At 39.6% G+C, this 115,343-nt stretch carries 107 protein-coding genes (1 of these 107 only partly in view); 50 read left to right on the top strand and 57 right to left on the bottom strand.

Annotated features, from left to right (window positions below; all coding sequences use genetic code 11):
• The 3 genes from QNI22_RS32785 to QNI22_RS32775 all read right to left on the bottom strand — a co-directional run.
• A protein-coding gene (locus QNI22_RS32785) for a hypothetical protein (protein WP_313983449.1) crosses the window boundary here: on the bottom strand, positions 1–141 show its 5' portion. It extends 9 nt beyond the left edge of the window; the window shows 141 of its 150 coding nt (coding positions 1–141); its start codon is at positions 139–141; its stop codon lies off the left edge, out of view.
• Positions 142–234: 93 nt separating this feature from the next.
• Positions 235–783 carry a hypothetical protein gene (locus QNI22_RS32780; protein ID WP_314517603.1) on the bottom strand — a complete coding sequence of 183 codons (549 nt, stop codon included), beginning with the start codon at positions 781–783 and terminating at the stop codon, positions 235–237.
• A 4-nt stretch (positions 784–787) separates the two neighbouring features.
• Positions 788–1,261, bottom strand: coding sequence for an RNA polymerase sigma factor (locus QNI22_RS32775; protein WP_314517601.1), 474 nt, complete (start codon positions 1,259–1,261; stop codon positions 788–790).
• 126 nt (positions 1,262–1,387) lie between these two features.
• On the opposite strand from QNI22_RS32775, the gene QNI22_RS32770 reads away from it, so the two are divergent.
• From QNI22_RS32770 to QNI22_RS32760, 3 genes are all read left to right on the top strand, one after another.
• Entirely contained in the window at positions 1,388–2,320 is a 933-nt protein-coding gene (locus QNI22_RS32770; RefSeq protein WP_314517599.1) for a M90 family metallopeptidase, read from the top strand.
• 500 nt (positions 2,321–2,820) lie between these two features.
• Entirely contained in the window at positions 2,821–3,255 is a 435-nt protein-coding gene (locus tag QNI22_RS32765) for a hypothetical protein (RefSeq protein WP_314517598.1), read from the top strand.
• 136 nt (positions 3,256–3,391) lie between these two features.
• Entirely contained in the window at positions 3,392–4,039 is a 648-nt protein-coding gene (locus QNI22_RS32760; RefSeq protein WP_314517596.1) for a DUF4230 domain-containing protein, read from the top strand.
• Positions 4,040–4,309: 270 nt separating this feature from the next.
• Here QNI22_RS32760 and QNI22_RS32755 read toward each other — a convergent pair whose 3' ends face one another.
• A complete protein-coding gene (locus tag QNI22_RS32755; RefSeq protein WP_314517594.1) occupies positions 4,310–4,795 on the bottom strand; it encodes a regulatory protein RecX in 486 nt (161 codons plus the stop codon).
• 231 nt (positions 4,796–5,026) lie between these two features.
• Between QNI22_RS32755 and hisG the strand changes: the two genes are divergently transcribed.
• The 5 genes from hisG to QNI22_RS32730 all read left to right on the top strand — a co-directional run bounded on the left by hisG (position 5,027) and on the right by QNI22_RS32730 (position 11,536).
• Entirely contained in the window at positions 5,027–5,887 is an 861-nt protein-coding gene (gene hisG / locus QNI22_RS32750) for an ATP phosphoribosyltransferase (protein ID WP_314517592.1), read from the top strand.
• A 64-nt stretch (positions 5,888–5,951) separates the two neighbouring features.
• Complete coding sequence (locus QNI22_RS32745; protein WP_314517591.1) at positions 5,952–6,512, top strand: hypothetical protein; 561 nt, start codon at positions 5,952–5,954, stop codon at positions 6,510–6,512.
• 46 nt (positions 6,513–6,558) lie between these two features.
• Positions 6,559–7,842, top strand: coding sequence for a histidinol dehydrogenase (gene hisD / locus QNI22_RS32740; protein ID WP_314517590.1), 1,284 nt, complete (start codon positions 6,559–6,561; stop codon positions 7,840–7,842).
• 493 nt (positions 7,843–8,335) lie between these two features.
• Positions 8,336–9,133, top strand: a complete 798-nt coding sequence (locus QNI22_RS32735; protein WP_314517589.1) for a hypothetical protein — start codon at positions 8,336–8,338, stop codon at positions 9,131–9,133.
• 153 nt (positions 9,134–9,286) lie between these two features.
• A complete protein-coding gene (locus QNI22_RS32730; RefSeq protein WP_314517588.1) occupies positions 9,287–11,536 on the top strand; it encodes a SulP family inorganic anion transporter in 2,250 nt (749 codons plus the stop codon).
• 33 nt (positions 11,537–11,569) lie between these two features.
• Here the strand turns inward: QNI22_RS32730 and QNI22_RS32725 are convergent, their stop codons facing one another.
• Positions 11,570–11,863: a putative quinol monooxygenase gene (locus QNI22_RS32725; protein ID WP_314517586.1), complete on the bottom strand. Its 294-nt coding sequence runs from the start codon at positions 11,861–11,863 to the stop codon at positions 11,570–11,572.
• A 41-nt stretch (positions 11,864–11,904) separates the two neighbouring features.
• The gene (locus QNI22_RS32720) at positions 11,905–13,620 is read right to left on the bottom strand and encodes an IlvD/Edd family dehydratase (RefSeq protein WP_314517584.1); all 1,716 of its coding nucleotides are present in this window, start codon (positions 13,618–13,620) and stop codon (positions 11,905–11,907) included.
• 294 nt (positions 13,621–13,914) lie between these two features.
• Here QNI22_RS32720 and QNI22_RS32715 point away from each other — a divergent pair, with 294 nt between their 5' ends.
• Positions 13,915–14,088 (top strand): DUF3606 domain-containing protein, encoded by a 174-nt coding sequence (locus tag QNI22_RS32715; RefSeq protein WP_314517582.1) that lies wholly within the window; start codon positions 13,915–13,917, stop codon positions 14,086–14,088.
• A gap of 36 nt (positions 14,089–14,124) precedes the next feature.
• Here the strand turns inward: QNI22_RS32715 and QNI22_RS32710 are convergent, their stop codons facing one another.
• Positions 14,125–16,098, bottom strand: a complete 1,974-nt coding sequence (locus QNI22_RS32710; RefSeq protein WP_314517580.1) for an alginate lyase family protein — start codon at positions 16,096–16,098, stop codon at positions 14,125–14,127.
• 262 nt (positions 16,099–16,360) lie between these two features.
• Positions 16,361–17,407, bottom strand: coding sequence for a pyruvate dehydrogenase (acetyl-transferring) E1 component subunit alpha (gene pdhA / locus QNI22_RS32705; protein ID WP_314517721.1), 1,047 nt, complete (start codon positions 17,405–17,407; stop codon positions 16,361–16,363).
• A 393-nt stretch (positions 17,408–17,800) separates the two neighbouring features.
• On the opposite strand from pdhA, the gene recF reads away from it, so the two are divergent.
• Positions 17,801–18,904, top strand: coding sequence for a DNA replication/repair protein RecF (recF, locus tag QNI22_RS32700; RefSeq protein WP_314517578.1), 1,104 nt, complete (start codon positions 17,801–17,803; stop codon positions 18,902–18,904).
• A 14-nt stretch (positions 18,905–18,918) separates the two neighbouring features.
• Here recF and QNI22_RS32695 read toward each other — a convergent pair whose 3' ends face one another.
• From QNI22_RS32695 to QNI22_RS32685, 3 genes are all read right to left on the bottom strand, one after another.
• Entirely contained in the window at positions 18,919–20,043 is a 1,125-nt protein-coding gene (locus tag QNI22_RS32695; RefSeq protein ID WP_314517576.1) for a glycosyltransferase family 4 protein, read from the bottom strand.
• 29 nt (positions 20,044–20,072) lie between these two features.
• Complete coding sequence (locus QNI22_RS32690; RefSeq protein WP_314517575.1) at positions 20,073–21,566, bottom strand: hypothetical protein; 1,494 nt, start codon at positions 21,564–21,566, stop codon at positions 20,073–20,075.
• Positions 21,567–21,904: 338 nt separating this feature from the next.
• The gene (locus QNI22_RS32685; RefSeq protein ID WP_314517574.1) at positions 21,905–24,988 is read right to left on the bottom strand and encodes a PVC-type heme-binding CxxCH protein; all 3,084 of its coding nucleotides are present in this window, start codon (positions 24,986–24,988) and stop codon (positions 21,905–21,907) included.
• Between the two features lie 260 nt (positions 24,989–25,248).
• Here QNI22_RS32685 and hemE point away from each other — a divergent pair, with 260 nt between their 5' ends.
• The 4 genes from hemE (at position 25,249) to QNI22_RS32665 (ending at position 28,270) form a co-directional block, all read left to right on the top strand.
• Entirely contained in the window at positions 25,249–26,277 is a 1,029-nt protein-coding gene (hemE, locus tag QNI22_RS32680) for a uroporphyrinogen decarboxylase (RefSeq protein WP_314517572.1), read from the top strand.
• A gap of 258 nt (positions 26,278–26,535) precedes the next feature.
• Positions 26,536–27,231, top strand: coding sequence for a CDP-diacylglycerol--serine O-phosphatidyltransferase (pssA, locus tag QNI22_RS32675; RefSeq protein WP_314517571.1), 696 nt, complete (start codon positions 26,536–26,538; stop codon positions 27,229–27,231).
• 387 nt (positions 27,232–27,618) lie between these two features.
• A complete protein-coding gene (locus QNI22_RS32670) occupies positions 27,619–28,023 on the top strand; it encodes a response regulator (protein ID WP_314517569.1) in 405 nt (134 codons plus the stop codon).
• A gap of 118 nt (positions 28,024–28,141) precedes the next feature.
• The gene (locus QNI22_RS32665) at positions 28,142–28,270 is read left to right on the top strand and encodes a hypothetical protein (protein ID WP_314517567.1); all 129 of its coding nucleotides are present in this window, start codon (positions 28,142–28,144) and stop codon (positions 28,268–28,270) included.
• Positions 28,271–28,274: 4 nt separating this feature from the next.
• Here the strand turns inward: QNI22_RS32665 and QNI22_RS32660 are convergent, their stop codons facing one another.
• Positions 28,275–29,204 (bottom strand): 1-aminocyclopropane-1-carboxylate deaminase/D-cysteine desulfhydrase, encoded by a 930-nt coding sequence (locus QNI22_RS32660; RefSeq protein ID WP_314517566.1) that lies wholly within the window; start codon positions 29,202–29,204, stop codon positions 28,275–28,277.
• Positions 29,205–29,301: 97 nt separating this feature from the next.
• On the opposite strand from QNI22_RS32660, the gene QNI22_RS32655 reads away from it, so the two are divergent.
• On the top strand, positions 29,302–30,342 hold the full coding sequence (locus tag QNI22_RS32655) for an RluA family pseudouridine synthase (RefSeq protein ID WP_314517564.1): 1,041 nt from the start codon (positions 29,302–29,304) through the stop codon (positions 30,340–30,342).
• Between the two features lie 283 nt (positions 30,343–30,625).
• Entirely contained in the window at positions 30,626–31,378 is a 753-nt protein-coding gene (locus QNI22_RS32650) for an acyl-CoA desaturase (protein ID WP_314517563.1), read from the top strand.
• A gap of 52 nt (positions 31,379–31,430) precedes the next feature.
• Here QNI22_RS32650 and QNI22_RS32645 read toward each other — a convergent pair whose 3' ends face one another.
• Together QNI22_RS32645 and QNI22_RS32640 are read right to left on the bottom strand one after the other, a co-directional pair.
• Positions 31,431–32,600 (bottom strand): acyltransferase family protein, encoded by a 1,170-nt coding sequence (locus QNI22_RS32645; protein ID WP_314517560.1) that lies wholly within the window; start codon positions 32,598–32,600, stop codon positions 31,431–31,433.
• A 69-nt stretch (positions 32,601–32,669) separates the two neighbouring features.
• The gene (locus QNI22_RS32640; RefSeq protein WP_314517557.1) at positions 32,670–32,936 is read right to left on the bottom strand and encodes a hypothetical protein; all 267 of its coding nucleotides are present in this window, start codon (positions 32,934–32,936) and stop codon (positions 32,670–32,672) included.
• Between the two features lie 466 nt (positions 32,937–33,402).
• Here QNI22_RS32640 and QNI22_RS32635 point away from each other — a divergent pair, with 466 nt between their 5' ends.
• Positions 33,403–34,488 carry a fatty acid desaturase family protein gene (locus QNI22_RS32635; RefSeq protein WP_314517554.1) on the top strand — a complete coding sequence of 362 codons (1,086 nt, stop codon included), beginning with the start codon at positions 33,403–33,405 and terminating at the stop codon, positions 34,486–34,488.
• Between the two features lie 90 nt (positions 34,489–34,578).
• On the opposite strand, the gene QNI22_RS32630 is transcribed toward QNI22_RS32635, so the two are convergent.
• Both QNI22_RS32630 and QNI22_RS32625 read right to left on the bottom strand, forming a co-directional pair.
• The gene (locus QNI22_RS32630) at positions 34,579–35,607 is read right to left on the bottom strand and encodes a hypothetical protein (protein ID WP_314517552.1); all 1,029 of its coding nucleotides are present in this window, start codon (positions 35,605–35,607) and stop codon (positions 34,579–34,581) included.
• 265 nt (positions 35,608–35,872) lie between these two features.
• The gene (locus tag QNI22_RS32625; RefSeq protein WP_314517550.1) at positions 35,873–36,808 is read right to left on the bottom strand and encodes an alpha/beta hydrolase; all 936 of its coding nucleotides are present in this window, start codon (positions 36,806–36,808) and stop codon (positions 35,873–35,875) included.
• Between the two features lie 306 nt (positions 36,809–37,114).
• Here QNI22_RS32625 and QNI22_RS32620 point away from each other — a divergent pair, with 306 nt between their 5' ends.
• Positions 37,115–37,948: a LytR/AlgR family response regulator transcription factor gene (locus QNI22_RS32620; RefSeq protein WP_314517549.1), complete on the top strand. Its 834-nt coding sequence runs from the start codon at positions 37,115–37,117 to the stop codon at positions 37,946–37,948.
• Positions 37,949–38,088: 140 nt separating this feature from the next.
• On the top strand, positions 38,089–38,760 hold the full coding sequence (locus QNI22_RS32615; protein ID WP_314517547.1) for a DUF2306 domain-containing protein: 672 nt from the start codon (positions 38,089–38,091) through the stop codon (positions 38,758–38,760).
• A 44-nt stretch (positions 38,761–38,804) separates the two neighbouring features.
• Here the strand turns inward: QNI22_RS32615 and QNI22_RS32610 are convergent, their stop codons facing one another.
• On the bottom strand, positions 38,805–40,664 hold the full coding sequence (locus QNI22_RS32610; protein WP_314517546.1) for a M61 family metallopeptidase: 1,860 nt from the start codon (positions 40,662–40,664) through the stop codon (positions 38,805–38,807).
• Between the two features lie 278 nt (positions 40,665–40,942).
• Here QNI22_RS32610 and QNI22_RS32605 point away from each other — a divergent pair, with 278 nt between their 5' ends.
• The 4 genes from QNI22_RS32605 to QNI22_RS32590 all read left to right on the top strand — a co-directional run bounded on the left by QNI22_RS32605 (position 40,943) and on the right by QNI22_RS32590 (position 44,495).
• Entirely contained in the window at positions 40,943–41,965 is a 1,023-nt protein-coding gene (locus tag QNI22_RS32605) for a hypothetical protein (RefSeq protein ID WP_314517543.1), read from the top strand.
• A 119-nt stretch (positions 41,966–42,084) separates the two neighbouring features.
• A complete protein-coding gene (locus QNI22_RS32600) occupies positions 42,085–42,243 on the top strand; it encodes an NUDIX hydrolase (protein WP_314517541.1) in 159 nt (52 codons plus the stop codon).
• Complete coding sequence (locus QNI22_RS32595) at positions 42,240–42,482, top strand: NUDIX hydrolase (protein WP_314517538.1); 243 nt, start codon at positions 42,240–42,242, stop codon at positions 42,480–42,482. The genes QNI22_RS32600 and QNI22_RS32595 overlap by 4 nt, the downstream gene beginning before the upstream one ends.
• 156 nt (positions 42,483–42,638) lie before the next feature.
• Complete coding sequence (locus QNI22_RS32590) at positions 42,639–44,495, top strand: ABC transporter ATP-binding protein (protein ID WP_314517535.1); 1,857 nt, start codon at positions 42,639–42,641, stop codon at positions 44,493–44,495.
• An 80-nt stretch (positions 44,496–44,575) separates the two neighbouring features.
• Here the strand turns inward: QNI22_RS32590 and QNI22_RS32585 are convergent, their stop codons facing one another.
• Positions 44,576–45,082 (bottom strand): hypothetical protein, encoded by a 507-nt coding sequence (locus tag QNI22_RS32585; protein WP_314517533.1) that lies wholly within the window; start codon positions 45,080–45,082, stop codon positions 44,576–44,578.
• Between the two features lie 173 nt (positions 45,083–45,255).
• Positions 45,256–45,600, bottom strand: a complete 345-nt coding sequence (locus QNI22_RS32580) for a winged helix-turn-helix transcriptional regulator (RefSeq protein ID WP_314517532.1) — start codon at positions 45,598–45,600, stop codon at positions 45,256–45,258.
• 166 nt (positions 45,601–45,766) lie between these two features.
• On the opposite strand from QNI22_RS32580, the gene QNI22_RS32575 reads away from it, so the two are divergent.
• Positions 45,767–46,663 (top strand): SDR family oxidoreductase, encoded by an 897-nt coding sequence (locus QNI22_RS32575; RefSeq protein WP_314517529.1) that lies wholly within the window; start codon positions 45,767–45,769, stop codon positions 46,661–46,663.
• A gap of 277 nt (positions 46,664–46,940) precedes the next feature.
• A complete protein-coding gene (locus tag QNI22_RS32570) occupies positions 46,941–47,447 on the top strand; it encodes a hypothetical protein (protein ID WP_314517527.1) in 507 nt (168 codons plus the stop codon).
• 304 nt (positions 47,448–47,751) lie between these two features.
• Here QNI22_RS32570 and QNI22_RS32565 read toward each other — a convergent pair whose 3' ends face one another.
• The 4 genes from QNI22_RS32565 to cdd all read right to left on the bottom strand — a co-directional run bounded on the left by QNI22_RS32565 (position 47,752) and on the right by cdd (position 50,002).
• Positions 47,752–47,883, bottom strand: a complete 132-nt coding sequence (locus QNI22_RS32565; protein WP_314517526.1) for a hypothetical protein — start codon at positions 47,881–47,883, stop codon at positions 47,752–47,754.
• A gap of 39 nt (positions 47,884–47,922) precedes the next feature.
• Positions 47,923–48,465 carry a hypothetical protein gene (locus QNI22_RS32560; protein ID WP_314517525.1) on the bottom strand — a complete coding sequence of 181 codons (543 nt, stop codon included), beginning with the start codon at positions 48,463–48,465 and terminating at the stop codon, positions 47,923–47,925.
• Positions 48,466–48,776: 311 nt separating this feature from the next.
• Positions 48,777–49,391, bottom strand: coding sequence for a hypothetical protein (locus tag QNI22_RS32555; protein ID WP_314517524.1), 615 nt, complete (start codon positions 49,389–49,391; stop codon positions 48,777–48,779).
• Positions 49,392–49,519: 128 nt separating this feature from the next.
• Positions 49,520–50,002 (bottom strand): cytidine deaminase, encoded by a 483-nt coding sequence (gene cdd, locus QNI22_RS32550; RefSeq protein ID WP_314517523.1) that lies wholly within the window; start codon positions 50,000–50,002, stop codon positions 49,520–49,522.
• 249 nt (positions 50,003–50,251) lie between these two features.
• Between cdd and QNI22_RS32545 the strand changes: the two genes are divergently transcribed.
• Positions 50,252–51,634, top strand: coding sequence for a saccharopine dehydrogenase C-terminal domain-containing protein (locus tag QNI22_RS32545; protein WP_314517521.1), 1,383 nt, complete (start codon positions 50,252–50,254; stop codon positions 51,632–51,634).
• A gap of 103 nt (positions 51,635–51,737) precedes the next feature.
• On the opposite strand, the gene QNI22_RS32540 is transcribed toward QNI22_RS32545, so the two are convergent.
• On the bottom strand, positions 51,738–53,180 hold the full coding sequence (locus tag QNI22_RS32540; protein ID WP_314517518.1) for a DUF1501 domain-containing protein: 1,443 nt from the start codon (positions 53,178–53,180) through the stop codon (positions 51,738–51,740).
• 50 nt (positions 53,181–53,230) lie between these two features.
• Entirely contained in the window at positions 53,231–56,548 is a 3,318-nt protein-coding gene (locus QNI22_RS32535) for a DUF1553 domain-containing protein (RefSeq protein WP_314517517.1), read from the bottom strand.
• A 380-nt stretch (positions 56,549–56,928) separates the two neighbouring features.
• On the opposite strand from QNI22_RS32535, the gene QNI22_RS32530 reads away from it, so the two are divergent.
• Positions 56,929–58,362 (top strand): hypothetical protein, encoded by a 1,434-nt coding sequence (locus QNI22_RS32530; protein WP_314517515.1) that lies wholly within the window; start codon positions 56,929–56,931, stop codon positions 58,360–58,362.
• A gap of 41 nt (positions 58,363–58,403) precedes the next feature.
• Entirely contained in the window at positions 58,404–59,003 is a 600-nt protein-coding gene (gene gldD / locus QNI22_RS32525; protein ID WP_314517514.1) for a gliding motility lipoprotein GldD, read from the top strand.
• Positions 59,004–59,078: 75 nt separating this feature from the next.
• Here gldD and QNI22_RS32520 read toward each other — a convergent pair whose 3' ends face one another.
• The gene (locus QNI22_RS32520; protein ID WP_314517511.1) at positions 59,079–59,627 is read right to left on the bottom strand and encodes a cob(I)yrinic acid a,c-diamide adenosyltransferase; all 549 of its coding nucleotides are present in this window, start codon (positions 59,625–59,627) and stop codon (positions 59,079–59,081) included.
• A 105-nt stretch (positions 59,628–59,732) separates the two neighbouring features.
• Here QNI22_RS32520 and QNI22_RS32515 point away from each other — a divergent pair, with 105 nt between their 5' ends.
• A complete protein-coding gene (locus QNI22_RS32515; protein WP_313983561.1) occupies positions 59,733–60,533 on the top strand; it encodes a mechanosensitive ion channel family protein in 801 nt (266 codons plus the stop codon).
• A gap of 422 nt (positions 60,534–60,955) precedes the next feature.
• Here QNI22_RS32515 and guaB read toward each other — a convergent pair whose 3' ends face one another.
• The gene (gene guaB, locus QNI22_RS32510) at positions 60,956–62,425 is read right to left on the bottom strand and encodes an IMP dehydrogenase (RefSeq protein ID WP_314517509.1); all 1,470 of its coding nucleotides are present in this window, start codon (positions 62,423–62,425) and stop codon (positions 60,956–60,958) included.
• A gap of 244 nt (positions 62,426–62,669) precedes the next feature.
• Here guaB and QNI22_RS32505 point away from each other — a divergent pair, with 244 nt between their 5' ends.
• Positions 62,670–65,033 (top strand): penicillin-binding protein 1A, encoded by a 2,364-nt coding sequence (locus QNI22_RS32505; protein ID WP_314517506.1) that lies wholly within the window; start codon positions 62,670–62,672, stop codon positions 65,031–65,033.
• 772 nt (positions 65,034–65,805) lie between these two features.
• Here the strand turns inward: QNI22_RS32505 and QNI22_RS32500 are convergent.
• Positions 65,806–67,368 (bottom strand): S8 family serine peptidase, encoded by a 1,563-nt coding sequence (locus QNI22_RS32500; RefSeq protein WP_314517504.1) that lies wholly within the window; start codon positions 67,366–67,368, stop codon positions 65,806–65,808.
• A gap of 149 nt (positions 67,369–67,517) precedes the next feature.
• On the opposite strand from QNI22_RS32500, the gene QNI22_RS32495 reads away from it, so the two are divergent.
• From QNI22_RS32495 to QNI22_RS32485, 3 genes are all read left to right on the top strand, one after another.
• Entirely contained in the window at positions 67,518–68,807 is a 1,290-nt protein-coding gene (locus tag QNI22_RS32495; protein WP_314000228.1) for an aminopeptidase P family protein, read from the top strand.
• Between the two features lie 819 nt (positions 68,808–69,626).
• Positions 69,627–70,580 (top strand): nitrilase family protein, encoded by a 954-nt coding sequence (locus tag QNI22_RS32490; protein WP_314517502.1) that lies wholly within the window; start codon positions 69,627–69,629, stop codon positions 70,578–70,580.
• Positions 70,581–70,584: 4 nt separating this feature from the next.
• A complete protein-coding gene (locus QNI22_RS32485; protein WP_314517500.1) occupies positions 70,585–71,391 on the top strand; it encodes a hypothetical protein in 807 nt (268 codons plus the stop codon).
• Here QNI22_RS32485 and QNI22_RS32480 read toward each other — a convergent pair.
• The 5 genes from QNI22_RS32480 to QNI22_RS32460 form a co-directional block, all read right to left on the bottom strand.
• The gene (locus tag QNI22_RS32480; RefSeq protein WP_314517497.1) at positions 71,388–72,146 is read right to left on the bottom strand and encodes a LytR/AlgR family response regulator transcription factor; all 759 of its coding nucleotides are present in this window, start codon (positions 72,144–72,146) and stop codon (positions 71,388–71,390) included. The two genes, QNI22_RS32485 and QNI22_RS32480, sit on opposite strands and share 4 nt — an antisense overlap.
• Positions 72,118–73,335, bottom strand: a complete 1,218-nt coding sequence (locus QNI22_RS32475) for a sensor histidine kinase (RefSeq protein WP_314517494.1) — start codon at positions 73,333–73,335, stop codon at positions 72,118–72,120. The genes QNI22_RS32480 and QNI22_RS32475 overlap by 29 nt, the downstream gene beginning before the upstream one ends.
• Positions 73,272–74,093 (bottom strand): PIG-L deacetylase family protein, encoded by an 822-nt coding sequence (locus tag QNI22_RS32470; protein WP_314517491.1) that lies wholly within the window; start codon positions 74,091–74,093, stop codon positions 73,272–73,274. Before QNI22_RS32470 ends, QNI22_RS32475 begins: the two co-directional genes overlap by 64 nt.
• Positions 74,090–74,707 carry a hypothetical protein gene (locus QNI22_RS32465; protein WP_314517489.1) on the bottom strand — a complete coding sequence of 206 codons (618 nt, stop codon included), beginning with the start codon at positions 74,705–74,707 and terminating at the stop codon, positions 74,090–74,092. Before QNI22_RS32465 ends, QNI22_RS32470 begins: the two co-directional genes overlap by 4 nt.
• Positions 74,708–74,822: 115 nt before the next feature.
• Entirely contained in the window at positions 74,823–75,575 is a 753-nt protein-coding gene (locus tag QNI22_RS32460; protein WP_314517487.1) for a DeoR/GlpR family DNA-binding transcription regulator, read from the bottom strand.
• Positions 75,576–75,637: 62 nt separating this feature from the next.
• Between QNI22_RS32460 and nudK the strand changes: the two genes are divergently transcribed.
• Positions 75,638–76,216, top strand: a complete 579-nt coding sequence (nudK, locus tag QNI22_RS32455; protein ID WP_314517484.1) for a GDP-mannose pyrophosphatase NudK — start codon at positions 75,638–75,640, stop codon at positions 76,214–76,216.
• 14 nt (positions 76,217–76,230) lie between these two features.
• On the opposite strand, the gene QNI22_RS32450 is transcribed toward nudK, so the two are convergent.
• The 3 genes from QNI22_RS32450 to QNI22_RS32440 form a co-directional block, all read right to left on the bottom strand.
• A complete protein-coding gene (locus QNI22_RS32450) occupies positions 76,231–78,144 on the bottom strand; it encodes a tetratricopeptide repeat-containing sensor histidine kinase (protein ID WP_314517482.1) in 1,914 nt (637 codons plus the stop codon).
• A gap of 410 nt (positions 78,145–78,554) precedes the next feature.
• Positions 78,555–79,634, bottom strand: a complete 1,080-nt coding sequence (locus QNI22_RS32445; protein WP_313983594.1) for an ATP-binding protein — start codon at positions 79,632–79,634, stop codon at positions 78,555–78,557.
• Between the two features lie 65 nt (positions 79,635–79,699).
• Positions 79,700–81,970, bottom strand: a complete 2,271-nt coding sequence (locus tag QNI22_RS32440; protein WP_314517479.1) for a transglycosylase domain-containing protein — start codon at positions 81,968–81,970, stop codon at positions 79,700–79,702.
• A 336-nt stretch (positions 81,971–82,306) separates the two neighbouring features.
• Here QNI22_RS32440 and QNI22_RS32435 point away from each other — a divergent pair, with 336 nt between their 5' ends.
• From QNI22_RS32435 to QNI22_RS32425, 3 genes are all read left to right on the top strand, one after another.
• Positions 82,307–83,170: a UDP-2,3-diacylglucosamine diphosphatase gene (locus tag QNI22_RS32435; RefSeq protein ID WP_313983598.1), complete on the top strand. Its 864-nt coding sequence runs from the start codon at positions 82,307–82,309 to the stop codon at positions 83,168–83,170.
• 568 nt (positions 83,171–83,738) lie between these two features.
• Positions 83,739–85,235 (top strand): GAF domain-containing protein, encoded by a 1,497-nt coding sequence (locus QNI22_RS32430; protein ID WP_314517477.1) that lies wholly within the window; start codon positions 83,739–83,741, stop codon positions 85,233–85,235.
• A gap of 283 nt (positions 85,236–85,518) precedes the next feature.
• Positions 85,519–86,562 carry a hypothetical protein gene (locus tag QNI22_RS32425; protein WP_314517474.1) on the top strand — a complete coding sequence of 348 codons (1,044 nt, stop codon included), beginning with the start codon at positions 85,519–85,521 and terminating at the stop codon, positions 86,560–86,562.
• 400 nt (positions 86,563–86,962) lie between these two features.
• Here the strand turns inward: QNI22_RS32425 and recR are convergent, their stop codons facing one another.
• Positions 86,963–87,568: a recombination mediator RecR gene (gene recR / locus QNI22_RS32420; RefSeq protein ID WP_314000251.1), complete on the bottom strand. Its 606-nt coding sequence runs from the start codon at positions 87,566–87,568 to the stop codon at positions 86,963–86,965.
• A gap of 71 nt (positions 87,569–87,639) precedes the next feature.
• Entirely contained in the window at positions 87,640–87,921 is a 282-nt protein-coding gene (locus tag QNI22_RS32415) for an ATP-dependent Clp protease adaptor ClpS (protein WP_313983609.1), read from the bottom strand.
• Between the two features lie 210 nt (positions 87,922–88,131).
• On the opposite strand from QNI22_RS32415, the gene QNI22_RS32410 reads away from it, so the two are divergent.
• On the top strand, positions 88,132–89,601 hold the full coding sequence (locus QNI22_RS32410; protein ID WP_314036954.1) for a sodium:solute symporter: 1,470 nt from the start codon (positions 88,132–88,134) through the stop codon (positions 89,599–89,601).
• 538 nt (positions 89,602–90,139) lie between these two features.
• Here the strand turns inward: QNI22_RS32410 and QNI22_RS32405 are convergent.
• Positions 90,140–90,817, bottom strand: a complete 678-nt coding sequence (locus tag QNI22_RS32405) for a porin family protein (RefSeq protein WP_314000255.1) — start codon at positions 90,815–90,817, stop codon at positions 90,140–90,142.
• Between the two features lie 172 nt (positions 90,818–90,989).
• Between QNI22_RS32405 and QNI22_RS32400 the strand changes: the two genes are divergently transcribed.
• Both QNI22_RS32400 and QNI22_RS32395 read left to right on the top strand, forming a co-directional pair.
• Positions 90,990–91,622, top strand: a complete 633-nt coding sequence (locus QNI22_RS32400) for a SanA/YdcF family protein (RefSeq protein WP_313983616.1) — start codon at positions 90,990–90,992, stop codon at positions 91,620–91,622.
• Positions 91,623–91,992: 370 nt separating this feature from the next.
• Positions 91,993–92,262, top strand: a complete 270-nt coding sequence (locus QNI22_RS32395; protein WP_314517469.1) for a GIY-YIG nuclease family protein — start codon at positions 91,993–91,995, stop codon at positions 92,260–92,262.
• 189 nt (positions 92,263–92,451) lie between these two features.
• Here QNI22_RS32395 and QNI22_RS32390 read toward each other — a convergent pair whose 3' ends face one another.
• On the bottom strand, positions 92,452–93,120 hold the full coding sequence (locus tag QNI22_RS32390; protein WP_314517468.1) for a hypothetical protein: 669 nt from the start codon (positions 93,118–93,120) through the stop codon (positions 92,452–92,454).
• 6 nt (positions 93,121–93,126) lie between these two features.
• Positions 93,127–93,492, bottom strand: coding sequence for a winged helix-turn-helix transcriptional regulator (locus tag QNI22_RS32385; protein WP_314517466.1), 366 nt, complete (start codon positions 93,490–93,492; stop codon positions 93,127–93,129).
• Between the two features lie 117 nt (positions 93,493–93,609).
• On the opposite strand from QNI22_RS32385, the gene QNI22_RS32380 reads away from it, so the two are divergent.
• Complete coding sequence (locus QNI22_RS32380; RefSeq protein ID WP_314517464.1) at positions 93,610–94,209, top strand: FMN-dependent NADH-azoreductase; 600 nt, start codon at positions 93,610–93,612, stop codon at positions 94,207–94,209.
• Between the two features lie 287 nt (positions 94,210–94,496).
• On the opposite strand, the gene QNI22_RS32375 is transcribed toward QNI22_RS32380, so the two are convergent.
• The 8 genes from QNI22_RS32375 to QNI22_RS32340 all read right to left on the bottom strand — a co-directional run bounded on the left by QNI22_RS32375 (position 94,497) and on the right by QNI22_RS32340 (position 99,495).
• A complete protein-coding gene (locus QNI22_RS32375; RefSeq protein ID WP_314517462.1) occupies positions 94,497–94,670 on the bottom strand; it encodes a hypothetical protein in 174 nt (57 codons plus the stop codon).
• Positions 94,655–95,302, bottom strand: a complete 648-nt coding sequence (locus tag QNI22_RS32370) for a hypothetical protein (RefSeq protein WP_314517460.1) — start codon at positions 95,300–95,302, stop codon at positions 94,655–94,657. Before QNI22_RS32370 ends, QNI22_RS32375 begins: the two co-directional genes overlap by 16 nt.
• A gap of 30 nt (positions 95,303–95,332) precedes the next feature.
• On the bottom strand, positions 95,333–96,877 hold the full coding sequence (locus QNI22_RS32365; protein WP_314517459.1) for a hypothetical protein: 1,545 nt from the start codon (positions 96,875–96,877) through the stop codon (positions 95,333–95,335).
• Positions 96,878–97,055: 178 nt separating this feature from the next.
• Positions 97,056–97,577: a peptidoglycan recognition protein family protein gene (locus QNI22_RS32360; RefSeq protein WP_314517457.1), complete on the bottom strand. Its 522-nt coding sequence runs from the start codon at positions 97,575–97,577 to the stop codon at positions 97,056–97,058.
• Positions 97,578–97,811: 234 nt separating this feature from the next.
• A complete protein-coding gene (locus QNI22_RS32355; protein WP_314035122.1) occupies positions 97,812–98,102 on the bottom strand; it encodes a hypothetical protein in 291 nt (96 codons plus the stop codon).
• Positions 98,103–98,147: 45 nt separating this feature from the next.
• The gene (locus tag QNI22_RS32350; RefSeq protein WP_313983627.1) at positions 98,148–98,333 is read right to left on the bottom strand and encodes a hypothetical protein; all 186 of its coding nucleotides are present in this window, start codon (positions 98,331–98,333) and stop codon (positions 98,148–98,150) included.
• Positions 98,334–98,729: 396 nt separating this feature from the next.
• Positions 98,730–98,984 carry a hypothetical protein gene (locus QNI22_RS32345; RefSeq protein WP_314517454.1) on the bottom strand — a complete coding sequence of 85 codons (255 nt, stop codon included), beginning with the start codon at positions 98,982–98,984 and terminating at the stop codon, positions 98,730–98,732.
• 91 nt (positions 98,985–99,075) lie between these two features.
• Entirely contained in the window at positions 99,076–99,495 is a 420-nt protein-coding gene (locus tag QNI22_RS32340) for a hypothetical protein (RefSeq protein ID WP_314517453.1), read from the bottom strand.
• A gap of 451 nt (positions 99,496–99,946) precedes the next feature.
• Here QNI22_RS32340 and QNI22_RS32335 point away from each other — a divergent pair, with 451 nt between their 5' ends.
• Positions 99,947–101,074 (top strand): PD-(D/E)XK nuclease family protein, encoded by a 1,128-nt coding sequence (locus QNI22_RS32335; protein WP_314517450.1) that lies wholly within the window; start codon positions 99,947–99,949, stop codon positions 101,072–101,074.
• A gap of 49 nt (positions 101,075–101,123) precedes the next feature.
• Here the strand turns inward: QNI22_RS32335 and QNI22_RS32330 are convergent, their stop codons facing one another.
• From QNI22_RS32330 to QNI22_RS32320, 3 genes are read right to left on the bottom strand one after another with little or no spacing between them, the layout of a single operon-like run.
• Positions 101,124–104,270: a DEAD/DEAH box helicase gene (locus QNI22_RS32330; RefSeq protein ID WP_314517447.1), complete on the bottom strand. Its 3,147-nt coding sequence runs from the start codon at positions 104,268–104,270 to the stop codon at positions 101,124–101,126.
• A 3-nt stretch (positions 104,271–104,273) separates the two neighbouring features.
• On the bottom strand, positions 104,274–104,657 hold the full coding sequence (locus QNI22_RS32325; RefSeq protein WP_314001905.1) for a (deoxy)nucleoside triphosphate pyrophosphohydrolase: 384 nt from the start codon (positions 104,655–104,657) through the stop codon (positions 104,274–104,276).
• A gap of 27 nt (positions 104,658–104,684) precedes the next feature.
• Positions 104,685–105,713, bottom strand: coding sequence for an HNH endonuclease (locus QNI22_RS32320; RefSeq protein ID WP_314517445.1), 1,029 nt, complete (start codon positions 105,711–105,713; stop codon positions 104,685–104,687).
• Positions 105,714–105,825: 112 nt separating this feature from the next.
• Between QNI22_RS32320 and QNI22_RS32315 the strand changes: the two genes are divergently transcribed.
• Positions 105,826–106,224 carry a hypothetical protein gene (locus QNI22_RS32315; RefSeq protein WP_314517443.1) on the top strand — a complete coding sequence of 133 codons (399 nt, stop codon included), beginning with the start codon at positions 105,826–105,828 and terminating at the stop codon, positions 106,222–106,224.
• A 91-nt stretch (positions 106,225–106,315) separates the two neighbouring features.
• Entirely contained in the window at positions 106,316–106,747 is a 432-nt protein-coding gene (locus QNI22_RS32310; RefSeq protein ID WP_314517440.1) for an SMI1/KNR4 family protein, read from the top strand.
• 187 nt (positions 106,748–106,934) lie between these two features.
• Here QNI22_RS32310 and QNI22_RS32305 read toward each other — a convergent pair whose 3' ends face one another.
• Positions 106,935–107,462: a hypothetical protein gene (locus QNI22_RS32305; RefSeq protein ID WP_314517439.1), complete on the bottom strand. Its 528-nt coding sequence runs from the start codon at positions 107,460–107,462 to the stop codon at positions 106,935–106,937.
• 332 nt (positions 107,463–107,794) lie between these two features.
• Between QNI22_RS32305 and QNI22_RS32300 the strand changes: the two genes are divergently transcribed.
• From QNI22_RS32300 to QNI22_RS32285, 4 genes are all read left to right on the top strand, one after another.
• The gene (locus QNI22_RS32300) at positions 107,795–109,201 is read left to right on the top strand and encodes a hypothetical protein (protein ID WP_314517437.1); all 1,407 of its coding nucleotides are present in this window, start codon (positions 107,795–107,797) and stop codon (positions 109,199–109,201) included.
• 3 nt (positions 109,202–109,204) lie between these two features.
• The gene (locus tag QNI22_RS32295; protein ID WP_314517434.1) at positions 109,205–109,558 is read left to right on the top strand and encodes a hypothetical protein; all 354 of its coding nucleotides are present in this window, start codon (positions 109,205–109,207) and stop codon (positions 109,556–109,558) included.
• 401 nt (positions 109,559–109,959) lie between these two features.
• Positions 109,960–110,304 carry a hypothetical protein gene (locus tag QNI22_RS32290; protein WP_314517432.1) on the top strand — a complete coding sequence of 115 codons (345 nt, stop codon included), beginning with the start codon at positions 109,960–109,962 and terminating at the stop codon, positions 110,302–110,304.
• Positions 110,305–110,384: 80 nt separating this feature from the next.
• Complete coding sequence (locus QNI22_RS32285; RefSeq protein WP_314517431.1) at positions 110,385–110,723, top strand: hypothetical protein; 339 nt, start codon at positions 110,385–110,387, stop codon at positions 110,721–110,723.
• A gap of 80 nt (positions 110,724–110,803) precedes the next feature.
• Here QNI22_RS32285 and QNI22_RS32280 read toward each other — a convergent pair whose 3' ends face one another.
• The gene (locus tag QNI22_RS32280; RefSeq protein ID WP_314517429.1) at positions 110,804–111,184 is read right to left on the bottom strand and encodes a hypothetical protein; all 381 of its coding nucleotides are present in this window, start codon (positions 111,182–111,184) and stop codon (positions 110,804–110,806) included.
• Positions 111,185–111,234: 50 nt separating this feature from the next.
• Entirely contained in the window at positions 111,235–111,474 is a 240-nt protein-coding gene (locus QNI22_RS32275; protein WP_314517428.1) for a helix-turn-helix domain-containing protein, read from the bottom strand.
• Between the two features lie 525 nt (positions 111,475–111,999).
• On the opposite strand from QNI22_RS32275, the gene QNI22_RS32270 reads away from it, so the two are divergent.
• Positions 112,000–112,233 (top strand): hypothetical protein, encoded by a 234-nt coding sequence (locus QNI22_RS32270; RefSeq protein ID WP_314517424.1) that lies wholly within the window; start codon positions 112,000–112,002, stop codon positions 112,231–112,233.
• A 46-nt stretch (positions 112,234–112,279) separates the two neighbouring features.
• Here the strand turns inward: QNI22_RS32270 and QNI22_RS32265 are convergent, their stop codons facing one another.
• Both QNI22_RS32265 and QNI22_RS32260 read right to left on the bottom strand, forming a co-directional pair.
• Entirely contained in the window at positions 112,280–112,423 is a 144-nt protein-coding gene (locus tag QNI22_RS32265; protein WP_314517423.1) for a hypothetical protein, read from the bottom strand.
• 244 nt (positions 112,424–112,667) lie between these two features.
• Positions 112,668–113,843 carry an AAA family ATPase gene (locus QNI22_RS32260; protein WP_314517419.1) on the bottom strand — a complete coding sequence of 392 codons (1,176 nt, stop codon included), beginning with the start codon at positions 113,841–113,843 and terminating at the stop codon, positions 112,668–112,670.
• Between the two features lie 358 nt (positions 113,844–114,201).
• Between QNI22_RS32260 and QNI22_RS32255 the strand changes: the two genes are divergently transcribed.
• Positions 114,202–115,110: an alpha/beta hydrolase gene (locus tag QNI22_RS32255; RefSeq protein WP_314517416.1), complete on the top strand. Its 909-nt coding sequence runs from the start codon at positions 114,202–114,204 to the stop codon at positions 115,108–115,110.
• Positions 115,111–115,343: the final 233 nt, after the last annotated feature.

Raw genomic sequence — 115,343 nt, 5'->3', positions numbered from 1 at the left:
TGCCATAAATCCTTCAAACATAAAATACAACATTGTAATGTAGATAGTGTACTTGGTTAGTTTCTTGACAAGTTTGTAGGTTTTAAATACGACTGGATTATACGCCGACTTGTCAAAAGTTACATGTGTTGTCCGTTCCATTTTGATGTGTGTTTTGAGTGAATACTAAAGTATGCATCAAAAGTAGTAGGCAGATTTCTTCTGAAATTGTAAGAAAACGAAATCAGAAGGTCTTTATACGTCTGTAAACTCCTTAATAACCTCAGCAAAACTACGAATTCGCTTCTCCCATTGCCAATAAGAAGCGTAAAGCAGAATTAGCATCGTACAAATAATACCCGCCAGCATAAAGTATTTGATAGTAGTAAAGTGAATAGTAGAAGTAAGAAAACTCAAAAGGAACGCACTGTAAATAGCAGAAGCAAGCAATGAAAAGACAGAGAGTCGCCTTAATGTAACAATATGTTTTTCTACAGATGTTTTTATAGTACCTGACACAACAGGATTCTTTATCGCCAGATAGCTCAACACATCATTGAGAATAAACAGAAAAATACTGATTCCCAAAAGTATATTAATATAGAGCGGTTTGTGGGCTCCGTCAAACCAGTCTCTGTAGATAAATAGTATAAATACCAGAAGTCCTGCTTCCAATATCAGTCTCACTCGTATCTTTTTTAAGGCCGGATGTTGATTGATATGGGTCATTTGTTTCAGTTCTGATTCCTGTTTGGGGGTGCCTTGGGACTTTTCCCAATTTGACTTTAGTGATTCGAAATCCATAGAGTTATCTGTTTGAGAGTGATTTAAGTTTTTCTTTGATACGATTGATTTTTACACCTACATAGTTTTCGGTAATCCCGGTAATGTCTGCGATTTCTTTGTAGGAATATTCTTCCAGATACAAAGTAAGTATGGCCCGTTCAGAAACATCCAGGCACCTAACCAATTGATACATTTGTTCTTCCTGATCTAGTTCTTCAACCGGACCGGGTACAGATACTTGATCTGGCAGTTGGTCTGAATACGAAATGGGAAGTTTTGATTTCCGGAATTCCAGTATAGCAGTGTTTAAAGCTATACGATACATCCAGGTAGTAATTTTAGATTCACTCCGAAAATGAGGAAAGGCCTTCCAGAGTTGAAATACGATTTCCTGAAATAAATCTTTTTGGTCTTCCTTAGTGTCACGATACATGTGGCATATTTTATAAATAAGGTTCTGGTGTTCATGAATGGCTTTTAAGAATATTTTTTCCATTGATTATTAAGTTTCAACTATCATCCTGTTGTATTTTACAGAATAAGTTGTTTTTAAAAACCAAAACTTACACATTGGCAAAAAATAATTGAAATAAAGCTACCTGAGATCAATCTACACCATTTTATGATTATCCCTTCAGATCATACAATCACGTATCAATCTACTTATCGGAAAAAGTTACTTAGTAGTCAGCTTTGGACAGGGCTGTTTGCTTTTCTTACCGCAGGCTTATTATATATCATCAGTCCTACAGAAAAGCTTGAGATTGCTACAATTATTTGTTTGTTGCTTTGGTTATGTATTGGTATAGTGCACTGGCAATACAATAAAAAGTATTATAGAAGGCTGAAGCTGATTAATAGTCCCTTTCCAGAAGCATGGAAGCGCTATCTGGAAGAACATTCTACCTATTATCAGGACCTCACAGAACCGGAAAAAGAGATATTTAATACACGGGTTCAGTTTTTTCTGGCAGAAAAAAAGATTGAAGGAATAGATACTGAGATTGACGATACAATTAAACTATTGGTAGCTGCCAGTGCCATAATTCCTACATTTGCGTTTCCTTTCTATGATTATCGTTCTATTCACGAAATATTAATTTATCCTAATTCTTTTGACGAATCCTTTCAGACAACACGATATGAGGGACATGAACAGCGTATTACGGGTATGGTCGGCAATCGGTTTATGGAGCATAGTATGATTTTATCAAAGCCTGATCTGATAGCAGGATTTGATGGTACCGCCAATAAAAATAATGTTGGCATTCATGAGTTTGTACATTTGCTTGATAAAGAAGATGGAGCAGTGGATGGTTTACCTGAAATATTCCTGAATCATTCTTATACAAGTGGATGGCTGCAAGCCGTCAAACAGGAAATTGATAGCATTCAGAAAGGGCATTCGGATATTAATCCCTATGGATTGACAAACAATGCTGAATTTCTTGCTGTGGTAAGTGAGTACTTTTTCGATAATCCGGAGAAGTTTCATAGGAAACATCCTGAACTGTATGCATTTTTGTCAGCTATGTTTCATCAGAAGCCTGATTAACAATTACCTATTTTGAGGTCTGTTCTTCTATCAATAAAAAGGCTCTCTTATAAGTAAGAGAGCCTTTTGGCATTTTAAACCTAGTCGTAAAACCAATTAATGTGAGCTATGCTTTTTCTCTGTGAGGTTTGCCGCAAGCCCCATTCCTAAAAAAACAATAGCAATAAATAAAAGAGTAAATTGTTCCATAACTGTAGCATGTTGAAAGATATTGGTAGCGCTAATGACTTCATCCACAATGTGTTCTGATATTCATATACTATTAGTGAGGGTTATTCGAAAAGGTAAACTATTTTAAACAGGTATTTTGTAATAAATATTTCATAGCATACCAACCTGAAAGAGTATAAGGCTGGTATGCTATTTGTATTATACTAGTGTCTGTAAAAAAGATATCGCATATAGGTTAATGCCTGCAGAATTTGCGTTTATCTAAGGAAAGCCAGCGTTAATCTAATTGTTAGTAAATAATGGTAGGAATATAGTATTAATGAGTAACTATGAAAACCTCTAAAGCTACCAGTTACGGAAATATGAAACTAAAGTTTGATACTGATAATATTGTCGTCTATTATGACAAGGTCAATCAATGGTTATTTGTAAGCTGTGCAAATCAATTAACCTTTATTGAAGCTCGCAAAGGATTTGGAGAGTGCCTGGAATTTATTGAGCAAAATCACTGTTCACGTCTGATTATTGATAGCTATGCTATTAAATATAGTCCACTATTGCCAGAGATTAATCGCTGGTTGGTGAATGAATGGTTACCTGTTGCCAATGAACAAGGGCTCCGTTATATTGCTCAGCTGACTCCTCCAGAGCAGGAATGGCGTTTATTTAATGCCAATACCTCTCTTGTTATACCGCCCACTGTACAAATCGAATTATTCACTTCGCTGGTAAATGCAGTCAAATGGCTGTATATCCAGGAGTAAAATTATAACATATAGATACGTAAAGTGGCGGCCCCACTCCAATACGCCGCTACGCGCCCGCAGGATTACCACCATCCTTGCGGGTTTTTTATTATAATTCTATACATTTGGTATTGTATTTGATCATTTCATAAGCATGATCCGCATTCTTTCCCGTCTACTTGTTCTGATACTGATTATTGCAGGCAGTATCGCTATTTACATCAAATTTTTCTATCATCCGGAATTGCCACCTGCCGAAACCCAGATTTCACATACTACTGTCTTGCAAGAAATCAATCGGATTGGTAAACTGGAACTGGTACGTTACAACTTCAAAGATATTCTGGAATATGAGAAGAAACGTGAGTTAATAGAAAACAAGGCTATCAAAGAATGGATACCCCTAACCATACCTCTCGAAAATGCTAAAGTTGTATTAATTGTGAAAGGTGAAGCTGTTGGCTGTATTGATCTGACAAAGATCAAGGACTCCGATCTGGTGACAGAAGGAGATACATTAATTGCTTTTCTGCCAGAGCCAGAGTTATGTTACTATCGTATCAATCATGACCAGTCTAAGGTATATGATGTAAAGAATGTAGACGAACAAGCGGTTATGATCAATGAAGCCTACAAGAAGGCTGAAGTTCAGATTAAACAATCTGCTTTGGATATGGGAATATTGGAACAAACTCGTACCAATGCATCCCGGATACTTCAACCCCTTCTGGAAAAATCATCTGGTAAAAAGGTATTTATCCGCTATCGGTTAAAAGGTAGATTTGATGAGTTGGGACGTTAGAATAATGTAGTCAAGATAAGGTGTTTGATAAACCTAACCTCTAAAAGAAACCATTCCTCGCTATCTTCTCGAAAGAATCACTATACCTTTTTTGTCCTCCTGGAAGGATCTCGTGGCAAGACCGGCGGCTTTTCCGATTGGAGAATATTCTTTCGCTCAAAAACTAAGCAATGCTCTATTTGTCACAAGATTCTTTCAGAAGGACAGAGGAGAGTGTGATTTTTCCAAAAGGGCGTATGTCTTTCATAGGACAAAAAATAAAGAGGGTAATCACTCTTCTTCATTTACAGAATTCACAGCTTCCCATACCAGATCTTGCTCGTATCCCTTACCCAAAAGAAATCGGGCTACTTTCTGTTTGCGAACAAGAGGATTGGGCTCTTTTTCTGATGCATTTTTCTTATCAGCAAGTTCCAGTAGGGTGTCCCAATAAATTTCCGGGTCTATCTCATCCATTCCTTTCTGAATACAATAAGCCGATAAACCGCGTGCTTTAAGTTCCAGACGTATTTTAATGCGTCCCCATTTCTTCAAACGAAACTTTCCACCTGCGAAGGTCTTGGCAAACCGTTCCTCATTTACAAAGTTTTCCTGAATGAGTCTGACAATGATTTCCTCTACTTCGTCTTCTTCTAATCCATAGGTATATAATTTCTCTCTTACTTCCTGTTGAGTGCGTTCTTGGTAGGCACAAAAGGCTGTAGCTTTTACATAGGCATCAGCAGGAGAATAAAACTTGGGTTGTTTAGCTGGCATGATACTATAATTCAGTTTTATCGTCTATGGGTAATTACTTTAAACGTTTGCTGAGGAATGACGACCTAACAAAGATATTATTTTATCAGAATTTACACACAACCATTTCTTTGTTTACCTTTGCGGGCTCAAAACAGTAGGTACTGGCCAGTAAGCAGGCTTGGGAAGAAATCTCTCGCAACAACTTAACACCTACTGACAAACTGCTTACTGCTAACTCTTTATCTGAATATGTCTGAAATGATCCGTATTGCCATCCAGAAGTCAGGACGGCTTAGTGAAGACTCTCTCAATCTGATTCGGGAGTGTGGCATTCAATTTAACAACGGAACTGGCAAGCTAAAATCGGAAGCTGCTAACTTTCCTGCCGAGTTTCTTTCCCTTCGAGATGATGATATCCCTGGTTATGTAGCGGATGGTGTGGCGGATATTGGTATTGTGGGAGAAAATGTTCTGATTGAAACTCATCAAAAGGTAGATCTTGTCCATCGCTTAGGTTTCAGCAAATGCCGTTTGTCTTTAGCTGTACCACGTGGAGATGATTATCGGCAGCTTACTGATCTGCATCAAAAACGAATTGCTACATCCTATCCTCGAATCCTGTCGAACTTTTTGCAGGAACATAAAATTGAAGCAGATATCCATGAAATTAGTGGTTCGGTAGAGATTGCTCCCAGCATCGGACTGACGGATGCTATCTGTGATATTGTGAGTTCAGGTAGTACTCTGATGAGCAATGGTTTGAAAGAAGTGGAAGTAATATTTCGCTCTGAGGCTGTATTGATTGCACATCCTAATCTGAGCCCTGCCCGGCAACAAATTCTGGACAAACTGATATTCCGTATCAAATCGGTACAGGCTGCCAAAAATAACAAATACATTTTGCTCAATGCACCTAAGGACGCAGTTGCACAGATTACATCTATCTTACCAGGAATGAAAAGTCCTACGATTGTGCCCTTGGCAGAAGAAGGCTGGGTTTCTATTCATTCTGTAATCAATGAAAATGCTTTTTGGGACATCATTGATAATCTGAGAGCGGCAGGTGCACAGGGTATTCTGGTAGTTCCGATTGAGAAAATGATTATGTAAGAAGGAACTTCTGCCCCCAATGGCATGCATTTAGTATATTTTGTTTCATTACCATTTACAAACTATGCCAAAGATTGCTAAACATGTAGAGAAGGCAATTCTGGAAATGCCTCAGAAAGAGAAAGACAAGTTGCTGATCCGGCTTATTTCCAAAGATACCTTACTTACTGAAAAACTGGAACATCAGTTGCTGGGGGATGACAATGATACCTTGGACAGACGGAATGAATTGCTTCAGCAAATCATAGAAATGGCTTCGTATGAACACTATGACACACCTGGTTGGCTGATGATGGCTATGCGCGAAAAAAGTGGTCAGATCACCCGACATGAAAAGGTGACAAAAGATAAGTTTGGTGAAGTTGTTCTGTTACTAGCATTAATCAATGAGCCGTTTACCCGGCAAAAAGACATGCTGGAAAAGAAGTCAAAACGTGCTGATAACTTTGCAGAATATGTAGTAAAAAGAGCCAGAGTGATTGTAAATAAAGCAGAGAAGCTTCATTCCGACTATTATGTAGAGATAGAAGAACGTGTCAATGACATGCTCACCTTTATTCACAAGTATCAGCCCTGCCGATATTATTTAGAGGCTACTCCTCTTCCCAAGTCCTGGAACCCATAAGTGTTTTCAGATAGGGATATTCAATACATTTATACCGATTTACGTTATGCAGTTTATATCTTATCCTTCTGTCTCTGTCTGGCCTGAATTGATTATTCGTCCGGTTGCCAGTTCAGCAGATATCCGGCAGAGGGTTATTCCAATTCTTGATCAGGTTCGTCAGGAAGGAGATGTTGCTCTAATTCGTTTTACAGAACAGTTTGACAAGGTAAGCCTTTCACAATTACAGGTTTCTGAGGTGGAGATACAGGAAGCAGAACAATTATTATCAGAGGAATTAAAATCCGCTATCCAGGCTGCCCGAAACAATATTACTACTTTCCATCAGGCACAACTGCAACAACCCGAGCCTATCGAAACTATGCCAGGAGTAACTTGCTGGCGTAAAAGTGTAGCAATTGATAAGGTGGGTCTCTATATACCTGGAGGTACAGCACCTTTGTTTTCAACTGTGTTGATGTTGGGTGTTCCTGCTCAGATAGCTGGATGCAAAGAGGTAGTACTTTGCACCCCTGCTAATAAAGAAGGAAAAGTGCATCCTGCCATTTTGTATACTGCCCATCTGGTTGGTATCCATAAAATTTTTAAGGTAGGAGGGGCACAGGCTATTGGTGCTATGGCCTATGGTACACAGTCAGTACCAAAAGTATACAAGATATTCGGTCCGGGAAATCAGTATGTTACTGCTGCCAAACAGATCGTTTCTCAGGAAGGTATCTCTATTGATATGCCTGCGGGGCCATCTGAGGTGGCTGTATATGCAGATGATACGGCTAATCCTGCCTTTGTAGCTGCTGACCTGTTGTCTCAGGCCGAACATGGAGTAGACAGCCACGTATTTCTGGTTTCTGTGAGTGAAAAGTTACTTCAGGAGGCTCAGAAGCAAGTAGAAGAGCAAGTGAAACAACTTCCCCGAATGGCAATGGCAGCACAAACATTGCAACACAGCAAAGCTATTCTGGTAAAGGATGAAGCTGAAGCGATTGAGTTACTCAATCAGTATGCTGCTGAACACCTGATTCTGGCAACAGACCGAGCTGAAAACCTTGCACCTCTGGTTACTAATGCTGGTTCTGTATTTATGGGACATTATACGCCGGAAGCAGCAGGAGATTATGCATCTGGTACCAACCATACACTACCTACCAATGGATATGCCCGTGCATACAGTGGCGTGTCGGTAGATAGCTTTGTGAAAAAGATTACTTTTCAGCAGATTACAGCCAGTGGTATTCAGCAGGTAGGACCTATTGTAGAGCAGATGGCAGAAGCAGAAGAATTGATGGCCCATAAAAATGCAGTAAGCATTCGTCTGGCATCCTTGTCCTGATAAAAAAGTTAGCATATTCATACTTAGTTTGTATCCATGCTGTTCTGAACAGCATGGATATTTTTTTATTCAGAGGACTTTACAATATGATCGGAATTCTGTTCAGAGGGAGCTACTTAGCAATAGGATATAGGTTGTTAATCAAAGGTGTTTTTGACCATTATTCAAATCATTTTTGCGTTTGACTAGAATACCGATCATTTTCATGCAACTATTCGAATAATGGTCACTTTCTTCATTGACCTAAACTCTGTTCACTTTCACAGGTGACTGGAATTTAGTTCAAACTTTTGTTTCACTGGAGTTTCTGTTGTTTTTTCAAACTATCGGAATTCTGATCATCTTTTTAACATATCAGATTGCTGATTATTGTCAGCTGTTTTGCATCAATAGAAAGTTGTGCTGTCAAAAGAATTGATACTTTTGCCATCCCCATATTTAATTTAAAAGAACCACTCTTCTTTGGACTTGAAGGAAAGTAAATAAAATTAGTATGACACATCAGCAAATCCTAGACAAACTAGCAGCTAAATATCTGGTACAATCTATTGACGATGACATTTCAAGGCTAACTTGGTATGCCATGGCTTATGATAAACAGGGAAACCAACAAAGTCATCTTACCTATATTCTCCCAAAGCTTTTATTGCGTTGGAATTGTATACTGCATGCTGATAGCAAAGAAGTATCAGAACATTATAAGCAGAAGGCTGTTCTTGCTTTAGCCGTTACACTCCATAAGTATGGTTTTGCAGATCCAGTACTGACCCAAAATGCTATTCAAGCAATTGATCTGCTCAATCAGGAGGTTGTATTGAGTGATGGCTTTTTCAGAAAGTCAGAAGAGATTAAAAAGGTGATAAGTGCTGCCCCTGTTGCGTTAAAACGTAAACCTGCGATGCCTGAGAGTATCACCTTTTACAGACCCAAAGATGTAGTATCTATACAATTGGACGGAAAGTTTTACGCAGCATATATACATAAGCTAACAGGACCTAACGAAGCTCCAATCATTGAATTTTATGAAGGAGAGTTTGATTGTGTTCCCATAATTCAAGATCTGGACAATCGGAAGGCCAAAGGGCAGAGATACAATGATGATAAAGAGAGAATTGCCCGTTTTGCTATCTATGGAATGAAGTATATGCCAGATCTGGCCAATCAGATTCAGTTGATTGGTGCATGTATCGAAAGTACGCCTGCAAACGAACATTTAACAGCATCTGTTGGATTATATACTATGAGTGATTTGTTCGACATACAGTCTGATATTCAGCAAATGTTTAGATAGACTGAATGGTGTTAAATGAAATATAAGTTGTTCATTTTCTGTGTTAACACACCTTTCTTCCTTCTTTTGAAAGACTAGAAATCCTTTCATCACTAAGCTTGGTTTTAGCCTATTTTTTCTTGTAAATTTGACTAACTACTTATCCCCGGTCAAATGAAAAATAACCAAGCAGGTGCACCTGATTTGTTCGCGCATTTCAGGGACGACTTCCGTTCAGGGCTAGTCGTATTTTTAGTTGCATTACCATTGTGTTTAGGGATTGCGCTTGCTTCTGGAGCCCCCTTGTTCTCGGGTATCCTCTCCGGAATTATTGGTGGTCTCGTGGTTGGTTCACTGAGTGGATCTTCCCTGAGCATTAGTGGACCTGCTGCTGGACTTACTGTTATTGTATTAAGTGGTATACACAGAGTAGACAATCATTTTGAAACATTTTTACTAGCAGTGGTTATTGCAGGCATTCTACAAATTATATTGGGTTTTCTTCGTGCAGGAGTCATTAGTTTATTTTTTCCCAGTGCTGTTATCAGAGGGATGCTTGCTGCAATCGGAATTATCCTGATACTGAAACAAATCCCACATGCATTAGGTGATGACAAAGATGCAGAAGGTGAATTTGAGTTTTTTCAGCTGGATGGCGAGAATACATTGACTGAAATTGCGAATGCCATCGGTGATCCTCAGTTTGGTGCCGTACTGATTAGCATTGCTTCTATTATTGCATTACTTTCCTGGAATGCATTGGAAAAGCGAATGCGTAATCTTCAGTTTATCCCTGCTTCACTGGTTGTTGTGATTGTTGGCACATTGATTAACATTGTTTTCTCAACTTATATTCCGGTTTTATCTCTGCAGCCTATTCATATGGTGAGTTTACCTGTAATCAAAGGCTTGCAGGAGGTGCCTAATCTGGTGGTATTTCCAGACTTTTCACAAATAGGTAACCCTAAAGTATACATTACTGCTATTACAATTGCTATTGTTGCCAGCCTGGAAACTCTTCTAAATATAGAAGCAACAGATAAGCTAGATCCTCTCAAACGACGTACCCCTGCCAATCGAGAGTTAAAGGCGCAAGGAGTAGGAAATTTAGTGGCTGGACTCATTGGTGGGATTCCGGTTACATCAGTTATTGTTCGTAGCTCCACCAATATCTTATCAGGAGCCAAATCCAAGTTGTCAGCTATCATTCATGGGGTACTTCTTTTGATGAGTGTTTTATTTTTTGCCCGGTTCATGAACTACATTCCATTAGCTTCATTGGCTGTCATTCTCATTTTTGTAGGATATAAGCTGGCTAAATGGGAAATCTTTCAGGAAATGTATAAACTGGGATTATCCCAATTCCTACCCTTTATTGTGACAGTGGTAGCCGTTATTTTTACTGATCTGCTAATAGGAATTGGTATTGGTATGGTTGTAGGTATCTTTTTTATTTTGAGAGAGAATCTGAAAACTTCGTATTTTCTGACAACAAAGATCAATCAGAAAAACAGACATATACATATTGATTTGAGTGAGCATGTTTCATTTTTGAATAAAGCCAGCATTGCCGAGATTCTGGAAAATCTGCCGGATAACAGTACTGTTGAGATCGATGGGACAAAGTCTACCTTTATTGATCATGATGTATTGGAGGTAATCAAAGATTTTCAGGAAACTGCCAAAGCTAAAAATATCACACTAGGCTTTGTTAATCAGGTTAATAGAACATACAATATAAAGCTTCCTGAAAATCACAATCATGAGCATAACCATGTTCAGAATACCTATCAGCAGTTATTGGTGAATAATAAAAAATGGGTTGCCGAAAAATTGAATATGGACCCTGATTTTTTTGAAGATATGGCTAAAGGCCAGCAGCCTAGGTTTTTCTTTATCAGTTGTTCGGATAGCCGGGTACATCCCAATGAAATAACAGGCACACAACCTGGCGAAATGTTTATTCACCGAAATGTTGCCAATCTGGTAGTAAACACAGACTTAAATTTTATGTCTGTGTTGCAGTATGCAGTGGAAGTACTGAAAGTAGAACATATTATTGTCTGTGGACATTATGGCTGTGGTGGCGTAAAAGCTGCACTGGAAAACACGTATCATGGATTAATAGACAAGTGGCTGCTAAATATCAAAGATGTATACCGGCTGCATAGAGCAGAACTCGATGCCATCACTGAACAGGATGAGAAGTTTAAGCGAATGGTAGAGTTAAATATTCGGGAGCAGGTCTATAATATCCATAAAACCTCTGTTGTGCAAAAAGCCTGGAGTTCCAATGCCCGGTTACGGGTACATGGCTGGGTGTATGACATCCGTGAAGGTATTGTGAAAGACCTGCAAATACGTCCAGAAGATATCTTTCATGAATACGGCCATATCTACAAGCTGGATTTTAAGGAAGAGTAAAATAGTGGGCAGTAATTACTGCCCACATATATTTCAGCTTATTGTAACCGGATATAACGAAAATGCAATAGGCTTATCTGAAAACAGTATTTTAGTTTTACTCCATGTATCTCTAAAAAAATCTGATTGCCGGTATGCTTCCAGCGCTGCCGCATTTTCCCAGTGACTCAACGTACTGTAAATAACCGGGTTGTCGGCATCCTGCAATAACTCTACATGAAGACATCCCGGAAAACTGCGAATGATAGGTTGCGACTGCCGGAAAATAGTATGGAAGTCTGCAACCTTGTCTATCTGGAATGTCATACGTACGATACGAACCAGCATAAAAGAGATTAATCTAGATATTTTGCATTTGATTATATAAATCAATGAGAATCACGTGTAACCACACTGCCCGACTTACCTTTCAGAAAATCCATATCTGCTCCCAAATGTGCTTGCTCTACATGCTGAATATACAGATTTACGTAGCCCCGAGGTGGTTGAGCACGTAATTGCGATTCCCATTCGCGGCGACGTTCTGCCAGCTCCTCATCGGATACTTCCAGATGAAGGCTACGATTTGGTACATCCAGTGAGATCCAATCTCCATTTTGTACCAATGCCAGTGTACCACCTGCCGAAGCTTCCGGAGAAACATGTAATACCACTGTACCATATCCTGTACCACTCATACGACCATCCGAAATGCGTACCATATCTGTAACACCTTGTTCGAGTAGCTTCTTGGGTAGAGTCATATTTCCTACTTCTGCCATACCCGGATAACCTTTCGGACCTACGTTTTTTAACACCATAATCGAGTTTGCATCAATATCTAGATCTGGGTCGTCTACACGGGCATGATAGTCTTCAATGTTTTCGAACACTACTGCTTTACCCCGATGAGTCATCAGGGCAGGAGTGGCAGCCGATGGTTTAATTACAGCTCCATTGATTGCCAGGTTACCTTTCACTACTGCCATTCCTGACTGAGGTTTAAAGGGATTTTCCAGTGTACCAACTACATCTCGATCGTAGCAAGGGGCTGCGTTACAATTTTCCCACATTGTTTTTCCATTCACCGTCAGTGCATCTTTTCGAATCAGTGATTCCAGTTCTTTAATCACTGCAGGGAGTCCTCCGGAATAATACAGGTCCTCCATAAAATGTTCTCCTGAAGGCTGAATATTGGCAATCAATGGAATATCATGTGACAATGCATCAAAGTCATCCAGTTTTAAGTCTACTCCAATACGTCCGGCAATTGCCAGTAGGTGTATCACAAAGTTGGTTGAACCGCCTATAGCGGCATTGACAATAATGGCATTTTCAAATGCTTCGCGGGTAAGTATCTTAGACAGATACATCTCTTCACGAACCATATCTACAATACGTCTTCCGGAAAGATGTGCTAATACCTTTCTGCGGGAGTCTGCTGCCGGAATCGAAGCATTATTAGGCAGAGATAAACCCAGCGCTTCAACCATGGATGCCATTGTAGACGCTGTACCCATTACAGCACAGTGCCCTGGTGTTCGAGCCATACAAGCTTCGGCCTCGACAAATTCTTCCTGCGACAGATCTCCGGTTTTGTACTGCTCGGCCATGTGCCATACATCCGAAGTACCAATATATTTACCTCTCCAGCGTCCTTTCATCATAGGGCCTCCTGATATTACCAATGTGGGGATATCTACACTACAGGCACCCATAATCAGGGAAGGAGTAGTCTTATCACAACCACACATCAGTACCACACCATCTATCGGATTGGCACGAATGGATTCTTCTACATCCATGCTGGCCAGGTTCCTGTAAAGCATAGCCGTTGGTTTAATCAGCGTTTCTCCCAATGATGTGACAGGAAATTCCACAGGAAAACCGCCTGCTTCCCATACGCCTTTTTTAACAGATTCTGCCAACTCCCGAAAATGTCCATTGCATGGGGTCAACTCAGACCAGGTATTACAGATGCCAATTACAGGTTTTCCTTCAAATTCATCATGTGGGATACCCTGATTTTTCATCCAAGCCCGGTATATAAAACCATCTTTGCCTTTTTTTCCAAACCACTGCTGAGAACGAAGTTTCTTTTCCATAATTCAGGTAATGCAATAAAGATTGAAAAGTGAATAATAATGGATCACATATATGTCGATAGATACAAGTATAGATAGAATTATTGGAAATATTCTATGGGAGAATTACAAAGTACAATGTTTTTTGATTGCATATAGACTAGGTGTAACAAATAAATATGATAATAACGCTTTAATAAGGCGAAAATAAGAAAATACCCCTTTAGGGGTATTGACAAGGCATTGAAAATGTGCTTGTTTGATGCTCATTTTTAATCTACAAAAACAGAGGTGTTATCAATCATGAAAAAAGCTATGAATAGAATTCGCCCATTCATTTCAAGTGATATTGATCTATCCAACACCTGGCAGGTCATCAAGTGGTGTGTAGAATTGGGGTGCAACTATGAGAAGTTGCAAATGGCTGTTGACAAGGTGGGTACTTCTCCTGATGCGGTGAGAGATTATCTCAAGAGAGGTGTAATATAGTCCTGTTAGAAAAAAAGCCTAATCCCGGGCAGAGGATTAGGACTTTATATAAAGAATAGTTGTTTTGAAATAACCTTCTTTGTTTTCGTAATACCATTCAGTTACGGGTTCTTTGACTCCATAAAAAGAAGAATACCAGCCGTCTTTGGTTTGGAGAACAATAGAATTTCCATTCTTGCCTTCACACACAATCTTCCAGCCCTGAGTCTCAAAATCCGGATGTAGATGCCAGCGTTGATATACTGGAAGATTCTTCTGTTTGATCTCTTCTGGCAGAAGTAAGGTATCTTCTATCTCCCAACGGGGCTCATTCTTATACTGGACGATTTTCCGATGGTGAAAAATCTTTGAATGAACTTGTTGATATACATGAACTTTTCCTTCAAATACAATACGATCTTCCTGATCTGTCAACGTTGCTCCTGCAGCCTGACTCCAGTAATACCATATAAAGCGTCCTCCTTTCAACATCTGATCCAGATCTCCCAGTTGAATGGTATTGTGAGAGGCTGTTCCCATAAAATATTTTAGCAAGCCTGGTTCTGTATTGTACTTATACGATCCTGCATCCCGCATCAGGTTAATACCCTTATACCAAATATCTATGTGCAGATTATCTGCTTGTGATGGGCGGTCAGGATGATTGCCACACCGAACAGATGCAAACTTGTCTGGATCACGCAGTACATAGAAACCCGTTTGTCTGCCTGAATTTTTGTCCAGAGCTAATGGTGAAGCAAAACTTTGGTCTTTGGTAAATGCAGGAAAAAAAAATGTTTGTTTTCTCTGTCCTTGGAGTCCATACCAGAATATATCTTCTTCCCAGATACCATTCACATACAAGGGCTTTTGATGAAAGAAGTAGTATAGTGCGTTCAACTGTGGACGATAATCTCGATAGGTACACGAATTGAGTCTGAAGAATAATGCGCCATCATTTGCCCCATAGTTGGGTAAGTGCCCAGTAACAGTATCCTGGTGTTGGTATAACAGATTCAGCGATTTATATACTCTGTCATACAGTTTATCCTCAAAACGATCTCCATTGCGTTCTGCCAGAATAAATGCCCAGGTAAACAACTGCATTGTTACCCGATGATAATTCATGGAGAACTGCAAGTACGATCCATCTTCATAGATCTGATATAAACCTTCTTCTGTAAGCCATTGTTTTCCATTTTTTCGCCATTCTGCACTTTCCGGAAAGAAAGGATACAGCAAGCCTACCAGGTATAGTCCCAGACATTCTGTGATGGCGTGATTGTTCCGGACAGCAATTCTGGAAAAATCTATATTTGCTGCCACATGCTGGGCTTGCCAGTAAATAGAGTGAAGGATGGTCTGGAACCGATCTTCCGTAAGTTCAGGTGAGTTTTTGTAATAATGAAGAGCAAACGTCCAGTTTAGAATCCGCAACGAAGTTTCCTGACTACATACATAGTTAGGACCACAATTCAGAGGATTTTTTTCAATCCAGTCTTCTATTTCATGGAATACAAATGCTGCCCGATCTATTTGTGTATGGAAGTCATACCGGATCACAGGATATAAGTAGGCAAAGCGTGACTTTTCCCATACAAACTTGATATCGCCAATCTTAGGGTCAAGTTCCCGTATGGTAGACCAGTGTTGTATAGGTGAATACTGATACTTTGTTTCAGGATGAGTTAGCCAGTTATAGTCTTTTCCCAGGTATTGAAAACTTGCATTGAAAAAGGGAACATGGCCTGTATCAATCAATTCATTCTCTACCGAAAGCGATTCCAGTGTATTTTCATCTAAAACTGAATCCTTTTTTATGTGTACTAAGGCTTCTCTGGAAGGGAAGAAAAAATGTACAGGTTGGCCTTGCCAGCCTTCCAGTGTAGTGAATGCAGTAAAGGGAACATTCGTTGGAAAAGTTCTTTGCAGCCATCCACTACGTTTCTTTACTTCATAGGAAACACGAAATAGAAAAGCTCTCCAGCCCATCTGACAAATAAGCCTGGAAAGAAGAATAAGTTTTTTCAATGAATAAAAAGGTATATATATGATTCTTGAATCTGAAATAAAATCTCTTTTCCTATCAGACTGTAAAAGAGTCAACAAAGTTCATGAAATAATAGTACAAAGTAAATTGTATCCTTTGTGACTTCCCAAATTGAATATATCCTGTTATTAATTATCTGCTTCAACTATTGGCTATAAAAGCTATACGTTTTCAAATCGCAGAGTTTACCAATTAAAAAAGCCTCCAGCAATGGAGGCTTTTCGATTCTTAACCCAAGTATTGTTAGTCCATTATAAATGGATAGTTTGGCTCTGCATATACATCTTTGAATGCTTCAGATGGATCTGGATATGGAGACTCTTCTGCAAAACGTACAGATTCATCTACCTGTTCTTTGATCTTCTCATCAATAGCATTCAGATCTTCTTCAGTTGCCATTTTGTTATCCAGAATGGTTTTCTTTACCAGTTCGATTGGATCTTGTAAGCGCCACTGTTCTACTTCTTCTCGTGTACGGTATTTCTGAGGATCAGACATGGAGTGTCCTTTGTAACGATACGTACGTAGTTCCAGTAAGGTTGGACCTTCGCCACTACGGGCACGGTCAGCAGCACGGGAAATCGCATCATGTACAGCTTCTACATCCATACCGTTTACTGGCTCAGCCGGCATATCATAGGCTTCACCCAATGTGTAAAGATCTGTTACATTAGAAGTACGGGATACAGAAGTACCCATTGCATATCCATTATTTTCAATACAGAAAATAACAGGTAATTTCCACAGCATTGCCATGTTAAAGGCCTCATGCAAAGCTCCCTGACGTACAGCACCGTCTCCCATATAGCAGATACACAGGTTTTTGGTTCCCTGATATTTTTCTGCAAATGCAATACCTGCACCCAAAGGAATCTGTCCACCTACAATACCATGTCCACCAACAAATCCTACACTTTTATCAAATATGTGCATAGAACCACCTTTTCCTTTAGAAATACCAGTAGCCTTTGCAAACAACTCCGCCATTACTGCATTAGGGCTTGTGCCCAGTGCCAGCGGATGAGCATGGTCACGATATGCTGTAATGTATTTGTCTCCTTTTTCTAAAGCAGATACTGCTCCTGCCGCACATGCTTCCTGACCAATATACAAATGACAAAATCCACGAATCTTTTGTTGTCCGTATAACTGCCCTGCTTTTTCTTCAAACTTCCGCATCAATTGCATGCTTTCATACCAGTACATATATGTTTCCCGAGGGTATGACGCTTTTGCTTTTTTTGCACCATTGCTTTTTGCTTTTGCAGCCCCTTCACTTACTGTTGCCAAAGGGTCTTTTTTCTTGGATGCTTCGTTTGTTTTAGCTTTCGCTGCCTTTGTTTCTTTAACTGCCATATTTAATAAATAAGTAGATGAGCAAATTGTGCAAATTACTAACTAAATGGAATCACTCCTTTACTAGTTTAAAGCAGGTAATTTGGTACACTGTTTTAAAAAAGGGTATTTCAGGAGAAATAGAGGCTTTTTGTGGAAACCTGACACCGATTTCCAATAGCCCTGCGAAAATACACAAAAAATGTTTATACGCGAAAGATGATAGAAAAAAGACAAAAGTGCACAACAGAAGAAGTGGGATAAAGAAAAAGATAGTATTTTGGAAACCTATTCAGCAACAGGGATGTACAGGACATCTCTTCTGACTCAGAATCTATAGTTTGGAATATGTACCTTGAGCGAATACAGCTACTTAATTTTAAGAATCACGAAGAACTTTCTCTTACCCTTAGCCCTTCGGTCAATGGTATAGTTGGTATAAATGGCAGTGGAAAAACCAGTCTGCTGGATGCGATTTATATGTTGGCACTAACCAAAAGTGCTTTTAGCCAGACAGATGCACAATGTATCCGGCATGGTGCAGAGTTTTTTATGATTGATGGTGTGTTTAAAGAAACATCTTCTGGTGAGACATCTGCCAGAGGGCAGCAGGTAACTTGTAGTCTGAAAATCGGAAGCCGAAAAGTAGTGATGCTGGATAAAAAGGCCTATGAGCGGTTAAGTGAGCATATTGGAAGATTCCCTGTTGTACTTATCTCTCCTGATGACACAGATCTGATCCGGGATACCAGTGAGCTACGTCGCAAGTTTTTTGATAATATGCTATCTCAACTGGATCATAAGTATCTGGATACCTTGATGCAGTACAACAGTGTAATGAAGCACCGGAATAGTTTGCTTAAACAATTTTATGAACGCAACTACTTTGACAAAGACCTTCTGGAAACATTTGATACCCAACTTTTGCCTTTGGGAGATATTATACATCAGAAACGCCATCAGTTTATCCAGAGTTTTGTGCCACTGGTACAAAAATACTATGCATTTATTAGCGAAAGCCGTGAAGAGGTAGATCTTATTTATGAATCGGAGTTGTTTGAAAGCAGCTTCAAATATGACTATTCCTTTGCTATGAAACGGGATTTACAGTTGCAGCGCACAACCAAAGGAATACATAAAGATGATTTTGTATTTGAAATAAGTCGCTATGCTCTAAAGAAATTTGGATCACAGGGTCAGCAAAAGTCGTTTGTTATTGCGCTAAAGCTGGCTCAGTTTGAAATCCTACAGAAAGAAAAAGGCTCAAAACCTTTATTATTACTAGATGACATCTTTGATAAGCTGGATGATCTTCGGATCAACAAGCTCATTGAAATGATTACCAATCAGACATTTGGACAACTATTTATAACAGATGCTCGTCCTGAGCGAAGTCGTCAGATCTTTGCTTCACTGGCTACCGATGTGCGAATGTTTGAGATTGAGAAGTAAAGTGTACTAGCTTATCAGAAATCTTTTAGATAGAGACTCTCTAGTTTAGAGATCATCTGTTTTAATGCAAATCGCTCCTGTACACTTTTTATGCCATTTTCAATCAGTGTCTTCTGAAGGTTAGGGTCAGCTAGTATTTTTTTACATGCAGCTGTAATGGCATCACTATTCTTAAAAGGAACAACCAATGCGTTGTTGCCGTCCTGAATAAATTCTGCAGCTACCCCGGAAAGAGTAAAAACAGAAGGGATTCCTGCTACCAACGCTTCTACATAGGTTTGTCCAAATGCTTCAATATCTGTAGTAATAGATACATGAATAAAAATGTCAAAGATTTGATAGAGAGAAAACAAATCTTCTTCAAATGGGATCTCTGTGTAGCTATTAGATGGAAGTGTTTGTAATAATTGCTCAATCTCCTGTTTATAATTTCCATTGGCATTGGCCAGCACCAGATGGGCATTGGGATAGAAATCAAGCAATGCTTTAAATGCCGGAATAATATATTGGATACCTTTTAATTCAAAATACCTAGATATAACCCCAATTACGGGATACTTGCCTATCGTTCTATATTTATCCTTTAACTGAGTTATTTTCTCCTCTGAAGTCTCTCTGAACTTTTCCAATTCAAACCCATGATGGATTAGGGTAATCTTGTGTGGATCTACCTTCTCTTTTTCGATTAGCACTTGTTTTACATTTTCGCTAATAGCGATTATATCTGATGCCATCCAGTTAATGAAGCGATCATACCAAACTGCACGTGGGAAGTATTGGTGGTGAAATGTAGCATGATGTCTGGTAAAAATACGTTTTTGAATGCCTGCTAATCTTGCAGCGATAAGTCCCGCAATATTTGCATCAAATAGGTGACAGTGTATTATCTGTATTTGATTTTTTTTTAAGAATTGCCGAATTTGAGATATAGCTCCCGGCAAATCTTTTTTGCCATGATAGGAAATACGAATAAAAGGTGTTTTGTGCTCAGTAAGAAAACGTTCTAGCACAGAATCTCCTGGATTAAGCAGTATAAAACTTAGATCAAACTTTTCTTTGTCCAGATACTGGGCTATCCATTCGAAAGCTAATGCTTTATTAATATTCGACAGAATATAAGTAATTCGTATTTTTGACATTCTGTTTTTAGAAAATACTACTGAAATATTTACTGGTTTTTGCTGTATATCAAATTCATTTGCTTCCGTTTTACTACATAAGTCAGACAAATTCCAGCAGAAGCCGCCAGAAAAGGGTACGCAAAGCAGATAAAACGTATTTCAATTATCTTTACAAAGAACGGGAAAATCGAAATCCCATATATTACCACAAGAGCAAGAAAAATACTTTGAAGGTTTCTTTTTAGTATACATACTATCACTCCTCCTATACCTGCCAGTAAAATAAACCAGTAGAGAAATGATTGACTTAGCTTAACGAATATACTTACGAAATCTTTATTTTGCTTCATTTCTGCGAGTGATGGCATTGGGAGCTGGCCTGTACCACTATGCACCAGAAATATTTTTAATAGGCGGAAGTTGTTTAAAATATAAAAATCAAAAGGCTTCTCATGACGATAAGTATCTATATATCGAGTAAAAATCTGGTTCAGCTTTATTGCTTCGCTCTTTTCATTGGTTAGATCTGCGGAATTTGTATGTCGGCGTGTGCTTTTAAACATGGAAAGGTCTGATGAAAATACACCAAAGCGATTTCGATAGGCCAGAAATTTTTTCTTTGCCATTTGTAAGGAATCAATGTTGTATGCTGAGGTGTAGATATGAGGAGGAGGTGTATAACTCTTTTCTGCAAAGCCAGAATCAAAGAACCACGCTGCGAGTGTATTGTACTCATAAAAAATGCTATTATCGCCAACTGTATGTATCCAATGGTAGGCATGATATTCCACATCTTTAACAGGATCACCCGTACGATGTATCCATGAATTGTATTGGAAAGGTATCAAACGTCCCGAAACAAGATAATTGCGCACCAGCCAACTGGTTTCAATAATCCCGAATATAGAAACAAAGAAAATCATTGCTGCTATTATTTTCTGCTTTGTCATCAAAGTTTTGAGACGAACAACTACAAACAGTATAATCAATAGGAATAAAGGGGCTGCTGTTGGACGTATAAATGTACTTAACATGAGAAACAGACCAGCCCAGAAAAGCTTTATCAAAACATCCCGATAGGAACCAGGCAGGTAAAGAAGTTTAATAATTGAATAAAGAGAGAAAATAAGGAAACTTATAGCCAGGCTTTCGGATATAAGAAAACCATCGTACATACTTACAAAGGCAGATACTGCATATATGCCAAAAATACAATAGAACACGCCTGAAAACTTATAGATGTAGTAGCCTGTCATTGCAAGATAGTAGACAGAAATACCACTCAATAGAATCTGCAGGATGATAAGTAAATTTTTAGCTGTATGCTCATTGCTGAAAAGTCTGAACGCAAGATAAAAGATTCCATATCCTGGTGTTCGGATATATTGAGAGACTGGTTCATTAACATCTTCTATATAGCTACCAGACTTTAAAAAATTCTCAATAGGAAGAACATAGGACTTAGTTGCAAATGTTTCGATGTACAAACTTCCTGGTGAATGTTTCTCCACTCCTGTAGAGAAAAAATATAAGTAAAACATGGTTTTTATAATAATACCAATACTTATCCAGATGATTTTTTTTTCAGGAGCAGGAATTTTCATGCAGGTAACTAAAACGCATCAGACTAGTATGAAACTACTATTTATGCAGACCTCACTAGCTGAAAATTGAAAGATTATAGTAAAACATTTAATGTTGGTGCAAATAAAAGGATTTTCAGGTATATTTTTAACGTGTTCTTCTTACAACGTTTCAGTATGGTCTCACTATATATTTTAGTTTTTGTGAGAGGTGCAGCCTTCTTACGAAAAAGCCATGGATAACTAACTTATCCATGGCTTTTATATGTAGTTTGATAAATAAGTTAGATCACCTCTTAGTTCGATTTTTTTAACGATACCAAGTAGGCAACCAGATCTACCAGTTCCTGAGTAGTCATATTATCAGCTAGTCCTGAGGGCATCATCGAACTCTCCATTTGTTTGATAGAGGCAACTTTAGCCATCTTGTAGTTACTTACTATTCCTCCCGGCATTTTCAGTTGTAGATCTGTTTCTGTTTTGCTGGCAATGATACCTGCTATGGTACTACCATCTTTAAGCTTTATTTCATACCCTTCATAGCCAAAGCTGATACCAGCATCTGGGTGCATGATAGAGATATACTGAGCTTCTCTCGGCAACTTGCTACCAATCTCTGATAGCTTTGGACCAAAATCCATTCCTTCTCCTTTTACCTGATGGCAAACCGAACAATTGTTTTTAAAAACGGTAACACCATTTGTAGCATCCCCCTTCATAGTCAGCATCTGATCCAGTGCAGGATGTTTTTGTACTGTAGCTGTTTTTCCCAGATAGCTGGCCGCTTCAGTTCGCACACTTTTTCTCCAGGCTCCACTTACACTATTGACAAGAGAAGCTTTTAGTTCTTCAGGCACTTTGCCTTCTTTTAACAGTGTCAGTACCCGTTCTTCTCCATCCCAGCTATTGCCAATGCGGCCAGCTGCTTCTCTCCGGAGAGATAAAGAATTTTTAGCGTTAAAAGCCGTTGCTTCCAGAATTTGAAGAGATTCTTTACTACCTACTGATCGTAAGGCAGTCAACATACCCACAGCCTGTTTTTCATCTTTACCATTAATAATCTCCCTTACTTTACCGCCTCCATTTTGTTTTAACAGAAGCCCAGCAGCATCTCTGCCCAAACGATCACCATTTTTTTCCAGAGCCATTTTCAGTAAGCGATCATTTTCTTCTTCCAATTCGTATCTGCTTACTAGTTCCAGATATTCTTGTGTACCCTGCACAGATGTAAGTACCTTTCTAAGGGCATTCATTGCCGTTTCAGAACGACGAACAGAAGCAGGGTCCAGGTGATTGAGAGCTAATTTGTTAATCTGAGTCTGATCTGAATTACTGCCTTCCAGCATTTTCAACAATGCTATAGATTTAGCATTGACATCTGGAATGAAGTCAAATGCACGGAAATAACGCAATCGCAGACCAACATCTGTAGAAGACTCAGAGGCAAGTTTGGCAAGAAGAGGTACCGCCTGTCCTGTACGCGCACGCCAGATAATATCCCGATTGGCAGGGCTTGCTGCAACATCTGCATCTGTTCCCGCTACTTTTAACCACGCTGAAAAATAGCTGTCCCATTGTTTATCCGCACCAATGCCCAAAGCCTCCAGATACCAGCGGTCTTTTCCGTCATATTGTTGTGCCAGTTTTGCCCATAAGGCAGGTGCCTCTGCGCTGGAGTTATGATGGAGTGCAATCACACATTCTCTCCGAACCTGAGCATCCGGATCACTGACCAATTGTTTTACATATGGAATAATATCCAGTTTCAACTCACGGGCAGCACGTAACGCTGTAATTCGAATATCCGGATTGGCATCTTTTAATGCCATTTCTACATATCTTTTGCCTTTACCATCTATTTTGGTTAATAACCATAATGCCCTTGCCTGCATACGAGGATTCTGAGCATTTGCCTTATAATATTTGGAAAGTGCTTTTTCTGCCTTGGTACCCATGTTATGTATAGTATTCCATGCTTGATATCGCACAGACAGGTTTGGGTTTTCCAATGCTTTCAATGCGTCTTCTATTGTACTTAGATTATAAGTAGGGATCTTATAAGGTGTGTTGGATGGGGCAACTCTAAAAATCCGTCCACGATTCTGATCACCAGCCTGGTGTCCACCTACACCTGGATCATACCAGTCGGCAACTAATAATGAACCATCAGGTGCTACACATACATCAGATGGGCGGAACCATTGATCACGTACGCCTTCCATTATATTTATGATAGAAGCCTTGTAACCAGCACCATCTTTAGAGACAGGATACGAACGAACTACATTGGGACCTGCATCACAGTGAATCATCTGATTGCGGAAAGGTTCTGGAAGCAATGCGCCTTCGTATACCACCATTCCTGTAGGAGAGCCAGCACCTGTTTGTAACAGATTGGGAACTACGCCCGGGTCATTTAGGTGCCAGTGACGGCGAGGGATTTCTGGTTCAATGTTGGTACGATTAGCTTGCCATCCTGCCCCCGTTATCTCATCTGTATAACCATAGTTTCCATATTCCATTACATAATTAATACGAACACCTTTGTTGCCATCATCATCATTGTCTGATTGCCAGAGAGTACCATAGGAATCTACGGCTACTTCATAATTATTCCGGAAATTTTGTCCCAGTACCTCCAGATTTTTAAAGTCAGCATCACAACGGAATACTACGCCTTGTTTATAGTTTTTCACAGCAATCTCATTGCCTTCTATATCTTTGATAAATCGGTTTTCTTTATCCTTTAGCTGTTGTCCTTCATTTCCAAAGTTGAAATAGAATTTTCCATCAGGGCCAAATACAAAGGCATGCATACCATGATCATGTTGTTCTCCACTTATGCCTTCAAAAACAATCTCTTTTTTATCTGCTTTATCATCTCCATTCTCATCTGTAAACAAATAAACATACGGACTTTGGGAAACTAATACCTTATTACCCATTACCCAGATGCCCAATGGTGCATTAATTTCGGGTCCCTGGTAAAAGACCTTGCTAACATCCGATTTTCCATCACCATTGGTATCTTCCAGAATCATAATGCGGTCGCCTTCCTTGTGACTAGGATTACCATTGATGGCAGGCCTGTAGTTATACGCTTCACATACCCAGACACGTCCCTTTGCGTCTACATCTATATTGGTTGGGTTGGTGATAGTAGGTTCCGATGCAAACAAGGTAGCATCCAGGCCATCGGCTATTTTAAGGCCTAGTAATGCATTTTCAGGAAGTCGTTTCTGCCCATCGGTTAGCTGGCGATACAAGCTATCCAGTACAGTTTCTGGTGGTCGGGTGGTAGTATTTGTCTGATAGGCACTTGCAAACAGCAACATTCCTAACAAGCCAGCAGAAACACCATGAATTTTGGTGATTTTCATAAGTGATAACTAAGGATACAAAAGAGTGTATAAAAAGGTCAAAGAATCATAACCTGGATTCTACAAAGAGATGTAAATTTAATGTATTTTATTGCACATATTAAAGCATTAATGGGATTTGTTTAAGAGTTGCTAGCAAATAATTGTTTGTATGACAATAATAGACAATGTCTGAAGAGCAAGAGAATATAATTAGTTGCACTCTATTTTTCTTTTGTTCTCTTTCTGCCTTATTCACTCTTCTTAATTACCTTTGCCACATGACATTGAAAAATGATTTATTGCTACGGGCTGCCCGTGGTGAAAAAACAGAACGTACTCCTGTGTGGCTGATGCGCCAGGCAGGTCGTATCCTTGCTGAATACCGGGCTGTACGTGAAAAAGCAGGTAGTTTTATTGGCTTAGCTACTACTCCTGAGCTGGCAGCAGAGGTAACTATACAACCAGTTGATATTCTGGGAGTAGATGCAGCCATTATTTTTTCTGATATACTGGTGATTCCCGAAGCTATGGGATTACCTTATGAGATGGTAGAGAAAAGAGGCCCCTGGTTTCCAAATCCTGTACAGACTCAGGCTGATGTGGAAAGACTGAAAGTATCTGATGCAGAAACGGATCTGGGATATGTGCTGGAGGCTATCCGGATTACCAAACGTAATTTGAATAACCGGGTACCACTGATTGGATTTGCAGGTGCTCCATGGACGATATTTGCTTATATGATTGAAGGAAGTGGTTCCAAGACGTTTTCAAAAGCGAAACGGATGTTATATACTGATCCTCAATTATCACATGCACTGCTTCAAAAAATTACGGACAGTACTATTGCGTATCTGAAAGGCCAGATTATAGCAGGTGCTGATCTGATTCAGATCTTTGATTCATGGGCAGGCATTCTCAGTCCGGAACAATACCGTACCTTCTCACTACCATATCTGAAACAGATCTGTGTTGCTATTCAGGGAGTTCCAAAAACGGTTTTTGCCAAAGATGCATGGTTTGCCCGTGAAGAAATAGCCCAGCTGGAATGTGATACCATAGGATTAGACTGGACAATGGACCCGATAGAGTCCAGACAACTGGTAGGGCCCAACAAAACACTTCAGGGCAACCTTGATCCATGTGTATTGTATGCAGACTATCAGACAATAGAGAAAGAAGTGAAGAATATGCTGAAAGCTTTTGGCCCTCAACGTCATATTGCCAATCTGGGACATGGTGTTTATCCGGATACAGATCCGGATAAAGTCCGTTGTTTTATTGAAACAGTGAAAGAATATAGTCACTAATGAAAAAGCCCTGTTCGCAACAGGGTTTTTTCATTAAATGATCTTCCTTCCTAAAATAAGTTGACATAATTTATTAACTTATCAGGGAGAGCCAAAGAAAAAATGATAAACTAGAGATATTCATATGAACTCGTAATGTATGTTTGGTTTGCTAGATGAAAATATGTTTCTTTGAGCACTTCCTGTTTTATAAGCCAACGAATGAAGAGTATAACAGGATGCATATACTAAACTAAATTAAAACCACTGCCACTACCTATGAAAAGACATATTCCTAATATTTTTACATGTGGAAACTTGTTTTGTGGATGTGTTGGTATAGTTTCAGTTTTTAATAATGATCTCATTTTTGCTGCATACATGATTGGTCTGGCCTCAATACTTGATTTTGGGGATGGGTTTGCTGCTCGAATACTTAAATCACATTCTGCTATTGGTAAAGAACTAGACTCTTTGGCTGACTGTGTTACATTTGGGGTTTTGCCTGGTGTAATCTTATATAAGCTTTTGCAAAAAAGCCTTATGGGAGATGATTATAGCTTGGAATTGTTTGTTGTACTACCCTACATAGCGTTTTTGATTACCATATTCTCAGCGCTGAGACTTGCCAAGTTTAATGTAGATACCCGACAAACAGATTCATTTATAGGAGTACCTACTCCAGCCAATGCTTTGTTTGTTGGAGCATTGCCACTCATTTTATGGCAACATCCTCACTGGAACACCTATATCCTTAATCCGCTTGTATTATGTGGGTATGTATTGATAATGAGTTTTCTAATGACTTCAGAAATTCCTTTGTTCGCTTTAAAATTCAAAGATTTTTCTATAGCTAATAATAAAGTCCGTTACCTGTTCCTGTTTCTTTCTCTTGGTTTACTCATCTTCCTGCAATTCGCTGCACTTCCATTAATCATTGTTTTGTACATCCTACTTTCTTTAATTAAATTCTAAAACTCTATAAAAAATCACAGAAATGTTCTTTTTATAATACAGAGCCCTGTTTTAATCCTCTTTTTTTAACAAACCCATTACTTTTATTACTTATAAGAGTTTATTTCCAATTCGCAACCTTTTTTTTTGATTAATTAAGAAATATAATTCATTTTCAAATATTTAGTTTCTACTAGTTAGCATTTTACCCTATAAATCCATAAGCTTATTTATAACTCTGAAGCTTATTCCCTCAGTTTTAACGGGGCATAAAGGCAAAATTACAAGTTGAGGCTATATGCTTGTTTTACATTTTCATTCTTAGGCGTACTTATCTTCAAAGAAGCGAATCAAATCTCTTCGCTACAAGTATGTACTAGTGTTAAACAGATGTAAACAGATATTCTCATGCAGGAAAAATTGCTAATAATTCAGACAGAAAGCGCAGTTATAAAAACATTCGAGGCGGTTTTAGGAAGTGAATACAAGCTTATTGTAAAAAATGATGGCCTTGAAGCTATAGACTGGCTGGAAAAAGGAAACCACGCTGATCTGATTATTGCAGATGCAGGTATGCCTTACCTGAATAGTGTCGATTTTATTAAAGAATTACGTTCCAATATTGCCCATAGAAGTATCCCTATTTTGATATTGTCTGATCTCGATAAAGTCACAGAACGAAATCTATATATACATGCTGGTGCAACAGACTTTGCAATTAAGCCCTTATCCAAATCTCAGTTAAAACAACGTATACGCCAATTGCTTGGGAAATCTACCCTTGATTCTCAGGATGTCCTTCTGGCCAGTTAATTATATCATCACTTTGTCGTAACCAAAGAAGTAAGTGTCAGGTTGAATAACTTTGCACTTACTTTTTATATATAATCGGTGTGTTGACAAATTTTGTTCACTATCTATTTTCACAGCTATGAAAACTAGTATTGCTATTGCTCTTATCCTTATTACTTCTGTTGCCTGTACCTCTGTAGACCCTGCCCATAGTGGCAAAAAGTCTTATGCGGCCAAAGCGCCCAGAAATAAGTCTGCCTGGAAGTAATATCTTACATGTTCGATAATTGAGGAAGTCTTCCCTGTAAGCCTCCTGTGTGAATAGAGATAATGGTATCTCCTCGTTTAAACCTACCCTGGAGAATAAGATCTTCTATTCCTGCTAGCATCTTGGCCGTATAAACCTGGTCAATCAGAAAGTTATTTTCCTGTTCGAAACGATGAATGAAAGAAATTAATTCAGGAGTAGTTTTGGCATATCCACCAAAATGGTAGTTTGTTTCAAGCTGCCAGTTTCTAAAGGGTGGAATAGTTTTCCCCTCCTGTAAATAATACTGTGAGAGTAATTCCTGAATATCACTCTTCAGAAAGTCTCCTCCTTTTAACACAGGTATACCCAGGCAAATGTTTTTGTCATGCAAACCTGCAATTAAACCAGCTATAGTGCCCCCAGTCCCACAGGCACAACTAACATAATTAAAAGGAATATCTATTTCCTCAATGATTTCAGTGCAGCCTTTGACTGCCAATGCATTACTTCCGCCTTCGGGAATCATGTAAAATGAGTCATAGTGTTCCTGAATCTGTTTAAATAACTCAGATTTTTCCTTTAAACGATATTCCTCCCTAGGCCAAAGCTCCAGTTGCATATGACAACTTTGAGCAAATTGAAGCGTTGGAGACAACTGAGCGAATTCCTGACCCCGTATAATACCTATTGTTTCAAATCCAAATAAGGAACCCGCAGCAGCTACTGCATAGAGATGGTTGGAGTACGCTCCTCCAAATGTCAGTAGAGTTTTATACCCCTGTTCTTTCGCACATTGTAAATTGTATTTTAATTTTCTCCATTTATTCCCTGATATTTGTGGATCAATCCGGTCATCACGTTTGATCACCCATTGTACCCCAGCTTTTTCGGCCACAGAGCTATGAATAGGTTGAATGGGCGTAGGTGGTTTATAAAACAGATCTTCTGACATAACTTAGAGGTATTATAGAATAAATTGCAGTATACTAACTGCAAAGAAAGCTGATTTTTATGTTTGAGTTAGTAATCTATTTAATGAAGCAAAAAATATGAACAATGATTTTATTGAAAATAATGAGATCAACGAAGATGGAGATCTGTATGAACATTATCGTATTGTAGTAGATAAAGGACAGTCCTTATTACGGATAGATAAGTTTTTAATGGATCGTATTCCTAATGCTACACGTAATAAAGTACAACAGGGAATCGAAGCAGAGTCTGTTAAAGTCAATGATAAAGTTGTAAAATCCAGCTATAAGATTAAACCATTGGATGTAATTACTGTATCTCTGCCTGAACCTCCACGGGATACAGAAGTTATTCCAGAAAATATTCCATTGGATATAGTATATGAAGATGACGAAGTACTGGTGATTAATAAACCTGCTGGCATGGTAGTACACCCGGCATACCAGAACTGGACAGGCACATTAGTAAATGCGTTGGCCTATCATTTTCAAAATCTGCCCACTACACAAAATGGTGAAGGCAGACCAGGTCTGGTACATCGTATAGATAAAGATACTTCCGGTTTGATGGTGGTTGCCAAGACAGAGTTAGCAATGGCACATCTTGCGCGACAGTTTTATGACCATAGTATTGAGCGGACCTATTACGCAATGGTGTGGGGAGAAATGAATCCTCCACAAGGAATTGTAAATGTCAATTTGGGCCGCAGCCCTAAAGATCGACGTGTTGTAGCGGCATTTCCAGAAGGTGATATTGGTCGACATGCTATTACTCATTATAAAACCCTTAAGGCATTACGTTATATCTCACTAGTACAATGTAATCTGGAAACTGGACGTACCCATCAGATACGCGCCCATATGCAATATCTGGGACATCCTTTATTTAATGATGAAACTTATGGAGGAGACAGAATACTAAAGGGAACTACATTTACCAAATACAGGCAATTTGTTGAAAACTGTTTTAAACTTCTTCCACGTCAGGCACTTCATGCAAAATCATTAGGTTTTCAACATCCCAAAACCCGTCAGTGGATGCAGTTTGACAGCGAGCTTCCTGAAGACTTTTCGTCAGTTCTTGAAAAATGGGAGAAGTATGTAAATACCCAAGACTAATAGAACAGTGAAGTCGTATTAGTGGAATTGTATTTTAATAAAACAAAGAAACTTTTTCACTTTGACACTTGTTCAAGCTTAAGCTTTTTGTAAATACAAATACAAGTTTATACCTGATCTGACATACGGGCAACAGATTTTCTCTCTGGGAAAAAGGTGTAAAAGTTCTGATTTAAATTGCAGGAGTCTTATTCTTTGGCTACTTTGCATACATTTTCCATACAGGTCTAGACCCATTAGTGAATTCATTCTCAGTTGTTAACTTATAAAATTCCCTTTTCTAGTGATTATACTTGCTTTTTTCTTTGCTCACTGGTACATCTCACTATTTTGCCAGACGTTTTTTTTGCATCGGTATGCTGCGCATAAAATGTTTACCATGAATATGTTCTGGGAGAAGTTTTTCTATCTTCTTACCTATGTTTCTCAAGGATCTTCTTTCTTAAGTCCAAGAGGATATGCTATTCTGCACCGTATGCATCACGCTTATAGCGATACAGACAAAGATCCTCACTCGCCACATCATACTGAAAATGTCTTTACAATGATGTGGAAAACAAAGGATATTTATAATGATTACGTAAATTTTCGAAAAGATCCTGAACCACAATTTGATCGTAATTATCCTTATTGGAAGGCCTTGGAGAATATTGGAGACTCATGGCCTTCTCGCATTGCATGGGGTACATTTTATGTATTGGTCTACATTGCTGCCTTTATATGGTTGGATATGCATTGGGCATTTTTCTTCCTGCTACCTATCCATTTTCTGATGGGGCCCGTACATGGAGCTATTGTAAACTGGAGTGGTCACAAGTATGGTTATTCGAATTTTGATAATCACGATAAATCTAAAAATTCTCTGATAATGGATGTATTGATGATGGGAGAGTTATTTCAGAACAACCATCACAAGCTGCCTAATCGTCTGAATTTTGCTGCCAAGTGGTTTGAATTTGATCCAACTTATCCTATTATAAAAGTATTGAGCTGGTTAAATATTATTCAGCTCAAGCCTGTAAAAGTAAAAGCTTAATATATGAAAAAGCCCTGATAATTTCAGGGCTTTTTCATTACTAATATTTCATTTACACACGAATATAAATTTTCTTTCTGTCCAGTATCAGTCCTATAAACCAGAAGAAGAGTACATTTAGAATAGCAAATAGTAAAGATCCGTTATAATCACCAGCTATCGGTTGGAGTACGCCACTGTAAAGCCATCCGGACAGATTAGTATCTCCAACGGGAACCAATGACATAAGTTTGGGAACAATTCCTGACAAGACATAAATGAAAAGTGGATTCTTGCCAAAGATCACAAAGAAGTTAGTCCACCCTTTGTATCCTTTCAGATCAACCAGATAAATAACAACCCCCAGTAGTATCATTGCCAAGCCTGTAGTATGAAATACATAGGAACTGCTCCAGATAGGTTTGTTAATAGGAAATAACATATTCCAGCACAGGGCTATAAATATAGCTAAGCTGCCAAATACAAACAGGTTGGAAAGCATTTCGTATGTGTTACCTTTTTCTTTGATAAACCGACCTACCAAAAAACCAAATATCACAGATGCTATTGCAGGTATAAAGCTAAGCAGTCCTTCCGGATCAAACGCAATGTTTTGTTTCAGGACTTCGCTGTAATACCCATGGTACAAATGATCTTCGCCTAGCAGCCATTTATCCAGTTTCAACACTGCATTACCTTCCAGTGTTAGGTCGCCAAAGCTGAGTAAAATAATCCAGTAACCAATCAGGAGTCCGCAAGCTATAGCAAAGGATTGTTTGGGTTTAAAAAATGCAACAACCAATGCTCCGCCCATGTAGGCAAGTGCAATTCGCTGTAATACCCCGAAAATCCGGAGTTTGTCAAACGTTTTGAAAACCCATTCTCCATCCTGTAATTTGAAAAACGGAAACCAGTTCAGTAGCAGTCCTATCCCGAAAATCAGCAGAGTACGTGTAAAGATTTTTTGCAGCACTTTACCTGTACCTTCTGACACATATTTTCCAATAGCAAAACTCAGGGCATTGCCTACAGCAAACAAAAAGAACGGAAAAACCAAATCAGTTGGCGTACAGCCATTCCAGGATGCATGTCTCAATGGGGCATATACATATTCCCAGCTTCCGGGATTATTGACGAGAATCATTCCGGCAACAGTCATACCACGAAATACATCGAGAGAGAGAAATCGCGGAGAAGACGGTTTGTTTATTAAGGTTTCAGAAGTAGAAATAAGGGTTTGCATAAATAGTAAGTTTTTTCAATTCGAAAATTTACTACTTTCTACATTGTTTTCCCTATCCTTTCTGAAATTTTAGCGGTTTCTCAAGGGAAATATTGTACTTATAGTAGGAGCGATATCTTGTAAGGTATGTTTTTCCACTTTTGCGAGGAAAATTTTTTGTTTTTCACTATGACCATAGATCTCATTCCATTCGAGCCATCGATCATTGCCAAGCACTATATAGTTCACCTCTGTAATCCATAATCCTGCTGCTGCTGGCATACCGGGATCTGTGCAAATGTGAAGATCTGTCAGACCGCCGTCTGTATTGGAGATAGTAAGTGTATGAATCTGCATCAGTTGAGGAGTTTAACTTGATTAACACAAAACGTATACTCTATCTTTATATCTAGGTGAAGTGGCGGATAACAATTATACGTATAGTTGAATATATAGTTTTAATTTTGGTAGAAATAAAGTCAATCCTTTGGCATTTACAAAACTATTCATCTGCTTTATACGTATATTACCCATAATCATACACAAGTTCTGAGAGCTTAATGTGGTCGTAAACTATAAGGAAATGCCTTTATTTCATCAGTAAGCCCTTTTTAGCTCCTATTATCAGATATTATTAGGTCAAAAAGCAACAATATATTTTACTCTTAGACTGATATTTTTGAACATAAGCCAGATAATTTTTGATTTTTTTAAAAATATATGGCGATAAAGACATACCTTGTAGATAAATTCTTCGTTAAGAATACAACCACTATCTATTAAAATTTAATTCTTCTTTATCTTTTAGGTTTAACTCGGTTTCATGCCCAAAGTCACATTCAGTCGTAAAAACACTAGTTTCTATCGTGCCCTCCAATCATCTGTTGATCAGTATTTTTCTGAAAACAATCTTAAAAAAAATGGAAACTGGAGGCTTTACCTAAAAACGGCAGTGTTAATTCCTTCTGCAATAATTTTGTACTTACTATTGCTGACTGTTCCAATGTCTATTTTGCCAGGCATAGCCTTGAGCGCTTTGCTGGGGTTTGTTCTGGCAAGTATTGGATTCAATGTTATGCATGATGCCTGCCATGGAAGTTATTCAAGCAAAAAATGGGTGAATGATCTTTTAGGGCTAACACTAAATGCTTTAGGAGGTAACGCTTTTATCTGGAAGTTCAAGCACAACATTGTACACCATACCTATACCAATGTAGATGGTGTAGATGATGATATTGCCAAAAGCCCCTTAATGCGTCAATGTCAGACGCAGACCTGGGTTCCGGCACATCGTTTCCAACACTTTTATGTGTTTTTGGTCTATGCAATCAGTTCGTTTGCCTGGATATTTCTGATGGATTTTAATAAATACTTCAAACAGAAAGTATTTACTACTCCACTCCAAAAAATGGATAGAAATGAACATATCATTTTCTGGGTAAGTAAAGTCCTTTATGCTATATTCTATATAGCTGTTCCTGTATATTTAGTGGGTTGGCAAGCCTGGGCCATCGGATTTGCTTTCATGCATATCACTATGGGACTTACATTGGCGGTAGTATTTCAATTAGCTCACGTTGTTGAACATACAGAGTTTGAATTTGCAGGTATTGAGCCTCTTCAAATAGAGAATGAGTGGGCTGTACATCAGATTCGTACAACTGCAAACTTTGCAAGAGGTAATAAGATTATATCCTGGTTTGTGGGTGGATTAAATTATCAGGTAGAACACCATTTATTTCCTCGTATTAGTCACATACATTATCCGGCAATTAGTCATATTGTGAAAGCAACTTGTGAGGAGTATAACTTACCTTATCATGAGTTTTCTACTATGAGTGGCGCACTGGTTTCACATGTTCGCATGATGAAAGAACTTGGAAAACAACCAGCACCTGTATTAGTTTAATAAAGTCCTGTAATACAAATGCCTTCCAAAAGTATGTATTTTTGGAAGGCATTTGTATTTACTATGCTCTGAAAAGACTCTGCTATGTAGTTACTTGCAAACATAGATTCCAGAAGTGTAAGAAGGATTAACACCATTTGTCAATTTGGTAATAACGCCATTCTTCCAATAGGCTGCAGTAGCTAGTTTGCCATATGGAGATACATAGCCACCTATATAGACATCATCATCAAAAATGTAAATAGAGTTAGTTACTGTATAATTGTCTCCATCTCTGATGTCGATGCCTTGTCCGTTTTTCCAGTATTTTCCCTGATACGCATTTCCATTCCATTCACCTCCTACCACATACACATCCAAACCTGATACAAAGATTCCATAAGCAATTGTTTTTGGTTCGCTATCGGTCACCTTTACCTTTTCTCCATTTTTCCAATAGCTGATTCCACTCCTGGAATCATTGACCAGTATATAGACATCATTATTTACAATAGTTACGGCCTGTGCATAAGCACTACTTGAACCATCTGTCAGATTTACAACTTTTCCATTCTTCCAGTATTTAGCTATACTATTTGGTCCAATTCGTTCGTAACCCACTGTATACACATTTCCACCTTCCACACAAACAGAAGTAGCTTCTGCATCTTTACTGCCATCTGTAAGGTCAACAGGTATTCCATTTTTCCAGTATTTAGCTATAAGATGTGATCCATTCCATTCACTGCCTGCTACATACACATTTTTATCAAACACAAAAATGGAATTGGCTATGGAAAGAATCTCATTAATATATGAAGTTGTTTCTTTGGTAAGGTTAACAGCCAGTTGATTCTTCCAATATTTTGCAGCTATATTGGGTCCTGTAGGGCCTTGTCCTGCTATATATACTTCATACTCATCTACAAACAAAGACAAACCAATACCATCTGTATCTGTGTCCATAGGAAATTCTATTCCATCTCTCCAATATTTTACCTGGGAGCTATTACCTATCTGTACAGTGCCCCCAACATATACAATAGGTTCTATTTTCATTACAGATTCATCATCCTTTTTGCAGGAAGCTGCCGATAGAGCCAGAAGAAGAACGACTACTCTTACAGACAATTTTATCATACTAACTTTTGGTATTGGTGGGTATTTCATAAATGTCATTCATTAAAAATACGATATAAAAATGGATAGTCCTCATGAAGTCTGATAATAGAATACACAGATCTTCATTTGACCCAATGGTATTGGTATAATGGATAGAGGCTATTATATAATGTGAAGAGTTTTATTATAGAAGAGTTTTATTATAAATGGAAAAGTGAGGCCGATGTAGTATCACAGGCTACATCAACCTCACTTTTTAAAATATAACTATTAAACTAGCTTTCTATTTTTTCACAACTCCTCTGTTTTTGAGCCAGTCTTTAAGTCGGTCTGTCCAGGTTGCCAGAATAGGGTTGTTAGGTGCTTTGCCTACGCCATTTGCCATACCATAACCATGTCCACCCTTTTCATATATATGTAGTTCGGCAGGGACTTTTGCTTTACGTAAACCCATGTAGAATAAGACTGCATTGTCTGCAAGTACCGGATCATCGTCTGTATACATCAGAAAGGTAGGAGGGGTAAAGCTGGTCACATGGTTTTCAGTAGACATATATTCGGCCAGTGTTGAATCCAAGTCCGGACCAATCTGCATATCTCTTGATCCACGGTGGGTATAAGGGGTTGCGAAGGAGATAACCGGATAAATCAGCATTAGAAAGCTGGGACGTGAAGAAGTTTTGTCCAATACGTTTTTGGCTTTGGAATTGCCATTATCAAAGTGTGTACCCAGCATAGAAGCCAGGTGCCCACCTGCTGAAAAACCCATTAACCCAATCTTATCAGGATCGATACTCCACTCTTTAGCCCGGCTACGTATGGTTCGCATGGCTCTGGTCGCATCATGGAAAGCATGTGGGTATCCGTACTTTTTGTGCTCTGCATTGTTAACCCGATACCGGAGTACAAAAGCTGTGATGCCCATTTGATTAAACCAGCGGGCAAAGTCATAGCCTTCATGCTCCATGGCACGATTAATATAACCGCCTCCGGGGCAGATTAGCACTGCTGCCCCGGTAGCTGTTTCTTTGGGAGCGGGAAAGGGATAAATGGCTGGCTTGTCTTCATCAGTATCTCCCAAGGCTCCCGGAGCGCCTTCAGGCCAGAGTAGTATGGGTTCAGGAACTGTAGCTGACACGGTTATAGCAGGAGTTTGAGCAAAAAGCGTAGTGGTCAAAATACATAAAAAAGATAAACTGATAAAATGTTTTAGTTGCATACGTTCATCAGGTGTAAATATGATCTGATAGATTGGATAGGAGGCAAAAGATACAATGGTTCCTTTAGTTTATCAAAAAGTAAACTAGAATTTGTTCTATAATAGGAGAGAAGAGTCCTAAAGTTGCGGAATATAAAAATCCTTGTTATCTGATTTTTTCTATTGAATTGCGTTGATTCATAGAGCGTTAAGTTAGTAAATAGGTTAAAAGTTTGTCAATGTGATTTCATCAATGAGTAAGAATCCTTGATTCGCCTTATCTTCGTGGTGTTTCTTTGTATGAATTGTTTAGCTAGTATCTGATGTATGTTAAATCAACCATATCCTTTTCGGGAAGTAACAAAAAGAGATAGTATAGGAATTGTGTTGGCGGGATTGTTTGTGGCAGGATTTTTAGTGTTCTTTCAGCCTTTTGGAATTTACCAATGGAATACTGAGTGCAAGGTTCTCAAAATTGCCGGATATGGTCTGGTAACAATACTCGTATTATTGATTGATTTTTATGGAATTCGTTTGCAATGGATTTCATTTTTTAATGAAAAAAGCTGGAAAGTTTGGAAAGAAATAGGTTGGGTAGTTTTTATTCTACTTAGTGTTACCATAGGAAATTACCTTTATAATATGTGGATACTGGATACCGCAACATTCCGGTTTCATAACTTCCTGGTTACCGCTATTACTACTTTCTCCATTGGTATTTTTCCAACAACAGGCTTTGTTCTGGCAAATTACATTGTCCGGCTGAGACATTATTCCAAACCTGTTGAGATACATTCCCCTGTTTATCCAGAATTCTCCGTAGTGGAATTAATTGCAGAGAATGAAAAAGATCGGTTAATAGTAAAGTCCTCTCAGCTATTATATATAGAAAGTGCGGATAATTATTGTACGGTGTGTATACAAACAGAGGGACGAATCACCAAAGAGCTAATCCGAAGTAGTCTTACCCGACTGGAGTCACAGGTGTCTGTATCGGATATCATCCGATGTCACCGTTCATATATTGTAAATCTGGAACAGGTAACACGTATTTCAGGTAATGCACAAGGATACAAACTTCATCTTTTAGGGCTGGAAGAGACTATACCTGTAGCACGAAAATATGCTAAACAAGTGCTTGAGGTACTTCAGAAAGCTTGACAAACGTCCCAAAAGCTTGTTTTTAGTCCCATTTCGTGTCAATTGTCCCAAAGCCTGCCTGCTTATCCCTTTGCTATTGCGGGCTCCCAATCCTCCTTCTACTTTTGCAGAGACCAAACCAAAAAACACATTTTGTTCACATGGAAGCTTTACAAAAACTAACACTTTATATTCACATTCTGGCAGGTTTTACCGCCCTTACTGTCGGATTGATTCCAATGTTTGCTAAAAAAGGAGGTAAGTTACATATCAATGCAGGACGTATTTATGTATGGGCTATGTATCTGGTTTCTTCTTCGGCATTAGTCACATACATAATCAAACCGTATCGTCCGTTTCTCCTATTCCTGGCGTTTATTGGAATATTTAGCTTTTATCTGACCTATACGGGAGTACAGGCAACTAAACAGAAAAAAGAAATTCTTCCAACGCTGAACGATTGGATTATTTCGGGAATAGGCCTTCTGGCAGGTATATGTATGATTGGGCTTGCAGTCTGGAATTTTACAGCAGGCAATACATCCTTTGCTATACTCTATGCAGTCTTTGGCGTTTTTTATGCTCGTATTGCCTCACATGATCTACAGGTCTACCGCAAGAAGGCCATTCCGGAGAAAACGGCTTGGTTTTTCCTACACATGGGTCGCATTATGGGGGCTTACTTGGCAACCTTAACAGCCTTTTGTGTGGTAAATGCTGCCAAAGTAGAATTTATCCCTCCACTAGTAGCCTGGATAGCTCCTGGAGTAATAGGGGGAATAGGAATTGGTGTCTGGACCCGATACTATCGTAAGAAGATGAAGGTGGCATAACAAAAAAGCCTTCCTGATATCAGGAAGGCTTTTTTGTTATATTTTTATTGATTAATCCATGCTTTTCGCAGAGCAATTTGTTCTGCTGTAGGACTAGCCATTGGTTCAAACAAATGTTTTTGTTCTACTTCTACTGACTGTACTTTGCCCTGTAGTTTCACCTGTTGTTCTTTTCCATCTGCACCTTGACGAGCTACTACCATTTCCAGGTTATCTCCTTCTTTGGTCTTTTCTCTGAACTCTGTAAATACCTGCTGTACATTTTCGATAGTTACATTATTGCCATTGATAGAGACAATTTCATCCTTCTCCTGATAGCCCATCTTCTTGCCAAAATCATTCATCTTGGCTGTGCTGGCAATCACCAGACGTTTGGTAGCGGCATTGAATCCCATCTCTATGTTACCCAAAGATATAGTTTTCACTTTACCTCCATTGGCTTTGTATGTGATACCTACAGCGGCAAAGCATTCTTCCAGAGGCAGACGTTCCGGACCATCCACGTACCGTTTAAAGAATGTTTCGATTTCAGGATAGGTAAGTTTGGTAATAACACTAAATAACTCTTCATCTTTGAATGGCTTGTCTTTGCCATAGTTTTTAGCCAGGTCTGCCATTAAGTTTTGTACCCCATACTTCCCACCTGATAGTTGGCGCAATTTGATATCCAGACAAAGGTTTATCAACGCACCTTTCTGATACACGTTGTCGTACTGGTCTTTATATACATCCAGACAGCCTTTGCTCATGGTTGTAAACGGAAGAGAATCATTGTATTGATCTGCAGCATAAAACTTATCACGTATCATCTCTGCATATTTAGGCAAATCAATCAAACCTTCTTTTACCTGCATATGGCCTGCAAAATATTCAGTCATTCCTTCGTAGAGCCACAAATGCTTGGACATTTGAGGTTTGTTGAAGTCAAAATAGTGAATCTGCTCTGAGTGAATGCTTAACGGTGCCAGAATATGGAAGAACTCATGTGAAGCCACATCCCGAATGGTCTGAGACAATTCTGCTGCACTATATTCAGGTAGGCAGTATAGAGAAGAATAGGAGTGTTCCAGTGCTCCCAGTTTGCCGGACTTAGGTTGTTTGTCAAACAAATAAATCAGGAAGGCATATTTCTTAATAGGCAATTTACCACCTAAATACTGTTTTTGTGCTTCCAGCATAGGACCAATGTTTGTTCCTACCTCTTTAGCAGATACCTTTTTATTAGGTGAATAAATAGAAATCAGAATATCTGCGCCACCTACCTTTAATATAGTAGTATCAGGTTTGTTATACATCATTGGGGAGTCTACCAGTTCATTGTAGGAATTAAGCAGATATGTATCTGTATTTCCTGTTACTTTGGAAGTATTTAAGGGTGTAGATCCGTAAAAACCTGCAGGTTTCACTACATTCACCTCGTAGGATACGCGTTTCTGGTCATCAAGATAGCCAAAGAAGCCATGTGTATTTAAAACAAAGTTTTTTTCTTCTTCAATGTTTGTCCCACCTGGCTCAAATACAAACTCGCCCTCAAGATCTGTGTCCCAGGTATCTTCTACTGTATAGCTGATCCGATGTAACAGGTTCGCTTGCTTAATCTTCCAACTGTTTTCATCTACCTTTTCTATTTGTAGCGGTTTGCCTTGCTTGTCTCTTGCCTGAAATTCGGAAACAAATCGGCCAAAATCATAGTTTGCATAAGTACCTGGTACTATTTTGGGAAGGTAATAGGTAACTTCTTTCTTGGTTTGGGGTGCAACAATAAGATTAACACCTACCTTATCTTGCTTTACTTTGGTAAGGTCAATCGTAAACTGATAAAAAGGAGTTTTGGGTGGCTCCACTGCCCATGCCGTAACAACGATTGTCAGGCTCATTACCCAACTGAACAGAATTTTTTTCATTGAGAACAAATTCAAGAAATGATTAAAATGAGAATGTTTTGTCAAAAATTAAAATACTACAACGATAACGTGGAGACTTTAATGGTACAATTTGTGTGCAATATTGCAAATTAGAGAATAATTATAATTTATAGTAAGGCATTGCAATAAACGGACGTGACCCCGGATAAGCGGTGATCAGAAATATATACGGATATTATGATAATAACGACGAACCTGAATAAAAATTTATACTTTTGAATGTTCTAAAAATAGTTATTCGTTTAAATGTATTTACTATGAAAATCTTTTTTACGCTGAGCACGAGCTTACTGTTGTTAGGTGCCTTGTTTACCTTACAGGCTCAGACAGTTACAGTAAAGCCTGCTACTGAATTTATTATCAGTAATGAAGCAAAAGGCGTGCAAACTGTATTATATATTGATGAAAAATATGTGACCAAAGGCTGGAAAGAATTTTTGAAAGAATATGGCAAGGTTGAAACTCCCAAAGGCAGCAAGAATGTATATTCCGTTGCTGTAGGCAAGATGCCAAATCTTTCATTTGCTCCCATAGCTATTACCAGCAAAGTTACCAGTAGTGATGGGGCTACAACTATTTTCTATTCCTTAAAAGACGATGCTGCCTTTATTACAGATCCTGCACATTCAAAATATTCCTCAGCTGTAGACTTGTTGCACGATTTTGGTGTAAGAATGTATCGTGAACAAGTGAATCGTGAGGTGGAAGTAGCACAGAAAGAACTTGATAAGCGGATTCGTACTAATGAGCAGTTGGTGCGCAAAGGTGAAAACCTTCAAAAAGATCTGGAGGAAAACAAAAAAGACAAGATCAGCTATGATGAGCAAATGGTAAAGAACCATAATGATTCTATCCAGTTGGTTCGTGACATTATCTTGAACAAGGACGAGCAAAAACAGACTGTGGAAGCCTATACGAAGCAGCAGACTGTTATGACTTCTGTAAAGTCCTCACTGGATTCGGCTGGTGTAGTTTATGTAGGAAAGAAGAAAAAGGATATGCCTGTGGAAATTCAGGCTTCTGAAAAAGAGTTGAAAGCCCGTGAAAAAGAAAGAGATAAAGCCATCAAAACCGGAGAGAGTCTTCGTAAGGATCAGGAAAAGAACGGTCGACAGAAAACAGACCTGCAAAACAAGCTGGCAAAAAATGCGGCAGACAGAGAGCGAATACCTAAAGAAATAGAAGCCAATCTGAAAGAACAGAAAAAAGCCCAGGAAGAAATTGAGAAACAAAAAAAGGTAGTGGAGCAGGTAAGAGCAAAACTAAATGACATTAAATAATTATTATCTATTCAATACAGGAGCCCGGCTACAAGTCGGGCTTTTTTCGTGTACTTGACTAACAGTCTTTTTACTATTTTGCTTTATATTGGTATCAAACTATTTCACCTGTTAACTACATGAAAACAATTGACAAACTTGCCTGGATTGAGTTAAAAAATAAATCTATCCTTTCTACCAGAACCTCTGGAAAAGACAAATACTATATTCCCGGAGGAAAAAGAGAACTTGGTGAAACTGATGTACAAGCTTTTGCAGAGAAATCAATGAGGAGTTGAGTATTAACCTGACTAACGATACGCTGCAATTAGTAGGAGTATTTCAGGCGCAGGCACACGGGCATCCGGAAGGAGCCATGGTACAAATGACCTGTTATATGGCAGAATATACTGGAGAGATAAGTGCTGCCTCTGAAATTGAAGAAATAACCTGGTTAAATTATAGCGATAAGGACAAAATTTCAGAAGTGGATAAACTCATATTTGACTTTTTGAAAGAGAAGGATTTGCTTTCCTGATATTGTATAGAATACAATGGTCAAGAATATCTTGCTGGTCTGGACATCTGTTCAGACCTTTTTTGTGTATGATCTTTTTCCTGGAAAATTTGTTACACCTATGGTGTGTCATTATTCGTACATCCAATCGGGTTTTAACGTAGTAGATTTTTATACATGGCGATTCGCTCTAGTACTGGTCGTAGTGGCAGACCAGGTAATGAAACTGATGAGAAAGTAACTTTACGGGAACGGCTAGGTGCTTTACGCAACCTGCCTGCTTTCTTTCGCATGGTTTGGGATGCCTCTCCCTCTTTATTTATTGCCAATGTTATCTTACGTATTTTTCGGGCTGCTATACCTGTACTAATACTCTACATTGGTAAATTAATTATAGATGAGGTAATACTTCAGACCAAACAATCCAATGCTGATCATGAACAACTGTGGTGGCTTATTGGTGCAGAACTAGGGCTAGCTATCCTATCAGATGGTTTGGGTAGATCCATTGCCTTGATAGATAGTTTGCTGGGTGATCTGTTTGCCAACAAGACCTCTGTCCAGATTATGGAGCATGCAGCTACACTGGACCTGGAACAGTTTGAAGATCCTACATTTTATGACAAGTTGGAGAGGGCTCGTCAGCAGACTATTGGCCGTACGGTGCTGCTATCTCAGGTGCTCGGTCAGGTACAGGATTCCATCACAATGTTCTTTCTGGCAGGTGGACTGGTTGCATTTAATCCCTGGCTGATTATGGTTTTGCTCTTGGCTGTAATTCCTTCTTTTTTGGGTGAGAACTATTTCAATGAGAAGAGTTATTCGCTGGTGAGAGGGTGGACTCCTGAACGTCGGGAACTGGATTATCTGCGCTATATGGGGGCTAGTGACGAATCGGCGAAGGAGGTGAAGATATTTGGACTATCCGATTTTCTGATTAATCGGTTTAAAGAACTATCCTGGCAGTTTTATACACAGAATAGACGTTTATCTATCCGGAGAGCTTCGTGGGGTAGCTTGCTTTCCGGTATTGGAACAATTGGTTATTATTCGGCATATGTGCTTATTATCTGGCGGACTATAGGAGGGAAGATCTCAATTGGGGATCTGACGTTTCTGGCAGGTTCCTTCAGACAACTGCGTAGTTTGCTGGAAGGTATATTGTCTCGTTTCTCCAGTGTATCACAAGGGGCTCTATATTTACGTGATCTGTTTGAATATTTTGATATAACGCCCAATATCGCTTCTCTCGATAATGCCCTGCCTTTTCCCCGTCCAATTCAACAGGGATTTGTTTTTGAGAATGTTGGCTTTCGGTATCATAATTCAGAACGATGGGCGAACCGACACCTGAACTTTACCTTACATCCGGGAGAGAAGCTGGCTTTGGTAGGGGAGAATGGAGCTGGAAAAACAACACTGGTAAAGTTGCTGGCGCGTCTGTATGATCCAACAGAAGGACGAATTTTACTGGATGGACGCGACTTGCGGGAATATGATCTGAAAGACTTGCGTGAAAATATAGGCGTAATCTTCCAGGACTTTGTACGATTTAAGATGACTGCCGGAACCAACATTGCTATTGGCAAGATTGGAGATAAAGAAAACCTGTCGCGCATTGAATCTTCTGCACAGCAAAGCCTGGCCAATCATGTAATCGAGAAACTGCCTGCCCGTTATGACCAGATGTTGGGACGTAGCTTCGGTGATGGAGTAGAACTATCAGGAGGGGAGTGGCAGAAAGTAGCCCTGGGGCGTGCCTACATGCGTGATGCACAGGTTCTGATTCTCGACGAACCGACTGCCGCTCTGGATGCCCGTGCCGAATACGAAGTATTTCAGCGTTTTGCAGAACTCACTCAGGGGAAAACGGCTGTACTGATATCACACCGCTTCTCTACGGTTCGTATGGCTGATCGGATTCTGGTGCTGGACAATGGCGAATTACTGGAAATTGGTAGTCATGAGGAACTGCTGCAAGTCAATGGTCGCTATGCTGAGCTATTCAGATTACAGGCGAGGGGGTATCAATAAAATTCATTTTACCCTTTATTCTTCTTTTGTTACAACTGTTCTGAAAAAGCCTGATGCATATTTTTTGACGCTGTCTGTATCTATGGTTCGTAAGTAAAGGTGGCCGTATAGGCTATCCCTACCTGGTAGGCTGCTTTATTGAGCATCAGTTTTTGTTTTTCACTATGGATAATAGGTTCTTTCTCGCCAGTAATCACATCATAAAATTGGTACGGTAACGTATTAAATGTATTTCCAGTTGCTCTTACACTGATCCCTGCTCCGGTAAAACCATCTGCATACCCGATCGTAATCCGCAAGGTATCTTTTTTGAGACTAGCTTCACATCTGAGCTTGTCCATTGTATACATCCGATCGTGAGAGTCTTGCAGTACTGCTATGGTTACAGTAGAGGTAGCTTTACGAGGTATTGTATCTTTATCAAGTAAGTTTAGTAACTCATATTCATTATCCATAAGGCGAAAAACGAGTTGCCTACTCAAAGTGGTGTCTACTGTAAACGTATCATACTGGTAATTCTGTTTTTGGTTACAACTGTTTATCAGGAATAAAAGGGTAGAAAGTATACTAAGTGACAGATAGTTCATTTGGTTTTAAGTAATCAACGTTTTTGAGAAAGGCAAAAAGAGAGAGAATTCTCTTCATAAAGACAGTACTGTTTTAGAATATTTCTTCCTTATGGTAACAGCATTGTTCAAATGCTTGCTCTTGCTTTTCCTTATTTCCAGAAAAGATATGAGATAAAATCAAACCCATTTATTTACAGAGTAGACCCAATTAGGTTTTCCTGACCAAATAATGCTAGCTTATCAATAATAGGCAATGCTTTTATGCCAAGGTCTGTCAGTTGGTATTCTACTCGGGGAGGAATTTCGGGATATGATTTTTTGCTTACCAGCTTATGTTCTACCAGAAAGTTTAGTTCCTGAATTAACATCTTTTCGCTTATGCCGGGAATGGTTCTTTTCAATTCGCCATATCTCAGTATCCTGTCGTTTATCTGAAACAGTATCAATAACGTCCATTTTCCTCCCAGTAAGTGTAAGGCTGCTTTTACAGGACAGTTTTCATCACAAGGATTAATTTTTTTTAAATTTTCTTCCATTTGTATTCGCTGATTTAAAAATTCTAACCCGTAAGTAGGTACCCAACTATTTGGTAAGTACTTGTACAAATGTAAGTGCCTCAATAGATTTGTACAAGTTTACGGTATATATGTAACTATCGATAGGAAGTATATACGTTTTTCACAATAAAAAAGAAACTCGTATATGAAAGTACTAATTTTTGGAGCCACAGGTTCACAACAGTTTAATGTAATTGGAGCAGCAAAAAGAAAAGGTGCAGAGGTACTTGCCACTACACATTCACAAACAAATTTCCCTCGCCTGACAAAAGCAGGTGCCACTCCCGTATTGGCAGATATGGCCGATGCCAACAGAATAATAGAAATTACGAAAGGAGTGGATGCTATTTCATTCTTAATTCCGGCTTCATTGCCTAATCCTGCTGATGGTTTACAATATGCCAGAAATGTGATTGATGCGGCCCGGATAAATCATGTAAAACTTATTGTCTGGAATACTAGCGGTTACCTTTCGCCCTCTAAAACCGGCATTCCCAGTGAGGATGTAAGACTGGATGTCAAAGAATACTTTGCGCAAAGCGGAGTACCCTATAGTATTATCGAGCCACCTTTGTATGCCGAAAACCTCCTGGCTCCCTATACGGTCAACTATGTACAGAATCAGAGAAAGGTAGCCTATCCCACACCAGAACAAATGCCCATTGGCTGGATTTGTTCTGAAGATGTTGGGGCATTGGTAGCCGAAGCTCTTTTCAAACCGGAACTGGCAGGGCAGTCTTTTCAGGTAAGTGGGCTGGACAATCTAAATGGGACTGAACTAGCCGAAAGGTTTTCTATAGGCCTGGGCGAAAAAATCACCTACTATGCTCTACCTCCCAAAGAGTTTGGAGATATCCTGCGAACATTTATGCACGATGAAGCTGCAACTGGCATTCAGCAATACTATCAGAGCCTGGCAACTGTCAGTGAATACCCATCAAAATACAACCCTAATATGCGAGAGGTTTTGGAAAAGCTTCCAGTGAAAATGACCCCAATGGAAGATTGGGTAAAAGCAAACCGGTACATTTTTCTAAAGTAAGTACATCCAACTACCACAAAGTATCATAAAGGGATACTTTGTGGTAGTTGTTATTCACTGACGTTTATGTAGTTTTAAGTCTTTATGAAGGCGTTTTCAACTTTTAGCATTCTCCATTGATATTTATCAATTATGAAAGCCTACTTTTGACTCTAGATCAATAGAATTTTAAATAATGTTGAGCAACGAGCTAAAAAATAGCTTTCATATCTTTGATGGATAACAGTATTAGACAGTCAGAGCACCCACCATATTTTAGCATTAGTAATCATAGTGAATGATAACCTGGAAACAACTTTTTACTGATAAGAAACAACGCAAGACGCTTATTATTCTTTTTATTGTGTCAAATGGACTATTTGTGATTAATGCTTCTTACACTTTGTACTTTAGAGAATCCTGGTTTGACACTTCAAAGAAACCATTGGTAAACGCAAAGTCAATAAGCAAAATCGAGATTCGCGAAGGCAGTTGGAAATGGAGTGATAACGAGTGGCATTTCAGCCATGATGCAAAACTTACAATAGTTGATAAAAAAGAGATAGAAACTTTTTGTACTACATTACAATCTGCTCCTGCAAAATACATTGACAACATTCGACCTATACATTGGCTTTATATATACTTCACACAAAACGGCGAAGAGAATTTAAGCATAGTCTTAAAAGTCAATTATCAAGATGAAACATTTATTGAGTATAACGATCATACGTATAATGGAACAGGCATTGCAGAATTAATAAGAAGACAATCGTTAAGCAAACTAGAAAAAAAGAACAAGTAGTATAGAAATGCTAGTACAAAATATGGTAGTCTAGTCGATTTACAAGAGCCTGTCCAAAACATGATGGATAGGAATAGGAACTATGACAGTTGTTTTATGACATTCTATTCCAAACTATATAGCATTATTTATTAAAGATGGTTAACAGGAGGGTTTAAGTAATTGTTTAACTCCATTATCTCCCTTGTACCTTGTACTGGGACAATTTCATAAGGAATTGCCTCATGATCAGAAGTGATTCCAAAATCATGAAATGTATAACCAAATATGGGTAAAAGGGAAACAATGACATTAAGATTATATTCTACCCTATCACACATGAGATCCAGTAATTAGCGATTTGTGTTTGCTGTTCAATAGGATGTGTCTGCATTTCTGTTAACTCACTCCAGACATCAATACATTGTCCATTCTTATATCTATCATAATAATCCATTTTTAATCAACTTAAGTACTTATTTCTCAGAAATTGGCTTTATTCTAGTGTTCTTGTATCCAAGATTACTTTATTAAAAATGATTTCTCTGTCTTTTAATGTATAATACCAGATTGTAGGTTCAAAATTTGAGGGAGGAGGAGGAATTTTATTTTCATCCTCTTTATTTATCGGTGCTGCAATTATCGCTTCTACAAAATTAAATTTCTTTTGCTGGTTGGTTTTAGTAAGTAACGAGGTTACCTTATTACTGAATACCAAGACAGGTACTCCTTTGAAATCGAAATACCCCAACAGGCTATCCTTTGTGGCACTGGTTAAATGTGTGTAACTGGTACAGTCAATGATGCCAACTTTAATTTCATAGACATATCTGGATTTTTCTTCAAGTCTTAAAACAGTAAAAATATCATCATGAGGACTTTCGAAGCTATCTTTCTCTTCCCGATACATTTTACGTAATATGGACTTTATGCCATGATGATTTACTGTCAATCGAGTAATAGAGATATGTGTAGATTCCTGACCATAGATGAATACTGATAGTAATAAGCATATCAAAAGACAATAGACTATTTTCATAGGATTATTCCAGCGCAACTTCTGAGAGTCGTTTTGTACATGATTTAATATGAGTGACTAGAAAGGATTTGTATATTGGCTATGTATTATTAGATCTGACATACCAGTTAATGCACTTTGATGTCCCAATTCCAGTCTTCATCTCTAAAAAGAGTAAAGGAAGAACGTCTGGATATTTCCACTCCTAATGAATCCAGCTTATAGTCTATGTTGATTTTTCCATTTTCATCCCCTTCAAGTACTTCTTCATCCGGAATCTCAAATCTTAGTCTCCTTTCTTCTATAGATACTCGCGCACTTGCTTATTTGGGTTAGTTTCTGATAACTTCAGAACATCCAAATGCAATATTCCATCCTTCGCAACAATCGGTATACTTGTATTCTGGAGGCCGATTATCGAGTATGATTTTACGATTATGTATACCCAGTTCTTTCAAATCTTTTTGGGTGAGGATTTGAGTCAGTGGAAAGCTATTTCCATCAACTACTATATCAAGCATCAATTCTCCTACATGTGTATCCCATCCTGTACAAGGGCCTGAATATGTAATTGCAGTTGTATCTTTCTGATTTAGTACTAATAGATTCTTTATTAATTCTTTTTCATTGCGTTTAGACAATAACCAGAATGCATAACATTTGAGTGTTGGATCTTTGGCTTTGGCCAACTGATTTAATTCAAATGAGAAAGCTATACTTCCCAAAAACTCCCCTACACTATGCAGTTGTGACCTTCTTCCCATCCCTACAGTGCAATTCTCAAAATGTTTAATAGTGACAGTATCTGTTTCTGTCACATAGTACCCTTTATAAGCAGAAAGATATTGCACACATTGATCTACTAATATAATGCGAACAAAAAATGCAATAAGTAGAAGACTTAGAAAGATGTTGACGGGTTTTCGTAGACTAGAAGGTTGTATCATGACCTTTGCAAATATAGTAGCTACCAAATCAAATGTATTATGGGAAGTTTTGTGCAAGTGCCATCATCAGATTGTTATCAAGTATTTACTTTCAAAATACAGAACATCATCCCGAGCAAACTATTTCTTTACCCCAGATTATCCTGTGTAAACTTGATTGGCAGCAAAGAATCAATAGATTGAAGAACACATACTGTATTATCTGCTCCCTGCAGCAACATTCGGATTGATTTTTGCTGCTTATATTCATACTCTAACAGAGCTTGTCTGCAAGCACCACAAGGTGATACAGAGACAAATGTTGGACTGCTGGCAGGTTTGGCTGTTACAGCTATGGCGGTGATGATCTGGCCGGGATAGTTGGCTCCTGTGGCAAATATAGCGGTTCGTTCGGCACATAATCCGGAAGGATAAGCGGCATTTTCCTGGTTGCTTCCTTTGATAATAGTGCCGTCTTCAAGCAATACGGCGGCTCCGACATGGAAGTTGGAATAAGGCGCATAGGCACCCTGTAATGCTTCCTGAGCTGAACGCATTATCATTTTATCTGTATCGGGTAATTCATCCCAGTCAAAAATTTCAACAGAAATTTCTAAATTGATCTTTCGCATCGTTTACCTATTTCAGTCAGAATACTATCTTTGCTCTGTTAAAAGGGGTGTGAAAGTAAAGATTTCTTTGTGAAAATCAAATAAAAGGTGATTTTTGCCCACAGCAAGAGGAATAGAGAGAAGAGGTATTTCGTTTAGTAGATAGATAGATGTCTGATGAGGAGATAAATTTCTGTGAGGCATCATTTATTTAGGAAGCAGATAGTATTTGAAAAAGACGGTTTATTAACGATTCAATATTAACAGGTTATGACTTTGGCAAGTGAAAATTCAAGCGAGCAAAAACGGATTCTGATTTTGGGCGCGGGTCGCTCTTCTACATATTTAATTGATTATCTGGCTAAAGTTGCCCCTGAGAAAAACTGGAAACTGATAGTAGGAGATATGGAGCTGGCTCCGGCACAGCGCAAAACTGAAATGTATCCACATGTGGATTCTATTCTGTTTGATGTATTTGATCAGAAACAACGGGAGATGCAGATAAATCAGGCGGATGTAGTGATATCTATGCTACCTGCTATCTATCATGTACATGTAGCACGGGCATGTATGCGTTTCAGCAAGCATCTATTTACAGCTTCATATATTTCATCGGAAGTACGTGAGTTGAACATTGAAGCTACCCGCAAAAATCTGCTGATTCTGATGGAGTGTGGTTTGGATCCGGGACTGGATCATATGTCTGCTATGCGTATTATAGATCGTATTCACGAAAAAGGTGGAAAGATATCTCTATTACGTTCATGGTGTGGTGGGCAGATTTCCAAGCAAAACAACGACAACCCGTGGAAGTATAAATTCACTTGGAACCCCCGTAATCTGGTTGTTTCCGGACAGAGTATGGTGAAGTTTTTGCATCATGGACAGTACAAGTTTATTCCTTCCCACCAAGTGTTTGCCCGGGTGGAGAATGTGAATATCAAAGGCTTTGGTGAAATGGAAGGATATGGAAACCGCGATTCGCTTAACTACAGAGAAGCCTATCGGGTACCTGAAGTAAGTACCTTATTACGTGGTACATTACGTCCTAAAGGGTTCAGTGAAGCCTGGCAAATTCTTGTTCGTCTGGGATTGACTGAGTCAGTGCATCGAATCGAAGGATCAGAGAATCTTACCTACAGAGAATGGGTGGAACTGTTTCTGGAAGAAAAATCTGAGCTTTCTCTGGCAGAACAGGTAGCTGAATACCTTAACGTAGATGTGAACTCTGAGGCTATGCGAAAAGTAATTTGGCTGGGATTGTTCAGTGATGAGAAAATCGGAATTGCCAATGCTACTCCTGCTGAGATATTACAGCATTTATTGGAAAAGAAATGGCAACTCACTTCAGAGGAAGAAGATATCATTGCTGTACAGCACGAAATCGAGTATGAACTAAATGGTGAACACAAACGCCTGGTATCTTCGTTATTGGTTAGAGGTGAAGACTTTATCCATACTGCCATGGCTAAAACTGTAGGTTATCCGCTTGCAGTAGCTGTTAAATTACTCTTAGAAGGCAAAATCACCGCTCGTGGTGTTCAGATTCCGGTTGTAAAAGAGATTTACGAGCCGGTATTAACTGAATTGGAACATCTGGGATTAGTGTTTCAGGAAGAAGAAACTACTATCGCCAACAGTGTAGAAGCCTAATATTCCAGAGTCAGATTGTAAAGCATATACATACCGGAGCCTACACCCTTTTGAAGAGTGTAGGCTCCGGTATGTAAGATTCATGTCCAGGATTTGAAATTATTTAGGCTATGATTCCTTTCACTAAGCTGCCATGTACATCTGTTAAGCGATAGCGCCTTCCCTGAAATTTGAAAACCATCTTTTCATGATCAACACCTAGCAGATTCATCACTGTGGCCTGAAAATCGTGAACATGTACCCCATCCTTGACAATATTGTATCCAAAATCATCTGTCTGCCCATAGGTAATGCCTTTTTTTACACCGGCTCCAGCCATCCAGATAGTAAAACAGCGTGGATGGTGGTCCCTGCCGTAATTTTCAGGGGTGAGTTTCCCTTGTGAATAGTTGGTTCGTCCAAATTCACCGCCCCAGATAACCAGTGTTTCGTCTAGTAGTCCTCTCATCTTTAGATCTTTAATCAGTGCTACAGAGGCTTGATCTACACTTTTGGCCATAACTTTTATATCATTGGGCAGATTGCCATGCTGATCCCACCCTTGGTGGTATAATTGGATAAATTTCACATCTTTTTCTGCCAGCTTTCGTGCCAGCAGGCAATTGTAGGCAAATGTGCCTGGTTTTCGGGAGTCTGGTCCGTACATGTCAAAGATATAGTCAGGCTCTTTGCTGATATCCAATGTTTCCGGAACTGACATTTGCATTCGGTAGGCCATCTCATACTGATTGATTCGGGAGTTTATTTCCGGATCTGTGGTATGTTTGTATTGCTCCTGATGCAGTTCTGATAAATAATCCAGCATTCGGCGTCGGCTAGCCCTATCCATTCCAGATGGATCATTGAGATATAATACCGGATCTTTGCCTGAACGAAAAAGAACCCCCTGATGCTCGGAAGGCAAAAAGCCATTACCCCAAAGTTTAGCATACAAGGGTTGATCGCCTTCTCGACCACGCGATAGCAAGACTACAAATGTGGGCAAGTTCTGGTTGTCACTGCCTAATCCATAACTAACCCATGAGCCAAAGCTGGGCCTTCCTGCCTGCTGAGAGCCTGTTTGTACAAACGTTACTGCCGGATCATGGTTAATGGCCTCTGTATACATAGATTTTATAAAACACAGATCATCGGCTATCTGTGTATGATACGGCAACAAATCGCTGATCCATGCCCGACTTTTGCCCCATTGCTTGAACTCAAACTTCCCAAACGCCAATGGAAAGGAACGCTGCCCGGAAGACATACCTGTCAGGCGTTGATTGCCTCGTATAGAAGAAGGTAATTCCTGTCCAAACATTTCTCTTAGTTTAGGTTTGTAGTCAAACAATTCCAGTTGAGAGGGGGCACCACTCTGAAACAGGTAAATAACACGCTTGGCCTTAGGAGCAAAGTGAGGTGTGCGGATAGGTTTGGGATCATCCGAGGCAAATGCGTTTAACGGATTGAGCAAAGATCCCAAAGCTACGGTTCCCAGGCCTAATACACTTCCTTTTAGAAATTCTCGCCGATTTATCTGGGAGGCAATCTTTTCTGTATCATTCATAGAATTACAAGTTCGGGGTAAAGATAGTTGTGTTCACAAATCCGAATATGCTAACGTTTCATAACAGTCTCTTCGAAGTTGATTAGCGTAGTAGCCACCATGCTACATGCTGCCAGTTCAGGCACATTGAGTGCCTTATTTACAGGATATTCACCTGTGCTTAGCAAACTGAGTGCACACTGTGGCTGTTTTTGAAAATCAGCCAGTTCTTCAGCATATAGTTTATTCAGCAAGTTAAGTTCTTTGTCTCGTGGGTGTCGGCCTACCAATGCTTTAAACGCAAAAGAGATACGTTGCTCTGGTGTGTTCCCGCCTTCTTTCATCATCCGTTCACCCAATAAGCGGGATGCTTCCATATATTGCGGATCATTCATCAGAATCAGAGCCTGTAAGGGTGTACTGGTTTTCTGACGCCGAACCACACAGAAATACCGGTCTGGTACATCAAAAGTGAGCATAGAGGGTGGAGGAGAGCTCCGTTTCCAGACAGTATACAGACTTCTGCGGTACAAATCTTCGCCATGGCTTTGTGTATAACTGGTCGCATTACGTGTGGCTAGTGCTTCCCATATTCCTGCTGGCTGATAAGGATATACACTAGGACCGCCAATTTTCCGGGTCAGCAGCCCACTGGCTGCTAGTATTTTATCCCGAATTACCTCTGCGGACAACCGATAACTTGGAGCTCTGCTTAATAATGTGTTATCCGGATCAATTTCCTGACTGATTTTAGATGTCAAAGAAGACTGCCTGTATGTGGCAGACATCACCATCTTTTTATGAAGCGCTTTGGCATTCCAGCCGGATTCCCGGAAATAGACTGCCAGCCAGTCCAGCAGTTCGGGATGTGTTGGTAAAGCACCCTGATTGCCAAAGTCTTCAATTGTAGAAACTAACCCTTTGCCAAAATACATAGCCCAGAATCTGTTTACCATGACACGTGAAAACAACGGGTTCTTTTTATCGAGTAACCAACGTGCCAACCCCAATCGATTAGCCGGATATTGGGTACTGTCAAATGCGAGAACGGTAGCGGGTGTATGAGGGCTAAGTGGTTCCTTCATTGGAGCATCATAAGCACCTCTGGCCAGAATAAATGTTTTGCGCTTTTGATTGGTAGGTAACTCACTCATGGTCATCACCTCAGGAATGTCTGTAAGTAATACTGTTTCCTGAAGCCGCAATTCACTTAGCTTTTGTTGATATGAAGCAAAGGATTCATCTATGTTCCATAAATAATAGTCAAATAATGCCTCCTGTTGTTTGGGTGTACGTTTTTCTATAGGAGTAGTGAAAATTTGATAAAGTGCATTTGTCCCTGTTGCCTGCTTGGTTATCTCTGGCTGAGTAAGCTTTCGTTTGTAAATAAGTAGTTCATCAACCTGAATGTCAGCTATAGTCCCACGCATATTTTTGCCAATCTCAAAAGGCATATAAGACCAGTTGCTGTTATGCGGACCATGCAGAATACTTTTGGTAAGATGATCAGTAATAACTTGTGTAGTTGCCTGTTTGCCATTGATATACAAGCTTATCCCTTCGGCTTTTGCACTGCCATCATAGGTTAGTAAAATGTTTGTCCACTGATTTACGCCAACTCTTTCCTGTGTACGGATTTCAATGCAGTTGGCAGGCCATACATAACTGAATATAGTAGTTAATGTTCCGTCGGCATTAAGTGATACATCGTATCCTCGAAATCCTTCAAATTCTCCGTTGTTCCGGTTAAAGATTGGACCTTTGATCCCTTTTTTGAGTACATTAACCCATAAACTGACCGAAAAAGGCTGGTTTCGTTCAAAATTCAAACCCGTATAATAGCGTTTTTTAGGGTCTGGCTGAAGATCTATTTTGCCAGCCAGATCAATACCACAGTCTCCTATTAGCTGTCTGGCTGTCCCAAACTTCCCGTTTACTTGCCTGGGTCGTTTATCTTTGTCTCCCGAACTATACGCCTTTAGATCAGTTTTGACTTCGTTTGTATACGTTGAGTCTGTCCCTGTATCAAAAGAAACATGTACCAGTAAATCTTTTGTGTGTATATCTGGTAGCTTCGAAATGGTTGGTAACTGAGATTGCCAGGCTTGAAAAGCTGTTTTATATGTAGGTTGGTTGGGATTTGCTTTTTCAAGCAGAGGAACCATTTGTTTACGAATAGCTTCCAGCTTTGCACTCACTTCTTTATCAGGAAGTAAGATAGAAGGTGATGCTTCGCCATTGTAAGGAATGATGCCACTTTCCTTATTCTGATTAAAGAAGGCAAACAGCGAGTAATAATCTTTTTGTGAAATCGGATCATACTTATGATCATGACACCGGGCACACTCTATCGTTAATCCCAGAAAGGCTTTTCCAAACGTATTCGCTCTATCTGCTACATATTCGGTTCTGTATTCTTCATCAATAATACCCCCTTCCTGACTCTGAGGATGATTTCGGTTAAAAGAGGTAGCGATAAGCTTATCCTGATCCGGGTTGGGAAGTAAATCTCCCGCCAGTTGCCAGGTAACGAATCGGTCAAACGAAAGATTGCGATTAAATGCTCGTATGACCCAGTCTCTATATGGGAAAGAGTTTCGCATGCCGTCATCCTGATATCCGTGTGTGTCGGCATATCTGGCCAGATCCAGCCAGTCGGATGCCATCCGTTCGCCATAATGAGGAGACGCAAGTAAGCGATTCACTACTTTCTCATAAGCGTGTATGGATGTATCTGCTAAAAAAGCATCAATTTCAGAAGGAGTAGGGGGGAGGCCGGTCAAGTCCAGTGATACGCGTCGTAAAAGTGTTTCTTTGTCTGCCTCAGGAGCAGGTATAAGCTTTTTTTCTTCAAGCTTCCTTGCTACAAAAAAATCAATTTCGTTAACAGGCCAGTTTTTTAACTTGATATCTGGCAGATCTGTTTTAGCTGGTGGAATTAATGACCAATGTGTTTTGTATTCGGCACCTTGTTTGATCCATTTAACAATCAGTGCTTTCTCTTCTTCATTTAGAGACAGGTGAGATTCTGGAGTAGGCATCATAAACTTGGGATCATTGGATAAGATCCTGTTTACTACCTCGCTCTCCGACAGATTACCTGGTACAATGGCATGTTTACCCTTATTTTCAGGTAGCTCACTGAATGCACCATCTGGTGTGTCTAATCGCAAACCTGCCTTTTGTTTGTTCTTGTCTGGTCCATGACAGGCAAAGCAGCGATCCGACAGCAATGGTTTGACATGCAGATTATAATCAACCTTATCAGGCAAGGCATTGTAGGCTATTTCAATCTCTTTGGGAACAGATTCTGTACAGGATGCCAGCAGCAGCATACCCACAAAGCCAGTACCGTACTTTATGTATTCTATCCAACGTTTTGTTCTCATATAATAGATATAACAGAGTTCCTTATATGATAATTATCAAATCTACTAAAGAGTTATGTATTATACGATTGAAAAATGGTATTATTTGTGGTGTATTGGATATTTATAAAGAGTTTAGTATCTTTTTTGAAGCAGATTTATATTGAGATGCAGCTCAAGCTTTTTTACAAAATTCCCTTTAAGAAAGGTAGCTGATAGAAATGTCGGCCAGAAAGCTGTCATACAGCCATAGATCTATATATTTGCATTGTTTTTGAAATATTATGCTCTAAAATTTGGGCAGAAAGCTAAAATAGATAGAGCTTAGAGTGAAGATGGATCGGCTGGTATTTAGGGAAGATAAATGTAATTTACTGTAGCGTGAGTATGATACTTGATTTATGCGTTTATTAAAATATATTCTGTGCCTAGTGGCAGGTTTGTTGCATTTTGTGGTGATAGCGCAGGAAAGTACAATAGAACTGGGATCTAAAACTATTGCCTGGGACGAGCCATTCGCTATAACATTGATCATTAAAAATACGCAACAGCCCAATGTATATTCTTCTTTTCCAGAGATTAAAGGATTTCGTAAACGGGACATTGTACTGGTAACAAGCAAGGAAACCGTTGCAGGGAAAAGTCTGACTGTTCAGCGTATTACTCAAAATTACATGGCAGAGAAGCAGGGTAGTTTTGTGTTGAATGATTTTGTCATGACTGTCAACGAAAAAGAGGTTGAGGTAAAAGGAATCACTATATCAGTAACAGCACCTATAAATCCCAACTACGAGTTACTGCAGGATAGTACACTGGCAAAAGAGATTTCCTCTGTGGCAACGGAATATGCCAATGTAAAAGACAATGCCTTTCTGGCTTTAAGTATTGACAAAGAGCAAGTATATGTGGGGGAAGGATTTACTGTTTCATTAGCTATCTATATTGCAGATAACAATCCTATAGAACTGGTTGCCTATAAGACAGGTGAGCAACTGATTGATATTCTGAAAAAGATAAAGCCAAAAAATTGCTGGGAAGAAGATTTTCGGATACGTGAGTTTCAATCTTTTCCAGTGACGATAAAAAAGAGAAAATACACCCAGTATAAAATCTATCAGGCAACGTTTTATCCTTTCAATACGGATACTGTACGGTTTGGGCAGGTAGGATTAACTATGCTGGCAAAAAAGACAGGCAATAAGAAAGAAAATCAGCAGACGTTTTATTCCTATCCCAAAGAAGTCACTGTCAAAGAGTTGCCTCCACATCCTTTGCAAAAAGGGATTGCTGTAGGTAAGTTTGAAATGGAAGAGGCTATCAGTCAACGATATCCCAGAACAGGGAAAGGATTTTATTATCAGTTTAAAATAAAAGGAGAAGGCAATTTTTCAGCAGTAAATGTTCCCTCTCCTGCTTCCAATGCTGTATTTGACTTTTTTCCTCCTGAGAGTAAACTGAGCCTGAACCTGACAGGGCGCAAGGTAGTAGGAGATAAAGTTTTTCAGATCTATGCCTTACCTAAGGAGCCTGGTGTGTATAATTGGCGGGATTACTTCCAGTGGATTTATTTTAATATAGAAAAGAAAGACTATGATACTTTACGATCCCAATTAACACTGAATATCAAAGGGGAGAGTTTGCGAAATCTGAGCATTTCTTCCAGTGATCTCGGAGGGATATATGATCGTATGAATACAGAAAATAATGAACTGTATCCACTCGATTCAAAAGATAGAGTGCGATGGAGTGCAAATATTTTAATAGGAGTGATGATGGGTATTACTTTGATTTTAATTTTGTGGCAGCAACAAAAGCCTGGAGGCAATAAATCCTAAGTATTTATAGACTATATTCTCATTTTAGATAGCATTTTTTCATGGCACTTCGTTACAGGAACAGCATTCTGGTATTATTTATTAGTGGATTGGTTCTACTAGCATCCGCATGTGGTGGCGAACCGGATTATGTTCCCAAACCTAAAGGATACAACCGGATAGATTTACCAGACCATACCTATCAATCATTGGAAGGAAAGTATCCGTATCAGTTTGAATATTCCTCACATGCTATTATTCGGCCTGATACATTTGCGACAGCTGAGCCATATTGGATTTTTGTATACTATCCAGCATTGAAAGCCAATCTTCAGCTTACCTATAAATCGGTTGATGAGGATCCTAAAAAATTTCAGGAGTTGATTAATGATGCCTATCGTCTTGCCAACAAACACAATGTAAAGGCAGAGGCTATTGATGAATTTATCATGAAAACCAAAGATGGCAAAACTGCCAATCTTTTTACCCTACAGGGAGAGGTACCCAGTCAGTTTCAGTTCTACATAACAGATACCACTACTCATTTTTTCAGAGGTGCATTGTATTTCAAAACGGCTACTAAAAATGATTCTCTGGCGCCCGTGATTGACTATATTAAGAAAGATGCCATGCATATGCTGAATACGCTTAAGTGGAAATAGAGCCTTGCTGCTGGCTGGAGTCTTCAATATCCTCCTATGCCAGACCGACTTGGGGAATAGACCCTCAGCCAAGGTCTATTTGCGGGGTGTCCATTTTATTTCCTCTTTGTCCAATGCATGCGACATGTACCTGGACAAGACAAATAAGTAATCCGAAAGGCGATTCAGATAGATAATAATCAGATCTTCAACATATTCCCGTTCGCTTAAACGAATCACCTGGCGTTCGGTACGGCGGCAAACTGTTCGGGCAATGTGGCAGAAAGACACACCCTGATCCCCTCCCGGAAGTATAAACGACCGAAGTTCGGGTAGTTGGGCATTCATTTTGTCTATCTCTGTTTCAAGCAAGGTTACATCTGTATCGAATAAGTCGGGTATACTCATTTTATTTTTTTCAGGATCTGCTGCTAAGGAAGAGCCAATGGTAAACAATCGGTCCTGAATTGTCTTAAGTATATCAAGATGGATCGCATTGACCTGCTGGTCCCGAACAAGTCCTATGTGACTATTGAGTTCATCTACCATACCATAGGCCTCAATACGATCGTGAGACTTTAATACACGGGTACCACCAAGCAAAGAGGTATATCCTTTGTCTCCGGTTTTGGTATAAATTTTCATAGGTCTAGTAATAACAGAAACGTAAAACGCGATTAGGATTATGGGAAATAGTCTACAAAATCATTTGTCAAATGTATAGTAATAAAGTTAATACCTAACAATTCTATGAACAGATCTCAGAGTAATGTATTGGGATTCCTTATGAATCTTCAAAAATATGTAGATGATGCCGTCAGCCTGGCTATACGGTATATTCCCCAACTTGTATTAGCCATTCTTGTACTCTTGATTGGCTTGTGGATTGCTAACCGGCTAACTGCTTTATTAGGAAAGGCTATGGAGCTTCGGGGAATAGATGTTTCCCTGCGTTCTTTTTTGAAAAGCTTACTGAATATCGGATTGAAAATTCTTCTTTTGTTCAGTGTAGCAGATATGATTGGCATTCACACCACCTCTTTTCTTGCAGTTTTGGGTGCTGCAGGTTTGGCCATCGGTTTAGCCTTACAGGGTAGTTTATCTAACTTTGCAGGGGGAGTGCTGATATTGATTCTGCATCCGTATCGTGTAGGAGATCTGATTACTGCACAGGGGCAGACTGGACGTGTAAAGGAGATTCAGATATTCAATACTATTCTCCTTACCGAAGATGGAAAGACCGTTATCTTGCCCAATGGAGCTGTTTCAAACAGTACCATTATCAATCTTACTACTTCTGGTGCACATACCTTTACAGTTACATTGGATATAAATGCAAACAGTGATTTTGAAAAGGTTAAAGATAAGTTACAATCCTTCATGAAAGCAGATGAAAGAATTACAGATTCCTGGGTGACTATCTCAAAACTTACTCCAGCCGTGATGACAATTTCTGTTACGGGCACTACTGCTACAGACAACTCTGCTCTTATTCAAAGTGATTTATTGCTGAAAATGAAGCAATGGATCAATGAAGAAAAAATCGCCTGATTTGTAGTTGAGTCCTGGCAAATTGTGGAAAAAACTCTTTTTTCTGCTTGCTCCCACTTCCTGTCCTTCTGAGAGAAACTTCCCGCCACGGCGGGACACGTGTGACAAATAGAGCCATGTTTGGTTTCAGAGATAAAAAAATCTCCAAATCCAAAGGTCGTCGGTCTTGCCACGCCTGTCCCGACAAAGGCGGGAAAGTCCTTTCAGAAAGATAGGAGGAAGACCTTTATTTATAGATCTCTTCTATAGGAAAGATGAAACAAGATGAGAGTTGACTTTGGGCCTTGTGGGTAAAATCATCGCTGGATTGAAGAGAAACCTCTGTAATGCGGTAACTTTAAAATGATTATCCTATAAATACAGAGGCTACACTCTTTTGAAAAGTGTAGCCTCTGTTCTTTTCTGATTTTAAATACTATAAATTAACGACTATTGTAATTAGGTGCTTCACGCACAATCTGAATATCATGCGGATGGCTTTCGCGTACACCTGCAGCCGTAATTTTTACAAATTTGGCTTGTTGTAAAGCTTCAATATCTTTCGCTCCACAGTAGCCCATACCAGCTCTTAAGCCACCTACCATCTGATAGATAACTTCAGAAGCAGTTCCTTTATAAGGTACACGGCCTACGATTCCTTCAGGAACCAGCTTTTTAATATCATCCTCTGCATCCTGGAAGTAACGATCTTTCGATCCATCTTCCATCGCTTCCAGAGAACCCATACCACGATAGGTTTTGAATTTACGTCCTTCATACAACACTACTTCTCCCGGAGCTTCTTCGGTACCAGCCAGCATAGAGCCTACCATGATGCTGCTTGCTCCACCTGCTATAGCTTTTACCAGATCACCGGAGAAACGAATACCTCCGTCAGCAATAACAGGAACACCTGAACCCAGAATGGCTTTGGCAGATTCGTATACAGCAGATAGCTGAGGCATACCAATACCTGCAATGATACGGGTTGTACAGATACTACCCGGTCCAACACCTACCTTTACTGCATCGGCTCCTGCATCAACCAACGCTTTTGCTCCAGCGCCTGTCGCCACGTTTCCAACAATCACATCCAGTGAGAATCGGTTTTTCACACTTTTCAATGCATCGATTACACCTTTGGAGTGACCATGAGCCGTATCAATACTTACTACATCCACACCTGCTTTAGCCAGTGCTTCAATACGGTCAAGCAGATCATGTGTCACACCAACAGCGGCTCCTACACGCAGACGGCCATACTCATCTTTACAAGCATTGGGATGGCTTTTGCGTTTCAGGATATCTTTGTAGGTAATCAAACCTTTGAGTGTACCATTGTTATCTACAATCGGTAATTTCTCAATCTTATATTCCTGAAGTATATCTTCTGCTTTAGCCAGATCAACACCTACCGGAGCGGTAATGATGTTTTCTTTTGTCATTACTTCAATGACAGGCTTCTGCATATCTTTTTGAAAACGCAGGTCACGGTTGGTTAAGATACCTACGAGCTTTCCGGAAGAATTGATTACAGGAATACCACCAATTTTGAAATCCCGCATGATACGGTGTGCATCGCCAAGGGTAGCATGTTCGTCGAGTGTGATAGGATCTAGGATCATTCCACTTTCAGAACGTTTTACACGACGTACAGCATCAGCTTGTGCTTCAATGCTCATATTTTTATGAATGAATCCCAGTCCACCTTCCTGTGCCATCGCGATTGCCATAGCGGATTCGGTAACTGTATCCATTGCAGCAGACACAATGGGTATATTCAGAAGAATGTTTCGCGTGAGACGGCTTTTTGTATCAGTGTCGCGTGGAAGAACTTCGGAATAAGCAGGCAGAAGAAGCACATCATCATAAGTAAGTGCTTCGAACAAAAATTTAGAGGGATCTAAAGACATGGCAAATAACAGATTTTACGTAAGGTTATTTGCCGAACAAAACTACGTAAACTTTTTCGGATAAAAAAATGAAGTTTTATTTCGCATATCTTTTTACCTCTTTTTATCGTTTTAGGATATGTATTTTCTTTATAAATTCCTATTTGCCTGACTTTGTATGTACATAGTAATAAAAACTGTGTGTGTAAAAAAGGCAGCTGTATGTAAAAATACTATATCTTTGAGTTTAAAAAAATAAATAGCTGTGACTGTTTTCGAAAGTATTTGGTTGATAATTAAAGAATTATACGCAGAAGCTTTGCAGTGGCTGCGAAAGCCCAAGAACCGGGTTGAGAAATCGTGGATGATATTTATTGCGCTGCTTCTATTCTTCCGATTGTATCTCTGGAGTGTGGAGTACAATTTCTTGAATCTTTATGGAGACATTCCAACGATTGACAAGATTCAGAACCCCAAGATTGACAAGCCCTCCGAACTATATACTTCAGATGGAGTTCTGATTGGAAGGTACTATCGTGAAAACCGAAATCCTGTAACCTACAAGGAAATTCCCAAGGTAATGGTGGACGCACTGGTTGCAACAGAGGATATTCGATTTTATGATCATGCCGGAATAGATCTGAAATCTCTCTTTGCAGCAGTATGGGATGCTATTACAGATAATCCTCGCGGAGCCAGTACCATCACCCAACAGTTGGCTAAGAACTTGTACAAAACCCGTCGCCAGAAATCCCAGGGTTTGCTAAGCAAAGTACCAGGAGTAAAAATGCTGGTGACCAAAACCAAAGAGTGGATGACCGCCATTAATATTGAGCGGACATATACGAAGGAAGAGATTATAACACTCTATCTGAATACAGTTGATTTTGGTAGTAATGCCTATGGTATCAAAACAGCCGCTCAGACATTCTTCAATACAACTACTGAACATCTTACTACTGAACAGGCTGCTCTATTAGTGGGATTATTGAAGGCTCCTACTACATATAGTCCGGTACTAAATCCGAAAAATTCCCTGCGTCGGCGTAATACTGTATTCTCTCAAATGCAGCGGTATGGTTATCTCACGGCTCAACAGGTAAAGGATCTCTCACAAAAACCTATTGAGCTGGATTACAAAGTAGAACAACATACAGATGGACCAAATAATTATTTCCGATCCTATATAAACTCTTATCTTGAAAACTGGTGTACAGACAATGATCTGGATTTGTATACAGATGGATTAAAGGTCTATTGTACGATTGATTCCAGGATGCAGAAATATGGAGAAGATGCAGTCAAAGGGCAGGTTAAAATTATGCAGAACCTTTTTGACAACCACTGGAGCGGACGTAAGCCCTGGACTAGTAATGCAGGAGTGGAAGCACCTAACTTTATTGAGAACAATGCAAAACGCACTGCTTTATACAAATACCTGGTAAAGAAATATAAGAATACGCCAGACTCTGTGTGGATTGTGATGAATACTCCCAAAAAGATGAAGGTGTTCTCCTGGCAGGGTGAAAAAGAGATGACTATGAGTCCAATGGATTCCATCCGTTATTATAAGCGTTTTCTGCATGCAGGTATGATGACAATGGATCCTTTTACGGGGTATATCAAAGCATGGGTGGGTGGAATCGACTTTGAACATTTTCAGTATGATCACGTCAAACAAAGTAAACGTCAGCCGGGATCTACCTTTAAACCTTTTGTGTATTTGACTGCTATTGATAAAGGATGGGCTCCGTGTGATAAGATTCAGGACATTCGTAAGACATTTAATTATATCGAAGATGGTGAACCTAAATCCTGGACACCAAGCAATGCAACAGGCACTTTTACAGGTCGGGATATGACCCTGCGTCATGCATTAGGTCGGTCTATCAACTCAGTTACAGCTCAATTGACTGAAAAAGTAACTCCGGATGCAGTAGCCGAATATGCACATCGTGTAGGGATTAAAAGTTATGTCAAGCCAGTGCCTTCTATTGGTTTGGGATCAGGAGAAGTAACTATCATGGAAATGACTGCTGCTTATAGCACGTTTGTGAATGAAGGTATTTATACAGAGCCTTTGTTGATTATGCGGATTGAAGACTCGAAAGGAAATATTATTCATCAGTTTACTCCTGAACGTAAACGAGTTCTTAGTCAGGAAACAGCTTGGTTAATGATACATATGCTGAAAGGAGGGATCGAAGAACCCGGAGGAACAGTACAGAACCTTTGGTCATTTGACTTATTCAGAGGTAATGAACTGGCAGGCAAGACCGGAACTTCACAGGATCAGGCAGATGGATGGTTTATGGGACTTAGCAAGGACTTAGTAACAGGTGTATGGATGGGAGGGGATGACCCGGTTATTCACTGGCGTAGCCTCAGCATGGGAGAAGGTTCTAAAACTGCACTCCCTGTGTATGGAAGATATATGGAAAAAGTTTATTCTGATAAGTCGTTAGGCATTACAATGGGATATTTTCCAAAGCCCAAAGTACCTATTACAAAAGACTATCATTGTGTTACCATCTTGCCGAAGCGGCCAACCGTATCACTGGATTCTTTACGGATAGATGGAGGAGACGAAGGAGGTGAAGATGAAATTCAATCACTTGACAGTTTATAAAAAAGATGCCGGATTTTAGCATCCGGCGTCTTTTCTTTTATGTATTAGTAGTTCTTGCTTGCGCATAACTCACTGCAAACTATTTTTTTCACGGACAAGTCAGTCTGTCCGAACAATGAACAATTTAGGTTTTATTCACAGCAGTTTTGCTTTTGAACATAACTCCAATCATTTTCTCTGTTGCGCATAACTCACGGCAAAAACTTTTTTGAACGGAACTCCGATCACTTTGGCTGTTGCGCATAGTTCACCGCAATAAGAAAAAGTGATCGGAATTCACCGCAAAGCAACCAATTATCGTGAATTCCACGAACGCATTTCTTTGATGTTAATTCCGATTAGGGCGTTATTCTTGAGAGTAGAATACTCCAAAGAACAATAGAAAAAAGTTAAGTTACAAAGAAAACGATGGTAACTTCAATCACGAAAGGGGTGTAGGTGCGTTGGGATAAAAATTCCGCAGGCCTAGCGTTAGACCTGTGGGGCAAAGCTTTGGAAATTTTTGCCTTTTTTGGGTTATCACGCCGTGGCGTGACAAAAAAGTGACACGGTGATAAGGAGAGTAATGTTCTGGACTTTAAACTAACTTTGGAAGAATAAAGCAAAAAATGAAGAGGCCAGTGTAACAATGATCAAGTGGACTATCAATAAACTCAGGAAGAGAGAGCTCTTAAAAATAAATCAGGACCTATATTCTTTTCAAAAGTATAGGTCCTAATAAGATTCACATCCAAAATTTGGGATGACTCATATGTTATAAATACTAGTGTTATTATTTATCCTCCCAGAAAATTTCTATCACCTCATCGCCTAGATCAACAGTTGTGCGTTTTTCATCTGATTGACGATGTAGTGTTAAGCGACTGTTAACCAACGCAAGTACTTCTTGTTTCGATACCACCTGGGCTGTCTTTTTATGGAATATAACAGCTCGTTCGGCATCCGGGTCTGAAGTCTGCACTTCGTATGATTTATTTGACGTGTGTATTTCCTGGATGGTATTTACTTTGGCTGTAGAATCTTTTACAAGCTGAAGTGCCTTTCGGGCATCAGGTACGCCATATCCGATATAGGTATTACCGTATGGATACAAGTGAGCTGATTTTTCGATGATCCGCATGAGTTGTTTATTGGTCAGCTTTGGATTCTTTTCCATCAGGCAGGCTGCCAGACCAGTAATAACGGGTGCGGAGAAAGAAGTACCATTAGGAGAGAAGCAGGATACATTGGGTTTCAGATAGGGTAGGAAGTCAGGACCAATACTACTATAACTAATCCGGTCACGGGATTTGGCTTTTGTAGCGCCTATAGATAATACACCTTGTGCATCTGCTGGAGTAGAAATAATCCGCCAGTTTGGGTCATCGCCTTCGTTGCCTGCCGAAACCACAATCAACATGCCTTTCTGGTCTGCTGCAATTTGAGCTGCCTTGCTGATCTTACTTGTTTTTCCATCCATTTCAGAGGGTTTGTAGTTTTCTTTTGCATTAGAGAACCCCATTGCATATCCCAATGATGTGTTAATCAGACGTACTCCCAGACTATCCATTCGTTCGATGGCTGCAATCCAGTTATCCTCTTCTGTACGTGTTTCTCTTACTCCATGATCTGTGCGGGCAAGATAAAAAGTAGCTCCTGTAGCCATACCAAATTCCATTCTTTGATTGGTATTGTATCCACCTACCAGTTGTAGTACTTCAGCACCATGGTAGTCCGAATGGGTTTCCATGCTGAAGAAATCTTCTGTATGACTGGGATTTACAAAGTCTCTGGTGTCTTTGATGCGGTTCTCGTCCCGAATCAGTTGCAAAGAGGCGCTTGTTGCAACGCCATAAAAACCCACATCAATAATGCCTACTTTTATTCCTTTCCCTGTTAAACCTTCTTCTATAAAGGCTTTAGCTCCGATCTGATTTAATACTACACTATAAATCTCAGGCGTAAGCTGCCCGTCTGTGACACTGCAAATTCGGAGACGACTATCTATACCATTGATCTCCTGTACAAAAGGAAGTTTTTTTACTGCCTGTAGTTGTTTTTCATCAAGATACGCTGATGTTGCATTGAGCCATTTGGATGTAACCTGTGTTTCAATGCCCAGATCTTTTAGCTGCCGGATATAGGCCGGGTTAACAGGAGCATCTGTATCCTGATAAACTGCCAGTCCCTGCTGCATTCTGTTTTGCTCAGCCTGAGGCGAAATCCATGTATTGGCAGAATAAACGGGTTTGTCTTTAAATGTGATCCAGTACTTTTGCTGAGCTGATGCCCATGATGACATCAGGAGAAATAACCCACAGGCCAGGCCCGATAATCGCATCCGATAGTTGTTCATGTCTTTACAGGTCTTCTTAAAAGTAATTTTTAGAGAATAATTACATTGGGTAAAGAAATACTTGTGATTCACTCTGATTATATGCTTTTTTGCGATTTCCTTCCACAGGACTGGAAGATCTCCAGAATAATGCCAAACTATAATCACAAATGAAGTACGCACCTATCCCCAAAGAATTATTTATTAAAAATAGAGAAAATTTTGCAAAACTCCTGAAACCTAAGAGTATTGCTATTTTCCATTCCAATGATGTAATGCCTACCAATGCCGATGGCACTATGGGCTTTCGTCAAAATAACGATCTGTTCTATTTATCTGGTATTGATCAGGAAGAAACTGTTTTAATCATTGCACCTGATTTTCCTGATCCAAAGTTTCGTGAAATACTCTTTGTGCGTGAGACCAGTGAACTGATTGCTATCTGGGAAGGGGCTAAACTAACAAAACCTCAGGCTACAGAAGCGTCTGGTATTACAAATATTCAGTGGACAGATCGGTTTTTGCCTATGTTGCAGATTTTGTTGTCTGAATGTGACAACATCTATCTGAATGCCAATGAACACACACGGGCTGTAGTAGAAGTGGAAACGCGTGATGCACGATTTGTGAAGTATTGCAAAGATCGTTTTCCATTACACAACTATGTTCGGGTGGCTCCTTTAATGCATAACCTGAGAGCTATTAAATCAGAAAAAGAGATAGAACTGATGCAACATGCCTGTGATATCACTGAAAAAGGATTTCGCAGAGTATTGAAGTTTACGAAGCCGGGTGTATTGGAATATGAAATTGAAGCCGAATTTGCACATGAGTTTATCCGCAATGCAGGCAACTTTGCGTATCCTCCTATCATCGCGTCAGGAGCTAATGCTTGTGTATTGCACTATGTAGAAAATAATCAACCCTGCAAGGATGGAGATGTAATCTTGTTGGATGTGGGTGCCGGATATGCCAACTATGCAGCGGATATGACCAGAAGTATTCCTGTGAATGGGCGCTTTACACCGAGACAGCGTCAGGTGTATGATGCCGTGCTACGGGTAATGCGTGAATCAACCAAGATGCTTGTGACCGGAAACTTATGGGATGAATACCACAAAGAGGTAGGCAAGATCATGGAAAGCGAGTTAATTGGACTAGGCTTGCTGGACAAAAATGAGGTTGCAAAACAGAATCCGGATAATCCGTTGTATAAGAAATATTTCATGCATGGAACGTCTCACTTCCTGGGACTCGATGTGCATGATGTGGGCAACAAGTACCGTCGCTTTGAACCTGGTATGGTATTTACTTGTGAGCCGGGTATCTACATTCCGGAAGAAGGGTTGGGTATCCGTCTGGAAAACAATATTCTTATCACTGAGAACGGAAATACTGACCTGATGGCTACTATTCCTGTGGAGGCTGAGGAGATTGAAGAGATTATGAATAGCAAATAAGCTGCTTTCATTTCTACTATTGAATGTGAGTCTTATAACCCAAACTTATGCTTTTGAAAAGAGTATGGTTTGGGTTAATTTTTAAGGAATCTTTCTAAATGAGTTGGCTTACAGTCCCAATCATTATTCTTCTTATCACCGTGTCACTTTTTTGCCACGCCACGGCGAAAGGATACTTTTTGCCGATCCTGCCCCGCGCAAAGCCGGGGGCTTTCCCTTATCGTGTCCCATAACTTTTCCAGAAATGAAGGTTTTAGGGAAAGATCTATTTTTTACCTTTTCAATCCCCTTCTGTCCTTCTGAAAGAAACTCGTGACAAGACCGGCGGCCTTTGGTTTCTGAATAATTCTTTTTTCTCAGAAAGTAAACGCTACTCTATTTGCCACGAGATCCTTACAGGAGGACAGGTGAGGGAGTTTGAGTGGTTTTCTTAAGTTGACAGCATTGAGCGTCTGCTGCGTTGGTGGGTAAAACCTTGTTAGGATACTTTCACAAGCCTGAACATGTAGGATCTCTTTGTCCCAACACAACGGACGTTGCTTTCAATCTAGGTCCGAACGGATGTTCGAACCAGCTCCTTTCCATTTGAACCAGTTTCACCTTCCCTAAAAACCTTATTTTTACAAAAGATATGGAACAAGATAAGCAGCTTTCCTTGCTACAGAAAGAAGCCTTTGTTTTTCATTTGTTATTTATTCCTCAACATTTGGCGTGACTCCTATTTTTATAAAATAGAATTTCTCTGATGTGAGGTTTTTTAGCTTGCGTCTTTTATTTTCATGCATTCATTGATCTTTCCAGCTAACCATTTTTACAACTATGCAGAATCTCCGAATTGCGACCGCACAATTTGAAAACAAGAGTGGAGACAAAGAATACAATTTAGGTATTATCCGAAAGCTGACGGCCAGAGCTGCTGAGCAAGGGGCTCAGGTTGTGGCGTTTCATGAATGTTCCATTACAGGCTATACTTTTGCCCGCCATTTGTCCAGAGAGCAGATGCTGGATCTGGCAGAAAGAATTCCTGAAGGGGAAAGCATTGCGAAGCTAACTGCAATCGCCAGAGAATACAATGTAGCCATACTGGCTGGACTCTTTGAAAAGGACGAAAAAGATCAGCTTTTCAAAGCCTATGTTTGTGTAGATAGTAATGGACTGGTTGCTAAATACCGTAAGTTGCATCCATTTATCAATCCTCATCTGTTGCCTGGCGACCAGTATGTAGTATTTGATTTATATGGCTGGAAATGTGGCATTCTGATTTGTTATGACAACAATGTGATTGAAAATGTAAGAGCAACCGCTTTGTTGGGAGCAGATATTATTTTTATGCCTCATGTAACTATGTGTACACCTTCTACTCGTCCGGGGGCTGGCTTTGTAGATCCAAAGTTGTGGGAGAACCGGGAAGCGGATCCAACCTCACTGCGAATGGAGTTTGATGGCATGAAAGGCCGAGCCTGGCTGATGAAGTGGCTTCCTGCCCGTGCATATGACAATGGTATTTATGCCATTTTTTCCAACCCGATTGGCATGGACGATGACCAGTTGAAAAATGGTTGTTCGATGATTCTGGACCCGTTTGGAGATGTTATAGCCGAATGCCGTAATCTGGGTGATGATGTAGTAGTTGCTACCTGTACCCCTGAGAAACTGGAACAAGCGGGTGGATATCGTTACCGAAAAGCTCGCCGTCCTGAATTGTACAAAGATGTAATTGGGCAATCTCATCAGTCCGAACAGAAAGTTGTCTGGCTTACTTCAGAGGAATAAATATATGATTTGTAAAGTTAACCGTGTGAGTTCCGTAGCAGAAGCAAAATACCTGGAAGATGTAGGAGTGGATATTATTGGAATAACAGTCAATAGATTAAAAACAGATGATCCGGTTGAGAAATACGATAGCCGTGCGATAAGTTATGAAGAGGCGATAAGAATAAGAAAGTCCCTCTCAACCGCAAAGCTATGTATTCACGAACATTGTTACTCATACTTTGACGATTCATTTGATACAAATGCATTTAAAAAAGTTTGGTCAGAATTGGGACCTGATTATGTCAATGTACATGTACAATTAGCTAACTTACATTGGAAGGATAGTGATATAAAATCCTGGATTGAATCCGTTAATAAGTATGATCTGCCTTTAATTGTGTTTGGAGAGGGAGTTGGATATGATACACCTTTGTACTGGGATATTGATGATTTAAAGCTCTTCAACAACCTGGCATATATGGAGATGTGGTGCCAATCAATTGTACAAAGCGCTTGGTGTTATTTTCAATCAGAGGAAGTACTTGGAATAAAACAAAGTGAAACATCGGATGTATTATTAGACACTGTAATAGATTATTTCGCGCAAATGCCTGTTTTGGTGTGTGATGAATTTGTGATTGAGTCTTTGTTATCTGATTTGCAACGAGTGAAAGCAAAAGGTATAAGTGTATCCCTAGAGAGTACCGCAACTGATATGTTTACTGAAAATGTTGAGCTTGCTTTTCTTAGTGAGATCACTTACCTGTACTATAATCTGGATTCTGTTGTTGCTATGGTAAGAGCAATTAAAGAAGGTGCAGAAAGTTAGATTGTTTCCATGCGTTTCTTGAGATTGTTCAGATAATGAGAGCCGGTTTGAAGCCGGCTTTCTGTTTTATCCCGCATGAGTACTACCAGTTTGCCTGCAAAATATCGTTGGATCTCCCGAACTTGCTTGTAATTGACAATGACTGAACGGCTGATACGTATAAAATACTCCGGTAACTTTTCTTCCAGCATACTAATTGTCAGATCTGTGATATAGTGTTGAGAGCCTAATGTATATAAAAACACATAGCGGTCATCTGCCTGAAAATAGCTTACATCCTCCAGCGGAATCACCATAAACCGATCCCCACATTTTACTGTCAGCGAAAAGATCTCTTTTTTAGGAATAAACTGGGTTAGTAACTGATTGAGTTGAGAGATGGAATACTGGGGTGTACTTTTCAGATTCTTTATTTTTTCAACTGTTTTGGCCAGACGTTCTTCTTCAATCGGTTTCAACAGATAGTCTACCGAATTTTCTTCAAAAGCTTTAATGGCATACGCATCATACGCTGTTGCAAATATGACCATAGGGATATGCGTAAGCTTTTGAAGAAGCTCGAATCCATTCATTTCTGGCATTTCAATGTCAAGAAACACAATATCCGGTTTGTATTGCTCAATAAGTTGCAAAGCTGCATTTCCGCTTGACGCCTCTCCAACTACCTGAAAGAATGTATCATACTTTTGTAAAAGTCCTCTTAAACGTTGAATTGCCAGAGGTTCATCATCTACCAAAATGGTTCTGTAAATCATAGGAATACTTGTTGTCGATAGAGTCAGATAGTATCTGTGTATTGATCCTTCCCAAATCGATATGAATAGCTACCTGTTTATCCGGATCATTGGTGATAACCAGATCTGTTTTTTCTTTGTAGAGGAGTTTTAGTTTGTCGTAGATAGATTGTAATCCATAGCCAAAGCCAACATTGTTACTAAAGAGAGGACCATTATCGTGAACAGACAGTATAAGCTGGTTATTTTCTGATTTCACTTTCAACAGAATGATACCCGGATTCGAGATTTTAGAGACTCCATGTTTGACTGCATTTTCTACCAAAGGTTGAAGCAGAAAACGTGGGACGGGTTGTTTTAACAAGAAATTAGTTTGAATGTCAATATGATAAGTCAATCGGTTGCCAAAACGAACCTGTTCAATTTCCAGATATGTCCGTACAAGTTCGATTTCGTCGGATAAGGTATGAAATAATGTATTTGGAACGGTGGTACTATACCGAAAGAATCGGGACAACAAAATCACCATTTTAATAGCCTTTTTAGGCTCATGCTCTATAAGAGTAACCAGTGAGTTGAGTGCATTATAGAGAAAATGTGGATTGATTTTGGCTTGCAAAGCATCCAGTTCTGCCTGAGTCTTTAGCTGTTCTAGTCTAAGTAGTTGAAGCTGCTGTTCTGTAATCCTTTGATTCCGACCTTCATCGTATTTAACAAAGGTATAGGTAAGCAGCCCTGACGAAACAATACCAGCTCCAAATAGCCAGCGCAATGAATTACCTGCAAAAGGTGCTGTCTGTAATGTTTCGAAGTGATACACCAGACTATTAATTAGTTGGGTAATAATGAATATGAATATCCCAAGCACAATGTATCGGAGCCATTTTTTCCGGATCTGAAAGTCCACATGTTGAAAAAGCCTGATTACAATAACAGTGGCTAACGCTTCCAGACTATTCCCAAGAATAATCCACACATAACTCTGATCCTGTCCGGCTTTGGGTACTTCCTGCCATAGTGTGGTAAAGCCCTTAATGAGAAAATAGATCAAAGCAGCAAATGCCATATCCATAGTCAGGGTAATAATTACCTGAAATAGAAAAAAGCGAAACTGCCTGAAACTATTTTTCATCTGGAGTATATACTTTATTTGAAGAGGTCTACCTGTATTTTGCTGCTTCCATTCCAGGGGCGTAAATAGGCTTTCCATTTGGTTTGCCCGATCAGCAGAAAGATTTCATCCATGTCATCTGGTGTAAACTGCGACTTATGACAGGCATATGATGTGCGAGCTGTTTTCAGATCTATAGCCTCGTATGCAATCTGATACGTTAGATATTTGGTCAGAGTGGTATGAAAAGATTGGCTTAGCCATTTGCCTGTGAATGTTTTCATTGGTGGTATATTCTGCATAGCTTCTTTGGGAAAGGCTGTATAAAGTAGTTGTGACCCATTATTTGCACCAGTCTGAAAAACTTCCGTAACCACATCACTTACAATCCGATGGTCTGCATGCCCATACCCTCCATCAGGTCCCCAGGTAATCACAACATCTGGTTTTAGTTCTGTGAATAATTTGACAATGTGTTGGTGTAAAACTTGTAATGTCTCCAGAGAGTACAATCCTCCATCCTGTAATCCAAAGAATACAGGTAGTTTGATGCCTAATTGTTGACAGGCACAAGTGGCTTCTGCACGACGAACTTTCCCCAGCGTATCACCTGCCGGAATCTTTGCATGAGGTGTTACCCCTTGCTGGCCATCTGTGGCAATGGCTAAGTATACTTGTACTCCCTGATGTGCATAGCGAGCCAGAACAGGCGAAATTGCTACCTCATCGTCCGGATGGGCAAAGATCGCCAAAATAGTTTTTGTAGCAGATGTCTGGGATGCAGGTGTTTGCGCCTGAGATAGCAGACCGATAAAAATAGTTAACCCAAAGAGAAAAACGGTGCAAATAGTTTTCATACAGAAGGTGAAAGATTGGATTTAGGAGGATTGAATATTGACGTTTTGCTAAAGGCCCAACCGAGGTAGAGTAAAGGAATAGCCATGAGTATATCTGAAAAATGGGCTAGTAATTCAATGCGTAAAATACGGCTAACAGGGAAAGTCAGTGTACCTACACAAAGTACTATACCCGTCCAGATTGGAATCGTCCGGGTTCTGATTAAGCTGATAGCCAGGAAAAAGAGGTTGATGACAAACAAAGGACCAGGCCAGAAAAGCAATAGATTAGAGGCTACCGGATAGTGTGAAAAGCCTTCCAGATAGGTTTGGTGGGAGATAGAAAAGATAAAAGAATACACTCCCACAAAACCAAAGTTGATGCCTCCCACACAACTGTATATACTAACAACTATACCAATACGTGATAAGTAAGGCATTTTGTCCCTAAGCAAATAGTAAAGAACACACAGAGCTGGAATCCAGAATACCAATGCGATAACCAAGATCGTACCACCTGTTACACCGTATTCTTTACCCTCCCAGAAAAAAGTAGAAATCAGTAATAACACAGGAGCCAATAGGAGTGTCAGCCCTGCAAATTTGGAATCAAGAGAATGTGTTGCTGTTTTCATAGACCTTTTGAGAATAAGTTATGTACAAAGCAACTATATCCTAACAGGTTAACCCACCAATTTCAGGTAAAGGGCTATTTCAGTTGTATAGAATATGAAAAATGGTGTATCAACCTTATTCAACACAAATAACCTGTAGCCCTTGATCCTGATAGGGCTTTACCTTTTTCAGATCTGCATCTGTGATCAATGTATGGATTATGTCTAATCCCGCAAACTGAAGATATTTATCCTGACCAAGCTTTGTTGCATCGCAGAGAAGATAAACCTGAGCAGAGTGAGCTACCATTGCCAGAGTAATAGAGGCTTCTTTTTCACTCAGTGCACTTAATCCGTTCTCTGGCGAAATGCCATCTACTCCTATAAAAGCGCGGTTTGCCCGGTAACGTTTAATATGTTCTTCAGCTATACTTCCGTGTATCGCTTGCCGTTCCACATCCAGTTCTCCTCCAATGAGATTGATAGAAACAGATGAACCTTGTAGCTCATACACAACAGGCAAAGAGTTGGTTATCACCTTGATCTTCTTGTGTCGAATATACGGACAAAGCCTGAAGACTGTACTGCCACAATCCATAAAAATTATATCGCCTTCCTGAATGAATTGAGCCGCCGCACGGCAGATCTTATCTTTCTGCTCTGCATTTGTGGTTGTTTTATTACTGAATGTAACAGGGTTTTGAACCAGACTTAAACGCATAGCTCCACCGTGTGTCCGATGCAGAAGTCCTTCAGATGCCATCTGAATTAAATCTCTTCGGATGGTTATCTCAGAAATATTCAAAAGCTGAGCGAATTCTTTTACTTCTACTTCTTCTTTTTCTTCCAATAACCTGAGAATAGTTTGTTTCCGATTTTGAAAACTCATAGGAATGTGATTATATTTGATCAAATATAATCATAAAAAATCAAAATCAATCATATACTTCTATGACACCAGCCATTCGAATCAATAATACCGAGATCTTATCCAACAACTGGTATACCTTAAAGAAGGTAAATTTTGAAATTCAGCAGAAAGATGGCACCTGGCAGACACAATCCCGTGAAGCATATGATAGAGGGAATGGAGCTACCATACTGCTGTATAATAAAGAGCAACGGACAGTGATTCTGACAAAACAGTTTCGTATGCCAACCTATATCAACGGTAATCCTACAGGTATGTTGATCGAAGCTTGTGCAGGACTGCTGGACAAAGATAATGCAGAAGATTGTATTCGTCGGGAAACAGAAGAAGAGACTGGATTTAAGGTAAAAGAGGTAAAAAAAGTTTTTGAAGCCTATATGTCACCTGGGTCTGTTACTGAAATCCTGCATTTTTTTGTGGCTGAATACAACAAAGATCAGAAAATAGGAGAAGGAGGAGGATTGCATGAAGAACAGGAGAATATAGAAGTGATGGAGATAGATTTTGAGAAAGCATTAACTATGATGGAATCCGGAGAGATTAGAGATGGAAAAACAATTATCTTATTACAGTATGTGAAATTACAAAGGTTATTGTAACGGTTTTGAAGTGATTATGCAGCAGGCAGTGAAATAAAGAAACGACTACCCCGATTGGGTTCACTTTCAACCCATATACTACCGTTGTTTTTTTCTACAAACTCCTTGCAAAGTAGTAATCCTAATCCAGTACCAGCTTCATTGGCTGTACCATGAGTAGAAAAATGCGTTTTCATATCAAATAAACGACTTTTCTGTTCTTGGGTCATGCCTTTACCTGTATCCTGAACAGAAATAACCAGATGCGATTGTTGCATTTCTGCCTGAAGAGTCACTCTCCCGCCCTGAGGTGTAAATTTTATCGCATTGGAAATCAGATTGCGTAGTATCAACGCTACCATATTACGATCCGCAAAAACAGTGGCTCCAGGAGTAATAAGATTTGTGATTGTAATATTTTTTTCCTGGGCTGCACTCTGAAATGAGTTGATCTGTTCACAGGCAACTTCCCATACAAGAATAGGTTCTGATTGCGTTATAATTCCCTCCATCTGGCTTCTGGCCCATTGCAGAATATTGGCCAAGAGATCAGAGGTTGTGTGCACTTTTTTACGTAGCTCAGGGAGAATGATAGCTAACTCTTCGCTGGAAAGACTGCCTTCTTCCAATAAAAGGAGTGTCGCTTCCATCGAGTTAAGTGGACTACGGATATCATGTGACACAATCGAAAATAGTTTATCCTTGGTAGCATTTAATGTCAGAAGTTGCTCTTTTTGATTGGCTATCTCGTTTGTCTTTTCTGTTAATAGGGTATTATTGCGTTGCTGGTGTCTGAAATTTAAATAAAATAATCCTGCAATAATGGTAATGAGAATGCTACCAATAATAGAGGCATTTCGTTCAAATGTTTTCTGCTCCAGTTCCTGATTCTGCAATAGCTTTTCCTTATTCAGTAATGCAATGGCCCTTTGCTGATTTTCGAGGTCATACTTGGTCTGGGTATTATTCAGAATACGGGTTTTCTCTGTGTTGTAGATCTGTTCCTTTGCATTCTCCCCGATGCGTTGATACGTCAGTGCTTTCTCAAAATTTCTCGTTCTTTCATAGAGAGTAGAAAGCAGAAAGGCACAGCCTCTGATCAGATTATTGTCTTTTATTTCCTGTGCAATGTCCATTGCTGTCAATGCATGCCGCATACTTTGTGGAAGATCTCCCTGATCACGAAATGTAAGAGCCAGTGCTTTGTGTACAGAGGCCTGATTAAGTCGTTGATTGTATTGATGACTATGGGCTAATGCCTGAGAGAAAATCTGTATAGCTTGTGTATATTGCTTTTTTGCATAATACGTATAGCCCATATTCTCAAGCAGGAAAGTATGTGTCCACTGATTATTGCTACCATCACTATCTTGAATAGCTCGTTTCAGGAGAGTTAACGCAGTATCCGGGCGATGATAGTATTGATTGTAAATAACGCCTATATTACCCAGTTGCTGAGCAATTTCTGATTTAAAGTTGGACTCAACTGCCAGAGCATAGGCCTTTTGGTAGTATTTTAATGCCTGATTTATCTGTTGTTGTTGTTCGTAAATTTTGGCAATGCCACTATAACTGACTGATAAGCCTCTTTTGTCATTGACTGTTTCAAACAAAGGAATGCTTTTCAGATACGAATCCAGCGCTTTGATCTCATTGCCTTGCCAGGAATGAATATAACCCAGTGCATGATAGGCACGGGCAATTCCTTTTGTATATTTCTTTTGCTGAGCTAACCGTAGTGCATCCGTAGCCAGCATATAGGCTGTATCTGTTTTGGCATAATTTATCTGATAAGCCAGTTCAATTCTATAAATAATTGCCAGTGTATCTGTTAATGCAGGATTTCGTAACAAATGTTTGAGACTATCAATAGCAGCCGATTGACCATAGCACTGGGACAGCCATGACGAACACCAAAATATAACATGGATGACCCATCTCCGCTTCATGTATTTCGTCTGGTATGCATGGAAAAATTTTTAGTTTCTGGATTGCCTATAGTACTACCAGCTAGAGACTGATAGCTTAAAATTCTTTACTAGTTATATATCTTTTCATATCGTTTACGACAAGAAAACCTGCCGACAATAGCTTTATATACTCTACAAAGTACACCTATTCCAATTGCTAGAAAAGTGTAAAACTCGCGCAAAACTTAGTTGATTAGTTAAACCAAAAAAAGCGGAGTTCCTTTTCGTCTATACGAACATTTTTGTTTACAAGTTGCTTCAGTAGGTATACTATATGTTGTATTTAAATGCAAAATGCCTCATATAGAGGCACTTTGTGAAAAATAATTGTGAAATTTAAAGATAACCAATAGAAATATAATGCTTTAAGAATAGTATCAGAAGTCTTATTAAAGAGTGATTTCCTTACATGCCCTATAGAGGTCTTTATAGTCTTCCCGTGTCTTCAAAACAGTTTCCAGATACTCATTCCATACTACTTTATCCTGTACGGGATCTTTAACTACTGCACCTACCAGACCCGCTGCCAGATCTTCTGCATTGAGTGTGCCATCTCCAAAATGTGCAGCCAGGGCAAGTCCGCTGTTTACAACAGAAATCGCTTCAGCAGTACTCATAGTGCCTGTTGGGGTTTTTATTTTTGTTTTGCCATCTTGTGTAACTCCTGCCCGAAGCTCACGGAAAACAGTTACTACCCGTTTGATTTCTTTCAGGGATGGTGCCTCTGCCGGCAATTCAAGCGTTTTGGAAAGGCTGGATACACGTCTTTGTACAATGTCGATTTCCTCATCCATATTACCTGGCACAGGCAGGATTACTGTATTGAAACGTCGTTTTAAGGCTCCGGATAGTTCATTGACACCTTTGTCACGATTGTTTGCTGTAGCAATGACATTGAATCCTTTGATAGCCTGAACCTCTGTATTTAACTCAGGGACCGGCATTGTTTTCTCTGACAGAATCGTAATCAATGTGTCCTGTACATCGGCTGTGATACGGGTTAATTCTTCAATCCTGGCAATCTTTCCTTCTTTCATCGCCATCATCATAGGTGTTACCACCAATGCATTCTCAGATGGACCTTCTGCGAGCAATTTAGCATAGTTCCATCCATAACGAATGGCTTCTTCACCAGTGCCTGCTGTTCCCTGAATCAGTAATGTAGAGTTTCCGGATATAGCAGCAGATAAGTGTTCTGATACCCATGATTTGGCTGTTCCGGGTAAGCCATATAGCAATAAAGCACGATCTGTAGTAAGTGTAGCAACCGCAATTTCCATCAGACGGCGGGAACCAATATACTTAGGCGAAATCTCGAAGCCGTTTTTTAATTTGCCACCCACCAGGTATGTTACCACAGAAGCAGGCGATAAATACCAGTTAGGAGGAAGTGTGCCTTTATCTTGTTTTTTTAATTCGGCGAGTTCTTCAGCAAATTGCTGCTCGGCATGCTGGCGAAGTACTGACATAAATAGTAAATTGAGTTAGATGATACAGATTATAAATCAGAGATAAACACAGACGGTTTGAAAATTTACTGGGATAATGGATTAAGCAACGAATCTGGTGTGGCAGTATTGACAGGATACTGGGTTGAGTCGACCTGATGCAGGGCTTCCGTATATTTCTGACAATCCAGTTCCGTATTTAATACTCTGGGCTTGGTAAACGGTTTTTTCTGAAGTCCTACAGATGGATCTGAAAATGCCTTTTCCATAAAGGTTGCAAAAATTGGCAAGGCTGTCTTGGAACCTGCTCCGCTACCATCTCTGAAGTGAATATTCATATCATCTCCTCCAAACCATACGGCTGCTGCCAGATCTTGCGTAATGCCTACTGTCCATCCGTCTGCATAGTTTTGGGTGGTACCGGTTTTTGCTCCTACTTCATTACCATGAGAAAATTTGTATTGGCGAATAGCCTGAGCCGAACCACCCTGCTCTTCTACACCGCCCCGCAACATATATGTCATCAGATACGCTGTCTCTTCGCCAATCACTTCCTGTTCCTGAGGGTGGAACTCTTCCAATACATTGCCATTGCGATCTTCTATACGTACCAGATATTGCGGTTTGTGCCATACTCCGGCAGCTGGGAAGGTTGCATAGGCACTCAGCAACTCATACATACTCACTGATTCTGTGCCCAGACAAAGTGCAGGATAGGGTTTCAGTGGACTTTTTATACCTAAACGTTTGGCATATTCAACAATCATAGAAGCTCCGACTTTCTGGGTAAGGCGTGCGGGTATGGTATTCAGCGAACGGGCTAACGCATTTCGTAGGGTTACCAGTGAATCACTGAACGTACGGCTATAGTTGTCGGCTGTCCAACCATCAATGGTGATGGTACGGTCCCATTCACGATCACAGGGTTTGTATCCGGCATTGTCAATAGCAGCTGCATAAAGAATAGGCTTGAAGGTAGAACCAGGCTGGCGTTTTCCCTGTCTTACATGGTCATACTGAAAGTGGCGAAAGTCTATTCCGCCTACCCACGCTCTGACTTGTCCTGTGCTAGGTTCGATAGCCAGTAAGCCAGTTTGCAGGAATTTCTTATGGTAGGCAATGGAATCAAGGGAACTCATTACTGTATCTTTGTCTCCTTCCCATGAGAATACACTCATCCGAACAGGCGTACGTAATTCTGCCCATACAGAATCTTCATTGCCATTGTAATAGTCCAGTAACTGCTGGAAGCGTGGCATACGGGAGGCTATATTCTCTACATAGTTTTTGATCTCTGCTCCTCCGGGGGTAGTCCATGGATTACGTTTTTTCCAGTAGGCAAAAAACTTTGCCTGTTGTTTTTTCATTTGCTCTGTTACCGCTTCTTCAGCATACCGTTGCAGACGGGAATCAATCGTTGTATAGATGCGTAATCCATCTGTATAGAGATCTTTGTCGTGCTTACGGGCAATCTGACGCAGTTCTTTTTCCAGTTCAGCCCGGAAATAGGTAGCAAGTCCACGGGTTGAGTTTTCCGGACGGAATTTCAGATTCAATGGCTCTGCTGCGAACTTGGCTAGCTGAGCTTCTGTGATAAAGCCATGTTCGGCTATTTTAGAGAGCACAAAGTTACGTTTACGTAATGCTCGTTCCGGATGGCGAACCGGACTAAAGAAAGACGGGTTATTAACCATCCCTACCAGCATGGCAGCCTGAGGAATGGTAAGTTTTGATGAGGTTGTCTGGAAGAAGGTTCGGGAAGCGGATTCGATTCCGAATGCCCGGCTACCAAAGTCAACCGTATTGAGGTACATGGTTAGAATCTCCTCTTTGGTATAGCTACGTTCCAGTTGTATGGCAGTAAGCCATTCTTTGGTTTTATCAATAACAATGTTGTTAATAGCACCCTGCATTTCTTCACGTCTCAATGGGAAAAGATTTCGGGCTACCTGTTGGGTTAAGGTACTGGAACCTCTGCGTTTGCCAATGGCCAGATAGGGGACAATGGCTGAAACACCAATAAAGTCGATGCCTGAATGTTGCTCAAAACGAACGTCTTCAGTGGCAACCAACGCATGGATAATATTAGGAGAAAGCTGGTTGTAGTCAACTGAGTTCCTGTTTTCCTCACGGTAATAGGAACCCAAGGTAGTTCCGTCTATAGCATATACAACAGAGGCAAGGCTGCTTTTGGGGTTTTCAATAGACTTAAAGCTGGGCAATTCGCCAAACAATCCAAATAGGTTACTACTGACAGCCCAGAGATAGAGAAGAAATAGTAGAAATCCGGCAAGGAAAAATATCCATAGTCTTACTACCCACTTATAATACTTTCCTTTTTCAATTTGAATCTGCATAGTTTGTAATCAGTGAAGCTTTTTGATATAAAAGTGAACGATGGTCCAAAGATTTTGGAATTAAATAGAAACGACTATTTAAACGACAATTTTAAATCGGCGATCCAAAATACTATCTTTTTTTTATTCAAGATCTAAATTTTGAGAAATCTTCCCCTGTAAGCAGTTTCTGCCAATTATTAAGTGTCAGAAAAGACAAGCTTATTTGATTGTACAATGAGGCTTAACATTGATTTAACGAATCCCTATCATACAGGTAAAAAGTTAAATATTTCATAAGTATCTGGTAACTTTTAAGTTATACTAAAAGTTTTACTTTGCAGCAAAAATCAGGCATTGAAAACACATTTCAGAACTATTGTAATCTCAGATATCCATCTGGGTACATCTGGCTCTAAAGCCAAACAGGTAACTAACTTCCTGAAGCAGCATACCTGTGATAAGCTTATTCTTAATGGCGACATTATAGATGGCTGGCAGCTAAAGAAATATGGCGCCTGGAAGCGTAAGCATACACGTTTCTTCAAGACCATTCTGAAAATGATGGAAGATTACAATACACAGGTTATTTACCTGAGAGGTAATCATGATGATTTTTTGGATCAGATACTGCCTGTAAAGGTAGGTGGATTTTCTATCCAGCGTGATTACATACTGAAATCACATGGACGACGATTCTATATCACTCATGGGGATATCTTTGATTCAGTAACTACACAACTTAAGTGGATTGCGCAACTGGGGGATATTGGATATACATTTTTGCTGTGGGTGAATAAGCTATATAATAACTATCGTACAAATCGTGGTTTACCTTACTATTCTTTATCGCAGGTAGTAAAGCAGAAAGTAAAATCAGCAGTAAGCTATATCTCCGATTTTGAAACGCAACTGGCTGAGCTGGCAAAGGTAAAACAGTGCGATGGTATCATCTGTGGTCATATTCACCAACCTGCCATCAAGCAGTATGGAGATATTGTCTATATGAACTCTGGTGACTGGGTTGAATCACTGAGTGCATTGACAGAAGATGAGTCAGGAGAGTGGAATCTGGTATACTACAGTGAAACCTCTAAGTCTGGTCTGAGCCACGACCTGGAAGATGCGGATCTGTCGGATCTGGAAGACGACGAAATTGCCGACCTGAAAGCCTTACAAGATCAGTTAGAACTGGTGAGAGTGCTTAAGCAGGTAGGTTAATATGAATATGGGGAAAGGTCCACAAGCTAATAAATATACTTACTTTGATTTTTTACCTGGATTTTTTATCAAAAGGCAAGAAATACTTACACAATACATAACTGTTTACAATGATCTTTCAGGGATAGCCTGAGACCTGAATTATTCTCATTTTTTTAGCCAGCCGATAGGGCTGGCTTTTTGCTTTTTAGTTGTACTTTATTTATGCTGTGTTCTATATTTTATATTTAGTAAAATAGATACATATAAATTTATATTATTTCTTGGACCAATATAGATTTCAGCCTGTTTTCTACCCCTAATAAAAGACAAGATATCGATATTGAGATAAAGCACTTGGGATGCCTGATATTTTATAGATATGTCCGAAAAATAGTTTTTTGGCTAATATAATTGCTGTTTCAAAAATATTTTCTCATTGATACAAAATAAAAGTCTAAAAAATAAAGAATTATAGCAGTGTAATTTTGTGTGGCAAAATGGTGATTGGTGAACATATATAGTTAGTAATTTTGAAAAAGTTTCAACCATTTTACTATCTGTATATATGAAACAGGCCAAGAAAACTATGCCATTTGACTTACCTTTGAAGCTTACATTCATTGTACTGTCAGGGACACTAACATTCGTTGCATTTCTACTATTTCAGGAATCGTATTTTGTAAGAGGAATTGTACTTATCATAGCTGCTTTACTTGGGGTAGGTCTTTATTGGTTGATTTATAGCCAGTTATTAAAACCCATAAAAGGACTTGGTTATGTCACTGATCAGATTGTAAAAGGCAATCATATATCTACTTTCCACTTTAAGAGCATTCATACAGATTTGATGGGGTTGTTAAAGTCTATCGATTTCTTACGGGAAGAACTATACGTCTCAGAGCAGATTATTACCAACATTGAGGCTGGCAACTTTGATACCAATACTTACACTGCAGATAAAAACAAGTATCGTTTGGTAGATGCTTTGCTTCGTATGCAAAACCAGATGAAAATGGTAGAAGAAGAAAGCCGTCGCAGACACTGGGCTACACAAGGCTTGGCTCATTTTTCAGAGATTCTCCGTAACCATACATTAAATAGACAGGAGTTGGCTGATACTGTTCTTTCATCACTTATCAAATATCTTAATGCCAATCAGGGAGGTTTATTTATCGTCAATGAGCAGGATACGAAGGATATTCATTTTGAACTAATCAGCAGCTATGCCTATGAACGCAAAAAATACCTGAAAAAGCGAATAGATATCGGAGAGGGGCTGGTAGGACAACTGTATCTGGAAAAAGATACCATCTTTCTGACAGATATTCCATCCGATTATATCAGTATCACTTCAGGTTTGGGTAAAGCTAATCCAACATGCATTTTGCTGGTTCCTTTAAAAAACAATGATCAGGTAGAAGGGGCAATCGAAATCGCATCCTTTCAGGCTTTTGAACCCTATCAGATTGAGTTTGTCGAAAAGCTGGCTGAGAGTATATCTTCTGCTATTGTTTCTGCCAAAGTAAGTGAACAAACAAAACGCTTACTGGAAGAAACCCGTCTTCAAACAGAGTTTCTAAAGGCCCAGGAAGAAGAGATGCGTCAGAATATGGAGGAGATGGCGGCCACTCAGGAAGAAATGCAACGAATGCAGAACGAGTTGTCACACAAGGAATCCAATCTGCAGGCCGTAATCAATTGCACAGATGATTCAATGACAGCTATGGATACCAATTACCGTATTACCCTGATGAATGATGTCATTCGCCAGAGATATGCGAACTCTCAATTCAGCGATTTCAAAGAAGGAGCCAATGCGTTAGACTATCTGGGTAATGTGAGAGATGAATGGAAGCAACGGTATGATCGTGCTTTAGCAGGAGAGAAGTTTGATTTTGTAGCCAAAAGCGTGGTTCAGGGTGAAGATTGTTATCGCCAGTATATTGTTGGGCCTATCTTCACTGCCGAGCAAAGAGTAAGAGGTATATACGTGTTTTCCAGAGACATAACCCATGTCAAAACCCTTGAAATTGCCTATGAAGAATTACTATCCAGGCTGGAGCTACAGGAAAGTGAGAACTAGGAGTTACGGAGATTGGGTAGCATACAATCGTACTTAGTGAAATATAAGGGGTTTGTATAGTTTTGGTTGATAATATTTATAATAGTGATATGTGGATTTCATGCTGATTTTCAGGTTTTCATTTGATTGTAGCAGTGTTTGGTTTTGGGGAGATAAAATGTATATCTATCCGATATAATACCTATTATTTTGAGTTATATTTTATGATTTATTTGTTGGTAAAATGCCAAATATTTTGTAAATTTATAACTAGATAATATAACACTGCTATTAATTGAGAACTATGAAAAACGAAACGAAAATGCTTGAATCTTTATCTCTTTTTCAGGATATAGACAAGCAGGAAGAACAGGAGCAGGATACTTGGAAAAAGTCAATTCCCGCACAAGTGTTTCTAAATCACTTCTTTGGCATGCATTATCATATTCAACATGCTGAAAATGCCTATGATTTGGATATAATGCCTCAATTTATAAACTACAAGCCAGCCTTACCAACAGCCACTATAGAAGAAGTTAAAAAGCTGTTGCTAAACTGCTGGAGTACAGAATATGCTTTGCGTTCAACGGCAGAGCTTGGGAATGAACAGTACCTGCGTAATGCGTTACACTGGACGTTTCCTCAGGCTTATTATAGTGTATTATTTGGGTTGCGTGCTTTCCTGTCAACCTTTGGGATTGTACAGAACAACAATGAACGTATAAAACGCGAAACCGGAATGCTGGTGGTAAAAGGATATTATCCGTTTCCGATAGCCTATTATGCCTCAGGAACCTATGATAGCTTTATTGTGCACAGATTGCCTTTAGCCGCCCGTAAGCCTGGTTTGCAGCTAGCTACCGAATCTATGGAAGCTCAGGCACAGGTTGGACAGTTTTTGCGTACTACACGAAAGCTATATGCCAGAGCCATTCGTCAGCAGATGCAGAGCAATCCGCAGACGGCTTTGCGTAATAAGAAAGGGGAGATTCTGGATAAGTTCACAGTTCAGCACTGGCAGAAGATAAACTGGCGATTGGGATATACTACCTATTTTGATTTGCTGGAAAGATTAAGAATATCAACCCGTCATCGGGAGATTGAACGCTTCGTAGAGGCTGAGATTGATTTTAGTCTGTTTCATCAATGTTTGCTTGAGATTGTCAGCTATCTGAATCTGATTCATGAAAGTTACATTGCTAAAGCAGTAGGTCTGGAAACCTATGAGATGATTGTGAATCAATTGCCTGACTATATCAGTAAAGGATTTGTGAAAGATCGTCTGACACAAAAGATAGAACCCTTATTAAAGAAGACAGAAAAATCGCAGATACAACATGCGGCTTAAATCAGAAGTAATGTCAACTACGCTACAAAGAGAGCAAAGACGACTTCAATCGTGAGAGGCAGTGTAGGTGCGTAGGCAATCTTTTCTCCGCCAGGTTGGCCTTTGGCCTTGCGGGCAGAAGGATCGGAGAAAAGTGTCCTTTTTGGCCTACTTTTTTGGACAAGCAAAAAAGTAGGATGCCACAAGTAGAATCATGAAAGAGTTTATAAAGAAATGAAGGAAGAAAGATCTATAGAGGTAAGTAGAGTGATGCAAGGGAATTTAAGAAAAAGAAGTTAATAAGCAAGTAAAACAAAACAGAGCCTACACTTATAAGAAAGATGTAGGCTCTGTTATTTTTATGATTTTAGATCTTCGACTTTATCAGTAACCCGTTTTGTTTTATAGCAGGAAGATCCTCTTAACTTTCATAGGCTACACGAGTCATAATACTACGACCCAGCGTAATCTCATCTGCATACTCCAGTTCGCCACCTATTGGAATACCTCTGGCGATAGTACTTATCTTCAGATCAAAAGGTTTTAGCTTTTTCGTTAGGTAAAAGGCTGTTGTATCTCCTTCCATAGTAGGACTCAGGGCAAGAATCACTTCTTTAACATCTGAGTCAGGGATTCTGCGGATCAGCGAGTCAATATGAAGATCATTCGGACCTACCCCTTCAATCGGAGAGATAATGCCACCCAGCACGTGATACAGTCCTTTGTACTGAGATGTATTCTCAATCGCCAATACATCACGGGTATCTTCCACCACACAGATAATAGACCGATCTCTCATGGCATTGGCGCAAATGGCACATACGTCTGCATCAGAGATATTGTGGCAATTTCTGCAATATTTGATCTGGGTGCGTAGCTGGGTTAGCGATTCTGCCAGAGCCAGCGTGGTTTCTTCTTCTCGTTTCAACAAATGCAGAACAAGACGTAAAGCAGTTTTTTTTCCAATACCTGGTAACTTAGAGACTTCATTGACAGCGTTCTCTATCAATTTGGATGGGTAGTTCATCTACTGTTTTTCAGATTTTCAGATCCATACATTCACATAGCTACAATGTATAAATCGTGGTTTGTAATTTACTAGAGTACTTCTGCTGAGATACCCCGATTACAGATAGAGTTTCGCATAGAAGCAAGTTCGTCGAAGGAGCCATTCTTAACAGTGCATTTGCCTTTAAAATGAATGATCCAGGTACATTGTTCTGCCTGCTCAGGAGTGTGTTTACAAACCTCAATCAAGGCTTGAATCACATGCTCAAAGGTATTGACATCATCATTGAATACCACAAGTGCCCATTGTTCCTGTTCTACTGCGACGTCCTCTTCCAGTACTTCTACTTCTGTATCAAATAACGTTTGCATACTGCTTTATGAAAGAAAAATCTGTTTAGAATAAAATTATTATCTTTCTTTACTGAATTTCAAAGGAGAATGTCTATAAAGATTAGTTAGCAAATTTATGAAAAAATATCCAATTTAACTGCGTTTTTCCTAGAAAAAAGAATACACTTTGTAGTAAATGAAAAGTGTCAATGTATTAAAAATCAGTCGATTATATTTTTGGCTTAACCCATGAATCCCTACTTAGTTTTAACCATTCTTCTTATTTACTTTGGTGTATTGATTTTAATCTCCTACATCACCAGCCGGGGGGCTACCACACATACTTTTTTTACTGCGGGAAAAAGCTCGCCCTGGTATCTGGTGGCGTACAGTATGATTGGAACAGCTATCTCTGGTGTCACGTTTATATCCGTTCCGGGGGAGGTAGGTAACTCACAGTTTTCCTATCTTCAGTTTATCCTGGGAAACGTAGCAGGCTATATGGTTGTGGCATTGGTGCTTATGCCTGTCTATTACCGGATGAATCTGGTTTCAATTTATACCTACCTGCAAAAGAGACTGGGTTTCTGGTCGTATAAATCGGGAGCTGCGGCGTTTCTGGTTTCCCGGACCATCGGAGCTGCCTTTCGGTTATTTCTTACGGCCTCCGTATTGCAACTGGCGCTATTCGATGAATGGAATGTGCCTTTCGCTGTCAATGTGCTGATTACCATTGCTCTTATCTGGCTGATTACTTCCAAAGGTGGAATTAAAACGATTCTGTGGACGGATGCCTTTCAAACAACGTTCTTAATTGCCGCTTTGCTGCTGAGTGTGTATCTGATCAGTGAAGCATTGGGGTTGTCTCTGGGTGGATTGATTGATACGGTAAGGGCTAGTGATTATTCAAAAGCATTCTTTTTTGATGATCCCAAGAGTAACAAGTTCTTCTACAAGCAGTTCTTTGCCGGATTATTTACCACTGTGGCTATGTTTGGACTGGACCAGGATCTGATGCAGAAAAACCTGACTTGTCGGAACTTGCAGGATGCCCAGAAGAATATGTATACATTCAGTACTGTCTTCCTGTTTGTGAATATCCTGTTTCTGACACTGGGGGCATTACTATATATCTACTCCAATCAGCAAAACATTCCTATTCCAGCCCATACTGATGATCTGTATCCTACCTTATTGCTAAAATTAAACAAGTTTGGCATTGTAGCAGGCGTATTCTTTTTGCTAGGCATTACCGCTTCATCCTATGCCAGTGCCGACTCTGCTCTGGCTTCGTTAACTACATCATTCTGTATCGACTTTCTGGATTTTGAAAACCGTCCGGAAGAGAAGCGGAAACGGCTGAAAACGATTGTGCATTTGTGTATGTCTATTGCGCTGCTGATTGTGATCCTGATTTTTAAAGCCATTAATGACCAAAGTGTGGTAAAGGCTGTATTCACGGTAGCTGGTTACACATATGGGCCTTTGCTGGGTTTGTTCTCTTTTGGGTTGCTGACCAAACTTTCTGTAAAAGATCGCTTTGTTCCTGTAGTATGTATTCTGTCACCTATTCTGTGTTATATCATCAATACCAACGCCAACACCTGGCTGAACGGCTACAAGTTCGGCTTTGAGTTACTGATCCTAAACGGCGTATTAACGTTTTTGGGCTTATTACTGCTTTCACAGAAAAAGTCAGCAGGAGCTACCTATGGGTAGATTGATAGAATCAAAAAATACAAGAATTATCCCAAATTTTGATAAAAGAATGTCATTGAGAAAGTAACAACAAATGTTACAAAGAGAGCAAAGGAAACTTCAATCGTGTAAGGTGGTGTAGGTGCGTTGGCAATCTTTTCTCCGCGAGGTTGGCCTTTGGCCTTGCGGGGGGAAGGATCGGAGAAAAGTGCCCTTTTTTGCTTCGTTTTTTGGGCAAGCAAAAAATGAAGAAGCTACAAGAAGAGTGAGGTAAGAGACAATAAACAAATGTAGATAGAGCAAACAACGAAGAAAGAAGCCTATGAAAAAGATAGGTTCTGGACTATCAACCGACTCTAGATATCAGCAAGCAAAAAATGAACAGGTTAGTGGAAGAATAATGATCGGGACAATAAATCAACGCAGAAAGAGAGATTTATAAAAAATAAACCCAAGCCCATACTTTTCAAAAGCATAGGCTTGGGTTTACTCACATCCAACATTCGGTATGACCGATGTCAATATGTAATTAATCTAACACTTCTGCTCAGAATGTGTATCAGAATTCATATCCAATCGAAAATTTTATAGTACGGTTATAAGTATTAAAGCGTTTGTTTTCATCCAGGCGCTGGAATCCATAATCGTAGGCAGCCATGATATTTACCCCATTCACGAAGCGATAGCCTATACCTGCCACACCACTGAAATCCCATTTCTGAAATCCGTTGTTAATATCCAGCGTACGGTTAAAGGCCGATATACCTAGCACGCTAGCTCTCACGTGTACCTTATTGTCGACGAGGTAACTTACCTGCGGACCTGCAAACAAATGAAATCCTTCTGCCAGATATACTTTGGCTAAGATCGGCATCTCAATGTAGTGCGATTGCACCCGGAAAGTGGTGTTGACATTCAGGAAATCGATTACCTGAGAATTTCCATTGAGTCTACCTGTTAGCTCGGTGCCTTTGAGAGAGTACTGAAGGCCGGGTTCAAGTGTGAAGTAGTCGCTGAGTTTAATGGCTGCATAGCCACCGGCATGGAATCCCACACGGGACTGTGTAGTAACCGCACCATCGGTTGCGCCTAACAGATCACTGATACTTTGCATAGTTTCACCTTGCCAGCTTGAAAGGTTCATACCCCCACGAATTCCATACCGAACTTCAACCTGGGCATAGGTACATACGAATACGCCTAAAAAGGCAATAAAAGAGAAAAGAATTTTTTTCATAGTTATAGTAGCTTGTGAAGCAGTATGTTTTACTAAGCACACTCAATGCGAAACCCGTGCCAAAGTAATTTGGGGATGGCATATATTTTTACCGTGTACCGGATCTGGTCAAATCAGTTGGATACAGTAAACTCTTTTTTTATCTTGAAGGCGTTTTTTAACTTTCCCGGACATGAAAAGAAAACTGACCTTTGTTGTTTTGATTCTGGTCTTTTTAGCTGGAGTGACTCTTGTGTGCAACTGGACTATTACGCGCGAAACGAAATCCTATTTGTATACAGATGTACAGGCTATACCCCACCATAGGGTAGGGCTGGTACTGGGAACCTCCGAAAAGCTGGCAAGCGGACAGGCTAATCCTTATTTTAGCTACAGGATTCAGGCTGCCTATAGCTTGTTTAAAAACAAGAAGGTCGACTATCTGCTGGTGAGTGGAGATAATAGCTCAAAAAACTACAATGAGCCACGGGATATGAAAGATGCACTGGTGAAGTTGGGAGTACCTGAAAACCGCATTTATCTGGATTATGCCGGTTTCCGGACGCTTGATTCGGTTGTACGGGCCAAAGAAATATTCGGACAGGAGTCATTTACAGTTATCTCACAACCTTTTCATAACCAACGGGCTGTTTTCCTGGCCAGACACAAAGGTGTGGACGCTGTTGCCTACAATGCCCGAGACATTAAGGGTGCAAATGGCTATAAAACCCATACCCGCGAATGGCTGGCACGTGTGAAAGTATTCATAGACCTATACCTGAACAAAGAACCTCACTTTCTGGGCGAGCGGGTAAAGATTGGGTAAGATTTGGAAAGTGTATCACTGATCTTGTTCCTTACTTTTTTCATGAATAAGGATCTAATTCATATTTGGCTGTCCTTCTCTTTCTAGTCTATCTCTCTGGAAAAATCATGTCTCTGAACTGCCTTTCTGCAAGGAGTGTTCTTTCCTGCCTTTCTGAAAGAATCTTCCCTTTCCCTTATCTTGTCCCATATCTTTTCTTAAAGAGTGATTTTTACATAAAGAAAAAACACTCTCCCTGTCCTCTTGAAAGAAACTTGTGACAAATAGTGCCTTGTTTCCGATTGGAAGAAAATAAATTAGACTTCAAAATAAGAAATAAAGGTTACAAAGGATACACACACTGTATAGACAGGTTACTATGTCCTATTATGTGTATATCATAACAAATCCTGGTAAGACAACCTTATATACAGGTGTCACAAACGATTTGGAAAGACGACTGGCAGAGCATCGTGCCAATAGAGGGAATAATGCGTCCTTTGCTGGAAAGTATTATTGCTACAAATTACTTTATTATGAAATCGTTCAAAATATACATGATGCGATTAGTCGGGAAAGTGAAATTAAGTTAATGAATCACAATACAAAGGTAACTTTAATACAAAAGGAGAATCCTAAAATGGACTTTATCTGGTTTTAAGAGTTTCTGATAACTCCAATCGGAAACGTGGCTCTATTTGTCACAAGTTTCTTTCAGAAGGACAAAAGGGGAGAGAAGGACGGGAGATTTTTCTTTCAGAACGAGAAGTTTTTTAAAGTTGATAGTTAAGATTGCATATATCCTCTTTCTTGGTCCATCTATAGTAGTAGAAGAAAGTCCGATCAGTTTCTATTTAACAAGCACTGTCCTTATTTCGTCCAGTATACCATCCAAGCCCTTTGGCTCAGGTTCAAACTCACCGGGAAACCCTCGATCACCAAAATACTTCCACTTTTCCTTTCCGGAAACAGTTATTGCTTTCATCTTTTCACTTTGGCACCGAACTTTGGTTTCCATGGAATAGATAAGAACATCATCCTGGTAAACTTCAAATGTTTCACAAGGGAACGACCCCTCTTCCGGAATCAGGTATTGCTCATCCCATAGATAAAAGCACTTACCTTCTATGTCTTCGATCAGATAAAGCACACCTTCATCCTCATATTCTTCAAATGTAACAACCCTCTTAGCCTGTATCTTATTAACTCTGGCTACCTGTGATTGCTGAACAGCTTTCCAGGATTCTAAAAGCTCAATCTTCTTTTTCCTTCCTTTGTATTTATTTTCAATTAGTACCCATATCCATATAGGACAATAGGCAACCACACACATAGATGGTAAAGCCCAATTTGATTTGTGATAATAATAAATGTGAATGGCAGACAAAGTGATTACTATCACCAAACCAATAATAAGGGGCCAATTCAATGGCTTATAAATAGTTTCCTCCAGCTCTTGTATACTTTTGGAGATCTTATCTGCTTCTTCTCTGTCTAGTTTCCGGGTCTCTGTATTCATTTGATGTTATTTCGTACTGCCAATTATACGTTTACGGTGTTCTAATCCCCATTCCAGCATAACATCCAGTACATGCTGGAAGGCATAGCCCGATTGGGTTAATTCATATTCGACAGTGACAGGAATTGTGTCATGAACCGTTCGTACCACCATTCCGTTGGCTTCCAGATCCCGTAATTCTTTGGACAACATCCGGGGAGTGATTTTGGGGATTTCTTTTTGTAGCTCGCCATATCGTTTTTTACCGAACAGCAAGGAAGAGATAATCGCAGCTTTCCATTTCCCGTGGATTACATTTATCGTGTCGTTAACTGCCAGAATATAATTGCTGGAGCATTCCCGGATGCTTTCCATTTCTGATATCTTCTTCATAACTAATTGATTATGTTGAAACTATAGTTTAGTATACCACTATACAAAAGTATACGACTTACTTTTGAGTAGTAAAGGTATATAATTTTGCTTTGTATCCATCTAAACTATTCGGACATGGCAAAAGTACTGCACATTATTTCCAGCACCCGCGGTGCTGAATCCTTAACGCTTACGTTAGGAAACGCTATTATTGACAGGATCAAAACAAAAGACCCTGATACAGTGGTTAAAGAAATTGACCTTTCCGCAAATCCCTATCCTCATTTGGGACCCATTCAGATCAGTTCGTTTTTTACTCCGGAAGAAAGCCGTACACCCGAACAAGAGCTTGCTGTAAGAAGGTCAGACGAGGCTGTTGCTGAACTTCAGGATGCAGATATTCTGGTGATTGGAGCACCTATGTATAACTACTCCATCACATCCAGTCTGAAAGCCTATTTTGACCACATTGCAAGAGCACGGCTAACGTTTCGGTATAGTGAGAGTGGAGTGGAAGGATTGCTGAAAAACAAAAAAGCCTACATCGCTTTTGGCTCAGCAGGTGTTTTTGGCAATGATCAGATGCAGGCCTACGACTTTGCTGTACCTTATATGAAACACTTCTTAGGATTTCTAGGCATTACAGACGTAACTGTGTTTCGTGTGGAAGGAACGGGAATCCCCGGATTGCAGGAAACTGCGTTAGAAAAGGCCCTTGAAAGCATAGCTGTTTAGCTATTTGACGCTTTCTTTCAAAAACTGGATAGAAAGCATACATGTATGATAATGAACGTATTATGACTTTACAATTGATCTGATCGCAGTACCTTTGTAGTGTAAGTCAAGCAGACATATCCTCAGACGCAAGGTCTGATCATAGATATAAAAATAAAATTTAGGTTGTAAGTGGTTTGTTACTGAAATTCCCTGAAGGTTTCCTCCAGGGAATTTTTGTTTTATAAATCTGAAAGGGAGCATTCACTTTATAAAAAGATCTGGCAGAGGATCACAATCAATACACGTTACCGTTTCCAATTCTGTCTGAAATAGCGTTCATAGCCAAAGGGATCACGCCACTCAATGTTATGTTCCGGAATGCCTAGCGCCTGATCCAAGAGATGCAAAGATATCAATAGAAAAGCCATACTCATATTCTGAATATGTGCTTGTTTTACAATAGTTAAGCATCTTCCCATATATCGGTAAACAAAAGATCAAACATAGTGGCTTCGTGCATTTCTCTTTGCTGAGTAGCCACTTGTAATACTCTATAATGTAATAATTCTGTAGGAAATAGTTGAGTTCTGGCAAGACGATCAAAATTGTAGTATGCTTCCAAAACTTGATCTACCATTGAAACTACTATTGCAGGAGCTTCATTCCAGTAACGTTTAGGAGGTGGAGGAGGATTTAGATAGAGTTGTTCCAACATCTGTTCAGTCATAGGTAGACTTTCTGCATCATTCTTTGGTAGAGGATCTTTTTCATTGATATAATATGCATGATACGGCATCAAGCAACTGCGATGAAGAACTAGTGTGTAGTTCTTCCCGGAAATATCCCAGAATATAATGACTGCTTTAAAACAAGAACATGTACTAGTCCTGAAACTAAAATCCTGAATACTTGTATGAGGAAGTATTTCTTGTAGTGATTTCAAAAAATCTTCCCAGATTGGTTTTTCACCCTCGTATTTTTTATAAGTCAAAGTTTGGTTTAGAATTTCCAAAGAAGTCTCATAATTAATACTCCAGGGAGAGATATTTCTTGGGTAGAAATGATAGAGAGTAGTAACTATTTCATTAATGAAATGACCTGTGATTTTCATTGTAACAAGTTTATTAGTAAGAGGTAAAAACTAATTAGGGCAATTGGCTCTACTATATGCCATTACAGCGTTCTTAAATGCTACGCCTGTTGGTGGAGCATTTAACTTTACAGCGGTACAACCAGGATTATGGATGGCCATATAACTTAAGAAAATCGTTACAAATCTATTTTTATATGCCTCTTTTCCACCTACTTTGGCTAATAGGTTTTCATCAACTGATGCAGCAGCCCAATCACACGCATCGGCAGCAATAAGCTGTTGAGCTTTTAGTGAAAAAAGATAGTGTGTTTTTCCGTCCACACCAGTTGTTTGTTTGATATCACCTGAATTCCATAACGATAAATATTTTTGTTTAGAACCGTATGTATTCCAATCAACAATCAAATCTTTAGGTGAAACAATTTCAATCCCAAATTGCAAACTAGCTACCATTAGTTGTGTGTCTTCTTCATATAATCTTGCATTTATATCCCAGACTCTACATATATTGGTAAGTGTTGTATAAGGAGTAAAATTAAATGAACTAGGGCAAATAATATCTGGTGGAGATACTTTATCTGGATTGTAAGGATCATATACAAAATTGTTATAATTCTTAAAGCCTTTATAAATGGTATTTACTGGTCCACTTCCAGGATAATCCGGCCCACCACCACCACTCCCACCGCCACCTCCGCCAGCTAATCCATAAGTGCTAGTTGGGACTTGAGAATCAGAAGTTGTATAAATACAAGTAGTAAATTGATAGTAGGTATCTAAGTAAACCCAGTTAGAACAGTCATTTCCAACACATATCTTTTGATAATAATTTACATATCGATCAAAGCAAGTCCAACCACCTGCTTGTTCTCGTCCACTCTTTTGATTTGACAAACCTTCTATTGGAGCAACAATTCTTCCTCCTCCAACTAAGTATCCACCAAAAAACTTTCCTTCCCATGTTTCTAAAGTAACAAGTCCACTAAACTTAAGTTTTGAAAGAACAATATCCTGAAAATTAACTTGAGCAACATCACAATCAGATGTTTTTAAGTATCCCTCATCAGGAATGTAGCGAACTATATAGGCGTTGGTTCCATACCTGTCTTTGAAAATAATCAGTTTTATTAATCCATCAGGTGCTTGTTCTAAAACATCTGGAGATGCACTACTACCTGGAGTAGTTGTTCCTACTTGAGATAAGAATTTACCATTGAAGGCAATTGGGACCTCAACAGTAGATAAAAAACCGTTATCGTAGGACTTCCCCTTTTCCCACGCAGGCTCTCTTTTGGTACTTTCTTCTTTTGTTCGGGCGGAAGATGCAGAGTAGGAATAGTGTTTTTCAAACCAGACTTTGGCTTCACTAACGAGTGGATCTAGTCCACTTATAGCTTTGGTTTCAATCTGATCCTTTTTACAAGATAGGCATAGTAAAAAGCAGACTATTACCAAATACAATTTTGGAAGAATAGTTGATTTCATAGAGTTAAAAAAATATATGTGGTGAATCAGTAAATAAGTTATTTTTAGTTTGTTTACTATAAATAAATATATTATGTAATTATTAAATAATATTTTAGATTTAGTCACAGTTAGTTAATATAAAAGATACTTTTAGATGATGTTTTATCTGGTTTTATTAGGGTAGGAATTTTTGAGTAACTATTTAGATAGAATATGTAAGTTGTTTTTATATTGTATAGGGAGTATAGGAATAATTTATTCTATAAAACAAGAGTCGATTTTCTACAAAATCAACTCTTAATTATTACTGTTTCCATACTTGTCTGAAATACCGTTCATAGCCAAAGGGATCACGCCACTCAATGTTATGTTCCGGAATGCCTAACTGCCTGAGCCAGGTTGGGACAAAGAAAGACGGACAGCCTTTGTTGTCAAACTGGTTATGTCCGGCAATTTTGATATTGGGTGCATAACCCAACACCTCGCCGATAATATCCAGCATACACGAAATCTGCTGAGGGGTGCGACTGTCCAGTGGCATTTTATGGGAAGAGTCCAGACCGCCTACATAACACAGCTGTCTGGAGATAGCGTTAATGCCAGCCACACCATTTGTAATCTCGAAGGTGTCAATGATCTGGTCATTATTATGTTTGACAAACTGGTGACGGGAGCCATCAAGCAGGATCAGATCCGAGTAGCCGACTTGCTTCCAACCGTTGCCGTAGGGTTTGGGTTTGGTGTGCCAGCGTTTGACATCATCAGCCGAGATCCAGCGTCCGGCTGGGGTGGCGGTGCAGTGTATAATCAGGTATTGGAATTTCATAGGGGTAGAGATAAATAGAGAATATAGGACATTGTAATCTTTCCGGATGTGTGTTTTTACCAATCTAAAGGATGGGAAACAGATCGTTGGTGAAAACGCACAACGACGGAAAAACCCGTGGTTCAAACAAGATAAACGGGGGAAAGATGTCGTTGGTGAATAACACCAACGACGGGGAGTGAAATGATAAGCCGGATCATACTATTTTTGATAGACGTATGATCCGGTGTGTGATTAGCCTTCCAGCATGTCGTTTACCGTTTCCGTCAGATCGGCGATTTCTTCCTGCAGTTCGGTGACTTCCATATGCAGGTCCTGGTTTTCACCATCCAGTTCATCGATTTGCTCTCTGAGCATTTCCATCTCCAGTTCTTTGTCACTAAGCAGATGCTGAAGGCGCAGGTTTTCGTTTTCGAGTAGTTTTTTCTCAAAAGCCAGTTGCTCATTGGTAAGAGTCAGACAGAGGTTTTCAATAATCAGGCTCTCGTCAGAAATTGATAGATCAGAAACAGATGTGATAGTCATAGGAATAAGGTGTGTATAGAATGTTTAGAGTATTGACGATATGAATTATTTAGGGTCACGCATTGAAAAGAAGCCAACCGTTGAAATAAAGGCCAGCAGCGAAACGAACGACTGTGTGTCTATCCGATTCACCAACCAGAGTATGTATCCAGAGAACGTAAACAAACCCAGGGTTGAGGTTTTCCAGTTGTTTAGCACAAACTGGATATAGTCATATATTGATTTTGCCATGTGATGTTGTGGTTATATAATGAATGAGAACTGTAGGGGCGATTGGCAGATCGCCCTGGTAGGCGCAAACTCGGCATGAAACAATCCGGACCGATGTAGGGGCGAACCCGCATGTTCGCCCGGATCGTCGCAACGAATGTTCGGATTAGTCCGACACCCTGTAGGGGCATCCCCTTGCGGGTGCCCATGTTCGATACAAACAATGTATGGTATCATCCAATATGGTTGTTTCCTAAACGTAATCATTCGCGTTCGGAAACCGGGCGGGGGCGAGCCCCGCCCCTACATGGCTCGGATTGTTACAAACGCGGTCTGTGGGAAACCAGGCGCACACACAGGTGCGCCCCTACATTGGTTCGGATTATACCAAACATCGTCTGCGCCAATCAGGGTAATTTACCGACCGTTACATGTATCCTTCACACAAAACACGGGGGCATACGTAAACTGACGGACGTGCTTGATCTTCTCTACATCCAGTGGTTGTATCTGACGGGCAACTGCGTGTTTAGCCACAATTGCCTCGATCTGGTTGTAATCAATTACCTCACAGGCATATACTTCCGTTGGGTTCAGGCGATGTTCTGTAAACACACCCAGAGCCACACCCGTCACAAAACACAAGGCCGATACCAGAATCAGGGTTTTCATAAAGAATAAAGCGTATAGTGAAACAAATCCGATAAAAAAGAAGCAGTAGACTGTGGTGCTACTGCTTCGTGGGCTACTTACCTGTACCGGATTAGGTAGCAGGCAGGGTAGCTTTGTGAGTGGTTACCTCCAACATAGAGCCATCTACTACCGACAACCGTTGTTCGATTTCGTCCAGCTCAGACTCGTATAGGATCACAGCAGTAGTACCAAACTGGGCTTTGCGTTGCTGCAATGTAAACAACCGATAGTCGGCGCGCACTTTACGGTTTTCCATCTCAGTTTTGGTGGCACTTTCGGGAAGGGCTGCAATGATCGCAATCAGCGATTCCACTTCGGCTTCCGCGGCTGCCAGATCGGCATCGATGTCTGACGCCCGCTCGGCTGCATTGTCTTTGCTACGGGTCAGGGAGATTTGCCGAAACTCCAGGTTTTCTTTGATGTCACTTAACTTGGTAAGAACCTTGTCACAGTCGGTTCTTGAGGTCAATAGGGCTATAGATAGTGCCATAAATAAATCAGTTTGTGTAAGGGGTTATAGATAGAGAATGCCGTCATCAGACTCAGATTTTTCCCCGATCCACTCCCAGGGCGTGGCAAGCTTGTCGCGAAAAGCTGGGGTTCTGGCTGATTGACTTTACAAATATCGGCATTCTATATACACGAAACTGACCGTAGTTTTGATCAGTATAACAACGGTCAAAAGGCACAGTTTGCTTATGATTAGTTCGTTTTAGTTCAGTGGTATTGTACTTATGGGTGTAGCTTTTGGATAAATAAAATAGGAGGTAGTAAGTGTGGGGGCCGAGGTTTTTTTTGTATGAAGGAGAGGTAATAGATTAGTAAATCATATGAAGTGAAAAGATGGCAATTGATGATATAGAAATAAGAAAAAAGACTCTAGAAAAAAGGGTGTTTTTCCTGTTTCATTTTTCACTTTATCTGTGATATTGCATGACTGTATGAGAACAATAGAAGAATCTGAAAAATACTATGCTGAGGTGCTTAGCTATACTCTTGAAAAGAAGCCAGAGAAGCCTCTAACGTTATTTGATATATCAGGTAATGCTCATTATGAAGATATATGTAGCAATTGGTATGCGTTCTTTTTAGACCCTCAGAAGGAGCATGGTTTTGGAACATTGTTTCTGGATAGCCTTACAGAATTAATTAATTCAAAGAGTAATAAAACTAATGATTTACTCTGGGAAGCAGATAGTTTTACAATAATTCGTGAACATTTTACCGGACGAGGCTCTATTGATTTGCTTATTGCAGAAAGGGATACTAAAGATTCTTACAGAAAGGCGGTCATCATTGAAAACAAAATTTATGCTGCACTAAATAATGATCTGGAAGATTACTATTCAAGTATAAAGGTTTCTGATGAGAATAAAAGAGGTGTAGTATTATCATTATATCCTTTAGAAACAAATCACACACACTTTGTAAATATTACGCACAGTGAATGGTTAAAGAAAATTAATGCCGGATTGGGAAACTACTGGCAAAAGGCAGGTGATAAATACCTAATGTTTTTACGAGACTTCATACTAAATCTAGAATCTATGGGAGAGAGCACAGAAGGCATGAATGCAGACTTAAAATTTTATATGCAGCATGCTTCAAAGATTAATGAATTATGTCAATTACAAATTGAGGCATTAGGTTTTCTTGCAGAGAGTATTTCCCTTCATTTAGATAAATCGGGATGGGAGTGGCAACGATCTTATGATGGTTATGTAAGTTTGCAATACAGCAAAAACTCTAATTTTCGTGGATACCTATATTTCGATGAGTTATTCGACAAGCATCAATTTAAGTTTGCTTTATGGATAGTAGAAGATACAATGGAGGCTTGGAAAAGGCTTTCTATTGAAGATATTGTAGCATTGGAAGCAAAATATGCAAATCAGATAGACATCAAAAATAAACGGCAGAGCAAGGCATGGATTCACATTGGTGAAAAAATGTATACAGAAATTGAACAGAATGAAATAGAAAATTTTGGTGTCTATGTAGATAGTCTATTGGCAGACCAATGGGAAAAATTGTTAGAAGAGATAAATATACTCTGTAGTAAGAAATAGGGTGAGTTAGCTAAACTATAACTATTGGAATAAATGATATTAACTAACCTCACCCAACAGCCATCTTAGCTGAATCTTTCCATAAATAAGCTGGCATAGGTTCCTGAAGTTGCCAGGTGATATTCATCGGTTTAGAGCCTGAATGGTTTTCTAACTTGCTTGCACCCAGAAATACATATCCCATGGTGTTACCATATTCGTCTTCATTACGTTCGCGAACAAAGAGTAAAATTTTTCTGTCTTGCTCTTTGTGTTTGATATATGATTGACCCTTAGAACTAGTGGGACTTGTCGTATTCTGAGATTGCCAGTGAAAGAGTGTTTCACTGATGGCGAAGTCGTGGTAGAGAGTTGTTGGTGAAAAGTTCTCTTCTGATTTTTGTAAGGTAACAAATAGCAATTCTGTATTCTTTTCTTTGTGCAAGGCAACTCCTTCCCGATTACTTGATTTCTTTTCGAAGGTTGAGAAACCAAATCCTGCCAAGATTTGCTCACGGGTATAGCGACTGTGTATTTTGAGTGGTTGGGTGTAAGGCAGAAATAATTCTTTCTCCAGAAAATCAACTTTGTCTACCTTCCATTCCAGCACTTCTATAATTTCTTTGGTTAAAATAGGATTGTGGCCTATAGCTTGAATACTTTCTTCCAGGCTGGCAAAACCTCCACGCTCTTGCCAGACATCATAGTGCAACATCACACACATTTGACGTTCTACTTCAGATAAAGTTTCTAATGGTACTGCAAAATGTGCACGAGCCAGTTTGAGAATAAATTCGAAATAAGACGTAGACTGGCAGGAAAGCCATTTTTTACTGATTGCTCGGGTAATTTCTACTTCATGTGTTGTTGGAAAATCAGGTATTATGCCAGCATCTGCACATAACCGTTTCCAACTACCGCGCTTGTAGAGTTGAGGTAAAGCAATGTGGTAAAACTCACAGAAGTTTCGCAGTGTCAAAGGAAGGTTAGATTGGTGTCTAAAGTTCTGGAGCTTCAGCAATAATTGCTTTGTATTGAGCTGAGTAGCTTGACGAATATTGTTTAAAATATATTCTTTGGCTTTGCGTTCAAGTACAATTGAGCAGCCCAAGGGTAGATGGGGAAAATCGTCTTCCAGCTCTTTTTGAATAGAGGTAGTAGTTTTTCCTACCAGAGCTCTGAATTTATTTTCAAAGTCGTATTCCGGACGAGCATTGCCAACAAAATCCAATACGGTCAAGCATTCCTTGCCTTCGGCCAAACGCAGGCCACGTCCTAGTTGTTGTAGGAATACTGTTAAGCTTTCAGTAGGCCTGAGAAAGAGAACAGTATCTATTTCTGGAATATCGACACCTTCATTAAAAATATCAACTACAAAAAGGTAATTGATCTCTTTGTTTCTGAGCTTGATACGAAGTTCATCACGCAACTGATTACGACTACTGACCAGATAATCAGCCTTAAAACCCTTTAATGTAAACTTCTCTGCCATATACTGTGCATGATCTTGAGTAACACAAAATCCAATGGCACGCACGTCGTGTGGATCACGTAGATATTTGTCCAGATGAGTGAGAATGTCACCTACTCGCCTGTCATTGGCTGTATAAAGTCGGGTTAGCTCACTGGGTACATATTTTCCATTTTTCCATTCTGCTCTGGATAAGTCAATTGTGTCTGTAATGCCAAAGTATTGAAAAGGACAGAGTAGTTTGCGATTTAGGGCTTCTGGTAATCTGATTTCAGCAGCAATGGTGTGATCAAAGTCTGCAAGGATATTCTCACCATCCATACGTTCAGGTGTTGCCGTAAGTCCTAGTAAAATCTTTGGAGAGAAATGCGCCAAAACTGGCCGATAACTGCTTGCTGTAATATGATGTACCTCATCTATGATAATAAAATCGTAGTATTCTGCTGACAAAGGTAATGTAGCCAGTCGGTTTATGAGGGTTTGTACAGAGGCAAATACATGTGTATAGGAAGAAGGCTCCACGCCATCTACCCATAAATCTCCAAAGTTATGATTACGTAAAACGCCTCGAAAGGTAGCCAGTGCCTGTTGTAAAATTTCTTTACGATGGGCTATAAACAGTAGTTTGGCATTGGGGTATTGTTGGCAAAATTGCTTGTAGTCAAAAGAGGAAATTACCGTTTTACCTGTACCTGTTGCAGCAACTACCAGATTACGAAAACGATGATGTAGCATACGTTCTGCCTGAAGCTTTTCTAAGATCTCACTCTGATACGGAAGTGGACTAATGGTAAAATACGTTGTTGGATCACTTCGGTCGCTATTGCGTTGTTGCTTTAGTGCTTTCGTGAGCTTTTCAGCATCTCTACCAGGTACATAAGGCTCAAATTCGTTGTCTTGCCAGTAGGTTTCAAATGTTTTCTGAAACTTGTCAATGATGTGGCTTACTTCATGTGTAGTAATCTTCAGGTTCCATTCCAGCCCACTGGTCAGAGCCGAACGGGAAAAATTGGAGGAGCCAATATAGCCCGTATGAAAACCTGTGTTTCGTAAAAACAAATAGGCTTTGGCGTGTAAACGTTCGTTATCTGTATTATAGGATATTTTTACTTCCGTATTGGGTAGACTTGCTAAAAACTCAATCGCTTTCTGATCAGATGCTCCCATATAGGAAGTCGTAATAACCCGTAGATGTTTACCACTTTCTGTAAAGCTTTTGAGCTGCTGTTGAAGAATATTTATTCCTGACCACTTGATAAATGATACCAGAAAGTAAATCGTATCTGCTGAAAGAATCTCCTTTTTGATCTCACTTTCGAGTGAAATACCTGCATTGCTACCCGTAAAAAGTTCACTTTGTGTAAGACGTGTATAAGGTGTAATCTCTTTCAGATGATGCTTAAAATCAGTAAAGGAAGCATCCAGTTTTGAAAAAATAGCCATCAGAATCTTACCTTCTGCTTCTATCAAGTCCTGCGTGAAATCATCATCCTGAAGGTGATCCCGGATGAGTTGAATAATCTTATTCGATAGCTCAATTTGTTTCTCCAAGCTATCATCTCCTGTATATAACCGAAGTCCTGCCTGTATCACACTGCTTAGGTAATGGGATAAGATACGGGCAGCATCCGCTTTATCTATGGAAGCTTGATGTATATAAAAGTTCTGAAAGGATAGTTCCTCTAATCGGGATAGAAGAAGTTTGGTGATCAGTTGTTCATAGATGCCTTCAGGAAGAGATTGCATAGATTAATAAGAATGTAAAAAGTCGTGTACAATAGCTATATCTGCAGGAGCCCAATCAAGAGTAAGAAGTTCATCTCGGTTAAGCCAGGCATAGGTAGCATGTTCTTTTAATACGATTTGTTCAGAAAGAGGCTTTGCCACAAAAGGAATCAGATTAATCTGAAATGTTCCATAGTCATATGTATGTGCAGGTAAAGAGGATTGAATTTCAATATGTAACGAAAGTTCTTCCTGGATTTCACGAATCAAGCAAGCTTCTGCACTTTCGTTTGCTTCTACTTTACCACCTGGAAACTCCCATTTTAAGGGCTGTTTCATAAGTTCACTCCGTTGAGCAACTAGTACTTTTTCGTCTTTCACAATAATAGCACATGTTACCTGTATCATATGTTAAAAGTGGTGTAGAATCTGTTTTTAGGATTTCTGAAACACATTCTCCCGATGCCAGGCCAGATTCTCAGAAGCTGGCAGATACTTTTCTTCTGAAGGGAGCTGAATACGTTTTCCAGCAAAAGGGCGAATAGCATAGGGCGAACTACTTTCTGTAAACCGATCTGATACCAGCACCTCATACTGATCTGTTAGAGAGATCAACCCCCGATCAAAGGCGCGGTGCAGATTGGGACATAGGGCGATGCCATTGGTTACCGTGTCGTTGTGGCTTTTGCTGAAAGGTACAATGTGGCAGGCATCAATCAGAGATAACGTTAGTGTAGAATCTATCCGCAGACCGGAGATACAACAGGTGAAGTCATATAATCGGGGAATTTCCCGTTTGAATATGGTGCCTCGCAGAAAAATCTCTTCCTGGTATTCTTCCTTGTCAAATTCTAGTTGTAATTGTTTAATGCGTGTCTGGTATTCTACGGCATTATCTTCCAGAATTTCATGTGTCACAGTGTCCACATAATTGTAGGAAGAGGATACTGTTTCTTTTGCCTCCGGGAACCATACCTGAAGCAGTGTCTGACGCAAGGCTAGCCTTCCCTGAGCATTCAGTAATAACTCACAAAGTTCTTCATCAATGCTAGCATAGGCTACAGCTATGTTAAGGTTTGCCAGACTAGGTCGGGTGCTAACCTGATGAATCCAAGTCTCATACCCTGCATTCGGCACTAGTTCCCAGAACGGCTCTGACTTAAGGTGGTAATAAGGCAATGCAAATGTAGGTGACCAGTCCGGGCTCTTTACCAGCAGGTTCCAGTTGCTTTTAAACAAGCCAATTAGCTCTGGTGTAATGGGAATGTGCGTACTACTAATCAACTCTTTCTCAAATGCCTGTATCACACTCAGCAACAACACAGGCTTGTGTGGCGCTACACCTGATGTCATCTTCTTGTTTCTGTTGACATTCAGTTTGGAAAAAGCATGGATGTAGTAAGAAAGGCTCTTCACTGGCATAGTTGCAATATAGGTTACTGGCAAAATTTTCACAAGAGCCATAAATGCCTTTTGTTTGAGAGCACGCCAGTAATTTATTTTTATTATCTTAATGTCAGATAGTAAACCTGTTGCTTAGACAAGAAATTAAGCTTATTTAGCATCTTTGAACAAGATGAATACAAGAGAAAGAAGAAACTATAACAAAGCCTTCAAATTGCTGGCATATTTAAAAAATATCTTCCCTACAAAATATGATAAAATAGGAGTAGTACTGCTTCTCTATTTTGGTGTGTCCCATTTAATTATGATTACTGATTATCCATTTCTTAAATCCATATTTCATGATCGGGAAAAAGAAAAATCTATTGTTGAGTTCCTCTTAATAATAAATTGCCCTCTCACGTTTCTTTTAGATTTCAGTATTCTCAAATGTAAGAATATCTATCTAAAATTCATTGCTGTGATTCCTTGTATAAAGCTTACCCAATTTTATATACTTGCACTTGGAGTTGTTTTTGCTCTAGGCCTAGGTGATGGTCATGGTCTTTTTCCTGGCGAGGAGGGCTTCTAATTCATTTGCATAAGCCTGAAAGGACATTAGAGTCAACACACTTAAGTTTTTGTGGCAAATCCATAGATCCGAAACAACTATTGATCATAGCATGACAGAAGCAGATATCAAACGAATTGAAGATAGTTTACGGTTAGCACTACCAGAATTCTATAAAACATTTTTACTCAACTATCCTGAAGATCTAATAATTTTGGGAGTAACGGAATTTAGGGATACAACTGACTTTCCTCCTCTCAGTTACTCTCCAGATGCGATTATTGATTTAAATACTATCGGATGGGATCATAAAGGGTGGCTAATTGTGGGAGATGCTGACTGTGCAAACTATTACTTTATCAAAACAGATGGGATAGATAAATCAGTTTATCTTTGGGACCATTATGCAGAGGGGTTTGATGTTGAGACAGAATCTGAGAATATAACCTGGGAAGCTGGATTACGAAAAGAGGCTGATTCTCTGGAAGAGTTTGCCAAAATTCTTATCAAGAAAATCGTGAGCCCAAATAGAATAGGTTTTTAGGTTTTGGGTGAAAATGCTTTTTCAATCTCAGGCCGATTTTTCCGGTAAAAACGCATCTTCTCCCAAAGCATAAATATCCTCGTAAACTTGTTTTGTTTCACCGTTAATGTACCTGTTGTAAAGTGTCATATTTTTACTTACCTGTTTTTGCGTCAGTTAGGGTGCCTTTGCATTTATCAAAGTTCATTCAAATATCCGTAAAGTGTACTATACAACTGTTTGTTGTATCATCATCATAAGCACGATCTACTTTCTTTAGAACAATTGGAATTAGCCCATATTTGCGGATTTCATATTTCAGTAAAGGTCTACCTGAAAAACCCTGATCCACAATATACTCAATCTTGTGGTGATTTACATTCCAACTCTTTTCCACTTTCTGATACCCTGACATGGAGTCCATAAATGCCAAATGTTTCAGTACAATAAAAGCTAGTCCGCCTATGAGGATTGCTGAAATTATTTTGGGCGTTACCTGCGTGATTTGTCTGGAATAAAAATAATAAAGACAGCTCAACGCAGTAAGTCCAAGCGCCTGAACAGTGTAAGGGATGATATATTCATAACCTGCCACTATTGGAAGAAAGAGAACCACACTGGTGCCTAACAAATAGAGTATTACTTTTTTACTGAGTGTATAGTCAAAAATAAGTCCCAGTAAGGGTGTCAGAAAGAGTATGAAAAGTTGATTTCCATGTTGCCAAAACCAGAGCATAATAGTTGATGAGAGAAGTCTTTATCAGATTATGTGTGTAACCTAGTGAGAGAATTTTTACAAATGTTCATTCGGATAGTTATGGTTTTGTAACCACACAAATGGTATAAACTGATTTCTCCAAAGTTCTACCCTTAGCATAAGCCAGTTCAGGTCTATATTGTAGATTACGTGTAGACTGTAGAATAAGAAAGGCTCTTCATGGCATAGTTGCAATATAGCAAAAGGCTTTTATCCACAAATATACCCCATTTAAGGTATTGATTATATGTATCCTTAATAAGGATCTTTATATCCAATAGTATTATCCCCACCCACAAACCTCTTTCTATATGAAAACGAAGCTTTTAACCCTCGGTTTATTCTTTCTTACATTATCTTGCTTGGGACAATTAACAATTGGTTTTGTAAAAACAGAGATAGTTGAGGAAGAAGGTACAGATGAAAAACAGTTAACAGTTGATCTGAAATTAGAAGGCAAATGGAATAACAAAGACGAGTTTAAAATTAAGCTGACAACAAGCGGAGATGCAACGAAAGGTGATGGATATGACTATGTTATAAAGCCAGATAATAGCGAATTTACAATATCTAAAAGTAATGTGTTTAACTTAAGCTTCACTATCACCATTCTTCCTGACAGAAAAATTGAAGATCTAGAAGAAATTATTCTTACTATCAAACTGGATGAGAGTGTAGAAACTGATTTTGTAAAAGTAGACACAGCCAAGAATATACTTAAGATCACGATTAAAGATTATAAATCTTTTCAGGATGAAATTCTTAGACGAATTAATACAGATAAAGATACAAGCGAGGTCATTGGCCATATATCACTGAGAAAGAATACAGTTCATGTATATAAATTAAAATTAAGTGACAAAGGCTTTGAGAGTGCTGCAAACAAAATAGATCCAGAAGAAGAGGGGAAAGGAAAATGGATAGGGTCTGTAGCACCTACAGAAGTAGAAAAAACAGGAATATTTAATGAAACGCAGCAAATTCAATCTGTTGAACTTTACTTTAGAGATGGAGTAGTCTCTGAAATAAAAGTATACACAATTGATGAAAAAACGAATGAAAAGGAAGTTTTCACCAATACATTTACAAAAGTATTTAGAAATGGAAGATGGATCAAAAGAAACCGCATTCCTGTATCCCTACGACATGCTGATTATAAAAAATATCTGGAAACACTACGTTTATATGCAAATCTTAATGATAAAACTAAATTTATTCGAATAGGAGACATAATTAATTATGATCCCCAAATAGGAAAAAATTATCCGCCAAGTGATGGATATATAACATTGAATAATGAAACTAAGACAAAGCCTGTTATTGTAAATACTTCATTAAATTCCTATATCAATCTTAATGTCTATACAGATTTCTTATCATTGGTTAAAGCTGAGAGAGGAAATGGACTTGTTCAAACAGAGGCATCTGCGCATATCCTACTCAATACGAAGAATCATAAATATAAACCCTTCTTTTTTGTGAATTTTCTAGAGCCAAGTCTCAAATTTTCCCGCTTTGATAATGGCTTTAGCTCTGTTGTTCCAGATACAATTGATAAAGATCTAAATAAGATTAGTATTAACAGAATGTATCTGAATCAAAGATCTTACCTGAATACAAGCATCCGGTTAAATCTGTTTAGAAAAATATATCGATTTTATAGTGAACTAGAACTAAACACATTAGTGGGTTTTAACTGGGCTAATGTAAGAGGATAACAATTGCCAACAACTGTAAACAACCCTAATACTGCACCAGAGTATGAGCAAATAAAGATTAATACACTTTCTTATGGTATAGAAGTTAAAGGTATTATCCCATTGTATAGAAATTTTGGTATAAACATTGGCTGGATAACTTTTTACCAGAAACTGTGGAACCGACCTGCATTCATTAATGAATCATGGCGTTGGTATCATTCACCAGAATTTGAATTATTTTATTATCCTATCAAAAGCAATCAGGATAAAATTTTCCTCCGCTTTCGTACAGTTGTCACTACAGATGCAATTGAACGGAATTTTGTACAGTTGCAGGTAGGTTACAAAGGCCGATTCAATTTCAATGCAAAATGATATTTTTGCGCCTGCTTTCTTTTTACGAGTTTATGAAATTACTTTCCGTTTATGTTAAAAGTGCTTTTTGGCGAGGCTTCGTCCGACAGGGTACATTTTATGTGGTATGTTTGTTGGCGATCTTTATTACTACTCCCATATTAACTTACAGAAAACCTGTTCGTATAGGGTGGGGTTTTCAATTTGGGCTTCTCCTTTTTGTAGTAGGATTTTTGCTCCTTTTGGGAAATATAAGTATAGTAGTTAGTAAACCTTCCTACAAGGTTAATAAAGGATCGATGCTAGCAAATGTGTTGTATCTATGTGTAGCAATAATTTGTTGGCTTATCAGTATCTACCAGATCCGCCATAGTCATTAATTCCAGGTGAAACTTAGACAATAGCATATCTAATGTAAAACAATGAGGAGAGTTGCACAGGTTCAGAATCATTCAAGGATCAAAAGGGTAATGGTATATCGGGATGAAGATGGCTTTTATCTTTTCTTCTATGATAAAGCGGAAGATTGTAGCAGTTTCGAAGATCGTTATTACTCCACAATCGAGGACATTTATGACTTCTGTGAGCAGCAATATAACATCAAAGAAAAAGGTTGGCAGGATATTGCTGATCCGGAACCTGATTGCCAGCATGATTGGATTACCCCAGTACGAATCAAAGATAGAATAATTGGCAAACCTCAATGGGGAAGATATGAGAAATTGGTGAACGGAGTATGGGTAGATATAAAAGAAATGGATTCTTAACAATACGAAATAATCAAAATTGGGATTACACCATATCCTGAAGATAGCAGTAGATAATAGACACCACTATATTGATGAATATGCAGTTGACTCGATATGAGGTCGAAGTATTGAAGTTTATGCTTCAAGACCGGTTAACTCAACATAAGTGGGACGAATTTCTGTCTACCTGTTCCATTAGTAGTTATGAGTTTACAGGTGTGGGATATTTTCTTGAAATTAGTTGTCCAAAACTTTTTCTTGAGAAAGAAACAATACACAAACCAGATATACTAGGTAAAGTGGATGAGATTGAAGTAGGCTTCATTCTATTTCTAGAAGGAAACAATATCACACTAGAATGTCATACATGGGGTGATGGAGAGCTACCTGCTACTGTTAGAGACTTGAATTTTCAGATAACCCAATATAATAAGTGAATCTAACATAGTAGATATGTTAACAAAAAGGTCCGAGCACATGCTCAGACTTTTTTGTTTTACACCTTCACCTCTGGGTTTTACACATACTGCAACACAGCTTCCAAGCGTGCTTCATACGTCTTTCGGTGAGCTGCTTTATCGGGGAGGCAGCCGTCGTTGTAGAGGTAGAAACATCTGTCCTCTTCAAAGGATAGACCCTTGCTGGTTGGTTGGTAACCAGCTTCATCTCTGAAAAATGGAGTCAGTTTTTGTATTTCCTCTTTGGAGATCTCAAAGCGATACTGAGCCTTTTGGCGTATATAGTCTCTCCATTCCTCATAAGGCATGCTGATCTGGCGTTCGCCGAGTGGGAGGTAGTAGCGGTTAAACTCATAGGCATAGCCGTCTATCAGCAGAAAGCCATAAATGCGGTCTCTTCTGCGAATCTCAATCTTGGTGTCTTTGCGGGTGTAAGTCATTGTTAGGTAGATAGTGGGTTTAGTTTACTACTGGTAAGTCTGGATAGATTTTAGTGTGTGATAGGTGTATTCTTCGCTTCTCCGCCTCCGGTCATGAGCCAGTTCAGGTTTATATTGTAAGTGATGTGCAGGCTGTAGAGGAAAAAGCAGCTGGGGAGCGACTGGCCCTTTTCCAGAGCTGAGATGTTGCTTTGGCCCAGGCCCATTCGCTGCACAAACTCGCGTTGGGAAAGTCCTGTGATTTCGGTACGTACATAGCGAATGCGTTCGCCGATTTGTTGTAGATTCATAGTATATGGGTTAAAGGTTATTGTATTTGTTTTGTCTTCTTGGTCTGCGCATAGTTCACTGCAAAAGTTTTTTTCGCAAAGGCAAGGCAGTCTTACCACTTGGCCGTGAGATTGCAGTTTATTCACAGCAGTTTTGCTTTTGACCATAACTCCAATCACTTTATAGTTTGTGCATAACTCACGGCAGATTTTATTTTGACCGGAGTTCCGATCATTTTTTCTGCTGCGCATAGTTCACCGCAAAAACAAAATCTGATCGGAATTCACCGCAAGCGCCTGGCTGCTGTGAATAATGCGCATGGATGATTTTTGCCGGGAATTCGGCGCGAGTTTTCTGTGAGGTGAATCCCCCTGATTTTCAAAAGCACGAATGTGAAATTTCGAACTTGTAGGGGCAGCCCCTTGTGGCTTATCGTGTCCCATAACTTTTCTGGAAATGGAGGTTTTACAAAGATAGCGCTGGTTCGAACGTCCGTTCGGACCTACATTGCAAGCAACTTCCGTTGCGTTGGGACAAATTGAGCCATGTTCAAGTGTGTGATAGGGGATGTGATAGTACCCGAACAGGATTTTACCGACCAACGCAGCGGACGCTGCTCTCAAAATGGGCACAAGCGGACGCTTGCGCCAGAAACTTTCTTTATTTCCAGAAAAGTGATCGGACACGATAAGTCCCTTGCGGGTGCCCTGATTCCTAACGTGAAAGATTGGCGTTATCAGACATTCTTTCGGATTGATTCCACACCGGTTTCTACCTAACATGGGTATCCGCAAGGGGGCACTCCTACAATTTCCTGATGTTGGTTTACAAGCCCAAACGTTGTTTGTACCAGGGCGATTCATAGTAATGCTGGTTAGATTGCCAGTAAAAGCGGTTGTATAATACATAGGTGATGGCTTGTTTATAAACTGTATTTCCTACTCTCTTCCAGTTGAATTTTTGGTTCATTTTTTGGCTCAGACCGTGGACCAAAAATGAACCAAAAAACACCACTTTTTTAGCTCACTTTTGGTTCGTTTTTGGTGCAACTTACTTTCAGTGGGCTCGATGTAATTGACTAATAAACAGTTATTTATTTTAAGTTTTTTTGGTTCGGTTTTTGGCTCGTTTTGGTTCATGCTCCTTTTTCTGGTTTTTTGGTTCATTGGTTCACTCTCCTATAGGAGAGTGAACCAATGAACCAAAAAATGTATCAGGGTAAATTAACAATATGATATGTAGCTGCTTTTCGATCACCACTCACCCGTACATAGCCAAAGTCAACGGCATCGGCTATCATGCGTTTTACCTTACTTTCGTTTTCACCTGAGGCTTCCAGAATAAGCTTTTTAAACTCTACAGCTGGTATCTCGGTAGTCATTCGTCTGGCAAATACTTTTTCAATGAGAGTCTGTAACCTGGGCGAATGGTTGGGATTGGGTTTGGAAGCTGTGACTACAGGATCTTGGACAGGCATAAAGAAATGCTGCTCTTTGTCCCAGAAGAAATACTGGTTTACTGCTTCCGAACTATGCGACAGCTTGCCCATTTCAAAGTCGGAAGTGAGCACACGCAGACCGTTCATATTCGGTACTTTCTTCACCAGCAGAAAGGCCCGGCTCCAGCGATGCAGGAACGTTCCGAAGTGTCCGGCTGCTGTTTCGCTGTGCTTGTTCGGGTGTAGCGTACAGATTGTAGCCAGGTTAAACTCTGCTGTCAGCGTACGTATCCAGCGGACAGCCTCTGGTGCTCCTTCCGGGTCGTTCATGTTGGTAGTCAAATCCAGACAGCCGTCCAGTATCAGGTAGTCGTACGGCTGGCCTTTGTCCGCTGCTTCCTTCAAAAACAGGCGAATGTCGTTGCGTTTCTCTTCCAGGGTTTGCAGTTCCAGCTGCGAGAGAATCTTCACATTATAGAATTGATTGTCCTTGATCAATGCTTCGTTCATACCCGTCCGCCTGAATATACGGCCTAACGACTTAGCTACATCGTCAGTAGACCGTTCGAAGTCAAACACTACAAGCCGGCTTTGTGGGGTAGCTGATTCATACTGAAAGCCAATCAGCGGATGGGGATACGGTGTATGTGTGATATGCGAGACAAAACCCGCCACAATGTCTTCTACCAGATTAGACTTACCCGAACTCGGAGCCCCAATCGCAGAAAGTATCTCTCCTTTGCTGATTAGTTCGGTATCACCAATGCATATAGCAGGCTTACGGTTGCGAGCCTGGTAGGTAAAGTCAATGGCAATGCTTCGCTTGGGACGAATCGTATACGCAGGCATAGTACTGGTGGGTATTACTGGTCGACTATCCTGCCGAAACTGGTTTACCAGCCGGTCATATTCATTGTTTGAGGTTTGTTCTTTTGTCATACGTGTTCTCATAGTGGTTTAGCAATAGATCGGTTAGTATATCATTGGCTTCCTCCAGGCGTTGGTTGTGTCGGGTCAGCTCTACATTGGCAATCCACAGGCGGCAATATTATTGCAACCGCGGACCTTGGGTCAGTATTTCACAAAGTGCCTCAATGGTTAGCTCGGCTGTAGTCACAAAGTCAATAAGCACACTGACTTCTGCCCGGATGGCTGCTGATAATCAGTATTTATACTTTATAGTTATAGAATATCGTAAGTCAGAGGTACAATTCTTACATATCCAATTTGGCTACAACTAAACACGGTTTGGCAACACCTGCGTAGTAAACTCTCCGGATCTTTGCATTCAGAACTAACGAATACAGTTATGCAAAAAGCAGTAGAATTTAAAAACAGAAACTGGCAGGTTGCTGCCATTCTTCATTTACCAGAACATTTCAATGAAAAGAGCACCTATCCGGCCATTGTATGTGTGCATCCCGGAAGCAGCGTGAAAGAACAAACAGCAGGACTCTATGCCGAAAAGCTGGCAGCAGCCGGATTTGTGGCACTCGCTTTTGACGCCTCTTTCCAGGGCGAGAGTGGTGGAGAGCCTCGTTACCTTGAAGATCCAGCCACCCGTGTGGAAGACATCCGGTGTGCAGTAGATTATCTGACCACGTTGACTTTTATCGATGAGAATCGTATTGGAGTGCTGGGCATCTGTGCAGGAGGTGGCTATGCTGCCAATGCAGCCTTAACCGAGAAGCGCATTAAGGCTGTAGGTACGGTAGTAGCCTCAAATTTTTCCAGAGCGTATGGAGAGCTTAATACACTACAGATTCTGGAGGCTGTAGGCAAGCAACGCACAGCCGAAGCCAGAGGTGCCGACGCATTGATTGTTCCCTGGACTCCTGCCTCTCTGGAAGAAGCCGAAAAGAATGGGCCTGTAGAACAGGATATGGCAGAGGCAATAGACTACTACAGAACACCCAGAGGCGAACACCCCAGATCCAGCAACAAGCTTCTCTTTATAAGTATGGGTGCAGCAATAGCGTTTGACGCCTTCCACCTGGCCGAAAAATTACTAACCCAACCGCTATTTGTGGTAGTAGGAGACAGAGTTGGTGCATTTGGTTCCTACAGAGATGGCTTTGAACTCTACAACAAAGCTGTGTCTACAAACAAAAGTATCCATGTGGTAAAAGGAGCAGGGCATTATGATTTATACGACCAACCCGAAGCCACCGCCGAAGCCCTAAGCAAACTGGTACCTTTTTTTAAGACGTATCTGTAAGCAAAACACTCTCCCTATCCTCCTGAAAGGAACTTTCCGCCGTTGTCGGGACAGGCGTGACAAATAGAGCCTTTCTTGGTGTTGGAGCGAAAGCATATTCTCCAGTCGGAAAGGCCGCCAGTCTTGCCACGAGTTCCTTTCAGGAGGACAGGGATGGAGGGAGGACAAAGGGATACAAGAAGGGATAAGAGTCCCCAAGGGAGATTATTTTTAAAGTATTTTTCTTTATTTAC

Origin of the sequence: Xanthocytophaga agilis (genome assembly GCF_030068605.1) — a bacterium.
Taxonomy (GTDB): Bacteria; Bacteroidota; Bacteroidia; order Cytophagales; family 172606-1; genus Xanthocytophaga; species Xanthocytophaga agilis.
This window is presented reverse-complemented; position numbering and strand designations above follow the sequence as displayed.

Coding starts and splice junctions, on each gene's coding strand:
- QNI22_RS32590 (WP_314517535.1), top strand. CDS start 42,639: ATGGCGATTCGCTCTAGTACTGGTCGTAGTGGCAGACCAGGTAATGAA.
- QNI22_RS32400 (WP_313983616.1), top strand. CDS start 90,990: ATGAAAAGAAAACTGACCTTTGTTGTTTTGATTCTGGTCTTTTTAGCT.
- QNI22_RS32285 (WP_314517431.1), top strand. CDS start 110,385: ATGCAGTTGACTCGATATGAGGTCGAAGTATTGAAGTTTATGCTTCAA.
- QNI22_RS32325 (WP_314001905.1), bottom strand. CDS start 104,657: ATGATACAGGTAACATGTGCTATTATTGTGAAAGACGAAAAAGTACTA.
- QNI22_RS32765 (WP_314517598.1), top strand. CDS start 2,821: ATGAAAACCTCTAAAGCTACCAGTTACGGAAATATGAAACTAAAGTTT.
- QNI22_RS32685 (WP_314517574.1), bottom strand. CDS start 24,988: ATGAAAATCACCAAAATTCATGGTGTTTCTGCTGGCTTGTTAGGAATG.
- QNI22_RS32340 (WP_314517453.1), bottom strand. CDS start 99,495: ATGGCACTATCTATAGCCCTATTGACCTCAAGAACCGACTGTGACAAG.
- QNI22_RS32425 (WP_314517474.1), top strand. CDS start 85,519: ATGAAAAACGAAACGAAAATGCTTGAATCTTTATCTCTTTTTCAGGAT.
- QNI22_RS32305 (WP_314517439.1), bottom strand. CDS start 107,462: ATGCTCTGGTTTTGGCAACATGGAAATCAACTTTTCATACTCTTTCTG.
- QNI22_RS32565 (WP_314517526.1), bottom strand. CDS start 47,883: ATGGATTATTATGATAGATATAAGAATGGACAATGTATTGATGTCTGG.
- QNI22_RS32545 (WP_314517521.1), top strand. CDS start 50,252: ATGACTTTGGCAAGTGAAAATTCAAGCGAGCAAAAACGGATTCTGATT.
- QNI22_RS32585 (WP_314517533.1), bottom strand. CDS start 45,082: ATGAACTATCTGTCACTTAGTATACTTTCTACCCTTTTATTCCTGATA.
- QNI22_RS32580 (WP_314517532.1), bottom strand. CDS start 45,600: ATGGAAGAAAATTTAAAAAAAATTAATCCTTGTGATGAAAACTGTCCT.
- QNI22_RS32450 (WP_314517482.1), bottom strand. CDS start 78,144: ATGAAGCGGAGATGGGTCATCCATGTTATATTTTGGTGTTCGTCATGG.
- QNI22_RS32495 (WP_314000228.1), top strand. CDS start 67,518: ATGAAGTACGCACCTATCCCCAAAGAATTATTTATTAAAAATAGAGAA.
- QNI22_RS32380 (WP_314517464.1), top strand. CDS start 93,610: ATGGCAAAAGTACTGCACATTATTTCCAGCACCCGCGGTGCTGAATCC.
- hisD (WP_314517590.1), top strand. CDS start 6,559: ATGCAGTTTATATCTTATCCTTCTGTCTCTGTCTGGCCTGAATTGATT.
- recR (WP_314000251.1), bottom strand. CDS start 87,568: ATGAACTACCCATCCAAATTGATAGAGAACGCTGTCAATGAAGTCTCT.
- QNI22_RS32575 (WP_314517529.1), top strand. CDS start 45,767: ATGAAAGTACTAATTTTTGGAGCCACAGGTTCACAACAGTTTAATGTA.
- QNI22_RS32515 (WP_313983561.1), top strand. CDS start 59,733: ATGAACAGATCTCAGAGTAATGTATTGGGATTCCTTATGAATCTTCAA.
- QNI22_RS32770 (WP_314517599.1), top strand. CDS start 1,388: ATGATTATCCCTTCAGATCATACAATCACGTATCAATCTACTTATCGG.
- QNI22_RS32270 (WP_314517424.1), top strand. CDS start 112,000: ATGTTCAAGTGTGTGATAGGGGATGTGATAGTACCCGAACAGGATTTT.
- QNI22_RS32720 (WP_314517584.1), bottom strand. CDS start 13,620: ATGGAAAAGAAACTTCGTTCTCAGCAGTGGTTTGGAAAAAAAGGCAAA.
- QNI22_RS32475 (WP_314517494.1), bottom strand. CDS start 73,335: ATGGAAAGCCTATTTACGCCCCTGGAATGGAAGCAGCAAAATACAGGT.
- QNI22_RS32415 (WP_313983609.1), bottom strand. CDS start 87,921: ATGCAAACGTTATTTGATACAGAAGTAGAAGTACTGGAAGAGGACGTC.
- QNI22_RS32640 (WP_314517557.1), bottom strand. CDS start 32,936: ATGCAGATTCATACACTTACTATCTCCAATACAGACGGCGGTCTGACA.
- QNI22_RS32690 (WP_314517575.1), bottom strand. CDS start 21,566: ATGTTTTACTTATATTTTTTCTCTACAGGAGTGGAGAAACATTCACCA.
- QNI22_RS32490 (WP_314517502.1), top strand. CDS start 69,627: ATGCAGAATCTCCGAATTGCGACCGCACAATTTGAAAACAAGAGTGGA.
- cdd (WP_314517523.1), bottom strand. CDS start 50,002: ATGCGAAAGATCAATTTAGAAATTTCTGTTGAAATTTTTGACTGGGAT.
- QNI22_RS32600 (WP_314517541.1), top strand. CDS start 42,085: ATGAAAACAATTGACAAACTTGCCTGGATTGAGTTAAAAAATAAATCT.
- QNI22_RS32320 (WP_314517445.1), bottom strand. CDS start 105,713: ATGGCTCTTGTGAAAATTTTGCCAGTAACCTATATTGCAACTATGCCA.
- QNI22_RS32350 (WP_313983627.1), bottom strand. CDS start 98,333: ATGGCAAAATCAATATATGACTATATCCAGTTTGTGCTAAACAACTGG.
- QNI22_RS32405 (WP_314000255.1), bottom strand. CDS start 90,817: ATGAAAAAAATTCTTTTCTCTTTTATTGCCTTTTTAGGCGTATTCGTA.
- QNI22_RS32480 (WP_314517497.1), bottom strand. CDS start 72,146: ATGATTTACAGAACCATTTTGGTAGATGATGAACCTCTGGCAATTCAA.
- QNI22_RS32530 (WP_314517515.1), top strand. CDS start 56,929: ATGCGTTTATTAAAATATATTCTGTGCCTAGTGGCAGGTTTGTTGCAT.
- QNI22_RS32345 (WP_314517454.1), bottom strand. CDS start 98,984: ATGAAAACCCTGATTCTGGTATCGGCCTTGTGTTTTGTGACGGGTGTG.
- QNI22_RS32615 (WP_314517547.1), top strand. CDS start 38,089: ATGGAAGCTTTACAAAAACTAACACTTTATATTCACATTCTGGCAGGT.
- QNI22_RS32470 (WP_314517491.1), bottom strand. CDS start 74,093: ATGAAAACTATTTGCACCGTTTTTCTCTTTGGGTTAACTATTTTTATC.
- QNI22_RS32430 (WP_314517477.1), top strand. CDS start 83,739: ATGCCATTTGACTTACCTTTGAAGCTTACATTCATTGTACTGTCAGGG.
- QNI22_RS32760 (WP_314517596.1), top strand. CDS start 3,392: ATGATCCGCATTCTTTCCCGTCTACTTGTTCTGATACTGATTATTGCA.
- QNI22_RS32655 (WP_314517564.1), top strand. CDS start 29,302: ATGAACAATGATTTTATTGAAAATAATGAGATCAACGAAGATGGAGAT.
- QNI22_RS32300 (WP_314517437.1), top strand. CDS start 107,795: ATGAAAACGAAGCTTTTAACCCTCGGTTTATTCTTTCTTACATTATCT.
- QNI22_RS32635 (WP_314517554.1), top strand. CDS start 33,403: ATGCCCAAAGTCACATTCAGTCGTAAAAACACTAGTTTCTATCGTGCC.
- QNI22_RS32670 (WP_314517569.1), top strand. CDS start 27,619: ATGCAGGAAAAATTGCTAATAATTCAGACAGAAAGCGCAGTTATAAAA.
- QNI22_RS32755 (WP_314517594.1), bottom strand. CDS start 4,795: ATGCCAGCTAAACAACCCAAGTTTTATTCTCCTGCTGATGCCTATGTA.
- QNI22_RS32715 (WP_314517582.1), top strand. CDS start 13,915: ATGAATAGAATTCGCCCATTCATTTCAAGTGATATTGATCTATCCAAC.
- QNI22_RS32500 (WP_314517504.1), bottom strand. CDS start 67,368: ATGAACAACTATCGGATGCGATTATCGGGCCTGGCCTGTGGGTTATTT.
- guaB (WP_314517509.1), bottom strand. CDS start 62,425: ATGTCTTTAGATCCCTCTAAATTTTTGTTCGAAGCACTTACTTATGAT.
- QNI22_RS32780 (WP_314517603.1), bottom strand. CDS start 783: ATGGATTTCGAATCACTAAAGTCAAATTGGGAAAAGTCCCAAGGCACC.
- QNI22_RS32560 (WP_314517525.1), bottom strand. CDS start 48,465: ATGAAAATAGTCTATTGTCTTTTGATATGCTTATTACTATCAGTATTC.
- QNI22_RS32730 (WP_314517588.1), top strand. CDS start 9,287: ATGAAAAATAACCAAGCAGGTGCACCTGATTTGTTCGCGCATTTCAGG.
- QNI22_RS32360 (WP_314517457.1), bottom strand. CDS start 97,577: ATGAAATTCCAATACCTGATTATACACTGCACCGCCACCCCAGCCGGA.
- QNI22_RS32520 (WP_314517511.1), bottom strand. CDS start 59,627: ATGAAAATTTATACCAAAACCGGAGACAAAGGATATACCTCTTTGCTT.
- QNI22_RS32370 (WP_314517460.1), bottom strand. CDS start 95,302: ATGAAAATCACAGGTCATTTCATTAATGAAATAGTTACTACTCTCTAT.
- QNI22_RS32290 (WP_314517432.1), top strand. CDS start 109,960: ATGAGGAGAGTTGCACAGGTTCAGAATCATTCAAGGATCAAAAGGGTA.
- QNI22_RS32310 (WP_314517440.1), top strand. CDS start 106,316: ATGACAGAAGCAGATATCAAACGAATTGAAGATAGTTTACGGTTAGCA.
- QNI22_RS32445 (WP_313983594.1), bottom strand. CDS start 79,634: ATGTCAGTACTTCGCCAGCATGCCGAGCAGCAATTTGCTGAAGAACTC.
- QNI22_RS32465 (WP_314517489.1), bottom strand. CDS start 74,707: ATGAAAACAGCAACACATTCTCTTGATTCCAAATTTGCAGGGCTGACA.
- QNI22_RS32315 (WP_314517443.1), top strand. CDS start 105,826: ATGAATACAAGAGAAAGAAGAAACTATAACAAAGCCTTCAAATTGCTG.
- QNI22_RS32535 (WP_314517517.1), bottom strand. CDS start 56,548: ATGAGAACAAAACGTTGGATAGAATACATAAAGTACGGTACTGGCTTT.
- QNI22_RS32260 (WP_314517419.1), bottom strand. CDS start 113,843: ATGAGAACACGTATGACAAAAGAACAAACCTCAAACAATGAATATGAC.
- QNI22_RS32745 (WP_314517591.1), top strand. CDS start 5,952: ATGCCAAAGATTGCTAAACATGTAGAGAAGGCAATTCTGGAAATGCCT.
- nudK (WP_314517484.1), top strand. CDS start 75,638: ATGACACCAGCCATTCGAATCAATAATACCGAGATCTTATCCAACAAC.
- QNI22_RS32660 (WP_314517566.1), bottom strand. CDS start 29,204: ATGTCAGAAGATCTGTTTTATAAACCACCTACGCCCATTCAACCTATT.
- QNI22_RS32735 (WP_314517589.1), top strand. CDS start 8,336: ATGACACATCAGCAAATCCTAGACAAACTAGCAGCTAAATATCTGGTA.
- QNI22_RS32460 (WP_314517487.1), bottom strand. CDS start 75,575: ATGAGTTTTCAAAATCGGAAACAAACTATTCTCAGGTTATTGGAAGAA.
- QNI22_RS32335 (WP_314517450.1), top strand. CDS start 99,947: ATGAGAACAATAGAAGAATCTGAAAAATACTATGCTGAGGTGCTTAGC.
- recF (WP_314517578.1), top strand. CDS start 17,801: ATGTACCTTGAGCGAATACAGCTACTTAATTTTAAGAATCACGAAGAA.
- QNI22_RS32605 (WP_314517543.1), top strand. CDS start 40,943: ATGAAAATCTTTTTTACGCTGAGCACGAGCTTACTGTTGTTAGGTGCC.
- QNI22_RS32620 (WP_314517549.1), top strand. CDS start 37,115: ATGTTAAATCAACCATATCCTTTTCGGGAAGTAACAAAAAGAGATAGT.
- QNI22_RS32330 (WP_314517447.1), bottom strand. CDS start 104,270: ATGCAATCTCTTCCTGAAGGCATCTATGAACAACTGATCACCAAACTT.
- QNI22_RS32440 (WP_314517479.1), bottom strand. CDS start 81,970: ATGCAGATTCAAATTGAAAAAGGAAAGTATTATAAGTGGGTAGTAAGA.
- gldD (WP_314517514.1), top strand. CDS start 58,404: ATGGCACTTCGTTACAGGAACAGCATTCTGGTATTATTTATTAGTGGA.
- QNI22_RS32485 (WP_314517500.1), top strand. CDS start 70,585: ATGATTTGTAAAGTTAACCGTGTGAGTTCCGTAGCAGAAGCAAAATAC.
- QNI22_RS32275 (WP_314517428.1), bottom strand. CDS start 111,474: ATGAATCTACAACAAATCGGCGAACGCATTCGCTATGTACGTACCGAA.
- QNI22_RS32555 (WP_314517524.1), bottom strand. CDS start 49,391: ATGATACAACCTTCTAGTCTACGAAAACCCGTCAACATCTTTCTAAGT.
- QNI22_RS32540 (WP_314517518.1), bottom strand. CDS start 53,180: ATGAATGATACAGAAAAGATTGCCTCCCAGATAAATCGGCGAGAATTT.
- QNI22_RS32570 (WP_314517527.1), top strand. CDS start 46,941: ATGATAACCTGGAAACAACTTTTTACTGATAAGAAACAACGCAAGACG.
- QNI22_RS32695 (WP_314517576.1), bottom strand. CDS start 20,043: ATGTCAAAAATACGAATTACTTATATTCTGTCGAATATTAATAAAGCA.
- QNI22_RS32630 (WP_314517552.1), bottom strand. CDS start 35,607: ATGATAAAATTGTCTGTAAGAGTAGTCGTTCTTCTTCTGGCTCTATCG.
- QNI22_RS32725 (WP_314517586.1), bottom strand. CDS start 11,863: ATGCTGGTTCGTATCGTACGTATGACATTCCAGATAGACAAGGTTGCA.
- QNI22_RS32385 (WP_314517466.1), bottom strand. CDS start 93,492: ATGAAGAAGATATCAGAAATGGAAAGCATCCGGGAATGCTCCAGCAAT.
- QNI22_RS32625 (WP_314517550.1), bottom strand. CDS start 36,808: ATGCAACTAAAACATTTTATCAGTTTATCTTTTTTATGTATTTTGACC.
- QNI22_RS32390 (WP_314517468.1), bottom strand. CDS start 93,120: ATGAATACAGAGACCCGGAAACTAGACAGAGAAGAAGCAGATAAGATC.
- QNI22_RS32265 (WP_314517423.1), bottom strand. CDS start 112,423: ATGAACCAAAAATTCAACTGGAAGAGAGTAGGAAATACAGTTTATAAA.
- hemE (WP_314517572.1), top strand. CDS start 25,249: ATGACATTGAAAAATGATTTATTGCTACGGGCTGCCCGTGGTGAAAAA.
- QNI22_RS32355 (WP_314035122.1), bottom strand. CDS start 98,102: ATGACTATCACATCTGTTTCTGATCTATCAATTTCTGACGAGAGCCTG.
- QNI22_RS32410 (WP_314036954.1), top strand. CDS start 88,132: ATGAATCCCTACTTAGTTTTAACCATTCTTCTTATTTACTTTGGTGTA.
- pssA (WP_314517571.1), top strand. CDS start 26,536: ATGAAAAGACATATTCCTAATATTTTTACATGTGGAAACTTGTTTTGT.
- QNI22_RS32375 (WP_314517462.1), bottom strand. CDS start 94,670: ATGGGAAGATGCTTAACTATTGTAAAACAAGCACATATTCAGAATATG.
- QNI22_RS32775 (WP_314517601.1), bottom strand. CDS start 1,261: ATGGAAAAAATATTCTTAAAAGCCATTCATGAACACCAGAACCTTATT.
- QNI22_RS32665 (WP_314517567.1), top strand. CDS start 28,142: ATGAAAACTAGTATTGCTATTGCTCTTATCCTTATTACTTCTGTTGCC.
- QNI22_RS32610 (WP_314517546.1), bottom strand. CDS start 40,664: ATGAAAAAAATTCTGTTCAGTTGGGTAATGAGCCTGACAATCGTTGTT.
- QNI22_RS32280 (WP_314517429.1), bottom strand. CDS start 111,184: ATGACTTACACCCGCAAAGACACCAAGATTGAGATTCGCAGAAGAGAC.
- QNI22_RS32255 (WP_314517416.1), top strand. CDS start 114,202: ATGCAAAAAGCAGTAGAATTTAAAAACAGAAACTGGCAGGTTGCTGCC.
- hisG (WP_314517592.1), top strand. CDS start 5,027: ATGTCTGAAATGATCCGTATTGCCATCCAGAAGTCAGGACGGCTTAGT.
- QNI22_RS32645 (WP_314517560.1), bottom strand. CDS start 32,600: ATGCAAACCCTTATTTCTACTTCTGAAACCTTAATAAACAAACCGTCT.